This window comes from Methylomusa anaerophila (assembly GCF_003966895.1).
Taxonomy (GTDB): Bacteria; Bacillota; Negativicutes; order Sporomusales; family Sporomusaceae; genus Methylomusa; species Methylomusa anaerophila.
Window position 1 is genome coordinate 1892434 of record NZ_AP018449.1, and the last position, 115343, is coordinate 2007776.

Annotated in this window: 125 protein-coding genes and 3 tRNA genes (2 of these 128 only partly in view); 111 read left to right on the plus strand and 17 right to left on the minus strand. The window is 47.6% G+C overall.

All coding sequences use genetic code 11. The annotated features are described in order from the left end of the window. The 25 genes from MAMMFC1_RS08310 to MAMMFC1_RS08405 all read left to right on the plus strand — a co-directional run. Positions 1–261: the end of a BRO-N domain-containing protein gene (locus tag MAMMFC1_RS08310; protein ID WP_232035741.1), read on the plus strand. 369 nt of this gene lie to the left of the window's left edge; the window shows 261 of its 630 coding nt (coding positions 370–630); its start codon lies off the left edge, out of view; the stop codon is at positions 259–261. Positions 262–365: 104 nt separating this feature from the next. Next, positions 366–536 carry a hypothetical protein gene (locus MAMMFC1_RS21430; RefSeq protein ID WP_158618694.1) on the plus strand — a complete coding sequence of 57 codons (171 nt, stop codon included), beginning with the start codon at positions 366–368 and terminating at the stop codon, positions 534–536. A 263-nt stretch (positions 537–799) separates the two neighbouring features. Next, positions 800–1024, plus strand: a complete 225-nt coding sequence (locus MAMMFC1_RS08315; protein ID WP_126308092.1) for a hypothetical protein — start codon at positions 800–802, stop codon at positions 1022–1024. Beyond that, positions 1021–1347, plus strand: coding sequence for a hypothetical protein (locus MAMMFC1_RS08320; RefSeq protein ID WP_126308093.1), 327 nt, complete (start codon positions 1021–1023; stop codon positions 1345–1347). The genes MAMMFC1_RS08315 and MAMMFC1_RS08320 overlap by 4 nt, the downstream gene beginning before the upstream one ends. Then, positions 1344–1505 carry a hypothetical protein gene (locus tag MAMMFC1_RS21435; protein WP_158618695.1) on the plus strand — a complete coding sequence of 54 codons (162 nt, stop codon included), beginning with the start codon at positions 1344–1346 and terminating at the stop codon, positions 1503–1505. Before MAMMFC1_RS08320 ends, MAMMFC1_RS21435 begins: the two co-directional genes overlap by 4 nt. Before the next feature lie 5 nt (positions 1506–1510). After that, on the plus strand, positions 1511–1996 hold the full coding sequence (locus MAMMFC1_RS08325; protein ID WP_126308094.1) for a hypothetical protein: 486 nt from the start codon (positions 1511–1513) through the stop codon (positions 1994–1996). A 19-nt stretch (positions 1997–2015) separates the two neighbouring features. Beyond that, the gene (gene acpP, locus MAMMFC1_RS08330; protein WP_174234369.1) at positions 2016–2249 is read left to right on the plus strand and encodes an acyl carrier protein; all 234 of its coding nucleotides are present in this window, start codon (positions 2016–2018) and stop codon (positions 2247–2249) included. A gap of 157 nt (positions 2250–2406) precedes the next feature. Then, positions 2407–2925, plus strand: coding sequence for a hypothetical protein (locus MAMMFC1_RS08335; protein WP_126308095.1), 519 nt, complete (start codon positions 2407–2409; stop codon positions 2923–2925). A gap of 24 nt (positions 2926–2949) precedes the next feature. Next, positions 2950–4245, plus strand: a complete 1296-nt coding sequence (locus MAMMFC1_RS08340) for an AAA family ATPase (protein WP_126308096.1) — start codon at positions 2950–2952, stop codon at positions 4243–4245. Beyond that, positions 4245–5375: an ATP-binding protein gene (locus MAMMFC1_RS08345; protein ID WP_197723954.1), complete on the plus strand. Its 1131-nt coding sequence runs from the start codon at positions 4245–4247 to the stop codon at positions 5373–5375. The genes MAMMFC1_RS08340 and MAMMFC1_RS08345 overlap by 1 nt, the downstream gene beginning before the upstream one ends. A 29-nt stretch (positions 5376–5404) precedes the next feature. Beyond that, positions 5405–5884, plus strand: a complete 480-nt coding sequence (locus tag MAMMFC1_RS08350) for a DUF669 domain-containing protein (RefSeq protein WP_126308098.1) — start codon at positions 5405–5407, stop codon at positions 5882–5884. A gap of 1 nt (position 5885) precedes the next feature. Beyond that, complete coding sequence (locus MAMMFC1_RS08355) at positions 5886–7481, plus strand: DEAD/DEAH box helicase (RefSeq protein ID WP_126308099.1); 1596 nt, start codon at positions 5886–5888, stop codon at positions 7479–7481. Then, positions 7481–9703 (plus strand): AAA family ATPase, encoded by a 2223-nt coding sequence (locus MAMMFC1_RS08360; protein WP_126308100.1) that lies wholly within the window; start codon positions 7481–7483, stop codon positions 9701–9703. The genes MAMMFC1_RS08355 and MAMMFC1_RS08360 overlap by 1 nt, the downstream gene beginning before the upstream one ends. 34 nt (positions 9704–9737) lie before the next feature. Further along, positions 9738–9923: a hypothetical protein gene (locus tag MAMMFC1_RS21145; RefSeq protein ID WP_145987627.1), complete on the plus strand. Its 186-nt coding sequence runs from the start codon at positions 9738–9740 to the stop codon at positions 9921–9923. Between the two features lie 86 nt (positions 9924–10009). Next, positions 10010–10243 (plus strand): hypothetical protein, encoded by a 234-nt coding sequence (locus MAMMFC1_RS08365; protein WP_126308101.1) that lies wholly within the window; start codon positions 10010–10012, stop codon positions 10241–10243. Positions 10244–10248: 5 nt separating this feature from the next. Further along, a complete protein-coding gene (locus tag MAMMFC1_RS08370) occupies positions 10249–10515 on the plus strand; it encodes a hypothetical protein (protein WP_126308102.1) in 267 nt (88 codons plus the stop codon). Between the two features lie 199 nt (positions 10516–10714). Then, a complete protein-coding gene (locus MAMMFC1_RS08375; RefSeq protein WP_126308103.1) occupies positions 10715–11104 on the plus strand; it encodes a RusA family crossover junction endodeoxyribonuclease in 390 nt (129 codons plus the stop codon). Between the two features lie 108 nt (positions 11105–11212). Next, entirely contained in the window at positions 11213–11569 is a 357-nt protein-coding gene (locus MAMMFC1_RS08380) for a zinc-finger-containing protein (RefSeq protein WP_197723955.1), read from the plus strand. Between the two features lie 13 nt (positions 11570–11582). Then, positions 11583–11843: a hypothetical protein gene (locus MAMMFC1_RS08385; protein WP_126308105.1), complete on the plus strand. Its 261-nt coding sequence runs from the start codon at positions 11583–11585 to the stop codon at positions 11841–11843. Between the two features lie 13 nt (positions 11844–11856). Next, positions 11857–12000: a hypothetical protein gene (locus MAMMFC1_RS21440; RefSeq protein ID WP_158618697.1), complete on the plus strand. Its 144-nt coding sequence runs from the start codon at positions 11857–11859 to the stop codon at positions 11998–12000. Position 12001: 1 nt separating this feature from the next. After that, entirely contained in the window at positions 12002–12145 is a 144-nt protein-coding gene (locus MAMMFC1_RS21445) for a hypothetical protein (RefSeq protein ID WP_158618698.1), read from the plus strand. A gap of 188 nt (positions 12146–12333) precedes the next feature. Next, a complete protein-coding gene (locus MAMMFC1_RS08390) occupies positions 12334–12888 on the plus strand; it encodes a hypothetical protein (protein ID WP_197723956.1) in 555 nt (184 codons plus the stop codon). Further along, a complete protein-coding gene (locus tag MAMMFC1_RS08395) occupies positions 12878–13102 on the plus strand; it encodes a nicotinamide mononucleotide transporter (protein WP_232035801.1) in 225 nt (74 codons plus the stop codon). Before MAMMFC1_RS08390 ends, MAMMFC1_RS08395 begins: the two co-directional genes overlap by 11 nt. Positions 13103–13478: 376 nt before the next feature. Next, positions 13479–14837 (plus strand): ParB/RepB/Spo0J family partition protein, encoded by a 1359-nt coding sequence (locus MAMMFC1_RS08400; protein ID WP_126308107.1) that lies wholly within the window; start codon positions 13479–13481, stop codon positions 14835–14837. A 126-nt stretch (positions 14838–14963) separates the two neighbouring features. Beyond that, entirely contained in the window at positions 14964–15416 is a 453-nt protein-coding gene (locus MAMMFC1_RS08405; protein WP_126308108.1) for a hypothetical protein, read from the plus strand. A gap of 267 nt (positions 15417–15683) precedes the next feature. Here MAMMFC1_RS08405 and MAMMFC1_RS08410 read toward each other — a convergent pair whose 3' ends face one another. Next, positions 15684–15872 carry a hypothetical protein gene (locus MAMMFC1_RS08410; RefSeq protein WP_126308109.1) on the minus strand — a complete coding sequence of 63 codons (189 nt, stop codon included), beginning with the start codon at positions 15870–15872 and terminating at the stop codon, positions 15684–15686. Between the two features lie 827 nt (positions 15873–16699). On the opposite strand from MAMMFC1_RS08410, the gene MAMMFC1_RS08415 reads away from it, so the two are divergent. From MAMMFC1_RS08415 to MAMMFC1_RS08560, 33 genes are all read left to right on the plus strand, one after another. Continuing rightward, entirely contained in the window at positions 16700–17230 is a 531-nt protein-coding gene (locus tag MAMMFC1_RS08415) for a hypothetical protein (RefSeq protein WP_126308110.1), read from the plus strand. Further along, positions 17166–18992, plus strand: a complete 1827-nt coding sequence (locus tag MAMMFC1_RS08420) for a phage terminase large subunit family protein (protein ID WP_232035742.1) — start codon at positions 17166–17168, stop codon at positions 18990–18992. The genes MAMMFC1_RS08415 and MAMMFC1_RS08420 overlap by 65 nt, the downstream gene beginning before the upstream one ends. Positions 18993–19000: 8 nt before the next feature. Next, positions 19001–19207, plus strand: a complete 207-nt coding sequence (locus MAMMFC1_RS08425) for a hypothetical protein (protein ID WP_126308112.1) — start codon at positions 19001–19003, stop codon at positions 19205–19207. A 17-nt stretch (positions 19208–19224) separates the two neighbouring features. After that, a complete protein-coding gene (locus MAMMFC1_RS08430; protein WP_158618701.1) occupies positions 19225–20733 on the plus strand; it encodes a phage portal protein in 1509 nt (502 codons plus the stop codon). Further along, positions 20678–22720 carry a prohead protease/major capsid protein fusion protein gene (locus tag MAMMFC1_RS08435; RefSeq protein ID WP_126308114.1) on the plus strand — a complete coding sequence of 681 codons (2043 nt, stop codon included), beginning with the start codon at positions 20678–20680 and terminating at the stop codon, positions 22718–22720. Before MAMMFC1_RS08430 ends, MAMMFC1_RS08435 begins: the two co-directional genes overlap by 56 nt. Positions 22721–22759: 39 nt before the next feature. Further along, entirely contained in the window at positions 22760–23227 is a 468-nt protein-coding gene (locus MAMMFC1_RS21995) for a DUF2190 family protein (RefSeq protein ID WP_197723957.1), read from the plus strand. 23 nt (positions 23228–23250) lie between these two features. Then, entirely contained in the window at positions 23251–23556 is a 306-nt protein-coding gene (locus tag MAMMFC1_RS08445) for a hypothetical protein (RefSeq protein WP_158618702.1), read from the plus strand. Then, positions 23553–24122: a phage tail protein gene (locus tag MAMMFC1_RS08450; protein WP_126308116.1), complete on the plus strand. Its 570-nt coding sequence runs from the start codon at positions 23553–23555 to the stop codon at positions 24120–24122. The genes MAMMFC1_RS08445 and MAMMFC1_RS08450 overlap by 4 nt, the downstream gene beginning before the upstream one ends. Before the next feature lie 5 nt (positions 24123–24127). Next, on the plus strand, positions 24128–24604 hold the full coding sequence (locus MAMMFC1_RS08455; protein ID WP_126308117.1) for a hypothetical protein: 477 nt from the start codon (positions 24128–24130) through the stop codon (positions 24602–24604). After that, complete coding sequence (locus MAMMFC1_RS08460; protein ID WP_126308118.1) at positions 24576–24845, plus strand: hypothetical protein; 270 nt, start codon at positions 24576–24578, stop codon at positions 24843–24845. Before MAMMFC1_RS08455 ends, MAMMFC1_RS08460 begins: the two co-directional genes overlap by 29 nt. 63 nt (positions 24846–24908) lie before the next feature. After that, complete coding sequence (locus MAMMFC1_RS08465; protein ID WP_232035743.1) at positions 24909–26309, plus strand: phage tail sheath family protein; 1401 nt, start codon at positions 24909–24911, stop codon at positions 26307–26309. A gap of 15 nt (positions 26310–26324) precedes the next feature. Further along, complete coding sequence (locus MAMMFC1_RS08470) at positions 26325–26843, plus strand: phage major tail tube protein (protein ID WP_126308120.1); 519 nt, start codon at positions 26325–26327, stop codon at positions 26841–26843. Between the two features lie 13 nt (positions 26844–26856). Continuing rightward, entirely contained in the window at positions 26857–27144 is a 288-nt protein-coding gene (locus tag MAMMFC1_RS08475; RefSeq protein ID WP_126308121.1) for a phage tail assembly protein, read from the plus strand. An 8-nt stretch (positions 27145–27152) separates the two neighbouring features. Further along, positions 27153–27296 (plus strand): hypothetical protein, encoded by a 144-nt coding sequence (locus MAMMFC1_RS21450; RefSeq protein WP_158618703.1) that lies wholly within the window; start codon positions 27153–27155, stop codon positions 27294–27296. 4 nt (positions 27297–27300) lie between these two features. Further along, the gene (locus MAMMFC1_RS08480) at positions 27301–29703 is read left to right on the plus strand and encodes a phage tail tape measure protein (RefSeq protein ID WP_126308122.1); all 2403 of its coding nucleotides are present in this window, start codon (positions 27301–27303) and stop codon (positions 29701–29703) included. Beyond that, the gene (locus MAMMFC1_RS08485; RefSeq protein ID WP_126308123.1) at positions 29696–29899 is read left to right on the plus strand and encodes a tail protein X; all 204 of its coding nucleotides are present in this window, start codon (positions 29696–29698) and stop codon (positions 29897–29899) included. The genes MAMMFC1_RS08480 and MAMMFC1_RS08485 overlap by 8 nt, the downstream gene beginning before the upstream one ends. Before the next feature lie 4 nt (positions 29900–29903). Continuing rightward, positions 29904–30644, plus strand: coding sequence for a phage late control D family protein (locus MAMMFC1_RS08490; protein ID WP_126308124.1), 741 nt, complete (start codon positions 29904–29906; stop codon positions 30642–30644). An 8-nt stretch (positions 30645–30652) separates the two neighbouring features. Further along, positions 30653–30955, plus strand: a complete 303-nt coding sequence (locus MAMMFC1_RS08495; RefSeq protein WP_126308125.1) for an XkdQ/YqbQ family protein — start codon at positions 30653–30655, stop codon at positions 30953–30955. Next, a complete protein-coding gene (locus tag MAMMFC1_RS08500) occupies positions 30955–31428 on the plus strand; it encodes a phage baseplate assembly protein V (protein ID WP_158618704.1) in 474 nt (157 codons plus the stop codon). The genes MAMMFC1_RS08495 and MAMMFC1_RS08500 overlap by 1 nt, the downstream gene beginning before the upstream one ends. Positions 31429–31436: 8 nt before the next feature. Beyond that, complete coding sequence (locus tag MAMMFC1_RS08505) at positions 31437–31754, plus strand: GPW/gp25 family protein (protein ID WP_126308127.1); 318 nt, start codon at positions 31437–31439, stop codon at positions 31752–31754. Between the two features lie 5 nt (positions 31755–31759). Further along, entirely contained in the window at positions 31760–32614 is an 855-nt protein-coding gene (locus MAMMFC1_RS08510; RefSeq protein WP_126308128.1) for a phage tail protein, read from the plus strand. After that, positions 32611–33729 (plus strand): baseplate assembly protein, encoded by a 1119-nt coding sequence (locus MAMMFC1_RS08515; RefSeq protein ID WP_126308129.1) that lies wholly within the window; start codon positions 32611–32613, stop codon positions 33727–33729. Before MAMMFC1_RS08510 ends, MAMMFC1_RS08515 begins: the two co-directional genes overlap by 4 nt. A gap of 58 nt (positions 33730–33787) precedes the next feature. Then, complete coding sequence (locus MAMMFC1_RS08520) at positions 33788–34474, plus strand: phage tail protein I (protein ID WP_158618705.1); 687 nt, start codon at positions 33788–33790, stop codon at positions 34472–34474. Continuing rightward, positions 34461–35666, plus strand: coding sequence for a phage tail-collar fiber domain-containing protein (locus MAMMFC1_RS08525; protein ID WP_126308131.1), 1206 nt, complete (start codon positions 34461–34463; stop codon positions 35664–35666). Before MAMMFC1_RS08520 ends, MAMMFC1_RS08525 begins: the two co-directional genes overlap by 14 nt. Before the next feature lie 14 nt (positions 35667–35680). Next, positions 35681–37693, plus strand: coding sequence for a hypothetical protein (locus MAMMFC1_RS08530; RefSeq protein WP_126308132.1), 2013 nt, complete (start codon positions 35681–35683; stop codon positions 37691–37693). A gap of 11 nt (positions 37694–37704) precedes the next feature. Beyond that, on the plus strand, positions 37705–39201 hold the full coding sequence (locus MAMMFC1_RS08535) for a hypothetical protein (RefSeq protein ID WP_126308133.1): 1497 nt from the start codon (positions 37705–37707) through the stop codon (positions 39199–39201). A 16-nt stretch (positions 39202–39217) separates the two neighbouring features. Continuing rightward, positions 39218–39400: a hypothetical protein gene (locus MAMMFC1_RS08540; RefSeq protein ID WP_126308134.1), complete on the plus strand. Its 183-nt coding sequence runs from the start codon at positions 39218–39220 to the stop codon at positions 39398–39400. Further along, positions 39400–39528 carry a CD1375 family protein gene (locus MAMMFC1_RS22650; protein WP_269471872.1) on the plus strand — a complete coding sequence of 43 codons (129 nt, stop codon included), beginning with the start codon at positions 39400–39402 and terminating at the stop codon, positions 39526–39528. Before MAMMFC1_RS08540 ends, MAMMFC1_RS22650 begins: the two co-directional genes overlap by 1 nt. A 58-nt stretch (positions 39529–39586) precedes the next feature. Further along, positions 39587–39751, plus strand: a complete 165-nt coding sequence (locus MAMMFC1_RS08545; protein ID WP_158618707.1) for a hypothetical protein — start codon at positions 39587–39589, stop codon at positions 39749–39751. A 1-nt stretch (position 39752) separates the two neighbouring features. Next, positions 39753–40016 carry a hypothetical protein gene (locus MAMMFC1_RS08550; RefSeq protein WP_126308136.1) on the plus strand — a complete coding sequence of 88 codons (264 nt, stop codon included), beginning with the start codon at positions 39753–39755 and terminating at the stop codon, positions 40014–40016. After that, entirely contained in the window at positions 40013–40633 is a 621-nt protein-coding gene (locus tag MAMMFC1_RS08555) for a hypothetical protein (RefSeq protein ID WP_126308137.1), read from the plus strand. Before MAMMFC1_RS08550 ends, MAMMFC1_RS08555 begins: the two co-directional genes overlap by 4 nt. A gap of 45 nt (positions 40634–40678) precedes the next feature. Next, positions 40679–40843 (plus strand): hypothetical protein, encoded by a 165-nt coding sequence (locus MAMMFC1_RS21455; protein WP_158618708.1) that lies wholly within the window; start codon positions 40679–40681, stop codon positions 40841–40843. Beyond that, positions 40843–41469 carry a hypothetical protein gene (locus tag MAMMFC1_RS08560; protein ID WP_126308138.1) on the plus strand — a complete coding sequence of 209 codons (627 nt, stop codon included), beginning with the start codon at positions 40843–40845 and terminating at the stop codon, positions 41467–41469. The genes MAMMFC1_RS21455 and MAMMFC1_RS08560 overlap by 1 nt, the downstream gene beginning before the upstream one ends. A 335-nt stretch (positions 41470–41804) precedes the next feature. Here the strand turns inward: MAMMFC1_RS08560 and MAMMFC1_RS08565 are convergent, their stop codons facing one another. Then, a complete protein-coding gene (locus tag MAMMFC1_RS08565) occupies positions 41805–42446 on the minus strand; it encodes a DUF3226 domain-containing protein (RefSeq protein WP_126308139.1) in 642 nt (213 codons plus the stop codon). Then, entirely contained in the window at positions 42447–43508 is a 1062-nt protein-coding gene (locus MAMMFC1_RS08570) for an AAA family ATPase (RefSeq protein ID WP_126308140.1), read from the minus strand. Positions 43509–44069: 561 nt separating this feature from the next. On the opposite strand from MAMMFC1_RS08570, the gene MAMMFC1_RS08575 reads away from it, so the two are divergent. The 3 genes from MAMMFC1_RS08575 to MAMMFC1_RS08585 are packed head-to-tail and all read left to right on the plus strand — an operon-like array spanning position 44070 to position 46113. Continuing rightward, positions 44070–45005, plus strand: coding sequence for a DNA cytosine methyltransferase (locus tag MAMMFC1_RS08575; RefSeq protein WP_126308141.1), 936 nt, complete (start codon positions 44070–44072; stop codon positions 45003–45005). Next, on the plus strand, positions 44959–45690 hold the full coding sequence (locus MAMMFC1_RS08580) for a hypothetical protein (protein ID WP_126308142.1): 732 nt from the start codon (positions 44959–44961) through the stop codon (positions 45688–45690). The genes MAMMFC1_RS08575 and MAMMFC1_RS08580 overlap by 47 nt, the downstream gene beginning before the upstream one ends. A gap of 6 nt (positions 45691–45696) precedes the next feature. Then, positions 45697–46113 carry a very short patch repair endonuclease gene (locus MAMMFC1_RS08585; RefSeq protein ID WP_126308143.1) on the plus strand — a complete coding sequence of 139 codons (417 nt, stop codon included), beginning with the start codon at positions 45697–45699 and terminating at the stop codon, positions 46111–46113. A gap of 11 nt (positions 46114–46124) precedes the next feature. Here MAMMFC1_RS08585 and MAMMFC1_RS22655 read toward each other — a convergent pair whose 3' ends face one another. The 4 genes from MAMMFC1_RS22655 to MAMMFC1_RS08600 form a co-directional block, all read right to left on the minus strand. After that, a complete protein-coding gene (locus MAMMFC1_RS22655; protein ID WP_269471873.1) occupies positions 46125–46256 on the minus strand; it encodes a hypothetical protein in 132 nt (43 codons plus the stop codon). A 2-nt stretch (positions 46257–46258) separates the two neighbouring features. Then, positions 46259–46453 (minus strand): hypothetical protein, encoded by a 195-nt coding sequence (locus MAMMFC1_RS08590; RefSeq protein ID WP_126308144.1) that lies wholly within the window; start codon positions 46451–46453, stop codon positions 46259–46261. 55 nt (positions 46454–46508) lie between these two features. Next, positions 46509–46802, minus strand: coding sequence for a hypothetical protein (locus MAMMFC1_RS08595; protein ID WP_126308145.1), 294 nt, complete (start codon positions 46800–46802; stop codon positions 46509–46511). A 108-nt stretch (positions 46803–46910) separates the two neighbouring features. Next, positions 46911–47138, minus strand: coding sequence for a hypothetical protein (locus MAMMFC1_RS08600; protein ID WP_126308146.1), 228 nt, complete (start codon positions 47136–47138; stop codon positions 46911–46913). A gap of 170 nt (positions 47139–47308) precedes the next feature. Between MAMMFC1_RS08600 and MAMMFC1_RS08605 the strand changes: the two genes are divergently transcribed. Continuing rightward, the gene (locus MAMMFC1_RS08605) at positions 47309–47530 is read left to right on the plus strand and encodes a helix-turn-helix domain-containing protein (RefSeq protein WP_126308147.1); all 222 of its coding nucleotides are present in this window, start codon (positions 47309–47311) and stop codon (positions 47528–47530) included. 28 nt (positions 47531–47558) lie between these two features. After that, positions 47559–47864, plus strand: coding sequence for a nucleotidyltransferase family protein (locus MAMMFC1_RS08610; protein WP_126308148.1), 306 nt, complete (start codon positions 47559–47561; stop codon positions 47862–47864). Between the two features lie 80 nt (positions 47865–47944). Here the strand turns inward: MAMMFC1_RS08610 and MAMMFC1_RS08615 are convergent, their stop codons facing one another. From MAMMFC1_RS08615 to MAMMFC1_RS08625, 3 genes are all read right to left on the minus strand, one after another. Further along, positions 47945–48670, minus strand: a complete 726-nt coding sequence (locus MAMMFC1_RS08615; protein ID WP_126308149.1) for a hypothetical protein — start codon at positions 48668–48670, stop codon at positions 47945–47947. An 87-nt stretch (positions 48671–48757) separates the two neighbouring features. Then, positions 48758–49057 carry a helix-turn-helix domain-containing protein gene (locus MAMMFC1_RS08620; protein WP_126308150.1) on the minus strand — a complete coding sequence of 100 codons (300 nt, stop codon included), beginning with the start codon at positions 49055–49057 and terminating at the stop codon, positions 48758–48760. A gap of 428 nt (positions 49058–49485) precedes the next feature. Then, positions 49486–49806 carry a helix-turn-helix domain-containing protein gene (locus MAMMFC1_RS08625; protein ID WP_126308151.1) on the minus strand — a complete coding sequence of 107 codons (321 nt, stop codon included), beginning with the start codon at positions 49804–49806 and terminating at the stop codon, positions 49486–49488. A 169-nt stretch (positions 49807–49975) separates the two neighbouring features. Between MAMMFC1_RS08625 and MAMMFC1_RS08630 the strand changes: the two genes are divergently transcribed. The 4 genes from MAMMFC1_RS08630 (at position 49976) to MAMMFC1_RS08645 (ending at position 52862) form a co-directional block, all read left to right on the plus strand. Beyond that, positions 49976–50284, plus strand: a complete 309-nt coding sequence (locus MAMMFC1_RS08630; protein ID WP_126308152.1) for a hypothetical protein — start codon at positions 49976–49978, stop codon at positions 50282–50284. 538 nt (positions 50285–50822) lie between these two features. Beyond that, positions 50823–51230: a DUF6932 family protein gene (locus MAMMFC1_RS08635; RefSeq protein ID WP_126308153.1), complete on the plus strand. Its 408-nt coding sequence runs from the start codon at positions 50823–50825 to the stop codon at positions 51228–51230. Positions 51231–51382: 152 nt separating this feature from the next. Then, a complete protein-coding gene (locus MAMMFC1_RS08640) occupies positions 51383–51838 on the plus strand; it encodes a helix-turn-helix domain-containing protein (protein WP_126308154.1) in 456 nt (151 codons plus the stop codon). Between the two features lie 397 nt (positions 51839–52235). Next, positions 52236–52862, plus strand: a complete 627-nt coding sequence (locus MAMMFC1_RS08645; protein WP_126308155.1) for a hypothetical protein — start codon at positions 52236–52238, stop codon at positions 52860–52862. A 192-nt stretch (positions 52863–53054) separates the two neighbouring features. Here the strand turns inward: MAMMFC1_RS08645 and katG are convergent, their stop codons facing one another. Both katG and MAMMFC1_RS08655 read right to left on the minus strand, forming a co-directional pair. Continuing rightward, a complete protein-coding gene (gene katG / locus MAMMFC1_RS08650) occupies positions 53055–55232 on the minus strand; it encodes a catalase/peroxidase HPI (RefSeq protein ID WP_126308156.1) in 2178 nt (725 codons plus the stop codon). A 139-nt stretch (positions 55233–55371) separates the two neighbouring features. Further along, positions 55372–55803 (minus strand): Fur family transcriptional regulator, encoded by a 432-nt coding sequence (locus tag MAMMFC1_RS08655; protein ID WP_126308157.1) that lies wholly within the window; start codon positions 55801–55803, stop codon positions 55372–55374. Between the two features lie 464 nt (positions 55804–56267). On the opposite strand from MAMMFC1_RS08655, the gene MAMMFC1_RS08660 reads away from it, so the two are divergent. The 5 genes from MAMMFC1_RS08660 (at position 56268) to wrbA (ending at position 62642) form a co-directional block, all read left to right on the plus strand. Then, entirely contained in the window at positions 56268–56453 is a 186-nt protein-coding gene (locus MAMMFC1_RS08660; RefSeq protein ID WP_126308158.1) for a hypothetical protein, read from the plus strand. Positions 56454–56760: 307 nt separating this feature from the next. After that, a complete protein-coding gene (locus tag MAMMFC1_RS08665) occupies positions 56761–58038 on the plus strand; it encodes a glucose-1-phosphate adenylyltransferase (protein ID WP_126308159.1) in 1278 nt (425 codons plus the stop codon). A gap of 56 nt (positions 58039–58094) precedes the next feature. Beyond that, positions 58095–59531, plus strand: coding sequence for a glycogen synthase GlgA (gene glgA / locus MAMMFC1_RS08670; RefSeq protein ID WP_126308160.1), 1437 nt, complete (start codon positions 58095–58097; stop codon positions 59529–59531). Between the two features lie 9 nt (positions 59532–59540). After that, on the plus strand, positions 59541–62006 hold the full coding sequence (locus tag MAMMFC1_RS08675; RefSeq protein WP_126308161.1) for a glycogen/starch/alpha-glucan phosphorylase: 2466 nt from the start codon (positions 59541–59543) through the stop codon (positions 62004–62006). 24 nt (positions 62007–62030) lie between these two features. Continuing rightward, positions 62031–62642 (plus strand): NAD(P)H:quinone oxidoreductase, encoded by a 612-nt coding sequence (gene wrbA / locus MAMMFC1_RS08680; protein WP_126308162.1) that lies wholly within the window; start codon positions 62031–62033, stop codon positions 62640–62642. A gap of 44 nt (positions 62643–62686) precedes the next feature. Here wrbA and MAMMFC1_RS08685 read toward each other — a convergent pair whose 3' ends face one another. Next, on the minus strand, positions 62687–63346 hold the full coding sequence (locus tag MAMMFC1_RS08685) for an outer membrane beta-barrel protein (protein ID WP_126308163.1): 660 nt from the start codon (positions 63344–63346) through the stop codon (positions 62687–62689). Between the two features lie 223 nt (positions 63347–63569). Between MAMMFC1_RS08685 and MAMMFC1_RS08690 the strand changes: the two genes are divergently transcribed. From MAMMFC1_RS08690 to MAMMFC1_RS08790, 22 genes are all read left to right on the plus strand, one after another. After that, positions 63570–63645: transfer RNA gene (locus tag MAMMFC1_RS08690), tRNA-Met, on the plus strand. 236 nt (positions 63646–63881) lie between these two features. Continuing rightward, positions 63882–65102 carry a multidrug effflux MFS transporter gene (locus tag MAMMFC1_RS08695; protein ID WP_126308164.1) on the plus strand — a complete coding sequence of 407 codons (1221 nt, stop codon included), beginning with the start codon at positions 63882–63884 and terminating at the stop codon, positions 65100–65102. Between the two features lie 208 nt (positions 65103–65310). Next, positions 65311–66627, plus strand: a complete 1317-nt coding sequence (locus MAMMFC1_RS08700) for an S-layer homology domain-containing protein (protein ID WP_126308165.1) — start codon at positions 65311–65313, stop codon at positions 66625–66627. Positions 66628–66735: 108 nt separating this feature from the next. Next, the gene (locus MAMMFC1_RS21460) at positions 66736–66891 is read left to right on the plus strand and encodes a hypothetical protein (protein WP_158618709.1); all 156 of its coding nucleotides are present in this window, start codon (positions 66736–66738) and stop codon (positions 66889–66891) included. Between the two features lie 60 nt (positions 66892–66951). Further along, positions 66952–68058, plus strand: coding sequence for a uroporphyrinogen decarboxylase family protein (locus MAMMFC1_RS08705; protein WP_126308166.1), 1107 nt, complete (start codon positions 66952–66954; stop codon positions 68056–68058). A gap of 26 nt (positions 68059–68084) precedes the next feature. Further along, a complete protein-coding gene (locus tag MAMMFC1_RS08710) occupies positions 68085–68648 on the plus strand; it encodes a DUF2284 domain-containing protein (protein WP_126308167.1) in 564 nt (187 codons plus the stop codon). A 290-nt stretch (positions 68649–68938) separates the two neighbouring features. Further along, the gene (locus MAMMFC1_RS08715) at positions 68939–70786 is read left to right on the plus strand and encodes an ASKHA domain-containing protein (protein WP_126308168.1); all 1848 of its coding nucleotides are present in this window, start codon (positions 68939–68941) and stop codon (positions 70784–70786) included. Further along, positions 70786–71514, plus strand: a complete 729-nt coding sequence (locus tag MAMMFC1_RS08720; protein WP_126308169.1) for a GntR family transcriptional regulator — start codon at positions 70786–70788, stop codon at positions 71512–71514. The genes MAMMFC1_RS08715 and MAMMFC1_RS08720 overlap by 1 nt, the downstream gene beginning before the upstream one ends. Positions 71515–71516: 2 nt before the next feature. Beyond that, positions 71517–72188 carry a cobalamin B12-binding domain-containing protein gene (locus tag MAMMFC1_RS08725; RefSeq protein ID WP_158618710.1) on the plus strand — a complete coding sequence of 224 codons (672 nt, stop codon included), beginning with the start codon at positions 71517–71519 and terminating at the stop codon, positions 72186–72188. Positions 72189–72207: 19 nt separating this feature from the next. Further along, on the plus strand, positions 72208–72906 hold the full coding sequence (locus MAMMFC1_RS08730; protein ID WP_126308171.1) for a DUF1638 domain-containing protein: 699 nt from the start codon (positions 72208–72210) through the stop codon (positions 72904–72906). A 277-nt stretch (positions 72907–73183) separates the two neighbouring features. Continuing rightward, positions 73184–73987 carry a methyltetrahydrofolate cobalamin methyltransferase gene (locus MAMMFC1_RS08735; protein WP_126308172.1) on the plus strand — a complete coding sequence of 268 codons (804 nt, stop codon included), beginning with the start codon at positions 73184–73186 and terminating at the stop codon, positions 73985–73987. 16 nt (positions 73988–74003) lie between these two features. Then, positions 74004–74633 (plus strand): cobalamin B12-binding domain-containing protein, encoded by a 630-nt coding sequence (locus tag MAMMFC1_RS08740; RefSeq protein WP_126308173.1) that lies wholly within the window; start codon positions 74004–74006, stop codon positions 74631–74633. Positions 74634–74844: 211 nt separating this feature from the next. Beyond that, positions 74845–75438, plus strand: coding sequence for a GTP-binding protein (locus MAMMFC1_RS08745; protein ID WP_126308174.1), 594 nt, complete (start codon positions 74845–74847; stop codon positions 75436–75438). Next, positions 75431–75826, plus strand: a complete 396-nt coding sequence (locus MAMMFC1_RS08750; protein ID WP_126308175.1) for a hypothetical protein — start codon at positions 75431–75433, stop codon at positions 75824–75826. Before MAMMFC1_RS08745 ends, MAMMFC1_RS08750 begins: the two co-directional genes overlap by 8 nt. A 201-nt stretch (positions 75827–76027) precedes the next feature. Continuing rightward, entirely contained in the window at positions 76028–77167 is a 1140-nt protein-coding gene (locus MAMMFC1_RS08755) for an amidohydrolase (RefSeq protein ID WP_126308176.1), read from the plus strand. Between the two features lie 307 nt (positions 77168–77474). Continuing rightward, entirely contained in the window at positions 77475–78968 is a 1494-nt protein-coding gene (locus tag MAMMFC1_RS08760) for a DHH family phosphoesterase (RefSeq protein WP_126308177.1), read from the plus strand. Positions 78969–79335: 367 nt separating this feature from the next. Then, a complete protein-coding gene (locus tag MAMMFC1_RS08765) occupies positions 79336–80706 on the plus strand; it encodes a HupA family protein (RefSeq protein WP_145987628.1) in 1371 nt (456 codons plus the stop codon). A gap of 18 nt (positions 80707–80724) precedes the next feature. After that, positions 80725–82827, plus strand: a complete 2103-nt coding sequence (locus MAMMFC1_RS08770; RefSeq protein WP_126308179.1) for a Calx-beta domain-containing protein — start codon at positions 80725–80727, stop codon at positions 82825–82827. Positions 82828–82880: 53 nt separating this feature from the next. Next, complete coding sequence (locus tag MAMMFC1_RS08775) at positions 82881–85958, plus strand: CHASE2 domain-containing protein (RefSeq protein ID WP_126308180.1); 3078 nt, start codon at positions 82881–82883, stop codon at positions 85956–85958. 53 nt (positions 85959–86011) lie between these two features. Then, a complete protein-coding gene (locus MAMMFC1_RS08780) occupies positions 86012–86938 on the plus strand; it encodes a hypothetical protein (protein WP_126308181.1) in 927 nt (308 codons plus the stop codon). Positions 86939–86979: 41 nt separating this feature from the next. Then, positions 86980–89619, plus strand: coding sequence for a CHAT domain-containing protein (locus tag MAMMFC1_RS08785; protein WP_232035802.1), 2640 nt, complete (start codon positions 86980–86982; stop codon positions 89617–89619). 109 nt (positions 89620–89728) lie between these two features. After that, a complete protein-coding gene (locus tag MAMMFC1_RS08790) occupies positions 89729–91078 on the plus strand; it encodes a surface lipoprotein assembly modifier (protein ID WP_158618712.1) in 1350 nt (449 codons plus the stop codon). Positions 91079–91243: 165 nt separating this feature from the next. On the opposite strand, the gene bfr is transcribed toward MAMMFC1_RS08790, so the two are convergent. Further along, on the minus strand, positions 91244–91708 hold the full coding sequence (gene bfr / locus MAMMFC1_RS08795; RefSeq protein ID WP_126308184.1) for a bacterioferritin: 465 nt from the start codon (positions 91706–91708) through the stop codon (positions 91244–91246). 244 nt (positions 91709–91952) lie between these two features. Between bfr and MAMMFC1_RS08800 the strand changes: the two genes are divergently transcribed. The 3 genes from MAMMFC1_RS08800 to nrdD all read left to right on the plus strand — a co-directional run bounded on the left by MAMMFC1_RS08800 (position 91953) and on the right by nrdD (position 93704). Continuing rightward, positions 91953–92726, plus strand: a complete 774-nt coding sequence (locus tag MAMMFC1_RS08800) for a hypothetical protein (protein ID WP_126308185.1) — start codon at positions 91953–91955, stop codon at positions 92724–92726. Between the two features lie 172 nt (positions 92727–92898). Further along, positions 92899–93285 (plus strand): RidA family protein, encoded by a 387-nt coding sequence (locus tag MAMMFC1_RS08805; RefSeq protein ID WP_126308186.1) that lies wholly within the window; start codon positions 92899–92901, stop codon positions 93283–93285. 146 nt (positions 93286–93431) lie between these two features. Further along, positions 93432–93704, plus strand: coding sequence for an anaerobic ribonucleoside-triphosphate reductase (gene nrdD, locus MAMMFC1_RS08810; protein WP_126308187.1), 273 nt, complete (start codon positions 93432–93434; stop codon positions 93702–93704). Positions 93705–93770: 66 nt separating this feature from the next. Here the strand turns inward: nrdD and MAMMFC1_RS21150 are convergent, their stop codons facing one another. Beyond that, positions 93771–93974 (minus strand): hypothetical protein, encoded by a 204-nt coding sequence (locus MAMMFC1_RS21150; RefSeq protein ID WP_145987629.1) that lies wholly within the window; start codon positions 93972–93974, stop codon positions 93771–93773. A gap of 103 nt (positions 93975–94077) precedes the next feature. Between MAMMFC1_RS21150 and MAMMFC1_RS08815 the strand changes: the two genes are divergently transcribed. The 5 genes from MAMMFC1_RS08815 (at position 94078) to MAMMFC1_RS08835 (ending at position 101018) form a co-directional block, all read left to right on the plus strand. Continuing rightward, positions 94078–94842, plus strand: a complete 765-nt coding sequence (locus MAMMFC1_RS08815) for a tRNA threonylcarbamoyladenosine dehydratase (RefSeq protein WP_126308188.1) — start codon at positions 94078–94080, stop codon at positions 94840–94842. Positions 94843–95101: 259 nt separating this feature from the next. Further along, positions 95102–97135 (plus strand): urocanate hydratase, encoded by a 2034-nt coding sequence (locus tag MAMMFC1_RS08820; protein ID WP_126308189.1) that lies wholly within the window; start codon positions 95102–95104, stop codon positions 97133–97135. Positions 97136–97373: 238 nt separating this feature from the next. Continuing rightward, complete coding sequence (gene ftcD / locus MAMMFC1_RS08825) at positions 97374–98288, plus strand: glutamate formimidoyltransferase (protein ID WP_126308190.1); 915 nt, start codon at positions 97374–97376, stop codon at positions 98286–98288. Between the two features lie 14 nt (positions 98289–98302). Beyond that, entirely contained in the window at positions 98303–99553 is a 1251-nt protein-coding gene (gene hutI / locus MAMMFC1_RS08830; RefSeq protein WP_126308191.1) for an imidazolonepropionase, read from the plus strand. Positions 99554–99767: 214 nt separating this feature from the next. Next, positions 99768–101018: a radical SAM protein gene (locus MAMMFC1_RS08835; RefSeq protein ID WP_126308192.1), complete on the plus strand. Its 1251-nt coding sequence runs from the start codon at positions 99768–99770 to the stop codon at positions 101016–101018. A gap of 37 nt (positions 101019–101055) precedes the next feature. On the opposite strand, the gene fdhF is transcribed toward MAMMFC1_RS08835, so the two are convergent. Then, positions 101056–103740, minus strand: a complete 2685-nt coding sequence (gene fdhF, locus MAMMFC1_RS08840) for a formate dehydrogenase subunit alpha (protein WP_126308193.1) — start codon at positions 103738–103740, stop codon at positions 101056–101058. Between the two features lie 368 nt (positions 103741–104108). Here fdhF and MAMMFC1_RS08845 point away from each other — a divergent pair. Both MAMMFC1_RS08845 and MAMMFC1_RS08850 read left to right on the plus strand, forming a co-directional pair. Continuing rightward, a tRNA-Gln gene (locus MAMMFC1_RS08845) sits at positions 104109–104184 on the plus strand. 4 nt (positions 104185–104188) lie between these two features. Beyond that, positions 104189–104264, plus strand: a tRNA-Lys gene (locus MAMMFC1_RS08850). Positions 104265–104380: 116 nt separating this feature from the next. Here MAMMFC1_RS08850 and MAMMFC1_RS21465 read toward each other — a convergent pair. Continuing rightward, complete coding sequence (locus tag MAMMFC1_RS21465; RefSeq protein ID WP_158618713.1) at positions 104381–104857, minus strand: hypothetical protein; 477 nt, start codon at positions 104855–104857, stop codon at positions 104381–104383. A 667-nt stretch (positions 104858–105524) separates the two neighbouring features. Here MAMMFC1_RS21465 and hpsG (MAMMFC1_RS08865) point away from each other — a divergent pair. From hpsG (MAMMFC1_RS08865) to MAMMFC1_RS08895, 7 genes are all read left to right on the plus strand, one after another. Continuing rightward, positions 105525–108008 (plus strand): (2S)-3-sulfopropanediol dehydratase, encoded by a 2484-nt coding sequence (gene hpsG, locus MAMMFC1_RS08865; RefSeq protein WP_126308196.1) that lies wholly within the window; start codon positions 105525–105527, stop codon positions 108006–108008. A 31-nt stretch (positions 108009–108039) separates the two neighbouring features. Next, complete coding sequence (gene hpsG, locus MAMMFC1_RS08870) at positions 108040–110517, plus strand: (2S)-3-sulfopropanediol dehydratase (protein WP_126308197.1); 2478 nt, start codon at positions 108040–108042, stop codon at positions 110515–110517. Between the two features lie 10 nt (positions 110518–110527). Next, entirely contained in the window at positions 110528–111442 is a 915-nt protein-coding gene (gene hpsH / locus MAMMFC1_RS08875) for a (2S)-3-sulfopropanediol dehydratase activating enzyme (protein ID WP_126308198.1), read from the plus strand. A gap of 152 nt (positions 111443–111594) precedes the next feature. Further along, positions 111595–112374, plus strand: a complete 780-nt coding sequence (locus MAMMFC1_RS08880) for an ABC transporter permease (RefSeq protein ID WP_126308199.1) — start codon at positions 111595–111597, stop codon at positions 112372–112374. Between the two features lie 10 nt (positions 112375–112384). Continuing rightward, positions 112385–113176 carry an ABC transporter ATP-binding protein gene (locus MAMMFC1_RS08885; RefSeq protein WP_126308200.1) on the plus strand — a complete coding sequence of 264 codons (792 nt, stop codon included), beginning with the start codon at positions 112385–112387 and terminating at the stop codon, positions 113174–113176. A 21-nt stretch (positions 113177–113197) separates the two neighbouring features. Continuing rightward, a complete protein-coding gene (locus tag MAMMFC1_RS08890; protein WP_126308201.1) occupies positions 113198–114199 on the plus strand; it encodes an ABC transporter substrate-binding protein in 1002 nt (333 codons plus the stop codon). A 49-nt stretch (positions 114200–114248) separates the two neighbouring features. After that, positions 114249–115343 carry the 5' portion of an AMP-binding protein gene (locus MAMMFC1_RS08895; protein ID WP_126308202.1) on the plus strand. 459 nt of this gene lie beyond the right edge of the window, so only the first 1095 of its 1554 coding nucleotides appear in the window; it begins with the start codon at positions 114249–114251; its stop codon lies off the right edge, out of view.

Sequence of the window (115343 nt, forward strand, 5' to 3'; positions counted from 1 at the left end):
CGGGAAGCTATGGCAAAGCTTAACGGTTCGCTTGAAAAACCGGTACCACGGGATTTCATGAAAGCCAACACAATCACAAACAAATGCGTTTCTTCGATGTTTGGCCATTCTAAGATGCTCAAGAAGGACCAAATGACACCAGAAATGCTGGTCCAGCGGCAGCAGGTACTGGCCGATACAGTGAACCTGATGGGAATTGTGGAGAAGTTTGGGTTGAATGTATCGGTGAGTGAAATGATGTATGGAAAGTATTTAGTTTAGAAGGTCGGCTGACTACGCGGCCAGACTCCGAACACCCGGAATGATCGGCAGTCAAACAGCCTAAACAAAACCCCGCCCGAGGCGGAGAAAGCGAGGTGAGAAATATGACGGAGCAAAAAGAAAAGCCTCCTAAAGAGGCAAGACTTCCAGCACTTAAATTTATTTTTGATAATGGAGAAGAGATAGCTTTTGCAGAGTATGATAACGGAATGAAATACTTGGAACAACAAATTGCTATTCAAAAACTCGCACTTCAGTCGTTTCAAAGAAACTAATCAAGGCATTGTACTTTTTTACGGCTTCTGCAGTATTAGTAATCCGCTGAGTTAAATCCTCATTACAAACCGGACATTTGAAAGTTTCACCTAGACTTGATGGTGTTAATTTAAATGCAATTTTATTGCATTTATGGCAATTAATTTCAAAAACTTGAATTGGTCGCATAATATTCACCTCTTCACCCCCTTTCGGAGATAATAATTCGACAACAAACCAACAAAACCTTGTAACAATTTGTCAGAAAGGAGCCGAACGCCTAATGATCACAAACCAAGAAGCTCAAAATGCTGTGCAGGTTACAAGCACATTGATTCAGTCTATTCTATTTACTCTTGACGGCGCTTCCAGAAAGCGCGAACAGGTACAGTTGATCATGTATCTACTCCGTGAGACGGTAGATGCGTGTACTGTTCCAAAAAATCTGATTGAGTGTGCCAGTATTGCCTTTGGAAAGAAAGAAGCGGAAAGGAGCACAATCCCATGAAATTGGAGATCGACATATCCGATGAAGCGTATGCACTGTTTCAAAAACTGGCGGAGGTTTTTAATCAGAAAGACCCAGCGATCCCCTGGTCTGCAGCGGCTGTAGTCGAAATTATGGCCGAAAAAGAAACGCGGCGTCGATTGGTTAACCGTAAACTACTAAAACCTTGCGAGGAATCGCTTACGCCTGATTTAAGTTTCTGCAGCAATCCCGCTAAACCGGCAGCAGCTCCCGGCAACGAATGTCAGAAAAGTCGTTGCTGTGTGAAATGTCCCGAGCCATGCAATAGCCAGCAGCCGTGCCGGCATGGGCGATTCGAATGAAACCGGTACCCGTCCAGCAACCGGCTGACCGGCCAGCACAGCCAATATATCCGGCCAAGCCAAAATCCGCAACCAGCGGCTTCGCTGAAATACTACAGGTGGCAATAGAGCAGTACATACCGCCGAACTGGTCGCATGGAACCAGTGGAAGGAGGTGAATAGTTTGCAGAAACATGAATACCTTGAGCACCGCTGCTGCATGTGCCCTCAAATGGACGAACCAAAAACAGTATGTCCTGGAATACCCGGTACTCCGCATCCCGAAGATTCGCCCTGCCGGTTCGTGAAAGCCTACGAGGATGAGCGTGATTGGCAGTATTTCGTCCGGCCAGGTATAGGTGGAAACACTTTCAAAACGTTCTACCGAAAGCCTGAAAAATCCATTTCTGGCCACGGTTATCGGTCTACCGAATGGCGCGGTAGTTTTGACGAAGCTCAAGCCGATTTAAATCGTTTGGCCAAAAAGAAAAAGCGGTCCCTGATATCTGGAGTACGATTATACCCTATCGGTAATGGTCAGTATATCTGCGAGCATTGCAAGCCAGTTAAAATTAAAAACCGTGATGGGGTTAAGCTGTACATTGCCACCGACGAATATACAGGGCCAGTGGAATTGACCGGTTTGTTAATGGTACGGTATCAGGTTTAAGAATATGGAGGTATGTATTGTGTTTGAGAAAATTAAAGAAATTATTGCCAATAAACTCGGCGTGGATCCGGATGATATTACCCCCGAAACTAATGCCGATGATTTGGGCGCGGATTCCTTGGACGCTATTGAAATTGTAATAGATATTGAAGTTGAATTTGGTATTGATATTCCTGATAGCGAGTTGTGCGGGAGTGACAGGACGGTTGGGGCTCTGGTGAGCGTGATCGAAAAGAATTCATATGGCAAATAGACAAGTTTGCGCCCTCTGCCTATTTTGTGTGTCGGCAGAGGGCCAGCGCGAAAAGTTAGGGCGCAAAAGATTGTGGTGTCAGAAGCGTGCCATGCTGTTGTCTGGAGCGGAATTGCCCTGCTTAGCATTTAAAGAAAAGAAAACGGAGGAATAAAAAATGTCTATCGAGTGTGATGATATCCGCAAATTGGTCAATGTGAATACAGTCGCACGGCTCACTAAAAGCATTGGCAAAGAACACGATGAGGAAAATTTTCTTCTCATTACATCAAATTACATCCTTAATCTTAACCCCGATCAGTTCTGGAAAGTGCAGTGCAAATTGGAAGCTAAGAAAACCGGAGTTTGGTATTTGCTGGCCGATAAAGAACTTTGTGAAGATAAATCGGTATCAGAAAATCAAGTTAATCTTTACTTCAATATTATGCGAAGCCCAGGCAACGTGATTGCTTCATGTAATTTATGCATCGTAGATGCCGACGACATTATGTTGTATAAAAATAATTTAAGTCAATACGTTGGAATTCAACGCAAATATATTGAAATGTTTAAAGACATTCCTAATTTTCGCCAAACGGAGCGCAGCGATACGCCTATAGCTGCCGGCGGCATGCACGTGATTACGCCTGTACGTTTAAACAAGGAAGACTTTAAATGCCTTGATCTATTGGCGTAAAGGAAAGGGAGTGAGCAGTTTAATATGATAAAAATCAATAGTTTGGAAGTTGAAAACGTAAAACGGGTTAAAGCCGTAAGGCTGGAACCGACACCGTCGGGGCTTACTATCATAGGCGGCAAAAACGGCCAGGGTAAAACCTCTATATTGGATAGCGTCGCCTGGTTATTTGGTGGAAACAAGTTTAAGCCTTCAGATGCAAAGCGAGAAGGATCCATGGTAGATCCCATTTTGCATGCCGTTCTATCCAACGGTCTTGTAGTGGAGCGTAAAGGCGTCAACAGTGCCCTGAAGGTTATCGATCCGCAGGGAAACAAGAGCGGCCAGCAACTGCTGGATGAATTTATTGAAGAGTTAGCCCTGGACCTTCCCAAGTTCATGAAAGCCAGTAGCAAAGAAAAAGCAAATATTCTTCTGCAAATTATCGGCGTAGGCGATAAGCTCCACGCCCTAGATGTGGAAGAATCCCAGCTATATAACCGCCGTACCGAGATCGGCCGAATTGCCGACCAAAAGAAAAAATTCGCTGCTGAGATGACCAGCTATCCGGAGGCGCCCAAAGAACTGGTTTCCGCTTCTGAACTCATCAAAAAACAGCAGGATATCTTGGCCCGGAACGGCGAGAACCAGCGTAAACGCGATAACATTGAGTATTTGAGGAATAGACATAAAACTTTAGGTGAAACGATTAGTGATTTAAAAAGTAAGTTAGATGAATTAATTAATGAGCAAAATAGCGTTTATTCCGACCTCGAAATCGCCCATAAATCTGCTCAAGACCTCATTGATGAAAGCACAACTGAACTAGAAGAAAGCATTGCCAATATTGACGCCATTAACGTCAAAGTCCGGGCCAACTACGATAAAGGAAAAGCCGAAATCGACGCCGAGGATTACCATAATCAATATAACGATCTAACTGCAGAAATCGAAAAGGTCCGACAGAATCGGATCGATCTTCTAAAAACCGCCAAGCTTCCTCTGGAAGATCTGTCCGTTGAAAACGGTGAGTTAGTCTATAAAGGGTTCAAATGGGACAACATGAGCGGATCCGAGCAACTTAAAGTTGCCACCGCTATTGTTCGGAAGCTAAATCCAAATTGCGGTTTTGTTCTTATCGATAAGTTGGAGCAAATGGATATGGACACCTTGAAAGAATTCGGCGCTTGGCTGGAAACCGAAGGACTGCAGGTCATTGCCACCCGCGTTACCACCTCAAAAAACGAGTGCGCCATAATTATTGAAGATGGCTATATCAAAGAAGAATTGGCGCCGGTCATGCCGGAACCAAAAAATACCTGGGAAAGGGGTAAATTCTAGTGGCACTTACTATTTCACGCGGCGTTGTATTTAAGGCTCAGAAAGTTTGCGTGTATGGTCCGGAGGGAATTGGAAAGTCTACATTTGCTTCCCAATTTCCTGAGCCGGTATTCATTGATACCGAGGGCAGCACAAACCTGATGAACGTGGCACGGTTCCCACGCCCCAGTAGCTGGACTATGCTGCTATCAATGATTAAGCAGGTAGCGACTACGCCAGGTTGCTGCAAAACACTGGTCATTGATACAGTGGACTGGGCCGAGCAGTTATGCATTTCCCATATTTGCGCGACTTATGACAAAAAGGGAATTGAGGATTTTGGCTATGGCAAAGGATACGTTTTTGTAAAAGAAGAAATTGGCCGTTTCCTAAATCTCCTGAGTGACGTAATCGAGGCTGGTATCAATGTTGTGTTGACGGCGCATACAACCATCCGCAAATTCGAATTGCCAGATGAATGCGGTAGCTTTGACCGATATGAATTAAAACTCGGTAATAAAACCGGAGGGCAAACTTCCGCACTGGTGAAGGAATGGGCCGACATGGTTCTTTTTGTTAACTACAAGCAATATGTCGTCGAGGTAGATAAAAAGAAAAAGGCGCAAGGCGGATCACGTGTCATGCATACCCAGCACCACCCCTGCTGGGATGCCAAGAACCGGCATGATCTAAAGCCGGAATTGCCTTTTGAGTATGTCCAGATTGCCTATTGCATACCAAATCATATTGATGGTGAGCCAAAAGCAGAGCTAAACCCAGAGACAAAACCGGAGCCTGCCTCTACTGCTTCAACTGCTGCCGCCCCTGTTGAAACGAAACCACCGAAGGAAGCTAAGCCCGACACTCCGCCACAAACAGCGCCGCCAGTCTCAGCGGCAGCGGTGGCGGCCGCCGGTCCACTAAAACAGAAAAAACCGGACTTAGAAGGTCTACCAAAATCACTTGCCGATTTGATGGCGGCAAATGATGTCACCGTGGGCGAAATACAGAATGTCGTATCTATGAAAGGGTACTACCCTAAGGATACGCCACTTCAAAACTATGACACAAGTTTTATTGACGGTGTGCTGGTGGGGGCCTGGGAACAGGTAATTGCCATGATTCAGCAAGAAAGAGAAATGCCATTTTAAATAATAATTTATAGCAGAGGAGAATGATTATGTCAATTTTTAATTCCATAGGGACCGATATCACGGATGATAGGGAACTTGGCTGGGATGATGAGATAGAGAAGGATAGTGCTAGTTTTATTATGTTGCCGGAAGGTGAGTACGAATTTACCGTCAAGGAATTTGAGCGCACTCGCTACAATGGCGGCGACAAGCTGCCGGCATGCAACCAGGCGAAGTTGAAGCTGGAAGTCGTAACCGAAAAAGGAACTGCTGTTATTAGTCATAACCTGTTTTTACACAGCCGAACCGAAGGAATGGTCAGTGCATTTTTCGTGGCAATCGGCCAGAAAAAGCATGGTGAGAAATTAAAAATGAATTGGTCTAAAGTGATCGGCGCCAAAGGCCGGGCCAAGATCGGCACCCGAGAACATAACGGCAACACTTACAATGAAGTGAAACGATTCCTTGAGCCTGAGGCAGCCACTCAGCCCGCAAGCGGCAAGAACTTTAAGCCCGGCTCTTTCTGATATGGAGCTACGGTTATATCAGCAGGAGGCTAAGGCAGCGATTTTCAGTGAGTGGGACAAGGGAAATTTGAAGACACTGCTTGTGCTGCCCACAGGAACGGGCAAGACGATAGTGTTTGCCAAAGTCGCCGAAGAATGTGTAAGAACAGGTGAACGAGTCCTTATCATGGCTCATCGTGCCGAGCTATTAGAGCAGGCGGCAGATAAAATAAAAAAAGCTACCGGCCTTATCTGTTCGGTAGAAAAAGCGGAACAAAGTTGTTTAGGGAGTTGGTACCGGGTTATTGTCGGCTCGGTACAAAGTTTAACTAGAGAAAAGCGGCTGCAGCAATTTGATACAGATTATTTCGACACCATCATTGTCGATGAAGCGCACCATTCCATTTCGGACAGCTATCAAAATGTTTTGCAGTATTTCAATGAAGCAAAAGTATTGGGTGTAACCGCAACACCAGACCGTAGCGACATGCGGGACCTTGGACAATACTTTAACAGCCTAGCCTATGAATATACACTGCCGCGTGCTATCAAAGAAGGGTATCTGAGCAAGATTAAGGCTCAGACTATCCCCCTGAAACTTGATTTAACCGGCGTAGGCATGCAAAACGGCGACTTTAAAGCTGCTGACCTGGACACAGCATTAGACCCATATCTATATCAGATTGCGCAGGAAATGCTGAAATACTGCAGCGACCGCAAAACCGTAGTATTTTTACCGCTAGTAAAAACAAGCCAGAAATTCCGAGATATCTTAAACGAAGTCGGCCTTGGCCTTAGGGCTGCCGAGGTGAACGGCAACAGCATGGACCGCTCCGAGGTGCTGCAAGACTTCGAGCAAGGCAAATATAATGTGCTGTGCAACTCCATGCTACTCACGGAAGGCTGGGACTGCCCAAGCGTAGATTGCGTCGTTGTACTCCGGCCAACCAAGGTACGCAGTCTCTATTGTCAGATGGTGGGACGCGGGACAAGGCTTTCCCCGAGGAAAGAAGATTTATTGATTCTGGACTTCCTTTGGCATATGGAGCGGCATGAGCTATGCCGGCCAGCTCACTTGATTGCTACCACTGAAGAAATCGCCCAGAAGATGACAGAAAAAATAGAGAACGACCCCTGCCCACTAGACATAGAGGCTGTGGAAAAACAAGCCTCTGACGATGTGGTGGCAGCCCGGGAAGAGGCCTTGGCCAAGAAGTTGGCGGAAATGAAGAAACGAAAGCGCAAACTTGTCGATCCGCTGCAGTTCGAAATGTCGATCCAGGCTGAAGACCTTTCCGGATATGTTCCGTCCTTCGGATGGGAAATGTCGCCGCCCAGTGAAAAGCAAATTGCCACGCTTGAAAAGCTTGGCATATTCCCGGATGAAATCGATAATGCCGGCAAGGCTGCCAAGCTGCTGGACAGGCTGGACAAGCGCCGATCAGAGGGACTTACTACGCCAAAGCAAATTCGGTTCCTGGAAAGTCGCGGTTTTCAGCACGTCGGTACCTGGCAATTTGAGCATGCCAAGCGCTTGATTGACCGGATAGCGGCCAATGGCTGGCACATCCCTTCTGGCATTGTTCCTAATGAATATCGCCCTGGTGGTGACACATAATGGATAAAATTGACCTGTTGCCATTACTGGAATATATTGACCCCGCCAACCTGTCATACCAGGAATGGGTAAATGTGGGTATGGCGCTCAAGCTGGAAGGATATACGGCCAGTGACTGGGATAACTGGAGCCGGCGTGATTCTGCCCGGTACCGGTCAGGCGAGTGCTTCAAAAAATGGACCAGCTTTCATGGCTCAAATACGCCGGTAACCGGCGGCACAATCGTTGACATGGCAAAAGCCGGCGGCTGGGAGCCATCCAGCCGGAAAGAAGACTATGAGCTTGACTGGGATGATACTATCGGTAAAGACGATAAAGTTATTATTGATAAAAACTGGCTGGAGGGCCGGGAGGTTACCGAGCCAGAAACCTGGGACCCGGTAAAAGACTTGGTAACCTATCTGGAAACTCTGTTTGACAGCACCGAGAATGTCGGCTATGTAACCAGCGCCTGGCAAAAGGAAGGCGACAATAAATATTTGCCCACCAAAGGAAACTGGGACCGTACCGCCGGCCAGCTCATTGAAGAACTCAATATTTGTGACGACGATATCGGCCTTGTTTTTGGTGACTACAAACCCGAATGCGGGGCCTGGATACGGTTTAACCCCCTGGACGGTAAGGGTTGTAAAAATGATAATGTAACGGATTTTAGGTATTCGCTGGTTGAATCGGACAATATGGAAATTGAAAAACAGAATGAAATCATCCGGGCGCTGGAGTTGCCGGTAGCCTGCCTGGTTCATTCCGGCGGGAAAAGCCTACATGCCATTGTGCGGATTGATGCCGGCAGCTACGAAGAATATCGCAAGCGGGTTGACTACTTGTATTCTATTTGCAAAAAAAACGGACTTGAGGTTGACCCACAGAACAGAAACCCGTCCAGGCTATCCAGGATGCCGGGCGTAATACGGAACGGCCATAAGCAATGGCTGGTAGATACCAATATAGGCAAAGCCAATTTTACCGAATGGAAAGAATGGATTGAAAGCGTCAATGATGATTTGCCGGAACCAGAGAGTATGGCGGATGCATGGAACAATCTGCCGGAGCTGGCGCCCTCTCTAATTGACGGTATCCTTCGGCAAGGGCATAAAATCCTGATTGCCGGGCCGTCTAAGGCGGGGAAGTCCTTTGGGCTTATAGAGTTATGCTGCGCCATTGCTGAGGGCCAAAAATGGCTATCATGGGCTTGTGCGCAGGGGAAAGTCCTGTACGTTAACCTAGAACTGGACCGGGCCAGCTGTTTGCACCGGTTTAAGGATGTATACCAAGCTTTAAAATGGGAGCCGAAAAATGTCGGTAATATCGATATCTGGAACCTCAGAGGCAAATCCATTCCCATGGACAAGCTGGCCCCCAAACTCATCCGGCGTGCTGCTAAGAAAAATTATATTGCCATTGTTATTGACCCGATCTATAAAGTTATCACCGGCGACGAAAACAGCGCCGATCAGATGGCCAACTTCTGCAATCAGTTTGATAAGGTATGCACAGAGCTTGGCTGCGCGGTAATTTACTGTCATCATCACTCAAAGGGCGCCCAGGGCGGCAAGCGGTCCATGGACCGGGCTTCCGGTTCTGGCGTATTCGCTAGGGACCCTGACGCACTAATTGACCTGATTGAGTTGGATATAACAGAAGAGCTTTATAAGCAGGAAGAAAATAAGGCTGTCAGCGCCGCCTGCGTGGCGTTTCTGGAGGCAAATTACCCTGCCTGGGAGGATAATGTATCACAGGACGACCAATGCAGCGAGAAGACCATGCTGGACTATTGCAACAGAGTTTTGTTGCGAGAAGCGTACATCGAAATGATAAACCACTTTGTACATCCTGCCCGGCAACGGGTACGGCAGCGTACAGCCTGGCGCATCGAAGGGACGCTGCGGGAGTTCCCGAAGTTCAAGCCGGTCAATCTGTGGTTTGATTACCCGGCTCACTACGTGGATACCATTGGTGTACTCAAGGACGTGGAGGCGGACGGGGACCAGCCGGCGTGGAAAAGGAACTTCAAAAAGAGAAAAACGCCGGCAGAAGGTAAAAAAACACGCGGAACATCCCTTGAAAGTGCATTTGAAGCAGCCGGTTTTAATGGTCAACCGACTGTGAAAGGCATGGCGGAATACATGAGCGTAACTGAAAAAACTGTAAAAAATCATCTAAAAGAACATGGTGGTTTTTTAGTCGATAATCAAGGAGCTGTTTTTAAAAAAGGAAAGTAAAAGGAAAATATCGAGAAAATAATTTGTTTCTGATTTGGAAAATATCGATAAAGAAATCGACTTTTTCCGATTCGGAAAAAAGAAAAATATCGAGATTTTACTATCAGGAAAAAGTCGAGAAAATATCGATTTTTTCCGAATCGGAAACGCGCCTATATATTATAAATATATAATTGCGCTTTTCCCTCACGATCAAGGGGAAAAAGAAGTCGTGCGTTAAGCTTTCGCACGACGACTACTTTTCCCTTTCCTTGACAAAAGAATTTTTTTTCAAACCTACAATCAAATGGAAGGAGATGTAAGTAAGTGAGAAAGAGAAAAATAAGTAAAAATTTAGAAGTTGCAAAATTACTACCGCCATTAAAACATTCGTTCGAAGGTAAAGAATTTGATATAAAAAATAGCGAAGTAATGCAATGGCTAACTAAACGTCCGGAAATTTTAAACTATGTTTGGAACAACATAAAAAATTCTGGTGCTGTTGTTTTTGATTCTCAAGCCGGCAAGTGGCAAGGAATAGATTATGAACCAGAGGAGTGAAATATGTGAAGGTTAGATCTAAAAAAACCGGCGATCTTGGGTATAGCAGTAAATTTAATCTACATGCTATGTCAGAAATTATAGTCTATTTCGAGGAAGGAGATTGTGACAGCGCTTATATTGATGAGTACGATGTTTTTCTTGAATCAACAAAGACATGGAAACCTCTGAATGAAGCATTTCGGGATAGAGACATTATCACAGACAATTACAATTCTGAGTTTAGAGAACCGCGGGATGCGGTTGAAAGAGAAAGAGGATGGTACTATTGATGTTTAGTTTTCTTAGAGAAAAATGCAATCATAGCTACTGCGAATATGTAGTGATAGATCAATACACAAAAGAAGATGCGCAAGATGTTTTTTACGCTTCAAATTATGGGACTAGCATAACAAAATATCAGGTTGAGGTTAGATATTGTAAGCATTGCGGGCAAACGTATAAAAAATATCTGGCAAAGAGCTAATATTGATGATTGAATTTTTCATAGCCATGCAGTTACCAACGGTTACACATCAGGAAAAGAAAGTATCCGTGGTAAATGGCAAGCCAGTGTTTTATGAACCGGATGAACTAAAGGATGCCCGGCAAAAGTTTACCGCCTATCTCGCAAAACATGTGCCGGCCAATAAATATACTGGAGCAACGCGGCTTGTTACAAAATGGTGTTATCCCAGAGGTACTCACAAAAACGGAGAGTACAAGACCACAAAGCCCGATACCGATAACATGATCAAGCTACTCAAAGACGTTATGACTGAACTCGGTTTCTGGAAAGATGACGCATTAGTAGCGAGTGAAATCACAGAAAAGTTCTGGGCCGATGTTCCGGGAATTTATGTTCGGATTGAAAAGCTGTGAAAAAGCCGGTAGTGGGGTTACCCCTAATGTGCATTATTTGACCTGTTTTAGCCCCGTGGTAAGGCGAAAAGATGTTCGGTAATTGGTATATAGGTAGGAGTGGATAACTTGAATGTAATATGTCAATACTGCGGCAATCTTGCGATATATACAGACAGCGCATGTATTTACGGCAGAAGCTATGGTATGGTCTACTACTGCAAGGACTGTAATGCTTGGGTAGGAGTGCATAAGGGGACGGATAAGCCGTTAGGAATCTTAGCCAATGCGGAATTACGAGATTGGAAGATAAAGGCTCATGCAAGCTTTGACCCGCTATGGAAGTCAGGAAAAATGAAACGTCATAGGGCTTACAAATGGCTTGCCGAGCAGTTAGGGAAACCACGAAACGAAACTCATATTGGGATGTTTTGCGTGGAGGATTGCAAGCGGGTTGTAGAGGTTTGCAGTGGCTGCAAGATTTGAGAGGTGAAAGTCAGTGAAAACCAAGGAAATTGAATCATTCAGCGAGATTAATATTCCGGGAATGGGATTGTTTATACCTATCATCGTTGTTTATCGAAGTCCAAAGGATTACCCAGAGAAGTATGTTGCGCGACTATGGGATTTGGCCAGGCCCATAGAAATAGCCCTGACAAGAGACACATTATCCGAAATCAGAAAGGAAATACCTCTTGGGTTTGTTAATTTAGGACGCCAGGAAAATGATGACCCGGTTATTGTTGAAAGCTGGGTATGAGGGGTGAGTCGGTTTGACCCTGGATAATCTCATTGACACCGTATTCGAGGCTTATATCTACGACGAACCAGTTGATAACAATACATTAGGATGGATACACCAGTACCTAATGGAATTACAGGATAAGCGGGAATGGAAGGAAGGGGAAATAGCGTAAAATGGCCTGCGATAATTACTGGCAAGCATTGTTTGACAAGATAAATACTATGTCGGACGAAGAATTCGAGCAGTTATGTAATGAGCTAGACAGTGAAAGAAATTTGTTTGTCATAGAAGAGGATGCCGATACCGATGCTGATTAGATTCGGAACCTGCTCTATATGCGGCAAATTTACGGTAATGAAACCCAGGGCAAAACGTTGTGATGACTGCGCATTAAGGGGATACACGGTAAAAAGAAATCCATATAGGAAGAAGAAAGAAACTAGCGCGGAAACGAACAGCCGCTTAGAAGGCGGTTGATCGTTGAAGAAAGGGTGGGAAGAAAAGAATGAAAATTTATGTCGCAAGCTCTTGGAGGAATACAATTCAGCCAAAGATTGTTGCTTTGTTGCGGGATCAAGATTATGAAGTATATGACTTCAAAAACCCCAAACCAGGCAATACAGGTTTTCATTGGTCGGAAATTGACCCGAATTGGAAACAATGGACGCCGGATCAGTTTAAAATGAACCTCAAACATGAAATTGCCTTAAACAGTTTTTATTCTGATATGAGAGCTCTTGAAGACTGCAATGTATGTGTCTTAGTCCTTCCATGCGGCCGCAGCGCACATCTGGAGGCAGGTTGGGCCATTGGTGCGGGTAAGCCGACAATTATATTCTTGCAGGATAATATTGAACCAGAGTTGATGTATTTAATGGCGATGTTCATTTGTACAGATACTCAAGATTTATTATCAAAGCTCGCAGAGCTAAAGAATGATATTCGCCGCTGTCGGGTATGTGGTTGCACGGATGATAATGCTTGCCTCGGCGGGTGCTATTGGGTTGAGGAAGATTTGTGCAGTAAGTGTGTCAGTGTATCTGAACGTGATGATGACTAATAGTATTCCCTGGCTCATCGCCGGTGCCGCTCTGTTTGCAACGATACTGAACATCCGCAAAGACCGTCGCTGTTTCCTAATTTGGACGGGAACAAATTTATATTGGACCGTGTATGATGCGGTCAATGGTTTATACGCCCAGGCGGCGCTGTTCATGGTTTATCTGGTGCTGGCGCTAGTGGGGTTGTGGAAATGGAGGAAAAACAGTGATTAATTTTAAAATTGGCGCAGCATTTGTAATTGGCGGAGTAATATTCAATTTTATTGAGACGTGGTATTTTGGATGGAACTGGCCGTCATGAATAAGCAGGGGCTGATTGCGGCAGATGCTGAACTGACTAAAACCGGCGTTCTGATCGCTGATGTTTATCTGAAGATCGGAGAGCGGAAGAAAAAGAGGTGACCCAATAGTGACAGCCAGGTTAGTATGCACCAGTCCGTACAATTCTTGGATTGGCCGAATAATCTGCCCGCCATGCGACTACAGCACCAAGGACGGTGTTGGTTGCTGTCGCAACTGTCCCGAAGGCCCTGACTATGGCTGCAACAGCCGCTGCGGATGGCTGGAAGAGAAAGGAGAAATCAAAGCCATGATTACAAATATTAAAATAGATAGAATATCCCCGCATCCCGATAATCCCCGAAAAGACTTAGGTGACCTAAGCGAGCTTGCAGAAAGCATCAAGGCCAACGGAATATTACAAAATCTTACGGTTGTGCCTTGGTTTAGCGAGATCACAAGGGCACCCGCAGATGATGGTAAAATGGACGGTCACTATCGCGTTATAATCGGACATCGTCGCCTGGCAGCAGCGAAGCTTGCAGGCCTGACGGAGGTACCCTGCGTAATAGCCGACATGGACCCCAAAAACCAAGTCGCAACCATGTTACTTGAAAACATGCAACGCAACGATCTGACTATATGGGAGCAGGCGCAAGGTTTCCAGATGATGCTTGACTTCGGAGAGACAATTGGGGATATCGCGAAACAAACCGGTTTTTCGTACAGCACGATCAGCCGCCGGGTTAAGCTGATGGATCTGGACAAAGATAAATTCCAGCAATCGGTGGATCGCGGCGCTACTCTTCAGGACTATGCGGAACTGGACAAAATCGGCGACGTCAAGCTAAAGAATAGCGTCTTAGAATCCATCGGGACTTCGAATTTCCAGTGGAAGCTCAAACAGGCCATCAACCAAGAAAAGCAGGAAAAGGGCAAAGCCGCTCTGATCGCGGAGCTTGAAACATTCGCTACCCGTGTCCAGAAAACGGACGGGCTGCGTCAAGTGCAGTGGTTCTCGGTTTATTCTGGAACAAAAGTCATAAAGCCAGCTGACGCAGGCGAGACGAGGTATTTCTTCACCGATAATTCGTACAACATTATATTGTATAAAGAGTCGTCAGGGAACGAGCCTGGTTGCTCCGCAGGGCCGTCGGCGGCAGGGCCGTCGGCGGAGGAACAGAAGCAATTGCAGGAGCGGTGCCAGCAACTGGACGAGCTCCACAAGCAGGCCTACGAGCTGCGGGGCGAGTTCGTCAAAAATTACGCCGGGCGCCAGAAGGACGCCCGCAACATCATGTCGTTTGCATTGGAAGCAATGCTGCTGGGCGATATTGGTTACGGCTATTCTACATACCTCGGCAAGAAGCTAGGCATCGAGATCCCCGAGCCCGAGGATGAGGACGACGACCGCGACGAGGACGATATCGCGTGCGAGGCGATTGCCGAAGCTTTCGAGGCATTGCCGGAGAAAGTGCTATTCACCGCCGCGTATTGCGGGCTGGAGAAAGAGCGAACCCGCTATTACGGCTGGCAATGCAAGTATGAGGGGAACGCGGCACTCGACGCGATTTACGACGCCCTCGAAAAAATAGGCTACGAAATATCCGAAGAAGAGCGTGCACTTCGTGATGGCACGCATGAACTATATGTACGCGACAAGGAATGATAACCAATGAAAGAACATTACATCCAAAATCAAATCCGCCTCGCCATCTCCCAGCACCGCCTCGGCGTGTATTTACGGTAATTTAGACGGTATAATCAGGGATTGATATGATGACGGGAGGGAAGTATGGATTATATCAAAGAAGCCGAGAAACGCCTTTGGCATTACCGTGATCTTGAAAAATCTATCGAACAAATGAACTGTGATATCGCCCGAATAGTTAGCCGGTCATCACCATCAGAATTAAATGCTGTAGCGATGGATATAACCGGCATACGATCAGGTAAAACTGATGAGGCGTTTAATATCTTGCTGGAATTAAAAACATTGTCTGAATCCAAGAAAAAAACTGAAGAAGAAATTGACCAAATAGCTGAGATATTAAAAGATATCAGTAAAGAAAAAGACTGTAAATTATACGGCAAAGTTTTGTATTCTTGGTACGTGAAGCGAAAAGACCGGGACGAAATAGCTAAAGAGATTGGATATTCGGTTCGACAAGTTTACAATATTCGGGATGAGGCAATTAGAAAATTTGCGGTTAGGATATTAGGCATTGAAGCTTTAAGGGTTATTTAATAACAATGTTTATGTTAAGTATTGCAAAATCATTGCAGAGACAAAGCGTTTTTGCAATGGTAAAATAGTAGCATGAATAAATAGCTAGAGCCGCCTATCATTGATAAGCGGCTTTTGTATTGCCGCTACCGATGAGGTTGGCGGCTTTTGTTTTGCAAAAGAAAGACCGGCTAACTGCCGGTCACTTAAAATAAGGGCCTTGACATGATGGGCACTGTAAATCATCAACGAGGATAGACGCTTTAATTACTGCTGTTTGATGGGCAGTCATTCTAAATCACCTCTTAACTTTTTAATAAACTCCTTAACCTCTTGAAATTTATCTGGATATTTCCGGCGCAATTCAAGGTATTCAACGAGATCCGCTTTTTCTTCATCGGTCATACGGATTGATTTATTGGGCAACTGGCCTGTTGGCTTACGACCTTGCCCTCGTCCTGGTCCGCCTCTTGGCATGTTATCGCCTCCAGCGATTGTATATAGTTAGAGTAAAGGATAAAAATATTATCACATCGGTAATTGTCTGCAATGTTCCGCCATATGGCCACTGTCTAACGAATAGCCATACAATAACAATAATCCAAAACCAGTAGTCAGAATTAAGCCATTTCATATTTTGCTGGATTAGTGATATAATAAGTATAAGGGGTTGGGGAGGTTTCCCTCCCCTGGTGGGCTCATCCTTTGCGCTTACGCTTTGCGGGCTGTTGGCGCTTTGGGTGAGTTTTCTGTTTTTCGAGTATTTCTAAGATTAGTTTTAGTATTTCGAGTATCAGTTTTAGTGCTCCGAGTATTGCTAGAATTACGACCCCTTGCTTATCATCCACCCATCCAATCCCTCCCTTCCTTTGATCTAAGTAAATTATACCATATTATTTTGATTATTGCAATACATAAATCAAAAATATTTTTAAAAACTTTTTCAAGCCGTCCGAATAGGGCGGTTTTTCTATGCTTTAAATGAGGTGATACACATGGCCAGCATCGTATACTGCAACAATATCCTATGCCGGTTCAATGATAACACCCAACAGACCTGCAGTCTTGATCGCGTTCACTATGTGGACAGGCGTTGCATGTCGTTCAGTAAGCGAAGGGGTGAGAGCTGTGCTGAATTAATGCAGATACAACGACCGAACTGTCACCGGTCAGGCGGCGGCTACAAGTCGGATAGGGTGAGGACGGCCAGGTGATCACGGGTCCTTCCAGGAATCTAGCTGGCTTACGAGTCGTACGAGCCCCGACTTTTGCCTCTGTGAAATTTGATTTTTGGGGTTGAAACTTTGGCAAGGAAAAAAAATATAGATAGTCCACCACAAAAAGATACACAAATAACAACGTCAGATAAATCCTGGGTTTACAGCACTTCTGAAACATGCCAGTTTTTTGGTGTAAGCGCCGAAACGCTTTCAAATTGGGAAAAGCGCGGTGCTCCTAAAGAAGGATATGGCAAATGGGATATTAAGAAGCTTGTGGAGTGGAAGTACGGGGCGAGTGCTGGAGATAAGAGCCCTGAGGCTCGCAAGCTTGCCGCTGATGCCGACTACCGCGAAGCAAAGGCTGCTCAGGAGGCTATTAAGTTGGCTGTGGCCGAAGGAAGATATATCTCGGCGGGGCAGGTTACTGCTGATTTGAAAAGATTATTTACTGTTTTAAAGCGGTCGCTTATGGCTATTGGTCATGATATAGCGACTGAATTAAACACATTAGATTCAGATATTGCTTTGGTGGCTAAAAAGGTGGTCGATGATGCGGTGTACAACGCACTCTCACAACTTGCACAAAAAGGCGAGTATATCCAAAGAAAGAAATAGCTGGCCGACATATATCCAGGATGCTTTAGATACCTTTAGGCCTCCTGAAAAACTGACGGTTTCAGAATGGACAAATAAGTTCCGGATTCTTGATGAAAAATCCAGTGCATCACCGGGACAATGGAAAACCGAAAGGACTCCATACTTGCGAAGGATTATGGACGAATTCTGTAATCCTGAGATTGAGAATATTACTTTCGTTGCCGGCAGTCAGTTAGGTAAAACTGAAGCTGAATATAATATGCTCTGCTACGCTATCGACCAAGATCCTGGTCCTGTTTTGGTGGTTTATCCAACGGACAAGCTTGCAGAGTTTGCCAGTGAAAACCGACTACAGCCAATGTTTAAGCTGTCACCGGCTATTATGGACAAATTCGATGAACGAGCAAGCGATAAACTTGAGCTTCAGTTTATAAACAATTATGTAGCTTTAGTTGGCGCCAATTCTCCATCTGATTTAGCAACAAGGCCAGTACGATATATATTTTTTGATGAAATTGATAAATATCCAAAATGGGCCGGTAGAGAAGCAAATCCACTGTCTTTAGCAGAAGAGCGTCAAAAGACGTTTTATAATAAAAAGACTGTTAAAGTTTCTACTCCTACAATCAAACTCGGTAATATCTGGCGATCATATGAAAAAGCGGATTTAAGATTGAAATATGAAGTTCCTTGTCCCCACTGCGGTCATAAACAATTATTTGTTTTTAAACAAATCAAATGGCCTGAAGGGATGAGTGATCCTCAGCTTGTTCGATTCGCTGCGTGGTATGAATGTGAACACTGCTACCAAAGAATTGATGACCGTCATAAAATGGAGATGCTCCGCAGCGGCGACTGGAAAGAGCAGAATGTTCCGGTTGGCCGTGTTAAATCTATAGCATTTCATCTAAATTCAATTTATTCACCCTGGTTGACATTCGGGGATGTAGCGGCAAAATTCTTATCGACCAAAGAGAATCCTGAAGATCTTATGAATTTTATTAACTCCTGGCTCGCAGAACCTTGGGAAGATAAGGCCAGCAGAATGCGCTCCGACGTTGTATTGGAAAAACAACTGGATTATGAACAAGGTCGGGTCTATGATCAGGCCCAACTACTGACACTTGGCGTAGACGTTCAGTTAAACCATTTCTGGTGGGGTGTGCGAGCTTGGGGGCCAAGGTTAACATCCTGGTTGGTTGACTATGGCCGGGTTGAAACATGGATCGAAATTGAAAATATTATTTACAGACCTTATCCATCTACATTGGGTGAGGTCTTTCATATTAATCTGGCTTGCATTGACTCTGGATATAACACGGATGAAGTATACCAGTTCTGCGCAATGCATCAGGATGTATGTTTGCCGACCAAGGGGTCTTCAAAAGCTATGCGGTCGAGATATAGCGTTTCGAAACTTGATAAATTCTTTGGATTGCTGCTGTATATCTTTGACCCCAATCAGTTAAAAGATTTTATTGCCGGCAGGCTGAGCGTTCCGGCCGGCGAACCGGGTTCCTGGAATGGGTATCAAGGCTGTGACCGGCGCTATGCCGACATGATTTGTTCCGAGCAGAAAGTCGAACAGAAAGATAAAAAAGGCCGAGTCACATATGAATGGCAGCCGATCAGTAGCCACGCACAAAATCACATGCTTGACGTGGAAGTAAACTGCACGCTGGCAGCTGAGATTGCTGGGGTCAGGTATTTGGTTGAGCCGGAGCCGGTTATTGCGGTACCTGAGTGCGAGGGTAGGAAAAGTAATTGGCTTAGGAGGTGATGAATTACATGGAGACACTTGTACAGCAGCTTGAAAGAGTGCAGACTGCAATTGCCGCCATCGAATCTGGTGCCCAGGAATACGGCATTGGTAGTAGAAAAGTTACCAAGGGTGATTTAAAAACGCTTTATGAGCGTGAGGCAAGCTTAAAACAGCAGTTAGCATATGAGACTGTCGGTACAACTAGGGCTTACGCCAGATGGCCCACACGGTAGGAGGTAACGAGGTAACTATGAATTTTATCGATAAAGTCATATCCTTAGTATCACCGCGTTGGGCTTATGCGCGGGAAGCCTATCGCCAGGCTACTGAAGTTTTACGTAACTATGACGCAGCTCGTATGGACAGGCTGGGCAACGGCTGGGCGGCAGCTGGTGGTACCGCTGAACAAATTGACCGGCCGTATCGAGAACGATTACTTCGTCGGGCGAGGGATTTGGAACGCAATAATGATATTGCCAAAAGCGTTATTTTGTCATTTGAGCGTAATGTTGTCGGCAGAGGATTCAATCTACAGGCACGGGTCAAAAAGAAAAACGATGACGATGACGAAAAGAGCAACAAAGCTATCGAAAAATCCTGGAAAAAATGGTGCCATCATGAAAATTGCGACGTTACCGGTCAGTCATCATTCAATGAAATATTAAAGATGCTCATTCGCCGGCGTATTGTAGACGGTGAAATTTTTATTGTTAAAACCTATGATAATACTGCTAAAATACCTTTCAGAATTCAGCTTATTGAGCCGGACCAGCTTGATACTTCTCGGCAGTATGGCGAAAGCGGTAATCTTGTGAAATCCGGTGTGGAGGTCAATAAAGTAAATAAACCGGTAGCGTATTGGCTTTATGAAACGTTGCCTGATGGATATTTTGCTGTAAATTCAATCCGGGTCCCGGCGGAACGGGTAATTCATCTTTTCAGTAAGCATCGTCCAACGCAGGTCCGTGGTATTTCGGAGTTAGCCAGTTCTATGGATTCGATTCGCGACTCTGGCGAATATCTGGAAGCAGAACGGGTCAAAGCAAGAATTGCTGCGTGCTTTTCCATGTTTGTAAAAGTGGCGCCAGGAAGCACAAATCCGTATGCCAAAATACAAAGAATGCCGGTTGAAGGACAAAAAAGCCCTAAACGGGTGGATACCATTGAACCAGGCATGATTGAGTATCTGCAGCCTGGTGAGGAAATTGAGGTTGCAAACCCAGGCAATATCCCCACAAATACAAAAGATTTCGTGGAGCAACAGCAACGTTTAGTCGGTGCCGGCCAAGGTCTTAGTTATGAAATGATCAGCCGTGATGTATCAAAAGTAACATATTCTTCGGCCCGACAAGGATTACTTGAAGATCGGAAAACTTTTGAGCCAATTCAAGATTATTTGATTGAGCATGCCTGCATTGGAATTTTTACGGAATTCCTGATTAGTGCAGTGCTGGCTGGAGAGGTTGAAATCAAGGACTTCTGGCAAGACAAAGACCGGTATTTGGAACATGTTTGGATTCCGTCAGGATGGACATGGATTGATCCACTGAAAGATGTGAAGGCCAGCGGTGAGGAAGTCGATTCGAATTTTGCTACCTTGGAAGAAAAATGCGCTGAACAAGGCAAGGACTGGAAGGAGGTTATTAATCAAAGAGCCCGAGAAAAGAAATACATACAAGAAAAAGGAGTAGGAAGTGATAACAATGTCAATGAGGGCGGAGGAAATAAAAAAACGCCGGCAGCAGGAGCAGGGGGTTAAGCAATATCGATATCTTAAACTGATTGAAATGCGAGCCGTTGACGGTGAAGAAGGCGTTTACGAATTTAGCTTTTCCAGCGAAACGCCAGTGCAGCGCTGGTGGGGAACCGAAGTACTTGGCCACGATCCGGGCGAACCAAAATTGGAGCGGCTGAAAACAGTAGGCTCTTTTTTATTTGCTCATGGCCGCGATCCTAATCACGGTTTGGTTCCGTTAGGGCCGATTGTGGATGCTTGGCAGGATGAACAAGCTCGAACCTGCCGCGTCAAAGTACAGTTTGACGGCGATGGACAAGCCCAGATAATCAAGGGGAAAGTGGATAATAAGTCTTTACGCGGTATTTCTATGGGGTACATAATCAATTCGTATACTGTCGTAGAACCGGGAAAAACGGTACGCGGATTTACTGGTCCTTGCGAAATTGCCATTGACTGGGAGCCACTTGAAGTCAGCTTGGAGCCGGTAGCCGCTGATCCGAATGTCGGGATTGGGCGCTCAGTTGAACCGGATGAAACAGATATCGCCGGGATTGTGACGGATATTTTGAAAAATGATGAAAGTATTCGTTCTCTGTTTAAGTCGGCGCCAATCACCGTACAGGTTGAAGCAGTTTCTGCACAACCGCAAGCCCAAAATAAACAAGAAGAAAGAAGGAGTGAAGAATCTATGCCTGAAACCAATACTCAGACCGACACCACTACGCAAACATCGGAAGAAGTCAGAGCACAGGAGACGCAGAGAACTCTGGAGATTACAGAGCTTTGCCGAAATTTTCCTCAGTTGGAATTAGATACAACGGAGTTTATACGTTCTGGTGCCACAGTTGCAGAAGTGAACAAAGAAATTGTTCACCGGTTGGCCAAACAAAGAACCCCGATTGGAACCCCTGCGATAGAAGTTGGCCAGGAGGATGTCGATAAGTTCCGTGCAGCTGCATCGGATGCGATGTCTTTCCGCGCAGGTCTGAGTGTAGAAAAACCCGCTGCCGGCTTTGAAGAACTTCGTGGCATGACCATGATTGACTTGGCTCGTGAGTGTTATCAGCGTACACACGGAAAAGCCTTTCGGGGGTATGACCGGAAAGGGTTAGTGCGTGCGGTTATTTCCTCATCTGATTTCCCCAATGTCTTGTCCAATGTCGCTAATAAATCGCTGATGACTGCATATCAAACCGCGCCCACAACTTACCAGCAATGGACCAAACGCGGCAATCTAAATGACTATAAGCCAGCTTTGCGGGTACAGGTCAGCGAGGCGCCACTGCTGCGTAAAGTCGGGAAGGGCGGCGAATACAAATACGTGGCTATGTCCGATGCCGGTGAATACATTCAACTGGAAAAATACGGGGAGTTGTTTAGCTTAACCCGGGAAGATATCATCAATGACGATTTGCAGGCCTTGACGGATATCCCGACCAAGTTCGGCTCTGCTGCCCGTATTACGATCAACTATTCCGTATACTCAATTCTTAGTGGCAATCCCAAAATGGCAGACGGCAATCAATTGTTTAGTGCTACTCATGCCAATATTGAAGCAGTGGAAAAGGCGGCCCCGAGTAAAGACACATTTAAGGCTGCGTTCACATCCATGGCGAAACAAAAGGGCTTACAAAAGAAAGATGCTGTACCGCTAAACATTACGCCCGCATTTTGGATTGGTCCTGTAGCACTGAAATTTGACGCACTGCAATTAGTGAGATCAACGGTGGACGTTGGCGCCAACAATGCCGCAGTTAACGTATTTCAGGATCTATTAACCGTAGTTGCAGATGCGCAACTGGATGCCGTCGACCCTGATGCCTATTACTTTGCCACATCCCCTGGTTTCATTGACACGATAGAAGTCGCATTCCTCAACGGAGTTGATACTCCGTATATTGAAACGCAGCCCGGTTTTGAGGTTGATGGTATTACCTATAAGGTGCGGTCAGAATTCGGTGTTAAGGCGCTTGATTACCGTGGTCTATACAAAAACCCCGGTAAATAATTACAGGGTTAAATATTAAAAATTTGGAGGTATGGCCGAATGGCTAGACAAGGCGTATTTCAACAAAGTGGTGACATTATTGATTATTTAAATAGTGGTGAAAGTGTGATTACTGCCGGTCAGGTGGTGCCGCTGACTTCACGGATTGGTTTTGCGGTGGACGACATTGCGCCCGGCGCTATTGGTGGCGTTGTGGTGAAAGGTGTATTTAATAATGTACCAGCCGATAATTCAGTTGCTTTCAACGTAGGTGACCCGCTATATTGGGATGCTACTGCAGGTGAGGTTACCAAAACATCCACGAATAATACACCTGCTGGCTGGAGTGTTGCTGCAAAAGCTCAAGCCGACACAATTGTTGTGGTGCAAATTGAAGATCCGCTTCCCGTCGGAACAGTGACTCAGCAACCTGCCCAAGACGATAGCACTGCCGCCACGATTGCTGATTTGAAAACAGATTTTAATGCATTGCTAGCAAAACTGCGTAGTGCCGGGATAATCGGGTGATTTAAATGAGCCTTAAAGATGTAATGGCCGCAGACATTGTGGCCGTTTTCCTAGACCACGACGAATTTGCCGATTACCACGACATCAACGGACAGCAGGTGCTCTGCGTTGTGGATACTGATACGAATAAAACTCGTAGTGGTCAGGAATCTGAGCACTATGACGGTATCTTTCTATCAGTCAAAAAGGTATTCGTCAGAGCATCAGATCTTCCCAAACGCCCTTTATGTGGCAAACGGTTGCGATTCGACAATGAACCATATACCGTCATTGAATGTGTTGAATCTGGTGGCATGTATGAAATTACGATAGGACTGAATGATTCATGATTGAATTGACAGACGATCAATTGAAACGGGCTGAGCAGTTACTGAAACATCTACCAGGTGCACTGCCAAAAGCTGTGGCGAATGCGATTAACCGGGCATCCGAGAGCGCCCGAGCGGAAGCGGTACGAAAAGCAAGCGAAGAATACGTGATTCGGCCTGGTAGAGTGCGGGAAACCATCGATATTGCCAAAGCTTCGCCGGCCATTTTGTTTGCCCGGGTGAGGTCCAAAGGCCGGCCAAGGGCGCTTACGTATTTCCAAACCACGCCAAAGCAAGTGCCTAAAAAACGACCCAGAGGTCAATTAGTTGCGCAAGTCAAACGTAGCGAAGGAGGAGGATCAATTAAAAGCGCCTTTTTAGCTCGGATGAAATCTGGCCATTTGGGTGTGTTTAACCGAACTAATAATTTAACCAGTACTGGAAAAGTTGAACTTGTTCAGCGCTATGGCCCTTCAGTACCTCAGATGTTGGAAAACCCAACAATACAGCAGTTTGTAGAGCAAAAAGCCATGGAAACGCTTGAAAAACGTTTTGACCACGAACTAGACCGCCTATTGAAAGGATGATTTGATTGACCCCATTAATCCTGATGGATGAACTTTGCGGATTCCTCCGTGAAACCGTGAAAGACTTCCGTCTGTCAGCAAAAAAATATGAAACTGCTCCGGTAGTTTATGACGGATATCTCCCGCTGGAAGATGAGCCAGAGCAGGTTTGTCCGTATGTAATAGCTCGAATCACCAAAGTTAGCGATGCTGACAAAGGTTCCACAACCAAGATCGCAATATTAATTGGTACCCGTGCCGAGGATGACGGCTTTTGGCGCGACTGCGTTAATGTCGCTGAACGAATCCGGCAGGCACTGCTTGTCAACCGAGTTTTGGCCAAACGTTTTCGGCTGCAGTTACCGCTGGAAATCATATTTCCTGAAGGGCAAATGCCGTATCCGGAGGCTGTCTGTGCTTTGGAAACTATTTGGACAATCCCGCAACCACAACCAAGATTGGAGGAAAACGTCTATGGAGAAAACATCCCCGGATGGAAATAAGCCGGAACAATTGATTTATATCGGCCCTAACATACCGGGTGGTGCCTTGCATCGATATCAGGTATATAAGGGCGGTATTCCAGAACACCTGACCAATACAATAGAGAAATGTCCTGCAATTCGGGGTCTGTTTGTGCCGGTTGAGCAATTTGCCACCGCAGAACAGGCCCTTTCGTCTGTCGGTTCAGCGGAACACACGCTGTTTCAGGCAATTGTGGATTACTTGAAGAAAGGGGGGTAAATAACCTTGGCATATAAACATGGGGTATACGGCTCAGAGGTACCTACGTCGCTAGTACCGACTGTGAAAACGTTAGCAGGTTTGCCGGTAGTATTCGGAACCGCACCGGTACACTTGGCCACGGATCCGGCACCAGTAAATAAACCAGTGCTTTGTTATACTTACGCTGAAGCAGTAGCGGCATTTGGATACTCTGCGGACTGGGAGAAATACACACTTTGCGAATTCATCTATTCGCACTTTGCGCTGTTTAACGTGGCGCCGGTGGTACTGGTTAACGTACTTGATCCTGCAGTTCACAAAACGGATGTTACTGGCCAGACTGTGACATTGACAGCTGGTGTTGGCACAATTAGTGATGATGATGGTGTGTTACTCAGCGCTTTGCAGGTCAAGTTAACGGCGGAAGCCCCCAGTCCTTTGGTTAAGAACACAGACTATACTGCTGCTTTCAATAGTGACGGAAAAGTAGTTATTTCCAGGCTTGCAACCGGTACCATCCCGGCAAATCAAGCCAGTTTGGTAGTAGCATTTACAAAATTGAACCTGGCAGCAGTTACATCTACCGACATTATTGGTGGCGTGGACGTAACTACCGGAAACTATGAAGGTTTAGAACTGATTAACCGCGTTTTCCCGATGTTCCGACTGGTACCTGGTCAGATACTGGCTCCAGGCTGGGCGGATGATCCGGCAGTGGCTGCCGTCATGACGGCGAAGTCGTCGAATATCAATGGACATTTTAAATGTATTGCCATTACCGACGTGCCGACTGACACGGTAAAGAAATATACCGATGTTGCCGCATGGAAAGAGCAGTCAAACTACGTGAGTGAAAGGCAAATTGTATGCTGGCCACTGGTAAAGCTTGGCGAAGATGTATTCCACCTGAGTACGCAAGCTGCCGGCATCATATGTAAAACTGACGCGGCAAATGATGACGTTCCTTATGTCAGTCCATCAAACAAAACATTGCAGGCTGACGGCGCCATAATTGCTGATGGTACCGAAATCAATCTCGGGCCTGAACAGGCAGCATACATGAACGGCCAGGGGATTGTTACAGCCATGAATTTTATTGGGGGCTGGAAGCTTTGGGGGAACCGGACGGGGTGTTATCCCAGCATTACCGATCCCAAGGATGCATTTATTCCGATCCGGCGCATGTTCGATTGGATTAGTAACACCCTGATTCTGACGTTCTGGCAAAAAGTCGACGCGCCAATCAATAAACGCTTGGTTGATACCATTATTGATAGTGCTAATATCTGGCTGTCTGGCTTAGCAGCCCGACAGAGGATATTAGGCGGCAGGGTGGCTTTCCTGGAAGAGGAAAACCCTACAACCGACCTAATGGACGGAATTCTCCGTTTCCATGTCTATGTAACGCCTCCGGGACCGGCTCGGGAAATTGACTTCATTGTCGAGTATGACCCGGCATATCTCGAAACATTATTTACATAATGGAGGTGAACGCATATGAATGAAGTACCGGAGAAGCTGATAAACTTCCGCGTGTACCAAGACGGAAATGATCTGCTTGGAGTGGCTGACGCGGAATTGCCCAGCCTCGAATATATGTCGGAGACCGTCAAAGGTGCGGGCGTAGCCGGTGAAGTTGAGTCACCGACAATTGGCCACTTTGGAAAAATGTCCCTGAAATTATCCTGGCGGACAGTCACGAAACCACTGGTGTTCTTGGCAAAACCAATCACTCACGCACTGGATCTGCGCGGCGCCATTCAGAACTATGATGCCAGCAGTGGTGAGTACAAAGTAAAGCCCCTGCGCGTTGCGGTCCGGGCCACTCCTAAAAAATCTGAGCTGGGGAAGATGGAAATGGGTGGTACTGGCGATGGTTCCAATGAGTTCGAAGTCATCTATATCAAAATTGATCTTGATGGCGAAACCATTGCTGAAATTGACAAATACAATTATATCTGCATCATCGACGGTACGGATTATCTCGCAGAAGTCCGTAAAGCATTAGGATTATAGGAGGACGTAAGACATGAAAATAACATTTAACAAGCCAGTGGTGCTCAACGGCAATGAAGTGAAAGAACTTATTATCGGTGACGTTTCAACTCTCACCGGTCGCGACATATTAAGTGCCGAAAAAGAAACTCGTGCTTTAGGCGAGAATTCCCCAATATTGCATCTGACGAATACCTTTGCAGCTGTCATTGCTGCTAAGTTGGCCAAAGTACCGGCTGATGACATCATTGATTTGCCGGCCAACGAGTTTTTGACCGTGGTGTTAAACATGCAGAATGAACTGTTGGGAAAGGGGTTATAGCCCAGGGCATGGATACGGGGCAGGCTTTACGTAGGGCCTGCCTAAGTCTTGCCCAGGCTACCTTTACGTCAGTAGAATTTTGGCTCGGTTTAACAATAGATGAATTAACGGCGTGGATGGAAGACGCCAAATCGCTGGCCCAAAAGAGGTGATATCGTGGCAGGAAGAATTTTTGAAATGGCTTTTAATCTGACGGCCAGAATCGGCGGTTTTATGTCAGGCATGGGGAATGCTACCGCCGTTTTAAACGGTTTGAGTCAGCGAATCGGAATGACCAATCAGGCTTTGCGAAATTTGGATCGCTTACATCGGCAAGGTCGCATTTCAGCAGAACAGCACTCCCGCGCGACCGAAGAACTTCGTCGTCGTTTAGATCAGCTACGACAATCACAGGACCGGCTTCGTAATGCGCAGGCAGCGGTACGAGCAAATGCCAATCGGCGCAATCAATACCGGGGCGAAGTTTTGGAAAACGTAGGCTTGGCAGCGACGCTTGCGGCGCCGATTCGGTCAGCTATGCGGTTTGAAGATCAGATGGCAGATGTACGAAAAGTCATTGACTTCGACACGCCTGAGCAGTTTAAAGCGATGGGCCAGGATATTATGAATATGTCGAAACGCCTGCCCGTGGCGACCGACGGCATTGCCCAAATTGTGGCCGCCGCCGGCCAAGCGGGGATTGCGCGGCAGGATCTGGCGATGTTTGCTGAAGACGCCTCCAAAATGTCGGTGGCTTTTGACACCACGGCCGAGGATGCCGGACAAAGTATGGCTGTCTGGCGCACGACCTTTAAACTTTCTCAGGACGGGGTGCGGGACCTGGCCGACCAAATCAATTACCTGAGCAATATTTCCCCGACCAGTGCCAAAGGGATCTCCAACATTGTGACCCGCATCGGTTCCCTGGGCGGCTTGTCCGGCTTGACGGCCGGCCAGGTAGCGGCGTTAGGTTCGGCCATGCCCGGCCTGCAGGATGAAGTGGCGGCCACCTCCCTGAAAAAGATGTTTACCGTTATGACATCCGGTTTTGCCGCCACCAAAACTCAACGGGAGATGATGGGTGCGCTGGGTTTTGACACCGAGCAGCTTGCCGTCCGCATGCAGCAGGATGCCACCGGCGCCATTATGGATTTTATGGGAGCGCTGAAAAAACTACCGCCTGCAGACCAAATGTCATATATATCGGAGATATTTGGCGAAGAAGGCAAGGCCGGGATTGGTATATTACTTCAGAACCTGGATATTGTTTCAAAGAACTTTAAAGCAGTCGGCGATGCATCAACTTACGCCGGCAGTATGCAGAAGGAATTTGATTCTCGGGCTAGTACAACTTCGAACCAACTGCAGTTGCTGTCAAACAATATGACTATAGTCGGTATTACGGCAGGCAATGCTTTACTGCCGCATATTAGTGCTTTGTCGGAAAAATTCATCGGTATAGCTGAGTGGGTGAATAATTTGGCTACTCAGTACCCCGGGCTTACTGAAGCTTTTGTTGTGGGTACCGCGGCGGTGATTGGGTTAAAGATTGCGACATTTGCACTGGGTTATGGATTTTCTGCACTTTCTGCCCCTTTTGTGGCGGCGAACGCAGCTTTGACCATAATGACGAATTCTCAGGAACGGGCGGCATTAATGGCGAGATTAAACGCCAGCACAACCGGTTTGCAAACTGCCGCTCAATGGCTCTTTAATACGGCATTGTATGGTTGTCCAATTATCTGGATAATCGCCGGTATTGTTGCACTGGTTGCAGCTGGATATCTGCTATATAAAAACTGGGATACCATAAAAGCCAAGGCCATTGAGGTATGGGGTGCGGTTACAGAATGGTTTGGTAATGTTTATGAGGCGGCAGCCAGTTTTATTTCGAATTTACCGGCTACAATCGCTTATGGAATAGGATACGCTATCGGGTTTATAGCCACACTGCCGGAACGAATGGCATTCTATTTTCAATATGCTTGGATATTGGTAACGATGTGGGCGGCAAATATTGTGTCTGACGTGATAAGCTTTTTTGGTAGCTTGCCGGAAAACGCTTCTAACTCTTTATCGAATTTTTTGCAGGCAATTGATAAATGGGGGTCAGACGCATATAACTCGGTGGTTAATTGGTTTAATAGAATACCCGATGCAATTTCTTCGGCGATAGGCAGGGTAAGTAACTGGCTAAGTAATTTAGGAAGCGGAATTTCGGGAAGTTTTTCGGCTGGAGTCGCAGCAGGTAGCGGCGGCGGAGTGCAAATTGCCTCCAATGCCGCAGGCGGTATATATGAACGTGGTGCGTTTTTAACGACTTTTGCAGAAACAAATCCGGAAGCAGCCATACCTCTGGACGGCAGTCCCAAAGCATTAAGTCTCTGGGCGCAGGCAGGGGAAATCCTCGGGGTGCGACCAGGTGGTGGCTCTGGAGTACAGATCGAATATAAATCCGGTGATATCATCATCTATGGCAATCCAGAACCCGGACAGGTGCAACGTGAAGTCGAAAATGGCCACCGGTCATTTCTTGACTATCTGCATAATGAAGCGAGGTTGAGTTTCAGCGATGGCTAAAACCTACACAACTCAGCAGGGGGATACATGGGACATTATCGCTTTGCGACAGATGGGCAGCGAAAAATATATGAGCGTTTTGATTGAAGCTAACCAGTCGCATAATGCAACTGTAATTTTTTCTGCCGGAGCAACCCTAACAATTCCGGAAACCGATATCCCGACAGTACAAACGTTGCCGCCATGGAAGAGGTGATTCGATGCCACAAGCCAGACGGTCGCGGGTGGCTATTGTATATGAAAACAAAGATATTACTCGTGATATCGCGCCGTATTTGAAATCCTTCGAGTATACCGACAATGCGGAGGATAAATCGGATGAGATTCAAATTACTTTGGAGGACCGTGATTTACTTTGGTGTGGCGACTGGTATCCACAGAAAGGTGCAAAGATATCTGCCGAAATCGTAGTTTCAGAGGATGGAATCGAGCAGAAACTTCCCTGCGGCACCTTTGAAATCGATGAAATTGAATCCTCTGGTCCGCCTAACACGGTGACCATCAAAGCGGTTTCAGTGCTCTTTTCATCTGGTATCCGGCACGACAAGCTAAACCGTCCTTGGGAAAACGTTACGCTGTCATACATAGCTCAGGACATAGCAAAAAAAGCTGGTCTGGAGCTATTTTTTGATAGTGAAGATGATCCGAATTTCGATAGAGTTGACCAGGTTAATCAAGGTGATCTGGCATTTTTGCAGTCGCTATGTCAGCGAACCGGTCACAGTTTGAAAGTGACCGGTGAAAAGATCGTGATTTTTGATCAGGAAAAATACGAGAAACAGTCGGCAGTTCTAACTTTAAAGAAAGGCCAGGATAATATCAAGTCTTATAAGTTCGGGAGTAAAAATCTTTCGACATATAAGTCTGCGACCGTGGAATATCATGACGCTAAGACAGGGAAAACCCATAAGGGGACATTCACACCAACAAATTACGAGTAGGTGGTAGCGTGGCCAAACTGACAAATTATACTACGGATGGGCCGGAACTAGTAATTAACGAACGCGTTTCCAGCGATGCCGAAGCCGAGAAAGTAGCTAAGAAGCGACTCCGGCAAAAAAACAAGGACGAAGATACAGCTAGTCTGACACTAGGACCTGGCGATGTGCGCCTGATTGGTGGCGTCAATGTGATGGTGGAATGCTGGCAAGTTCATGATGGCAAATATTCAGTGGTAAAAGCAAAACATAACGTGTCTAATAGCGGATACGGTACCGAAATTGAAATCCGTAAATGCCTGGAGGGGTACTGATGGCGGGAATTGAGGAATTTGTTCGGGTTGGTGAAGTCGTTTCGGTGAATGACAATCATACGGTCCGGGTGAAATTCGCAGATCGTGGCGAAATGGTATCGTTTGACTTGCCGGTGTTAGTTCCCAGTACGATAGACCCTCAGGACTATGATTTACCGGTTGAAACAACACCTGTTGTTTGTATTTTTTTGCCCAATGGTCAACAGCAGGGGTTTATTCTTGGCGCATATTATACTGAGATAAATCCGGCACCGATTAAGAACAAAAAAAAGCATTTGCGCAAATATACTGACGGTACTTCAATTGAGTATGATATGAGTAGTCACACCTTGACTGCAGTGGTCAAAGGTCCGGTCAATATTACGACCACCGAAAAAATAACAATCAATGGCAATTTGCAGGTCAACGGCAATATAAATGCTTCCGGCTCAATCATTGACGCTGGCGGTAACACGAATCATCACGGCCACTAGGAGGATTTATGGAAATAGAAATCAGCGCGTTGACGGTGCCGACAGAAATAGACTTTGCCCCGACTACTGAACTCCAGGAAATCATCCAAAACGTCCGGACTATCCTGACAACACCAATCTACTCCGTGCCGCTCGATCGGAACTTTGGTGTCAACGCTGAAATGCTGGATCTTCCAATACCCGTAGCACAGGCTCGGCTGTCTGCGGAAATCGTGACAGCAATTCAAAAATATGAGCCCCGCGTCGAAGTTACAGAAGTGAGCTTCACCGGTGACGGCATGGATGGGGTACTGCAACCTACCGTGAAACTCCGGATTAGGGAGTGATGTAATTGAGTATCGGAACATTTGGACCGATAACATTTGAAGTATCGACAACGAAAACCCGCACATTTGACGACTTTAAACGAAAAACACAGTCGAAATTTGAGCAGCATGACATCGTCGGGCTCAAGCCCAAAATAGAGTTTGTCTCCCCTGGCCTGGATGAAATTTCATTTCAGGTCATTTTTTCTGCGTTCCATGGGCTAAATCCTAAAAAAGAAGCTAATCAACTCCGAGAAATCGTTCAGAAAGGCGAATATAACTCCCTGGTTGTCGGGGGGCAGGTGCTGGGTAATTTTGTTGTCGATAATATTAGCGAGGCATGGAAGTATGTTGATAATCAAGGAAATGTCCTGCATATTGCCGTTGATGTGAGTCTGAAAGAGTATATAACGGCAACGGCTAGTGGTACTCAAACGACTATTACTGCGGCAGCTGAAACAGTGAATATCACGAAAGTAACTGATTCTATACAACCAGCGGCTGCTGCGGTAGGTCTATCTACCGCTAATATACAAGCATTGGCGAAAGTCGCTCAGGCGGCTACTAAGAACCCGGTCACGGCGGCAACTGGTGCAAAGCAGGTTTTAAGTATGATTCAGTCTATTAAAAACAGCAATACCTCCGGGGTGTTGAATTCGTATAAGATTCTTGGAATAAATGTAACGGATCTAGTTAAAAAAACTCAAACTGATCCGTCAGGAACGCTCGTTGATATACTAACTAAAGTCGCTGATAGTAGCGGAGCAAACAAAACAACTGCTACAAAAGACATATTTGGAGCTTCAGCAGCTGGATCTGTGATACAGATTGCCAGTAAAGTTGCCGATCTGAAAATGTTGTATAAGGCGGTGAGCACATGATAGCGGATCTACCGTCTATTAGTTTTACAGATACGGATGCCGGGAATATTGAAGCATCGATCATAACAATGTACGAATCCATATCCGGCCGGACACTCGCCCAGGGTGATCCGGTCAGATTATTTTTGCAGTCTGTGGCTGCGATTATTATTCAGCAGCGGATTTTGATCGACTATTCTGCTAAGATGAATCTGTTGGCATATTCAGAGGATGACTATCTGGACCATATCGGTATCTTGGTAGGTGTTACGCGCCTGGTAGCCTCTGCGGCTACTACCACGCTGCGATTCACTCTTTCGGCAGTACAACCGCAGGCGGTAACCATTCCGGCCGGGATCCGGGCGACTACACCCAACGGGGTTGTATTTCAGGTCACGATGGCCACAGATATTCCGGCCGGTAGTCTCTATGCCGATGCGCCGGCAGAATGTATGGTCACCGGGACCAGTGGTAACGGTTATGTGTCCGGACAAGTGAACCAATTCGTTGACCCACTGCCATGGATACAGTCAGTTGTAAATACAACGGAAACGGCTGGCGGCAGTGATATTGAATCAGATGATAGTTTTCGAAGCCGCATACAGCAGGCGCCGGAATCGTTTTCGGTGGCAGGTCCTGATGGGGCCTATATTTTTTGGGCGAAAACGGCATCTGGTTTGATTGTAGATGTTTCCGTGCGCAGTCCGGCCCCGGGAGAGGTTGAAATACGGCCCCTATTGGTAGGCGGCGAATTGCCGGGGCCGGAGATTATTGAAGCTGTATACGATATTTGTAGTGATAAAAAAATACGGCCATTAACCGATAAATTGACCGTTTTAGAGCCGGAAGTTATTAGCTATGACATAAGCCTTACCTATTACATAAACCGTGATAACGCCACAACGAGCCTTGCTATCCAGTCTGCTGTCAATCAGGCTGTGATCGACTATGTAACATGGCAGAAATCAAAATTGGGTCGCGTGATCAATCCGACAGAATTAATATACCGGATGCGCTCTGCGGGGGGGTCCCGTGTGGAAGTAGCGGCTCCGGTCTATGCGCTGATTGAAACCTATCAGGTGGCGATTGCCGGCAGTGTGTTGGTGAACTTTGGAGGTCTTGTCGATGGCGACTAATATTGCACAAATCCGACTTCTAGATTTAGTACCTCCGAGCATTCGAAACAATTCGACCGTGCAGGCGGCAGCACAGGCGTTGGACAGGGAATTACAAGCCGTCACGGCAGCCATACCATTAACAGTTTTATTTGCCCGGATTGACGTGTTGCCGGAAGAGGTCCTAGACGTGTTGGCTTGGCAGCTACACGTTGATTTTTATGAGCCTGTTGGTTTCTCTATTGAGAAAAAGCGTGCATTAATCAAACAGTCTATTGCCTGGCATCGGCACAAAGGGACGCCATGGGCGGTAGAGCAGGTGGTGTCGGCTGCGTTTGCAAATGCTGAAGTGGTAGAGTGGTTCGACTATGACGGCGATCCGTACCGATTCAAGATCCGGACAATCGATAGTCTGACGGACGATGCAGCCTATTCAGGCTTGGTCCGGGCTATCAATACTGTGAAAAATACCCGTTCCTGGCTGGACGGCATACAGATTAAGCGTGAAATATCTATTGGGGGAGAAGGTCAAAAGAGTCTATACTTCGGCTTCCTCTCAGGTCAGGGCGGAAAGAAAACAATTGGTCTGCCATTGCCAAGACAAGCCAACATCAGCCGAAATATCGGCATAGCCAGCCGTAAAGGCGGTCAAATACAGATCAATATATCCCGTCCCAGCATTGCACCGACGACACTGTTCGCCGGTGTTTTTATGCGCCGGGGCGGAACCATTACGATAGGGAGGAGATCAAGTGGCACAGTATAACGGAATGAGCCTGACGGCCGTTGGGTTGCAGTTGGAAACCAAAGCACAGACCGGGGTACCTATACATTTTACGCGGGTGGCCCTGGGTGATGGGCAACTGCAGTCAGGGCAGTTGCTTTCAGCGTTGACCAACCTCATCAGTCCCAAATTGAATTTGCCGATCATCGTAAATGATGTGACTGGTACGGGAACGGCCAGAATGCAAGTCGTGCTGAAAAATGAAGGACTTGCAACTGGTTTTTTCGCCCGCGAGATTGGCGTCTATGCGACCGATCCGGACGCGGGTGAAATATTATATGCGGTCGCAAACGCAGGAAACAATGCCGATTACATTCCTGCTGGTGGCGGCGCAGATTTAGTCGAACTGATTTTTGAAGTCTATACCGTTGTCGGACAGGCTGCAAATGTAACAGCGGACATAAACACGTCTTTGCTTTACGCAACGGTAACTCAGATGATGAATCATGAAAACAGCACTAACCCTCACCCGGAATTTTTGAAACTTGGCGCAACTGTAACCGACTGCAGCAGTGTTATCGTCCAGCAGTCAGACCCAAAAACAATATACCCTATGCCCTTTGACACGCTCAAGCAAAAAGTCCTCGGCGGCGACGGCAGCGATATGCAAATCCTTGCTGGTCGCGTCGACCAGATAGAACGGGAGCAGGCAAATCAGGCGCTGGCAACGGAAGCGCAGCAAATATTTCCCGACTACAACGCTATGATCGTAGAAGATTTCGCGAACCCGGACAAGGTGGATACGTTTGAATGCGAAGTAACCAGCATTGCGGCTGGCGACGATAGTATAGACGTGACGGTTCTGGCAGGGATTGTACCGGGAGCTTCTTATACGATCACAGATGGCGTCTACCAGGAAGTCATGCAGATCAAATCCATTGTCAAAAATGGCAGCACGCTCCGGGTCATCATGACTGAGCCGGTCAACAATACCTACTTGACCGGCAGCACCCATATGTACCGTACCACGGCGCAGATTGTCTCCGATGCTAGCCAGGCCGAAGGCGCGGGGGATCAAAAATCAATTATTTGGCAACCTACTGTTGTCTGGCAAGGTCTAGCAGCAAACAATACTACTACTTTATCGCTTAATACTACACAATCAAATTCAGCAGCTTTTATAATTAGCGGAGATATTGGATTTACTGCTGGTGAGTCTGTGACACTGATATAAGGGAGGAACATTAGATGGCTTTTAAAATTAATGATATAGGCGGCTATGGTTCCGGGACTCTTGGTGATGTGACAAACCCGTCAACGCAAGTTAATAGTTATGCTAATATTACCGCTATCAGCGGAAACACAATTACTATCGGTACAATCAGTGCTGGGGCGGCTACATTTGTCGTAGGTCGGGACGTTTTGTTGCACGTTTCAGCAAAGACAACGGGAACAGACACTACTTGTCTAGGAAACTGGATAGAGGCCACGATAACAGCTATTTCTGGCAGTACGGTTACGCTTAGCAAGGATGTCTCAGAATTAATTCCTGCTGCAGTAATGGCAGATTACGGAGTGCAGATTGTGACTATTGCAGATTACGGAACACTGACTCTAAGCAGTTCGTATGCTGCTACTCTTGCATATTCTGCTACGAATAAATATGGCGGAATTTGTGCGATTAAATGTAAAACAGCATTGGTATTTAGTGGTGGCGCGATTAATTTAGTAGATAAAGGCATCCCGGTGGCCAACACGGCACTGCGTCCACTTACCGTCCAAGAATCCAATCAATCCCAAACGGGTTGGGAAAATCATATCACGGTACGCACAGCCCTCATGAATGCGGGTGATGGCGTAGCTTTTGTATTCGCGAAAACGACGACTATTACAGGTACAGATAGTCGCATCGGCGGAACGGTAGCTGGAACAGCATGTTATCCGTATGGGATTGGGGATAACAGCAATGAAGAAGTTGTGGGGGGAAGTACAATTTTCTGGGTATCTGAAACCATTAACGGATTTACACCAACGATTATTTCTAAGAGAAAAGCTAGTGGACAAGGATTAGGACGTTGTTACATTGCTACAGAAACAGCATTGCCCAATGATGAAGGGTTATATGCTCAAGATTGCTTATCGAATCCCACTAGGCTTGGACCCCTAAATATTAAAAATTTCGGTTCAGGTACTTTGGGGGACGTAACAAATCCTACCGGGCAAATCAACAGCTACGCAAATATTACATCTGTTAATGGCAAGATCATTACAATTGGCGTGCAAAGTAGTGGAATATATGAAAAATTTGATGTAGGAACGGAAGTCATGTTTCATATATCCCGGAACACTGGTTCGGATTATGCCAACTTCGGGAAATTTATGCTGGCTAAAATATTAGCTGTATCTGGAGGGCTACTGACATTGGACACAACGGTTGCCACGTCTGATATTCCCGCGAACTACAAGTGCCAATTAGTTACCGTAGCCCAATTTAATACATTGACAATAAACAATAACTATACATCTACACCCGCATATGACGACTCCAAAGGCTATGGCGGAATTTGCGCTATTAAGTGTAAGGGTAAATTTGATTTATCCAACGGTATTATAAACCTTGTAGGAAAAGGCATACCGCCAACCGTAACACGAACTGCCTTACCGACACAATGCAGCGGACAGCAAAAAGATTATCTTCCCTTGTCGCAGGGAAATGGTTCAGCACTGATCGTTGCAAAATCGCTTACAGGAAATGCCGCGAGTCGAATAGGTGCAACTTATAGTGGCAGTTTATATGGAGGGATTTGTGCTCTTGGAGACGGAGCAAGTACTACTATAAGTGGAATAACCTACTCATCTCCAGCCCAAGAAAGCTATTCTGTAAATGGTTATGGGCCTAAAAATGGAAGCAGAAATAATCATTTAACATGGCCTGCTGGAGGATCTATCGGTCTTTCAGGGGGAACAACTCATTCAGCATATTCCATAACTGGTTATGGGGGAGCTTCTATCTTTTGTGTTGCAGATTCAATAGATTTTTTCCAATCTATGTTTAGTACTGGCGGAAAAGGAGGAAATGGGAATTATCCGGCTCCTGCTGGCGGCGGTGCTGGTTATGGCGGCGGCGGCGGTAATTGGTCCGGTGTTAGTGGTTATGGCGGATGTGGCGGATGCGGGCTAGGTGGCGAAAGCAACTACGGAGGCATGGGTGGTGGGCCAGGAACTTGCTTTATTTATGTGAATAACGTCACAACGGCGTAAGGAGGGGGAATATGTTATCAACTAATACTATCCGCTATGGCACCGACAACTTTGTATTTGATAAAATTGGTCTCATTACGTCGGCAATACCGATTGATTGCGCCGCCTTAACAGGTATCGACGGTTTTGTAGTTGCAAGCTATATTCCTGCGAATTGCAACGCAGGAATTATATTTAAAATCGGAAATTCATGGCAGAAACTAACCGTTAGCAATGGAACCGGAACGTTAGTAAATGTAACCACGCAAATGATCACAGCCGATTCTGTATTGGCGGAAGGAAACATAATTGCCGATTTAGCAGCAATCACAAACATCCCTGGGTTTGTAGGCAAACAAATCTACATTGCCATTGCTCTTACAGCCCCTTCGGACAGTACAGACATGCCAAGCCTGCAACTGAGTATTAAGGGACATAGCACATCAAGCCAAAACACAACAACCGTTACATCACCGCCTATAGCGCTGGCAAGTACAGATGTTGAACTAATTGACCTCCAAGCTCAAACAGCAGTGACTGACGGCGCAACGGCAGCAGTTTCAGTATTGTTACGGCAATCAGGCACTTGGTCAGCTCCTATGACTTTAACACAGGCACGTAGAAAAAAAGCTTCAGAAATTCAATTCCAGGCGACATTCAACGTGGCGACAATCGGTACTGGTTCTGCACGGGTGGCAAAAGCCACTGCTATATACCGGTCAAACGATGCCACGGTGTCCGGCAAAACGGCGGAAATTATCTCCGTGACCGAAGACTTTATCAACGAAATGCGATACGGCAGGCTTATGGTTAAGCACCAACGACTGCGCGACGCTGGAATAGCGGCGTATATCAGTATGCGTGACGTGCCCAAAACGCGAGACCGAATTGCTATCGGCGTAGGCTCGAACGGCCAGCGGTTGACCTTGACTCTTGGGGTCAAGGATGCCGAGGGAAATATTGTTCCGGATTCAGGCGTCAATCATTCGACAATTAGAGTCTGGTATGGCTCAAAACAAGTATTTGACTTCGATTACAACACCCAAATTGCGGATACCGGCGTCGTACAGCTCAGCCAAATTTCCGTGACGCCGGATGATGGCGTGACCGTATTTGCTTCCTATAAATATGGCTGGCAGCCGGAGGTATGGGAGAAAATGACCGCAGGCGCGACTCAGAAATATGATGACACCATGGACAGCACTACATTCTCATATGTGTTGCCTTCGGCGTCTGAGGGAAAAGGTGTTTCTGACGTGAAGATTGTTCTGGACAAACCAGGCGGCCATGTCGCTGCAGAGGCGCTGGGGACAGCAACCGGCAAAACACAGATGCTTGTACTTGCTCATGCGGCCAAGACGGCCAGTATCGTGGTCTCGGCCAGTATAGGCATAGCCCAGTGGTCATACGATTACGATAGCCGGATTTTGACGGTAGTTGCGCCGAAAGACGCTACGCTGACTGTGGCGTATGACTGGGTGGCCGAAACACCGGTAGTACGCGGGTTCGTAGCCGCATGGTCAGAATAAAGAGGAGGTATTGAAATTGGGACAGAGGATGAATAGAGAATCAACGGCGGCAGAAAAGGAAGCCAAGTCGCAAAAGCAGGAACTTCTGGACACACAGGAACTGGCAGCCGATTTGTATGAGCAGAATCTAGCTTTGCAAAACCAACTGCTTGATACCCAGGAACTGCTGGCTCAGGTAATTGAAGGGGGTGTAGCCTAATGGCAACAGCGATTATCCCGGCTCTGGTCAGAGTTTACGCGAACTTGGTCGAGAACGGGCGTCGGACAATTGACCAGGTGCCGGAAGACTATAGGGAAGCCGTGCAAGAATATATGAAGCAAAGCTAAGGGGAGCCAATTGGCTCCCTATTCTTTTGGGGGTGAGGGGTTGGTTCAAGAAGTATGTATGGAGCATAGCGGACAATGTGAAGCGATATCAACATTGAAACAAAATGACGCTGATATTTTCAAACGTCTTCGCGAACTGGAAATGGCGGTATGGAAGGCGGCTGGAGCAAGCGGAGTCATTACGGCCGTATTGGTCGTTCTCTTAGAGAAGGTGATCAAGTAGTATGTTGGAACAATTTAAAAGATTTTTAGTCAGCTTGCTCTATGAAAATGGGGTGGCCAGCCGTACAGGTTTGGCCGCCTTATTGCTTATCCTGCTGCCCATGATCATACTGCTGGCATTGACGGTTTGCATGGCAGTTACTGAACATGATTTTCCCCGATATGACAGCTATATCGGGGCAGTGGAATGGCTTGTTACTGTGGGTGTTGGGTTATTGGGCTACAACAAAACAATTACATTGAAGAATGGGGGTACTGACAAGTGACTAATGAAGAATTAGGCAAAGAAATCGCGTTAGGAATTATCAATACCGGTGTTGAAGGCGGCTTTGATGCTGTATCATGCAGCACTGCAGGAGATTATCCCAGCATTGGCTGCAGTCAATGGGAAGGACTGAATGGACGAGGAGATGCGTTATTGAACAGCATTCCTGGCGGCGATTATTTTGCAGACCGAACCTACAGCGATATTCAAAATAACGGAGAACTTGAAGCATTACGGCAGCTTCTTGGATCAGAGGAAGGACAGGCTGTGCAGATTCAAATTCTATCCCAAAACTGCACCGAAATGTATGTGAATGAACTGCTGCAGGTTCCAAGCATGGATGATAGTCGGTGCTTCATCTATGCCGGCATTTGGTGCCCGACTTCGCATAGCGTTGTCCGACGGTTTTTGCAAAATCGGTGGAATCGGTACAATTTGCGGAGCTTGGAGACTATGCGAGATATCTTCAGGGACTTGTATTATGTGGCGGCCAGTGTAGGGGAAGAGTATGCGGTAGGTTATGCCAATCGGGCAGAAAATACCTTTCAATATGTGGCAAGCTTAAATTTGTCGGCTTACGGCGTAGCTGAATACGGGCAAGGGCCGTTTGGCCGGTAGGGGATTGCCCGCTTATTTTATTTATCAAAAAGGAGAGGATTCATAATGAATGCAAACGACTTGAAAAACAAAATCAATGAAACCGGAGCCAAATTCGATGATAAAGTGCAGGAAACCGGGAAGTTTCTTGGCCTACCGACATGGGCCGTATGGTTGATTGTTACACTGGCAGTTGTCGGTGCTGTTACGGTTGTTGTTGGGGTGATCTGATGGACTGGGTATACAAAAACAGGCGGGTGCTGTTGTGGGCACTCGCCTTACTTATTATCGCCGCCCTGGCCTGGTTTGTATGGGAGAAACTGCACCCGGCTCAGCCAGTGACAGGCGAATCCCAGCACCAGGCCGAAACTACCGAAGGCGTTGCCCTGGCTGCAAAAAATGCTCATATAACCTTGTTGGAATCACAGCTTACCGAGGCCGCTAAACAGATTGCGGAGTTAAAGAATAAGCCACCGGTTACTGTTGTTCAGACAGTACCGGTGGAAGTTGTGAAAACGGTTGAGGTTGAGCGGCAGAAGTCAGGTGCAGATTTTGCGATTGTAACGGAACCGAAGAATCCCGACAAACAGGTAGATCTGAAACAGGTTGCGGAGCTGTCGGCAGATACCGCGGTGACATTGAATCAGTACAATGTATACGCATATCGGAAGGTAATCCGGGGCGTAAATATTTACCCGGACTGGGCCGAATCGGTCAAAAATGCCGGGCCCCGAATTCGGGAGGTTAGTTTTGATGTTAGCCAGCGTATTACGAAAGATGGAAAGTACCTGGGCGTGGTTGGTGGGTATAATTTCAAGCACGAAGAAGTAAGGATTGGTTTGAGGTATTCGTTTTAGCATTACCTTTTCCTCGGTGTAGGGGTTTGTTTCCTTTGATAGGTTGCGTATTGGAGGACGTATATAAATAAAAGATGTATAAAAGAATTTGATATTACCAATAATGTGTTATAATTAAAATATATTTAAAATATATAATAAGGGAAGAGTGATATCGGACGATTAACTCTTCGTATGGTAGCGGAAATGTGCCGATGCACATGGGTATGGAATAGAACGGCTGACATGCAATCCCGCTTACGAGCTCAGCTTCAATCTTACTGTCGTAAGCCAAGCTACCGAAAAAAGCACCTCGGTTTTCGGGGTGCTTTTTTCGGTATTTATAAGCCTCATTTTTACATATTATTGCATTCGGTTAAGAGATCTTTAAGTTTACGCATATTAACGTGCTCCCAATCCCAAGCGTTAGCTTTGGCAGCTTCTCCGATCTTCATTCCAACGTAATCCTTTTTGATGGATAGATAAGCATGAAGTTTAGATTTATGAATATGAGTGAGCTTACATCCACATTTTTGGGCTTCTTCCAAGAAAGTTTCTACACAATTAATGGTCGCTTCTGGCTCTTTGGTTATCGACATACAAAGATCTTCCAGCGTACCATTTTTATATGTACGTTCATCACCGTCCACGTTTTCGCCAGGTAAAATAGCAAGTGCGATCTTAGGATTTCTCGTTGTAAATTTATACGGGTATGATGGTGACTCTAAAGAGACCTGGCTAAGTGATTTCTGCACACTTTTAATAGCCGCTGATGCGTCAGTCTCTGCATCGCGAATAACAACGATGCTTTTAATTTTGTTATAATCTGGCCGCAAACTAAATATTTCAAGATATGTAGCTAATTGATTTATTCCACCGAAATCAAATACTTGGATATTTTCTAGTTGATAAGTGCGGCAAGCCCAGATACAAAACCACATTATATCAATGCCTTCTGCTAATATTGCATTTTCTTTAAGTATTTTTTCTTGCCTCATTTATCTTACCTCCATGTTGGAGGATAGTGCAACGTCTAGAAGTTTATTGGTGAAAATTTTAGGGATAATGTTATCGTTGTTTCTATCTAACCTAATATATGTAAATTCATTCGATGCATTTACATTATTGACGCCCTCATGTGCAGATTGTAAACATTCATAACTATGCGTAGTAGCAATAACTTGGCAATCAAAATCTTGAGCTGCTTTTACTATTCCTTTCCATATGGCGGGCATAGCTGAATAATGGATACCGTTTTCTACCTCATCTATTAAAACGATTCCACCAGGAGAGTCGGCAATTGCAAGGATTATAGAAAGTAGTCGCGAAATACCATCTCCCATTAATTTTATTGGTATTTTACGAGAAAAACCAATATCGGCATGGATATATGATACGCCATTAACTAAAATAGGTGAAAGATTCTTAATCCTTGGTTCAACTTCCTTGAGGAAATCAACTATTAAATCAGTTTTATTTATTATATCAAGATTTCCGAATCGCATTGCATCTTCGTTGGGATTTGTTTGCATGCGAGCAGGTAAAAATGTTGCTTTTGGGAGTTTTTTGGATGTGGCTTTTTTAACATCTAGATTTACAACACCTTGGTCAAGTGTCATATATGAAAGCTGCTCTTCATTTCCTTTTTTATATTTTATCTCCAAAGCGAGAGTGGATAATGTTTTGCTTTCTGTTTTTACGACTTCTTGTTGTGCAGGAGTGTGAGTAATGGTGCGTTCATAATCTGATACAATTTTTAACGATAGATGTTCAGGTGATTCTCTCTTTATATTAATGTTAATTGGCGAGTTCATATTAAACTCATTAAATAGCGATGTCCAAAGTGCATCTGAAGCTAAATTTAACGTTACAATTCCCCTAAAATTAGATTGCTGCAAAAACATAGCAGGATTTAATCGGTCATGAAATAAAAACAAAGCTTCCAGTATTGAGGTTTTTCCTACATTATTGTAACCACCTAGAAGGGTAATTCTTGATAAAGAGGGTATTTGGAGATTATTAAATCCTTTAAAATTAGTGATAGTAAGTGATTTTATCACGTAGTTGCCTCCTCAATAATTTATTAGAGGAAAATATAGCATTATATTTTAAAATTATACATCTTTTTATAAAATATCACAAATAAATCCTTTAAATGGTTATTATATTTATAATAAGGGTTACAGGTTTAAGTCCTATCCCCGCAACAAAGAAATTAGGCCGCATCCTCCGGAGTGCGGCTTTATCAAAAAGTATTTCCCCTATCTCGGTTTTGGCCGGGGTAGGGGCTTTTTGTTTTACTTGCGATTTTTCTAAAAAAGTGTCACTTTGCTTTCATTGCATACTCTGGGACGGTTTTTATAATATGGAAGGCTCTTAAGACAAAATAGTGTTTAAAGTCAACCATTAAGTAGTCGAATGTTTGTTCGAAATATTTTTTAAAAGATGACAGGAAAATTTCAATTTATGTCGAATATTTCCACAAAAAGAGGGGCTAGCCGTGCCCAAAACATACTAGCATATGCAGCTTGTTTACTCTGCTGCCGTCATAGGGTGGGAAAAAGTCCTGCCTTTTGCTTTAGCTAGGGGGATATAAGGCATAACCAATTGGAGGTGTGCTTGTGAGTTTTACTTATATAGATTTATTTGCGGGCATTGGCGGATTTCATCAGGCGGCTGACTCTCTGGGGGGCATATGTCTATTTGCGAGTGAAATAGATACTGAAGCCAAGCGCGCTTATTCCGCTAATTATGGACTTGCGCCACATGGCGATATTACGAAAATCTCCGTTTCTAGCATACCTACCCATGACGTGCTTTTTGCGGGTTTCCCATGTCAGCCTTTCAGTATAATCGGAAATCGGTTAGGTTTTGACGATATCCGCGGGACATTGTTTTTTGAAATTGCAAGGATTCTGGAAGCAAAACGACCTCGCTTGTTCATTTTAGAAAATGTAAAACAGTTGAGCCGTCACAATAAAGGGAAGACATTACAAACGATACTCATTACGTTGGAAAATCTCGGATATAAAGTTTATTGGAATATACTTAACGCTTTGGACTTTGGCTTGCCGCAAAAGCGTGAAAGGACAATTATAGTAGGTTTTTGGAATCATGACGTCTGTTTTTCGTTTCCAACCACTAAAATAAAAGGAAAACTGGAAGACATTTTAGAGCCAGACGACGCTGTTGACGAAAAATTCTTTGCAAGTGAGAGAATCATAAATAAGCGATTGGCGCAACACAATAGCGAGTATTATCCAAGTATATGGCACGAGAATAAAAGCGGAAACATATCAAGCTATCCTTACTCCTGCGCCCTACGCGCAGGAGCTTCATATAATTATCTACTAGTAAATGGACGCCGCAGATTAACGCCAAGGGAAATGCTAAGACTGCAAGGGTTTCCGGATACATTTCAAATTGTGTGTAATGATAGCCAAACGCGCAAACAGGCGGGGAACGCAGTCCCTGTCAATGTTATTAAAGCAGTATTAAAGGAGGCCCTTCATGCAGAGACCGAGGCTAAGAGACAACAAAGGGAAAGAGCCGTTTGAGCTTTATCCTTTAGGTCAAATTCCCGATAATATTATCTACGAAATCGGGAAATGGATGACGTACCATTTCGCAGTCGGCAAATCGGATATTACCGGAGAAGATTGGGGCGATATTTTTGCTAAATCCATAGGCGGCGAACACCTGGGTAAGCCTCTCGGTCTTGCTGATGTCGTTTTTGAAGGCATGGCTTGGTCAGTTAAGTCTATTAAACAACCCAATCCTCATAAGGCGACAAATATTAGAGTAATTTCAGGGCGCTGTTCTCCCGATTATTCTTATGGCATTATGAATCCCCACGAAGATGTTGAAGGAACAGGCACAGCGGTTCTTGCCATCTATAATGAGAGAATCAATATTGCCAAGGAGACTTTCGAGCCATTAAGGACAAGCATTCTTGTTCGCAACTTTAATAGTATGGAATTTTTATTGTTCGAACATGAAACTGCGCGATACAATACTAAAGACTTCATATGGCGTGCAAAGGAGAATGGCAATATTGAAGGATTCGATTTACTGTCAAATAAACATAAATTCACGTGGCAACCACATGGTTCACAATTTACAATCCTATATGAAATCCCACCGTCCGCACGTAGGTTTAAAATTAGGCGACCGCCAGTTCTAGATTTTGAGGAAACGATGGCGCAAATTGGATTTGACTCAAGTTGGGTAACTATATTGTGAATTGATATGGCTGATACATTTGATAAACAAAAGCGTAGTAGTATCATGTCAAAAGTTCACAGCAAGGATACAAAGCCTGAATTGATAGTCAGAAAACTACTTTATAGCATGGGATATCGTTTTAGGTTGCATCGAACGGATTTACCTGGTAAGCCCGATATTGTCTTGCCTAAATATCATACGGTAATTTTCGTTCATGGTTGCTTTTGGCATGGATGCCCAAGCTGCTCGCATGGGGAAAAACGCCCTCAAAGTAATGTTGAATATTGGGACAAAAAAATAAACCGCAATATTGAACGAGATCAAAAAAACGCGTATCTTTTAGAAGGGCTAGGATGGAAAGTCTTAATTATCTGGGAATGTGAACTAAAGAAAAGGAATTTAGATGTACTAATGGAAAAGATTCTTTTGCATCTGCAATAATTTTATGCCGCTCATCCTTCACGATGGGCGGCTTTTTTCATTTTCAAAGAACAACCTATGTCAAGGGTCAGCCGGCCGGCCGGCCTCGTGGCGGGTTCCCGCGACTCCCCGGAGGGAGTTTCGGCCACTGCCCGGGTGGCCATCGTCAGGCGGGGTAACTATCGATAAAATCTATGGCCTCCCGCAAGCTGCAGGCGGTCCACTCAGCGGACCTAATGCTGGCCGGATACTGCATTTCCTTTGGCGTATAGCACTGGTAAATAACGTGTTCGGCACCATCTGCGCTCGTTTCAGTGCCTTGGCGTATAGTCCATCCTTTGTATTTTTGAATTTTACGCATTACTATCCATCCTTTCTGGCCGGGGTTGTGACCACTCTTAGCCGCATTCATGGCGTTAGCCCTGGCACTCTGCAATCATGGTGGTTAGCGCACGTATAAGTTCTTTTGCTTCGTCTGTAGTCAGTTCGACATGTGCAAGCATATGCCGAAGTTTACCACGTCCGCTCCTGGTTAACGGGGTACGTGTTCTAAGTTGGAGTGTAACAGGCCCTCCGCGGTTCTTATAAATTCTGACTGAGTTATTAACCTTTTCCCATGCAGGTTCAAATGCCTGAGTAATCATCCCGTCTCGATTTTCGATTTTTATCCTCCACGAATCTACTTTTAGTAACATTTCATCAGTTTTCATTTTTGACTCCTTTCTGCCCCGTCAGTCACAATATATTCTTCATAGTCGTTATTCATCATGTTTCTCCTCACGCGGTGGGCTTGTGACCCACCGCTTATTATTTGGCTGCTATTTTGCGTGATACGCTATTTCACCTTTTATCCATTTGCGGATATCGTTAATACGCTCAAGTACAAGATTAATCTTTACCTTACCAAGCGGGGTTGTACTTAGATACCTTAATACCTCTGCGTCACTTTCGTATTGTCCGAGTTTTTCAAGCTCTTCATCATAATTTGTTTTAAGCTCCAGGTTGTCAGCTAGTCTTTGCACTGCATTCGCAATGTTCTCTACCATCCCTTACCGCCTCCATTATTTTACGTTAGCAAAATTATTTTTATCTTTACTTATAATATACTGCAAACGCAAATAATTGTCAAGCGTATTTGTAAATATATTTATGTATAAACAAAAATATATTTACAAACGCGCAAAATAATGCTAATCTGTAAATGGAGGTGTTAATCTTGGCAATCAAATATTATAAGTTATTAGATATGCTGCAGCGGCAAGGGATATCTAAGGGGCAATTTGCTCAAATGGCCGGGTTATCCAGTGCAACAGTAGCCAAATTATCCAGCCATAGGCCTGTTAACATAGAAATCATTGACCGGGTTTGCAAGACGTTTAACTGCCAGCCTGGGGATATATTGGAATATGTGCCAGAAAAGAAAGAACCCCAGCAGTAGCCGGGGGGAGTGAAGGGGTTGATATGAATTGGTAAATAAAGAAGAGGTAATAAGTAAATTAAATAGAGCGTTTCCCGTATTACGTGATTTTGGTAAATATAAAGTAAAAAGGATAGGGTTATACGGCTCTGTTGCGCGGGGTGATAACGGGCCTGACTCTGATATTGACATTTTAGTGGAATTCTTTAATAAGGACGATACAACGGCCTTTCGTGGAACTGATGATGTGAAAAGAAGACTCGAACCGTTATTCAAGTCCGACATACTTCATGTGGAGCCCTACCCTATACCTGATTCGGACGATCCAAAAGAATTGATTTGGATTGAAGGATAAGTAGATTAACATGAAAAATCGGCACCGGTCGTACATGTTCGTACGGCGGTGCCGGGAGTCGGGTGGATAGGGGATATATGTTATTTTACTTGAATTTTCGCGCTGAAAAATTTAACGTATTGCCCATCAGCCACACTAACATATTTATCTCCTTGGAACAGGTCGTTAGAAATAATATCATCCATTAAATGGCTGCTTGTGGCACTTGTCTCTATATAACTATTTCCACCTTCAGAGATAACTTTGTATTCACCTGCCGGTAAATCGGTACCGACCTTATACATTCCTGACGGTAGGAACCCGTCTTTAATTTGCGCTTTTGGAGCATCCTTAAAAGCATACAGTTCACAATTTTGAGCCTTTATAAATTGGCCATCGCTAACAGTGATAATACTCCTGTTAATAAAAATATCGTTAGCTAAAATACTGTCAAGTGTACCTTTAGCATCTTTAGCTAATTCGATGTAAGCCTGGCCTTTGGCCATAGCCACGTATTCGCCGGCAGGGATGTCGGTACCGACCTTGTATTGACCGGATTTGTATGTTTTGACAACAGGCTTTTCGGGTGCTTTCTGCTGTGCCGGTTGTTGCTGGCTTGCCTGTTGGGTCTGCGGTGCTTTCTTCGTATCAGTCGTCATTCCGAAAGCAATGAAAGATAATACCATTAGGCTTAGGTATGTAACCAGTACCTGTTTTCTTCCACGTTTCTCGGGATCGCCCCAGCGGATTACCAAAGATGGTTTAATTAGCCCTACAATCAAACATGCGATTGAGACCAGGAATATAATTAGAAACAAGTTGTCCAAATTGATACGCCTCCTTAAATATGTATTACACATTACTACCACAAAATGACATTAAATTCCTGCAAACGACAAAAAATTATTCCCCGGCTATTTGCCGGGGATGTTGTATTTATATCGAAGGTATTCTTCGTAATGACGCAATTCCTGCAAGGCTTCTGGAGGTAGATCCGGTTTCTTAGTCTCAGAAAAAAAATCAGCCAATGTCATTCCTAGTCCAGCGCAAATTTTTTCTATAGTTCCTATTCGTGGGCTTTTATTCTTCTCATTAACAATATCTTGAAGTGTCGTTGATGAGTGCATTCCTGCCAAACGCGCTAATTTATTTGGTGTAATTTCATACTGATCACAAAGTTTAAGGATTATTTTTGCGATATTTATTTTTTCCATAATCTCCCCCGAAACTTAAAAACTAAGAAAATTATAGCAAAACACCGCAACATAATAATGTTGACATTATTACGTAATTACGTTATATTCTGTTCAAAGGGATATTTTGACAAAATATTTTATGTTTCGGCAGGATTTCCCTTTTTTATGTTAAATTAGTAATTAAGTTATCCTAGCTCCATGGAAGGACGACCAAAAGTGAAAGGATTCTATTTTGATACGTCTTAGATAAAAAAATTACCAGTCCCGAATCAGGGGACTGGTTTTTACGTTTCTGGAGTTTTCGACATTATATGACAAAAAAGTCGAAAACCATATAACCGTATTAATAATACATGAATGAATAAAAATTAACAATAGGAAAATTTTATTTTGACAAATAAAGTTAAAAGATGTAGTAGTAATAGAATGTTTTATACACGTATTTATTAGTGATTTTTGCCTATTAATCTGTATAGTCCAAATCGTATATAGTTAAATATACCGTAGAAAAATGTTAGGAATAAGCTAGATCGCTTTTTAGGTGTTGATTTTTGCCAACTAAATTTGATGTTTTTTAGTCTAAGATCTAACAATTCCGGAGCATTATATGCTCTTGCTATTTGAAGAACTTCTTCAACTGTTACCTCACGTTCCCCGTTTTCAATGCGTGCAAGAGTTCTTTCGCTAAAAGGTAATACCATAAGTGCTTCATTTCTAGTCAAGCCACGTTTAAGACGCACCAATTTATATATTGTGTCCTTCGACATACTATCACCTCATTTGGGGCGTGAGAGATATTATTTAATAGTGTAGCATGTGTACCGTATATTGACAATATTTGAATTGTCTGAAAAAGTATGCCAATGTTGGCATGTTATGATCTATAAGATATGTCATAATGAAACTAATATTAAATGAATCAAGGAGAGGTTAATAATGAAACAGAATTTGAAGAATATACTAACAGGTGGAACTATGCAGCCAGGGGATTTTGAATATGATTGGCAAGAGTTTGCGAATAATAGACAAAAGTTATTAAAAGAAAAAATACTTACAGATAAGTTATCAGGAGAATACATAAATTGTAGTATTGTTTTTAATGAAGTACTGGAACAAGTGGATAACAATGATTTAACGGATCTTATACGCAATGTTGCTATTACAAGAGAAAGTATAGCTAATTATATTCACTACAATCATGGTTTTTTGGATGGATTAAAATTAGCTTTGTCGTTACGATACTAAAAATAATCACACACTCAAGGCAGAAAAAATGGGAACAGTTTTGGGAACACTGTTCCCATTTTTTTAAACTCAAATCAATATTTTTTAGATAACTCACGTTGTAAAAACGTAGATTTTACGCGCTTTTAATCACTTTCGGTTCTTTACAATTACCATCCCAAACAGACTTCAAAACCGTTCGCGGGGCGCTAATCCGTCCTGGGTGGGTTCGATTCCTACACGCTCCCGCCAGAGGAATGATAAGGCTTCTGAGGTTTTTGCCCCAGAGGTCTTTTGTTATTGATGACGGATTGCGGAATGATTGACTAAAGACACGGTTGTCTCCTCGCTGTTTAGTTATTCAATAATAGCATATTATGTGCAAAGTAATAGAATGTAGATTTGTTTATAGCTCTGTATTTCTGTATTAAAGATAGTCTTGTACATAAAATGCAAAACATCGTTTATACTATAATTAATTATTACGCATTGCGTAATCTTAACATATATGTTAAGATTAGCACTGGGGGGGGGAAACTATGATAGATGAGGTGACACAATGCTGGCTTTTAATTCGGACGGATTACTACCACCAGGCGACTACCCCATGACGCTGGATGTGTTAAAGCAGTCTTTGTTGGTAGTTGGGCCACCAGATACTCCTAACTGGAATCGTAGGTGGCGCCATTTACTGGTATGTAATCTTGAAATCTTGTGTAAGCAGCTCTTTCATGTACAAGATCTTTATCCTGGGAAAATCAGTAATATTTATATTGATGGCTCATTTGTAGAAGATAAAGAAAATCCTAATGATATTGATGGCTATTTTGAATGTGATTACAAATTTTTTGCCACACGACAATTGCAGGATGAACTTAACCGGCTAGACCCGCATAAAACATGGACATGGAATAATGAGAGTCGCAGGTCGCATTATATTTCGACAAAAAAGCAACTTCCTAATTGAGTTACTTAGTATACATAAGACACTGATATTAAATTGAATAAAAATATGATTATGATAATAAAAAATTACTAAAGACGAAATATAAACTTGCCACATTCCCCCTTTGGCAAGTATAAAATATACAATAGAAAATAATTGAAAGGAGCATCTATATGATTCGCACAGAAAAAGAATATCAGGATGCTTTGCTCAAACTAAAAAAAGATCTTGAATATATTGAGATTCAGAAAAAGACATTAGAGCAAACAGATTTAAGTACAGAAGAAATCAATAGAGCTATGGAACCAGTTTGGAGTTTTCACTATCAATTACGTGAAGGGGTAGAATACTATGAGAGGATTAAACGTGGTGATTTTGAAGCTGTAATTAATCTAACTCAAATTGGTAGAGTTTTAATTGGTCTTAGAATATACCGAAATATGTCCCAAAAGACGTTAGCAGATTTATTAGGAGTTTCTGAAGCTCAAGTATCAAGGGATGAAAGAAATGAATATCATGGCATTACAATAGAGAAAGCGCAAAAAATTATAAATGTTTTGGGTGTGAACATTAAGTTGACTTTTGACATAACTACTCAGTCCCCTGATCCGAATTTGATAGCAAGTTAAAATTAAAAAGCTTTCTATAAGATTAATATTTGTGATGTTCTTAAATGAAATGATTTGCCTTCCTAAAAAAGGGTAAACATTCATTTGGCATGCTTGAGGCGATACAACGTATAAATTCTTCCATAATTGGTAATACTAATCATGTGTACACACAACAGATGACCGCAAAAGCGGAGTCTGCAAATTTCTCTTCTCCTTTTTTACGAACAAGACCACCAACGGCGCTGGTCTTGTTCGTTTTTTATGGGATTTGCTACTCCGCTCTACCTGCTCAATTATGCTTACCGCTATCCCTCCTGTAAAATTAGCGTTTATTCCCTTATTGGTTAGTTCGGATAGAATATGTTTAATCTGGCTTGGGACATACTAACCTCAGAGGTTGAAGGGAGTGAGTTACTTGGAAGTTACACAAGACATGGTTATTCAAGCAGTAAGAACACTGCATAATCTGATATATGAACAATGGAAAACACAGTTATTTCTATCTCCAAAATGGTTTGGAATCGTAGCTTTCATTATATTTTCATACATACTGTGCTTTCGGCTTTTGGACAAGACCCGATATACCCGTTTGTTTCTCTTTGGTTCATTGATTACCGTTTTTTACACAGTTTATGATATCATTGGCGTTAATTTTCTTTTGTGGCATTATACATTTCGTATTGTCCCAACGATGCCGAGTATAATGCTTGATAATCTAACTATTATTCCGCTGTATTCGATGCTTGTGTTTCAATATACAAAGACGTGGACGAGCTTTGCTGCATTTTACGCGGTACTGGCCGCGATGCTATCTTACGGGTTGCCTATGTTTGGTATCGTGAAAGTTATAAACTGGAGTATATTATATAATATTGTATTGGTAGTTTTCCTCGGCCTATTGGCAAGAGCTGTAGTTATTGGAATTGAGCGGCTTGAAGAAAAAGCAGGATCAGAATTATCTACGCCAGCGTCGACACACCTTACGCCTCAACCTGTGTTAAAGCATATGGAGCGTGAGTCGGAAGATAGGAATGAGCCGTAAGCATGGACCAAAAGCATACTCGCACAAAAAGACGGCGTTTCAGATTATATTGAAACGCCGCCCTCACATGTTGCTTATAGCTTCCATAGCGGTCAGAATCCGACAATTCGCAGCGGTTATTGCGTCCCGATCATCCGATTTACAGATCAGGATACGCTTCAGAAACCCGCGAAGACGTTTTTTTTTAAAAGATCAGGAAAGATCGAAGCGGTCAAGGTTCATAACCTTGTTCCACGCCGCTACAAAGTCATGCAGGAACTTGTCCTGAGAGTCCTGACAACCGTAGACTTCCGCGATGGCCCGGAGTTGGGAGTTCGAACCAAATATGAGGTCGACACGGCTGCCGGTCCACTTGAGTTCGCCTGTTGCGCGATCACGGCCCTCGAACACGTCGGCGTCTGAGGCCGCCTTCCACGTCGTGCTCATGTCGAGCAGGTTGACGAAAAAGTCATTGGTCAGCACGCCCGGCCGGTCGGTGAACACGCCGTGAGTGGTCTCGCCGAAGTTGATGTTGATCGCGCGCAGGCCGCCGATCAGCACCGTCAGCTCGGGCGCAGTGAGGGTCAACTGCTGGGCCCTGTCGATTAGAACCACCTCGGCAGGTACCGAAAGCCCGGCGTTCTCGTAATTCCGGAAGCCATCCGCGGCTGGCTCTAGATAGGAAAAGGATCTCACATCGGTCTGCGCCTGCGAAGCGTCGGTGCGGCCGGGTACGAACGGCACCGTCACGTCATAACCCGCAGTCTTGGCGGCCTGCTCGACGCCGGCATTTCCGGCCAGCACGATCAGGTCAGCCAAAGAGACTTTCTTGCCGCCGCTCGCGTTTTGATTGAACTCGAACTGGATGCCCTCCAGCACCTTGAGTACCTTGGCGAGTTGTTCCGGCTGGTTGACCTCCCAATCCTTCTGGGGTGAGAGACGGACGCGCGCACCGTTGGCGCCGCCGCGCTTGTCGCCGCCACGGAATGTGGAGGCAGAAGCCCAGGCGGTGGCGACCAGTTCCGACACCGTCAGAGCTGTGCTCAGCACCCTGGCTTTGAGCGCAGCGGCGTCAACGTTGTCAATCAGCGGATGATCGACAGCAGGCACCGGATCCTGCCAGATCAGTTCCTCCTTAGGCACTTCCGGGCCCAGATAGCGCGAGCGCGGGCCGAGGTCGCGGTGGGTCAGCTTGAACCAGGCGCGGGCAAACGCCTCGGCGAAGGCCTGCGGATTTTCCAGGTAGCGGCGCGAGATCTTCTCGTAGATCGGGTCGAAGCGTAGCGACAGGTCGGTGGTCAGCATGGTCGGCTTGCGCTTTTTCGACGGATCGAACGGGTCGGGGATGATGGCTTCGGCGTCCTTCGCTTCCCACTGGATGAGCCCGGCGGGGCTGCGGGTCTGCACCCATTCGTACTTGAACAGGTTCTCGAAGAAATGGTTGCTCCATTGCGCCGGTGTCTGGGTCCAGATAACTTCCAAACCGCTGCTGATGGCGTCCGCTCCGTGGCTCGTGCCATAGTCACTGATCCATCCGAGACCCTGCGACTCCAGTCCCGCAGCTTCAGGCTCGGGGCCCTTGTGGGATTCAGGAGCGGCGCCATGGGTCTTGCCGAAGGTGTGGCCGCCGCCGATCAGCGCGACGGTTTCCTCATCATTCATCGCCATACGCTTGAAGGTCTCTCGGATCAGCAGCGCGGCAGACGCCGGGTCGCCGTTGGAATTCGGTCCTTCCGGATTGACGTAGATCAGGCCCATCTCAGTGGCGCTGAGCGGCTCGGGAAAGTTGTCCAGCGGCCGGTGTGCCAACCAAGTGGTCTCGGCTCCCCAGTTTACATCCAGATCAGGCTCCCAGGTGTCCGCGCGGCCGGCGGCGAAGCCAAAGGTGCGGAAGCCCATGGTCTCCAACGCCACATTGCCGGCCAGAATCAACAGGTCGGCCCAGGAAATCTTCTGCCCGTATTTCTGTTTGATCGGCCACAGCAGGCGGCGCGACTTATCGATATTGACGTTGTCCGGCCAACTGTTGAGCGGAGCGAAACGCTGCTGGCCGCGACCGCCGCCACCGCGGCCGTCGCTCAGGCGGTAGGTGCCGGCGCTGTGCCAGGCCATGCGGATGAACTGCGGACCGTAGTGGCCGAAGTCGGCCGGCCACCAGTCCTGCGAATCGGTCATCAGCTTGCGCAGGTCGTTCTTCAGCGCTTCGTAGTCGAGCTTCTTGAACTCCTCGCGGTAATTGAACGACTTGCCCAACGGATTGGATTTGGACGAGTGCTGGCTCAGCAGGTCAAGGCGCAGCTGGTGCGGCCACCAGTCCTGGTTAGATGTTCCACCACCGGCTATCTGTTTGTTAGCTCTGCCCGTTATCGGACACTTGTTGTCGGTATCCATGAAATTCGCTCCTTTCGTCAAATGAATTTATTTACGTGATACTGTGAAATTGAAGTACTGCGCTGCGGTATCCAGCTAGCTATGCTGCTCCTTAAGGTATAATGCATGCGCTGACTGGTTATTACTGTCTACCCGGGCATCAGCCTCCTTCCTCTTCACTGTTCAGACACTGGGGGCATACGCCGCGGAAAAGAACATCTTTCTGAGTAATCTTGAACTTATCCAGCCCTTCCACCTCAACAGCGTCTACATCCACCGCGAAGTCGTATATCTTCCCGCAGGTTTCGCACTTAAAATGGCCGTGCCTAGTCATAATGATGTCATACCTCATCTCGTTTTCCTCGATATTGACGAGTTTAACCAGATTGGCATCGACGAACAGCTTTAAAGTGTTGTAAATTGTCATTTTGGACAGCGACGGAATTTCGGTGATCAGGTTGTTGTATATTTCGTCGACTGTCGGGTGACTCTGTGCGGTCATCAGATAGGCCAGCACTTTTATCCTGGGATAGGTGGGGCGGATATTACTGTGTTCAAGCACTTCCGCAATCCGGTTTGCCGACTGGCGCATGCTAACACCTTCTTTTAATCGAGTTAGCAAAATATATATTATTTGTTTATAATGATTATAAATTTATTGTAATTGCAAATTCTCCTTGGTGTCAATAGGGTTAGGCCGTAATTGTTGTTCCGTAATTAACATTTTTTAATATTTCTCCTCGGTTAAGAAATTTTCCTTCCGCGTATTGCCTATAAGGACGCATTGACGCTATTGTCAAGATGCAGGCAGTGAGAAAGATAAAATCGCTGCCGCTTTAGTCGTAACCAAACGAGCGGAAGACTATGGTGTAATGCCCATCAGGACGAAAGTGCCAATCATGCGAGTTCCCGCGTATGCCTTTTTATATTTGCTTGGACATGCTGAGAAGGCTGGGCATTTGGGGGTACAGCCATAGGTCGGTTTTCTGTATGTAGGAAGGATTTGTTTCTCTTTTTGCCGAATGTAAATATATATAAAGAAGGAGGGGATGAGTTATGTCTGACGGTTTGATTATTTGGGTGAATGGAGATATGAGCGAACAAATAATTGATTTTAATGGTCAATATGTCTTGGTTAGAATAAGCGATAAACAGAAAATACTACTTGGGAAAACACTGGAAGAAGCGGAAGAAAAATTAAAAGAAATGGGCAGGGATGATATCATAGCCCAGCTGAAGTAATAGCCCGAAACATTATTATCCCCGGCGGAAGACCGGGGATTTTTTTGTGCGGTTTTTTATTCACTTGTTTATGTCGTCGAATTATTTCTCCTATGAAAGATAGTTTCAGAGGGAAAGGGCGAAATCGGTTCATACTGTCCTTTTTAGTATCACCGATAAGTGCACACCCTTGGACGAATATCCCGGAAAGGGTGAATTAAGGGGTGGCATAGTAATTGCATTAGTTACGTACATAACCGTCAATTCATATTGACACGGCGTCGGATGGTAAAATTTTAAACCAATTCTAAATATAGGAGTTGATTTTATGTATTTAGATCCCAATTTCCGTTCATTTCACGCTGATTCAATTGAACAAGAACGAGTATTGGCCGGCTTGTCACCTGCAGATCGGACCACGTCTCCCAAAGAGTGCATAGCCATGGTGCTGGCAGGCGGCAAGGGGACCCGCCTGGCTGCGCTAACCACATTGCTTCCCAAGCCGGCCGTACCATTTGGCGGCAGGCACAGACTTATTGATTTTTCCTTAAGCAATTGTTACAACTCAGGCATTGATACGGTAGGCGTATTAACTTCCAATGTCTGCTTCGAACTGGACGACCATATTTGTTCAGCTGGCGGTAACGGACTGCAGCAGGCATCAGGGGCGGTGTATGCGCTTGCGCCGGCTCAATGCAAGAACAGACGGGATTCATATAAAGGGACAGCCAACGCCATATATGAAAATATTGCTTTCGTCGAGAAATTCGCTCCCGAATATGTAGTCATTTTGTCCGGTGACCATGTTTACAAAATGGACTATAACTTGCTGCTTAACTACCACAAAGAAAAAGGGGCTGACGTAACCATCTCAGTTATCGAAGTACCCTGGCCCGAGGCGCCGCGTTTCGGAATAATGAATACTCTTCCCGATGGAAAGATTGACGAGTTTGTTGAAAAACCTCCGCACCCCAAGAGCAATTTGGCTTCTATGGGCGTTTATGTATTCTCCTGGGCTAAATTAAGGGATTATTTGGAAGCTGACGAGGCCGATCCCGGCTCTAGCCATGATTTCGGGAAAAACATTATTCCTGCTATGCTGGACAAGGGAGAGAAGCTGTACGCTTACCGGTTCGACGGCTACTGGAAGGACGTTGGCACAGTGGAGAGCCTTTTCGAGGCGCATATGGATCTGTTAGCGAATCGGCCGGCGTTTGACCTGCAGGAAATGGATTGGCCCATATATTCCACTTCGCCGGCCAGGCTTTCCGATCTGAGAAAGACAATCGGCCGTTACGGGCATTCTCTGATCAGTGCGGATAGTTCGGTTTTGGGGGAAGTGGAAACTTCTGTCATATTTCACGGCACTTATATCGCGACAGGCGCTCAAGTCAAGAATTCAGTTATTATGCCTGGCGCGGTTATAGGTCCCGATGCTTATATCGAAAAGGCTATGATCGGACCCGGAGCCGTTGTCCGGAACGGTTGCGTCGTATGCGGCGGCGGTGATACGCCCGTTGCTGTCGTAGGTGAAAAAGCCGTTGCTTTTCCGGCAAAAAGAAGACTGATATTTGATAAATCTAAATCTGTCTGCGTTGGCGCCTGATAAAACGCAGTGAGGTGTCATTGTAACAGACAAAACCGTTGGGAGATGGTGAAAAAATGAGGTCGGTGCTGTTCGTGGCTGCCGAAGCTCATCCCTTCATTAAAACCGGGGGTTTGGGCGATGCAGTCGGTTCGTTGCCGCAAGAATTGAAAAAGCAGGGAGTCGAAGTTCGGGTCATTCTTCCCAAGCATGATAAAATTCCTGCCCATTGGCGGGAACAGATGATACATCTTAAGACCATTTATGTACCTCTGGGTTGGCGGAACCAGTATTGCGGCATTGAAATGCTTGAGTACAACAGCGTAACGTATTATTTTATCGACAATGAATATTACTTTAAGCGATCGGGGCTTTATGACTGCTATGACGACGCGGAACGATTCGCTTATTTTTGCCGGGCAGTTCTGGAGTCATTGCCTTACCTTAATTTTGAGCCGCAGGTTTTGCACTGCCATGATTGGCATACCGCCATACTGCCGGTATTGTTGGCGGCCCATTACCAACACAAGCCCGGCTACTCCCAACTTCGAACAATGTTAACGATTCACAACATTCTCTACCAGGGAGTTTTCGATTCGTCCATAATGGGGGATATATTGGAACTCAACCCGGCTGAATATTTTACCGGCGACAAGCTGGAATTTTATGGTCAGGTTAATTTTTTAAAAGCAGGGATCGTTTATACTGACGTTATCACCACCGTAAGCCCGGCCTACGCCAGGGAAATCGTCACCCTCGAAGGCGGGCGGCAGCTGGATGACGTTCTGCGGCAGCGCCAGCACGATATTTACGGCATCTTGAATGGAATCGACAATGATCTCTACAATCCTGCCAACGATAAAATTATTTTTCAGAACTATACATGGGATTCTGTGGAACAAAGGTCTGTTAACAAGACGCGGCTCCAGGAATATCTCAGTTTACCTGTAAACCCGGACGTGCCGATGATTGCCCTTGTTTCCCAACTGATTAACTTTCAGGGAATCGACCTAGTGACGGAAATACTGGATGACCTTATGGCGATGGATTTGCAATTGGTGGTTATGGGCAAGGGCGACGAGGATTATGAAAATGTATTCCAGGTAGCGGCGCATCACTATCCGGCCAAGCTTTCCGCGAATATTTTCGATGACGAGACCTTGGCCCGCCGCATCTTCGCCGCCGGCGATCTTTATTTAATGCCCTCATTGGCTGAACCTTGCGGTACCAACCAATTAGTTGCGCTTAGATACGGCTGTGTGCCGCTAGTGCGGGAAACAGGCGGACTGCAAAACACCGTCAGGCCTTATAATGAGTTTACCGGCGAAGGGAATGGCTTCAGCTTCATCGAATATAGTGTACGGAACCTGATGCACGCTATAGAGCGGGCCATAGGATTTTATCATGAACCGAAAGTTTGGCCGCAAATTGTTACAGCTGCCATGAAATCAGACGTTGGTTGGAGTAATTCGGCTATAGAATATCGCGACCTCTATGATCTATTGGTGAAGTGAGGGGGCAACATGCTGACAGATAAGGAGCAATTTAAAGCCGCATTTGTGAACCGTTTGTTGGCCTTGCATCGCAAGACTCTCGAAGAGGCGTCACTGGGTGAAAAGTATGATGCCCTGGCGAGCTTAGTCCGCGACAGCATCGGCCGGCGCTGGGTCAATACGGATTACCAATATGCCAAAACCGCGGAAAAGCAGCTTTATTATTTTTCCATCGAGTTTTTGCCCGGCCGGCTGCTGGACCAGAATTTACGCAATATCGGTGTCAGGGACCTGTGGGTGGAAGCGCTAAATGAGCTGGGCCTGGACTATGGTGATCTGGAGAATCAGGAGCCTGACGCCGGTCTGGGTAACGGAGGACTCGGCCGGCTGGCCGCTTGCTTTTTAGATTCCATGGCAGCATTGGGATTGCCCGGTCACGGCTGCGGCATCCGTTATCAGTACGGATTATTTGAGCAGAAGATCATCGACGGCAACCAGATTGAGCAGCCGGACAACTGGATGAAAAACTTTAATCTTTGGGAATACCGGCGGGAAGATAAAGCCGTTAAAGTGAAGTTTGGCGGCCACCTGAACACAGTGCTGGCTGTTCCTTATGACCTTCCCATTATTGGTTTTGCCAACAACACCGTAAATACCCTGCGGCTGTGGAGTGCCGAACTGCCAAGAGATCTGACGGTGATTCTTTCGAGTTTAACTCCGGACGATGCGAATAAAGCCGTCCAGCATAAATATTCGGTGGAAGCGTTATCGCAAATCTTGTATCCGGACGACCGGTATCAGGAGGGCCGGACGCTCCGGCTTGCCCAGGAATATTTTCTGGTATCGGCAGGGGTACAGAGTATTGTCCGCTATGTTAAGAAAACTCATGGCGGCATTACTCACCTGGCGGAGAAAGCCGCCATTCATATCAACGATACTCATCCGGCGCTGGCTATACCGGAATTAATGCGAATCCTAATGGATGATGAGGGACTCGGCTGGGAAGACGCGTGGCGCATTACCGCTAATACTTTTTCTTATACCAACCATACCGTAATGCCCGAAGCCTTGGAAAAGTGGCCTGTTGATACCGTCCAAAATTTATTGCCACGCATCTACGAAATTATACACGAGATCAACGAACGGTTTTGCCGGGAACTCTGGAAACGCTATCCGGGTGATTGGGACCGCATCGCCGCCATGGCAGTGACAGCTTACGGCTACGTCAAGATGGCTCACCTGGCCGTTGTCGGCAGCCACAGCGTGAACGGCGTGTCCAAAATTCACACCGAAATTTTAAAACAGGATGTTTTAAAGCTGTTTTATCAGCATGCTCCTAGCAAATTCAATAACAAAACCAACGGAATCAACCATCGCCGCTGGCTCGTAGAGGATAACCCCCAATTGAGCCGGTTCATTACTGAAACCATCGGCGACAACTGGATTTTCCGTCCCGTCGACCTTGGCCGCCTCACAGCGTCGGCCGACAATCCGGAGTTTCAACAAAAATTGAAGGCCATCAAACGTGAGAGAAAGATAATTTTAGCCAGGTATATCAATGGCAAATATGGCGTCGAAATTGATGTGAACTCCATATTTGACGTGCAAATAAAGAGAATTCACGCCTATAAACGGCAGTTGCTGAATGCGTTGCGCATTATAGACTTATATGACCGGCTTAAGGCAAACCCGGATCTTGACGTTATTCCGCGCACCTTTATTTTTGCCGGCAAAGCGGCGCCGGGTTATGTTTTGGCCAAAAAAGTTATTAAGCTCATCAACACTCTGGCCAAGGTAATCAACAACGACGCAGCCGTTAATAATAAGATCAAAGTGGTGTTCATCGAAAATTACGGAGTTTCTCTGGCGGAAATAATTATTCCCGCCGCCGACGTCAGCGAGCAGATTTCCACCGCCGGTACGGAAGCATCCGGCACCAGTAATATGAAATTAATGATGAACGGGGCTTTAACAGTCGGGACAATGGACGGGGCCAACATCGAGATCAAGGAAGCGGTAGGGATAGAGAACATTATTCCCTTTGGGCTGTCCGTGGAAGAAATTATAAGCGTCTGCGGCTATAGCGGCTGCGATCCCCGGACGGTTTACAACAACAATCCCCGGGTGCGGCAGGTTGTTGACCGGCTTGTCGACGGTACACTTCCTTTCGCCGCCGATGAGTTTCACATTCTTTATGATCACCTGGTTTATGGTGATGGTCATTTTATGGAGCTTAATGATTTTGATGCCTTTTTGGCAGCCCAGGAAAAAGTGGACATCCTTTTCCGCGATGAAAAGGCCTGGTGGAAAATTATCACCCTAAATATTTCTAAGTCGGGACTATTTTCAAGCGATTATACCGTGAATGAATACGCCCGGCATATCTGGAGAATAAGACCGGTGGAGATTAAAGACAAGCTGGAATCTCCGGTTGAAAAAGTTGGGGACGCAAAAGACAGGCCTGGTTTGAACAATGTTGGGTTTGGGGCGCTGTAAGGCAGACGGGGGGAGATCAATCATATGAAAGTCCTGGTAGTATTTTATTCCTTATACGGACACATTCGCCGCCTGGCAGAGGCAATCGTCGAGGGGGTGGAAGAGGTGCCCGGCGCTGTGGCGATTTTGCGGCGAGTACCGGAAACATTGCCGGAACAGGTGTTGGCAAAACTGGGGGCAACAGCATCGCAAAAAGCCATGGCCCATATCCCCATTTGCCAGTTGCAGGATTTGACTGACGCGGCGGCGATCATTTTCGGTGCGCCTACCCGTTATGGGAACATGTGCGGGCAAATGCGGCAGTTTCTTGACTCTACGGGAAAGATATGGGCCGAAGGCGGGCTGGTGGGAAAGGCAGGCAGCGTATTTACCAGTGCGGCAACTCAGCATGGCGGACAAGAGTCCACCATACTAAGCTTCCACACCACCCTTCTCCACCATGGAATGGTCATTGTGGGATTGCCCTATACCTTCACCGGTCAAACTATTATTCACGAGGTAACAGGCTGTTCTCCTTACGGCGCTTCCACCATGTCCGGCATCAAGGCTAACAGAATGCCCAGCAAGAACGAACTGGCGGGCGCCCGCTATCAGGGCCGGCATGTCGCCCGGATAGCCGCGAAATTAATAAAATAAAAAAAGGGGCTGTCTCCTGTATGAGACAGCCCCTTTGCAATCGTTTATTTGAATTTGTAAGTAACGCCGAAGCCCAAACCTTCAGCGTTCAAGTCGGTTGGATAGGGAGGCCAGTGCAGCTTTTTGGACTGGATGGTACGGTAATTGACGTTGAATTCCCAGCCAGGGCTGAATTCGTAAGAAACGCCGGCTTCCCAGTTAAACAAGTCTGCGCCTGTACCCATGCTGCCCCACAAAGTTGTCTTGTCGGCGATGGGAGCGCTGCCAACTACGCCAAACTGCCAAAAATTCTTGGTATCCGACGAGCCGGCATAAACATTTTTCCCTTTTGCTGTAACCAAGCCGGTAAAAACCGAAATATTTTTATCCAATTTGTAAAGTAAATTATACTCATTAAATGTAAACTTGGCGGTATCGGGATACGTTACACCGAACCAAACAAAACCGGTACTGGCGGATTCGGGTTCAAAGTTGCGGTATTGAACCGCGAAATTGTTACCAAGTCCCAAGGTTATCCCGGCATCCAAATTGTACTTTTTGTCGTAAGGCGGAAAGGCGATTGTAACGTCGCTGATACTGTTCTCAGTATTACGCCAGGTCAGGTCAACCGAGGCCTTGCCTTGCGAGTAGTCGGTGAGCGGCGAAGCCAGCGCCGTACTGCTGAAAAGCATCAAGCCTGTGAGCGCAACTAAAACCTTTTTCATACTCTTTTTCCTCCCTGATAATTGTTCATAAGATCACTCTAATCATAACTGCCGATAATAGTGGTTGTCTAACCAGAATTCACCAATTAGTGACATTGATCAACAATATTCGGCTAATTTTGTGTTATTTTTTTATAATGCAGGGACAAAGAATTGATTTGACATTGTAGCGAGAAAATGTTAAACTATAATTCCTTAAAGTTTTTAAATCTATTTACCTTATCGCGGGATGGAGCAGTTGGTAGCTCGTCGGGCTCATAACCCGAAGGCCGCAGGTTCAAGTCCTGCTCCCGCAACCATGACTGCAAGGGGTTGTCTCTTTTTTGAGTCAGCCCCTTTTTTAATGTATTTCACCACTTGACAAATCATAGCATTATGATAGCGTTGTCGAAGGAGGGACGCGTATCGGGAAAAAGTAGTGAATATCTATTGACTATTTATTGTATATATGTATATATAATTATAGAGACCTTTTTATTTTATTTTCATGTCCCAAAATATGTAAAAAATATGCTAAAGGATGGGTTTTAATATTATGATCAATTTCACACAAGAATCCACGGCTGTCTCTAAGAAAAACTCACATTCGGACGTACTGTGGATGGCCTTCCTGCTTGGCCTGCTTGCGGCATTTGCGCCGTTAACTATCGATATGTATTTGCCTGCTTTGCCGAAATTGGGGGCTGATCTCAATGCCGGCGCCTCCCTGGCCCAGTTCAGCTTAACGGCCTGTTTGCTTGGTATTGCACTGGGACAATTAGTTGCGGGGCCTATAAGTGATGTGCGTGGCCGAAAAGGCCCCTTGCTTGCCGGTTTGCTTATCTATGTTGTTGCGTCGCTGTCCTGCGCGTTTGCCCCAACGATTTGGTTATTGGTAGTCATGCGATTTATCCAAGGATTGGCGGGGTCGGCAGGTATTGTTATCTCACGCGCCATTGTGCGGGATCTATACTCAGGCTTTCAAATGACTCGCTTTTTTGCGTTATTGATGTTGGTCAACGGAGTTGCCCCTATCCTTGCCCCGGTCCTGGGCGGACAAGTTTTGCAAGTAACCTCCTGGCGGGGTATTTTTCTTGTGCTGTCGGTCGTGGGGATCTTTACGCTGTTGGCCGTCTCTTTTGGATTGCCCGAAACCCTGCGGGCCGGTCAGCGTTCGAAGGGTGGTATTAACAACACATTTCGCGCTTTCCGTCGCTTAATTGGGAACCGCATCTTTATGGGCTATGCATTGGTACAGGGATTTGCTCTTGCCGCCATGTTTGCTTATATCGCAGGATCTCCCTTTGTGCTACAGAATATTTTCGGTGTATCGCCGCAAATTTTTAGCCTGCTTTTTGGCATTAACAGTCTGGGGATTATTATTGCCGGTCAAATTACCGGCAGGTTGGCAGGCCGGATTCCGGAGGCGCAACTTCTGGTTGCAGGTCTTACAATTGCGTTTGTGGGTGGAGTGCTGCTATTGGCCATGATTTTGGCCGGCGGAGGGCTTTATTCCATTCTAGTGCCCTTGTTTTTTGCCGTTTCCAGTGTCGGGATTATCGGGACCAGCAGCTTTTCGCTGGCCATGCAGGATCAGGCAAAAGATGCAGGCAGCGCATCGGCCCTTATCGGAGTTTTGTCTTTTGTTTTCGGCGGATTAATGGCGCCGCTTGTGGGAATCGGCGGCAGTCATACCGCCGTCCCGATGGGGATTATCATTGCGTTTTCTGAAACCATGGCCGCCCTATGTTATCTCTTCTTGGTAAAATGTAAGTAATCGGCTCGCCCGCTGTTCCTGCCCCCTGGAGAGAGGGCCGGCTGTTTTTTAGATGGCGCAATATTCAAGCAAATCACAATGTACAAAAAGTTCTTGACAAGCCATCTGTTTATTATTATTCTATTGATATAGATGTATATACGTATAGAATTGAGGTGAATCGGGGTTGACGTATCAATTTCAGTAAATATTTTTGGGGGTGAACGGAATGAAAAAAGGCATTATTCTCATATTTGTACTTATTTTGACCAGCTTTTCCGCCTTGGCGTCTGCCGCGTCAAATCTATACAGTGATGTGCCGGAAAACCATTGGGCTTACGATGCCCTTGGTAAATTGGCCAAGGCCGGGATTATCAGCAATTTCAGGGAAGAGAGGGTGTTGACCCGTTATGAAATGGCGCAGATTATTGCCAATGCATTGACCAAGGTTGATAAAGCTAACGCGGAGACACAGGCACTTGTACAAAAACTGTCGGCAGAGTTTGCTGATGAGTTGAACGACATCGGCGTGCGAGGGAAGAAGACGGAAGAAAAGGAAGACACTCGCATGAAAATTAGCGGTTTTGGCATTTTTGGGTATGAATGGGTGAAAAACCCGCGAACCTACTTTGCGACCAATAACATAGCGGACGGCACCTCCAAGTCCGAAACCAGGTCAATATTTGTTTTAACAATCGATCAGAAGTTTTCCAAGGACGCTTATTTTCATGCCGATTTCAACGGTGAGGTTATGGGAGGAAGATCAGGCGACAATTCCGTCATGCGCTTTCAGGATGCTTATTATGCCGCCAAAGCCGGCGGTTTGGAATGGTCGGCCGGCCGGTACAGTCCTTATCTGGGCAAAGGTTTGCTCTATTATGTGCCGTATAATGACGGAGTAAGACTGACTTTTGGGAATGTTGTAAAAACCACTTTGTATTCGGTAAAATTCAACGATCGCTCCTGGGAATTAGCCGATATTGGCTGCCAGTTGAGCAAGAATACCAATCTTTCCTTAGCCTATGTTAATGATAAAGTGCCGCATAATGTAGCGATTTATCCCGACCAAGACTTTTACAACTCTGCTGCCCTGGGTATAAGCTACACAGGTATCACCAACTGGACGGTGACAGGAGAATATGGCAAGAACCGGGCGGAAGAGGCCAAAAAAGCCAATGGCGGAAGTTCCCCTTACGGCATGTACATTATGGCAAAATATAAAGGGGCAAATCCCTTTGTGATCGGCAGTACCGGCGCCTGGGTAACCTATAAGCAGGCCCAGGACGGTTTTGATTTATGGGCCTTGACCAGCCGAACCGATCTTACCGGACCGCAGAATTGGTCAGCTCCCGGCTGTGGCGGCGGTTTGAATGATGTCCGCGGGTTTGAAGTCGGGTTTGAAGCCACTGTGGCCCCGCGTGCCATGTTATCAATGCGCTACGATAGTCTGCGGGCGGTGAAAACTCCGGGCGGCCTAGCTAATGCCATAGGCGCCGATCAGAAAGATCAAAGCTATTTTATCAGTCAACTGACATGGGTTTTCTAAACATAAGCCAAGCAAAAAGGGGTTTTACAAAGGCAAAGCATAAATATAAGGAGGGCAGGGAACGCCTATGAGCAAGATTGATTTGGTAAAAGCAGTGGTGAAGGAACAATGCGACGTACTTTTGCCATCATGAAAGACACTGTAGCCGCGATCAAAGCAGCGGAATTGGGCGTAACGGTTTTGGTGGGGGCGGTCCGGTCGACGCAAGTGTTACCAAATACTGCGGAGCTGACGGATATTGTAGAAATGCTTATGATGCGGTAGAAATGTGTAAACAGGCTGTAGGAGGTCAAGTAATAAAAATAAAACTGGAGGTTGAGTGAATTGAAAACAAATCAAGAATTATTGCAAGAGCGTAAAACCAGGCTGAACAAGGCAATTACTTTGGAAAAACCGGACAGGACGCCGGTGGTTCTTATGGCCGATGCATTTTGCGCAAGTCATATGGGAGTAAAATTAGCCGATTTTTGTACCAGTTTAAAAATGCAGAATCAGACGATGGTAAACTCAATAAAAGCTCTCGGCGATGTAGACGGCATGAATGCCGCTTTTGCCGCCGGTCCCTTATTTCCGCTAATTTTTATGACCTATGTCAAGCTGCCCGGACGGGAATTACCGGAAAATTCGCTGTGGCAGTTGGATGAAAAGGAGGTCATGCTGGTTGAAGACTATGACACCATTCTTAATAAAGGCTGGGGACCTTTTATGCAGGATTACCTGGTCAAACGTCTCAATTACCCATTGGAGGGGATTATGGGTGAATTGGCGGAAACGCCGCAAATGGTGAAAAACTTCGAGAAGGAAGGATATTGCGTTTATTCCCCGATTATCGCTACGGCAGTACCGGAGTTGTTGGGCGGCGGCCGCTCAATGCCGAAATTCATGCGCGATTTATATAAAATACCTGATAAAGTGGAAGCTGTATTAGATGCCATTCAAAAGGAAAGCCTGGAAATACTGCGTCAGCAAATAAGGGCTACTGATTCAACAGTAGTCTTTATTTCACCGGCACGGGGAGCCAGTGAGTTCTTTTCGCCGAAACTGTGGCAGCGGTTTGTCTGGAAATATTTAAAAGAGACCGTAGATGTAGTTATCGAAGAAGGTGCGTTTGCCGATATTCATATTGACTCCAACTGGGAACGGGATTTGGAATTTTTCCGGTCGCTTCCTAAAGGGAAATGCATTTTTGAAACTGACGGCGCAACCGATATTTACAAAGTTAAAGAAGTAATCGGCGACATGATGTGTATTAAAGGCGATGTGCCTGCGGCTAAACTGGCGCTGGGCACTCCTGACGATGTATACAACTATTCGGCCGGTTTAGTCAAAGACATGGGTCCCGGCTTTATTCTTTCATCCGGATGCTCCATTCCGCCTAATGCCAAAGTGGAAAATGTCAAAGCCATGATTGCGGCGGCCACTGGGAAATAACCGGCGCCTGAAGGGAGCTATATCTAATGACGCCTGATTTTTCGGAACTAGTCCAGGAAGCTTTGGCGTACAAGGCTGATTATGCAGCTATCGTGAAGTCGGAGCAAATCAAGTTTGTTGCCGATTTTCGTAAAGCCTGTGAACAAAATAGCTGCGGCAAGTATAACAAAAACTGGATGTGTCCGCCGGCAGTCGGGCCCTTGGAGGAATTAAAGGAGCGAGCCGGCCGCTTTCGGCAGGGATTACTGTTTCAAACCGTCCACACAATTAAGAGTTCTTTTGACTGGAAAGGAATGATGGCGGCGGCGAAGATTCACGACGGTGTTTTTCGTAATATTCTCGGCGTAATCAAGGCCAAATATAATTTTGCGGCTATATTGCCTCTTAGCGCCGGAGCTTGCATATTTTGTGACAAGTGCGCGTATGTGGAGGGGGAGCCGTGCCGGTTTCCGGAGCAGGCGTTGGCCTCTGTCGAAGCTTACGGCATTGATGTCATGAATTTGGAGAAGGCCTGCGGCATTCCGTACTATAATGGGAAGAATACGGTTTCTTATGTTGGGCTTATCTTATTTAATACAAATGAATTATAGGCTGACCTGGCCTCAATACGCCTGGCAGGATGGGGATACGGTGTGAGAGCGGCTAAAGAAGGACAACGGCGGGAGCGAACGGAAAAAGTTCTCGCCGTTTTTTTGCCAGCAATTGTTTATTAAATCCCACAGCAACTTCTAGTAGACTGCCAACTAGTAAAAAATATTGACAAATTGCCGTTTTCTTTATACGCTGTATATATAGATGTATATATTAAAACTTGCTGAAATAGTGAAAAACTTTTAATTGTACATCGACGTCTGCCGGTAAAAGGAAAGGTGATCAGTAGATGAACCAACTGCGCCAATACAACCTTACAGTCGAAGGCAAGAATCAACAGCTTAAATGCTCGGCAACGCAGACGCTGCTGCAGTCGCTGATTGATGGGGGGATTTTTCCGGAGGCGAATTGCGGCGGCCGGGGTACTTGCGGTAAGTGCAAGATCCATGTGCTTGAAGGGCAGGTTGCCAATCATCAGGGACAGCAGGTATTTCCCGGCGATGATGGGAGTTATTTGGCATGCCAGGTTTATCCGCGGGAGAATATTACCATTCGACTGAAAAAATCCGGGGCAAGTCTCAAAGGGCCAATTAACGAGAATTTTGCCGGTCCGGGAACGCTTCTTGTGCGAAAACTAGTTCTCACTCCTGAGTATCCTACAGTAGAGAATCACTACTCAATACAAGAAATGATCTGGCAAGCCGTTAAGGTACAAGAACCATCCCTCTGCATTTCCGACAACTCCCTAATTCTTAATGACCCTAAGATCCTGCGTCAATTAAGCGGTATTGTTGAGACAAAACCGGCGATTATGACAATTTGCCTTATTGGCAATCAGCTTGTGAATGTGGAAATAGGCGACACAGCCGGTGAGTTATTCGGTGTGGCATTTGACATCGGCACTACTACGGTGGTTGGCATGTTGGTGGACATCAATGCGCGGGAAGTAATTGCCACTTGTTCAAAAACCAATCCGCAGTCGTCTTTTGGCGCGGATGTTATTTCGCGGATTCAAGCAAGCAATGAGATATCTGGCGGCTTGGTAAAATTAGCTGCGATTATCAGGCAGTGCCTGAACCAAATAATTACCGAGCTTTGCGCCCAGGCCGGAATTTTGCCGGCTGCAATATACGCCGCCACTATTGCCGGCAATTCAACTATGACTTCGTTATTATTGGAAATTTCACCGGTAACGCTGGTGCGTAAACCATACGCCGCTTTATTTAAGCACCTAGCACCCTTTTTACCGGCAGAGATTGATCTTAATATTAACCCCTGCGGCCGGGTCCGGGTTTTACCGGCTATTGCGAGTTTTGTCGGCTCTGATACTACAGCTGCTATTTTGGCTGTAGATCAGGATGTTTCGACAAGCCCGCTGCTTTTGGTGGATTTGGGAACAAACGGCGAGATGGTTATCGGCGACAGCCATAAGCTCTGCGCTTGTTCCACTGCAGCCGGTCCCGCATTTGAAGGCGCGCATATACGCGACGGCATGCGGGCGTCTGCCGGAGCTATTGCCAATGTTGCCATTGATGAGGATGTCAGGGTTGAGGTCATTGGTAATGTCAGGCCGAGCGGCATATGCGGATCAGGGATAGTTAAAGCCGTTGCCGAGCTTGTTGCAGCCGGCATAATCGGTCCGAGCGGACAATTTGACAAATCTATGACCGAAGTATTGCCTTTAAGTATTGGGCGAAGGCTGAAGAACCGCGACGGGAAGTGGGAATTTGTCCTGGTAGAAGGTAAAGATAGCGCCACCGGGGCGGATATCTCCGTTACTCAAGCCGATATCAGGCAAATTCAACTGGTTAAGTCGTCAATTTGTACAGGAATCCAGTTCCTGTTGGAACAGATACCTGTCGATACGGAATTAAAAGTTTGTCTTGCCGGTGCATTTGGCAATTATATTGACATTAACAGTGCCATAACCATCGGACTGTTTCCGGGTATTACCAGGGACTCAATCTGTTCCGTGGGTAACGCCGCCGGTACGGGAGCCATCCAGGCGTTGTTATATTCGGATAAACTGCAGCGCAGTATCGGTATTGCGAATAAAACCGGCTATCTGGAACTGGCGGCGCAACCTAGTTTTCAAAATATATTTTTAGCAAATCTTTCATTTCCTGAGGTGGTTTGATGAAAAGCCGAGAAAATCTAATACCCATATATTACCGTTTGGCTGATGATATTAAGCAGCAGATTGAATCAGGTGAATTAAAACATGGTGACCTGATTCCGACAGAGGCGCAATTGGGAGAAAAATATGGAATAAGCCGTATGACCGTAAGGCAGGGGATCGGACTTTTGACCGAAGCGGGGCTCATCGAGACGGTAAAAGGGAAAGGAAGCTTTGTTACCCGGCCGCAATTGAACCAGTTGGTTATTGATTTAAAAAGAACCGGTGCCGGTAATGTGGTGCTAAAGTATAAACTTCTGGAGGTTAAGCTTGTCCGGGATAAGCCTGACTTTATCAGCGAACTGGGTTTTGCCGGCAATTCGAAAGTGATTGGCGTAAAGCGGCTTGTCTACAAAGATGACCGCCCTGCAGCCATTGAAGAGAAGTATTTGCTGTATCAAAAGGGTAGTCCGTTGCTTGAAACCCAGTTAGAATATGCGGACTTTCCTGAATTGGTGGCTAAGCATCAGGACAGTGTGCCAGTCCGCAATGATATGGTAATATCAGTGGATGCGTTATCCCCTGAGCAGGCAAAGTTGCTGGAAACAGAACAGGATATGCCCGCACTGGTAATAAAACAAGTTATTTTTTCCAATGAAGATAAACCGCTTGGCATTTCTCTGATGGTTTGTCACAAGGACCGGTTCACGATACAGGCGACCTCATACCCGCTTTCAAGGAGGTTATGATTATGCTAAAGGTTCAGAAGATGCTTGTCGGCGCAATGGCCAGGTTGGATGACGCAATGGTGTTGAACCTGGTAAAACAGGGACTTCAAATGGGTATTAATCCTTATGTATTGCTCGAAGAAGTCCGGGCCGGCACTGAAAGGGTGGGAGAGTTATACAATAAGGGGGAGTATTTTTTATCCGATCTGATAATGGCGGCGGAGATTTTCAAGGATGTTTTGGAAATGGTTAGTAAAGTTAGTAAAGGCAAAAACAGAACAACACCGCTGGTATCACCGTATTCGCCCGTCATTTTCGGTACGGTGGAAAATGATATCCATGACATTGGCAAAAATATTACCATTGGGATTCTTCGTTACAGCGGTTTTTCCGTCTGGGATTTAGGAGTGGACGTGCCGGCGGCTGCTTTTGTGGAGGCGGCAAAGCGGTGCCAAAGCCGGATAATTTGCCTGACCGGGTTAATTACCGAATCATACGATTCTATGAAGAAAACCGTCCAGTTACTGGACGAGGCGGGATTGCGCGGGCGGATGACTTTGATTATCGGCGGCTTGGTAAACGAGGTAGTCCGTCAATATACAGGAGCCGACTATTGGTCTACCGATTGCCGGAAAGTTTTGGAATTGTGCAGGACCATATCAACCGGCAACGAGATGAAAGCGCAATCATTATAAAGGAGTGGGGGATGAGATATTGGGAACAGTAATTTTGGCTTGCCAAACACTCCAGGACGAGCTTAAGATGGCAATTCGGGAAACCGGCGTAGATTTTCCCGTTTATTATATTGAATCCGGATTACACAATACGCCCGAGTTATTGCATCAAAGAATCCAGGATGAAATCAACAGAATCGATAATGTGGGGATAATAATACTGGTTTTCGGGTATTGCGGCAACAGTTTGCTTGGGATTAAATCCGAGACGGCTACATTGGTTATTCCCAGAGTTGACGACTGTATACCGTTACTCTTGGGTTCGAGTGAAGCGCGAAAAACAATTTCCAAGGAAATGGGCACTTACTTTTTAACCAAAGGCTGGATAGACAATGAGAATAACATGCTGCAGGAGTTCGAGCGGTGCGTCCGGCGCTACGGGCATATCCGCGCTTTAAAGGCGATGAAAATTATGTTGGCGCACTATAAACGGATTATGCTTATAGACACTGGGGCATATCCTGTTGAAAGCGTGGCGCCGGAGACGCGGGATTTCGCCGGCAAGCTTGGCATGCGCCATGAAGTGGCGCCCGGTTCACCGCGCTTATTGCACAAGCTGCTGCAAGGACTATGGGATGAAGAGTTTCATGTGCTTACACCAGGCCGGACACTTACAATGAACGATATCTGCTGCGGCGACGATGAACAGCGGAGCCAATTGCGGCTGGTTGTAAAATAGAAAAATAGAATTCATACGGAACCTGCTAAGGCCTGATGTTCTCAATTTTCGGAACATCAGGCCTTCGTCTTATTTTTTATTACCCCTGGAGCAGCGGCAACCATGATTTTTGCATTTTGAGTGAAGATGAATAGACTATTTCTTTGAAACTACAGGCGATAAAACTTTGTGATTTTTTTGATATTTTTGAAAGAACTATTGACATCAGCAGGCATTTTCGACTATTATTTATATAGATGTATATACAACACAAAAAGTTGCTGATAGGGAGGGCTATATGCTAATAATTGGAGAGCTAATTAACACGAGCCGGAAAGCCGTCAGAGAGGCTGTCGAAGCCCGGAATGCCCAATATATCCAGGAGGTAGCCAAAGCGCAAGAAGTGGCCGGGGCCGATTATCTGGATGTCAATTGCGGTACCATGGTCGGTCAGGAAATCGAATGCATGGAATGGCTGGTCAATACCATCAATGAGGTGACTGATCTGCCGCTATGCATTGACAGTCCGGATGAAAATGCCCTAAGAGCCGGACTGGTTCTGGCAAAGACCGGCAACGGCAAAAGAATGATCAACTCGACTACTGCGGAAGAAAAACGCTATAAAGCCGTGATTCCGCTGGTAAAAGAATTTGATGCCAAGATTGTCGCGCTGTGCATCGAAGATGCCGGTATGCCGGAAACGGCGGAAGACCGGCTGCGGATTGCCAGCAAGCTGGTCGACGATATGGAAAAAGAAGGGATTGCTCAGGATGATATCTACCTAGACCCGCTGATAAAACCGTTAAGTACCAATGATAAGTACGGCAAGTCGGTGTTGGATGCAATCTATGATATTAAGAAAAAATACCCGGCCGTGCATTTGACCTGTGGCTTGAGCAATATATCTTACGGTTTGCCTAACCGGGCGGTTCTCAACCGACTGTTTGTCGTACAAACCATGACCGTGGGGATGGACGGTTATATCTTAAACCCCACCGACAAGGCCATGATGGGTGTTGTCTATGCGTCCCAGGCATTAATGGGCGATGACAGATTCTGCAGCAAATACCTGAAAGCCCACAGAAAAGGACTTTACGAATAAATAGGAGGAATCAGTAATGTCAAAAATTGATCTTGTTAAAGCGGTAACCGAACTGGAAGAAGATTTAGTCTTGGAAGGAGTTAAAGAACAAAGTGCGGCCGGGGTAGCTCCCGTCGAAATCCTGGCCCAATTGCAGCAAGGTATGGAAGGGGTAGGAAAATTATATGAGGCGGGCGATTATTACCTGTCCGAGCTTATCATGTCCGCCGAGGTGTTTTCCAATGCCGCGAAACTTTTAGATGGCGCCCTGAATGCCGACGGCGATAATAATAAGATCGGCACTGTATTGTTAGGCACAGTCAAGGACGACATTCATGATATCGGCAAAAACATTGTTTCCACAATATTAAGCTGCAATGGCTTCAAAGTAGTTGACGTAGGCGTTGACGTACCGATTGAGACCTTTATCGAAGAAATCAAGAAGAGTAATCCGCAGGTAGTTGGCCTGTTCTGCCTGCTGACTACTGCCTTTGATGTCATGAAAGAGACCGTGGCGGCCATTAAGGCTTCCGGTGCAACCGTAACCGTGTTAGTGGGCGGCGGTCCGGTCGATGAAAGTGTTGCCAAATGGAGCAACGCCGATGGATATTGTAAAAACGCCTATGACGCTGTGGAAATGTCCAAGAAAGCAGTTGGCGCAAACTAACAGCCGAAAGGTGGATGGCGCCTCACCGCCAAATATAAAGAACTGAAATTAGTAAAACCGAGTAACTTCAGAAATGAATGTGAAGAGGGACAGCCTATGGAGAAAAGGTTGTCCTTTTTCCCAACTAAGGATGTGTATAAGAAAGATACGGTATTGGCCTGCCAAACACTTAAAGATGAATTAGTTAGACTTGATAAAAGAGGGAGAAAATATGCGCATTTTGCTATTCGGCGGTTTCTTAGGATCAGGGAAAACGACAACTATTTTGCAAGTAGCCAAGTACATCACGGCAACATGCAACGAAACAGTGGCGATTATCGAAAATGAGATTGGTGAGGCTGGTATTGACGACAAACTGTTAGCCGACAGCGGGATCAAGGTAAAGCCGTTATTTGGCGGCTGTGTGTGCTGTCAGCTAACAAGTGATCTAGTCTGCGCGGTAAAAGAGATCCATGAGACAATTGCGCCCGACTGGCTGATCATTGAGATGACCGGTTTGGCCGTTCCCGCTAAAATCGTCAAATTGATTGACGAATATAGCGATTATTATAATGCTTTCAAGACAGTCACCCTTGTGGATATGGGACGCTGGCCGGAGCTAAAGGAAGTTATCGGACCGTTGGTTACCGGGCAGGTGGAGAAAGCCGATCTGATTATTATTAATAAAGCCGATATTGCCGGGGCTGACCGAGATGAAATCATTAACGATATCAAAATGATAGCCGGCAATGCGCCGGTATTGGTTGCCAGCGCCGCGGACAATTTGCCGCCGGCGGTAATAGAAGAGGTGATCCGTTGTGAATGATTTGACCGACGCAACGATTTTCAGCAAGTTTTATCCTATTATTTTTGAAAAAGCGGTTAGGAAGGCCGACTTGAAGCCAATGTTATCGGATTTAATCCAGTCAATCGGATCCCCTTTATCGCATAATGGCGTGATTGTGGGCCATATCAAACTAGTGGCCGAAATCTTAAATGAAGAATTTTTATTTTTGTCGCTTACCAGATTGGATCAGGGGGATGTAACAGTCTCTGCTAACTGGACAGACCAAGGTGATGATATCGTCGGAATGGTTTTAAAAATTAACGTTTTGGTTTTTGGCCACAGCAAGAATAATATTACTGAAGTTGTGGGTACAGCCCTTCGGGAGTTTAGTCCGAATAAGATTCATTCGCATATGGTTCCCATATAACTAAAGGCTGAATAATATGTAGAAGCCGCTGCCGCCGGCTTCTTTATTAATTTCTCTGAACAGGCGATATAGTAAGGTAAAATAAAGGAAATTAACTTTGAAGTGTGTAATTTTCTTAATGCTTAATATCTTTTTAATTTAGTCAGTAATACTATATTTGCTAATAGTATGGATTCTCTGATTATTATTGGAGGTAATGGCATGATTGCACTAACTGGTGGGAAAATCCTGACCATGTGCGGTAAAACTTTGGACAGGGGAACTATTTTAGTCCGAAATGGTAAAATACAAGCAGTTGGCAAAAATATCGATATTCCGGCTGAGTGCCGGGTAATTGACGCAGCCGGCAAGGTGATCACTCCCGGCTTAATCGATGCCCATACCCATTTAGGCGTTTACAGCGAAGGTATGGGGTGGGCCGGAGAAGACATCAATGAACGCAGCGAGCCGGTTACTCCCGCTATGGATGCTCTTGATGCCATCAATCCGGCGGAGATCGGACTTTGGGAAGCATACCGGGGCGGCGTTACAACCGTTATGGTAGCTCCCGGCAGTGCCAACCCCATCGGCGGTCAATGCGTTATTATTAAAACACCACAGAAAGCTACTGTGGAACAGATGCTGCTGAAACGGCACGCCGGACTTAAGATTGCATTTGGTGAAAATCCCAAGCGCAGCCACGGGGTAAATCACAAAAAAATGCCGGTCACTCGTATGGCGACGGCGGCTCTAATCCGTGAGACATTTTGGCAGGCCCGGCATTACATAGCCAGACAGGATGAAAAAGATTTTCAATACAATGTGGGTTTAGAAGCTGTAGCCAAAGTTTTGCGCCGGGAAATGCCGCTCCGGGCTCACGCCCATAGAGCGGATGATATTGTTACCGCCATACGAATCGCCAGGGAGTTCGACCTGGACATTATTATTGAGCACGGTACGGAAGCCTATCTTGTTGCCGACTTGCTGGCAGAGGCCAAAATTCCTGTAATTGTGGGGCCCACCTTATCTACCAGGTCCAAAGTGGAACTAAAAGATAAAACAATGGAATTGCCGGCCTTGTTATTCAATCAAGGGGTTACCTTTGCCATGATGAGCGATCATCCGGTTATCCCCAGCTGCTTCTTATCCGTATATGCCGGTCTGGCGGTGCGCTATGGTTTGCCCAAGGATCAAGCCCTAAGAATGATTACCTGCGATGCCGCCAAAATTTTAGGCCTCGCCGACCGTATCGGCAGTCTTGCTCCGGGTATGGACGCCGATTTGGTAGTATGGAGCGAAGATCCCATGCTTATTTCCGCCAGTCCCGAGATTGTTATGGTTGACGGACAAACTGGGGAATAAATTACACCGGCATATGAGATGATGCAAGAATTGAAACAATGGATAAAGAGACGGTAGCCTGGGTAATCATGATGCGGGGGCAACACTTTAGAGATAGAGGGCCTTTTATCGGCTCTCTTTTTATTTTGAAAAAAACCGGCCTTTTATTTCATAAAAGCAGGAATCTCGCTTTTTCGACAGTAATTTCTATATATAATAGCAGATTTTTTGTTAAATGGCATCTCGCAAGACATATTGTACAATCATCAACAAACCTGCAGGCTGCAGGGTATTATAGGATCTAAATAAAAAGAAATAGAGGTGCATTGTGTTCAAACTGACCGATTTACTTTACCATGAGAACATAGTTATCCAATGCCATGACAATCCGGATGCGGATGCAATAGCCTCCGGGTTCGCTCTTTACGAGTTTTTTAGGGAATACGGAAAAAAGGTCAGGCTGGTTTATAGCGGTCGCTTTCCTATTACAAAACCTAATTTGCTTGAAATGGTTATGGCCTTGAAAATTCCCGTTGATTATGTGGACGACCTTAATGTTGACGGACTGCTGATTACCGTTGATTGTCAGTATGGAGCGGGGAATGTGAAAAGATTCCCCGCCCAAAGCGTGGCCATTATTGACCATCACCAGCAGGAAATTTTTGACGTTAAAACAGTAAAAATCGACGCTTATTTGGGCAGTTGCGCCACTGTCGTTTGGAAACTTCTAAAAGATGCGGACTTTGACTTAAGCTCCAATATGCGGGTGACGACGGCTTTGTACTATGGTTTGCTTACCGATACGAATTACTTCGCTGAAATATACCATCCCCTTGACAAGGATATGAGAGACGGTCTGAATTACGATTACAATTTAATCCGGAAACTCAAGAATTCAAACCTGACGATGAGCGATATTGAAATAGCAGGAAAGGCGCTGCTGCAAAGCAGCCATCAATTGGAACAAAGTTTCGCCATCTTTAGAGCCGAGCCGTGTGACCCCAATATTCTTGGTTTTATCAGCGATATTGCACTCCAGGTACATACCATTGATGTATGTATAATCTACAATCAGCTTAGTGATGGAATAAAGTATTCGGTAAGAAGCTGCATCCGGGAAGTTATGGCTAATGAACTGGCAGCCTATCTGGCGGAAAATATTGGCTCAGGCGGCGGCCACGCGGAAAAGGCCGGCGGCTTTATCAGCCTGGCTAAATTTCACAATTTATATCCCGGCATTGATATTGACGCATATCTTTCCGACCGGATTGGGAAGTACTACGATAGTTATAACATCATCTACAGCAATGCTCATAACATAGAGATTTCCAATATGAGGAAATACAAAAAACGGGATATTGTTGTTGGCTATGCTCATTCGGTTGATGTATTTGCCACTGGAACCCCGCTCTTGATCCGGACTTTAGAAGGAGATATCAATACATTTTCAGCGGAAGACATCTATATTATGGTGGGAGTGAAAGGTGAGGTTTACCCGATTAAGAAGGAGAAGTTTGATAAAAGTTATAGAATGCTGGGGCAAAAGTATGATTTAGAAGCTGAATATGCGCCAACAATCAGAAATCGTCTCACCGGCGAAGTAGTCGAGCTGACAAAATTTTTAAAGTCTTGTGTCGCCACAGGCGATACTGCTGTCTACGCCGCTCCGCTGACAAAGAATACAAAGGTATTCACGGCTTGGGACGATCAGAAATACATGTCGGGTAAGGTTAATGATTACCTGGCAATCAGGCAGGATGATATTAACGATGTTTATATCATCGAAAACTCAATATTTCCCAGAACATATTCCCCGGAATGAGTATGAGTTAACCTGCATTAGCGATAGCGCTGATGCAGGTTTTTTTGTATAGACGATGATACCGTGGCAATGGCGTCGAGTGATCAAAGTCGCATATAGCCGGAGAATTTAGGCTGAAAACTTCCTCAGCCTATGCAAAAGGCAAATAAGCTGGAAATTTGGAGTATTTTCAAAGAATTTTCAAATAAATAACAAGAATTATGAAGGAAATTGACAAAAAATGTCGAATAAACTCTTCAAAAATATATTATACAGCTGTTAATTTTAGTTTTCCACATCAGTTGCTTTTGGGCTAAACGGCAGATAGCCAATTATTTGTTCCTCATGAAAGTTATAAATATCTGATATTGCAAATGAAAAGAAAGGAATGGCGATGGCAATGTCTTTATCGAATTTGCATCATTTTATTCTGGGGAAAATTACTATACTAGTTGTATTATCACTGCTGACGGTGTGTCTGCTTAATCCGCTTGAGGCAGCCGCCGGTAATGGAAGTGCAGTGGAAGGGGGCCGGATTGCCGCCGACTTGCCGGTGTCAGGCACAGCCCGGCAAAAATCCGAAGCAGCGGTGAATGTTCTGACGCAAAGCATTTCCCTGTTCCGGACAGAAGGAAAAAACGTCCTGGATGATATAACCCGGCAAATGGAACAAGACGAAACCGTTGGCGGGCAGTCCGCAGAAAATTTGCGGCAAGCTGTCGCGGAATCAGCCAATTCGTACAATGCCGCTTTGACCAAGCTGGAAAACCGTCTCAACAAGATCAAGAGCATGCAGGCCGGGATGACCGATGAAGGCAAGACTATGGTCAATTTGCTGGCCGAGATCAATGGCAGCGCCAATGATCTGGAACAAGGACTGAACGGTATGCTGGACAAAGTGGGGGAAGCCTACCAGCGGGCGTATTCCTTGAGCGCGGCGGCAGGGGCAACCCAAAGAGCCGAGTTCAGCAAAAAAGTCGTCCTGGACAAGTTTGCCGATGCCTTCCGCCAATTACGGGAGTTGAAACAGTCGATAACCGAATTGTTGCTGGAAATTGTCGAACAGGAACGGCAGATTTATCGACAGAAGAACATACAAGGCATTCCGCCAAAAGTGAAGGAAGTATTGGAACTGTGGTCGCAAGCGGATGAGAGTCCAGGTCTTGGATTTGATAATGACAAATTTAGTTTGAGTTTACTGAACACCCCGGTGGCAATCACGTCCTCCTGGAAACCGTTACAAATGCCTGCCCAAGAACAATTGGGCAATTACAGCTACACCGGCTGGGGGGGATGGACGAATCCCGCTCTTGCCAACAACAATACGGTCAACAATAATGCCGTGCAGAACCAGGCGGCAGTTCTCAAAAATATTGTTACGATAACACCCGCAAATGAAATTCCGGCCCAAGGGACGGCAACATACTCGGGAACAATTGCCGGCAGTTTTCACGACGGCGGAGTGACCGGCAACCTGACCGGCAGTGTCAGTTTAACGGCTTTCTTCGCCAACCGGATGTTGTCGGGAAACTACAGTTTGAACACCAGTTCGGGCAGCGTTTGGACCAACGGCAGCTTACGCGGCAGCTGGACAGTGGGCGGTACGGCGGTCAACGGCACCATTCGCAGCGCTAACGGCATGAACGGCACAGTTGCCGGCGCTTTTCACGGCAACGACGCGGCCCAATTTAACGGCAACTGGTCAATGAATGGCGCCGGCAAAACGGCCGACGGGGCGTTTGGCGCCAGTAAGCAATAAGAGGGGGAGCGGATATAAGTGAGCGGGAAAATTATTTTTGGGATATCGGGCGAATATGTGGAATATGGGGCAATAAATTCGGACGGTACTAACTACCGTACATTTATTAATTCGTCCGATCAAGTCAATTATTCAAATGAGATATCGCTGACGGCAGATGGCAATAAGGCGGTATTTGCCGATACCGACGACAACATCAAAATAATATCGACCGATGGAACGGGTACTGCTGTTGATCTTACCAACGATGATCCCACCAAGAAGTCAGCGTTTGCGGCAATCTCGCCCGACGGACTTAAAGTTGCTTACTATCAGGGTAATAAGCTGATGCTGATGGACAGCGACGGGACAACCTCAGATACGCCGGTCGAAATATTTACGGCGACAGAGCCCCTCCTGCTAGGAAAGGCTCCCAAGTGGTCGCCTGATGGCAACCGGATAGCGTTCTATGTTCAGCCGGGGGGGGAAGGAGCGGGTCTGTGGGTGGTCGACGCGGACGGAGAAAATCCGCTCCTTATACAAACTGTTAGTTCGGGGGACTCGTTGCAGAGTTTCGATTGGTCGCCGGACGGCGGCAAAATAGCTTTCTCTTATGGATCAGGCGGATTGAACGATATTTATGTGGCTAATGCAGACGGAAGCGAAAGTCCAACCGACTTAACAAACACCGAGGATGAGAGTGAATATGGCCCCGTATGGTCGCCTAATGGTGCGGACATTATGTATCATACGCATGATACTATCAGTATATACGATTCGCTTGCAGAAACACTATCCATAGAAGAAACCGTAAGTGGCGACAGTAGCATTGACAGTACTGACTGGTCACCGGATGGGGCTCAGATTGTATTTATTAAATCTACCTACGTGAGTCCGAATCCTGGTTATACTGAGCTATATGTTGAAAATGTTGGCCCTTCGGGTCCGGCAACGCCAATTTCGGGACTACCTTCTGGAGAGTATATGTATGGTGTACTGTGGGTTGACGGCAGTGTAATTCCTCCTACCCCTCCTCCTCCAGACCCCTCAGACGGGTCAACCGATACCCCGGATGCCCCGGTAGTGACTCCGCCTCCTCCTCCGCCGCCTCCGGTTCCTCCCATCTTTTCCATTACCGGCGCTGAAGGAAAGGAAGGGGATGTCCTGGCTTTCACCGTGACCAGAGGAGGCGGTACCGACACTGCCGTGTCGGTAGGCTATTCAACTGTAGACGGGACGGCGACAGCCGACGAAGATTATACGGCCCAGAGCGGGTTTGTAACCTTCGCCGCCGGCGAAACCTCCAAGACCATAGAAATACAGACCGTTGACAGTATCGGCATTGAGCCTACGGAAAACTTTGCTGTAAAATTATACCAACCCTCCGACGATGGAGCGATAGATGCAGATACTGCCACCGGCACTATCAAGGACAAGAACGGCAAGGCGCTGGACCTGTACATTTTGGAGGATGCTTCCTGCTCTTTCGCCGACGACATCGCTACCCTGGCGGGGAATGACAGTTCGTTCCAGTCATTATTCCAGGAGCTGCCGGGAATCAACGTAGGGGTAGGCTCCTTTGTCGACAAACCAATATTTCCCTTCGGCGAATATGACGATTATCTCTACCGGAATGAACTGTCCATGACGGCGGACAGCCAGAGCGTCGCAGCGGTGTTTGATAATCTGCAGGCCATGTGGGGTGACGACGAACCGGAAGGACAACTGGAGGCGCTGCTGCAGACTGCCAAGCACAGCGATGAACTTGGTTTTCGCCAGGACACCGTGCGCATGGTGGTCCTATGCACGGATGCCGGCTATCACCAAGCCGGCGATGGAAATGCCTGGGGACTTATCGTAGCCAATAACGGGGACGGAGTAGCCGACGCCAATGAGGACTATGCGTCTGTCGAGCAGTTAAAAAACGCTCTAACTGAGGCTGATATTTTCCCGGTATTTGCCATTGCCGGCGGCGATGCCAACTTGGCGTTGTACAACAACTTGGTGGCTCAACTGGGGATAGGCGCGGTGGTTAGTTTAAACAGTGACAGTTCGAACTTTTTCCAGGCGGTTCAGGCCGGCGTGCAGACTCATTATACCTATTCGCAGCAAGGCGGCGGTGTAGTAGGCTCGATTGTTTAAGCTGTGAGATGGTAATCAGGACTGACCGCTTGGGAAGGGGTGAAAGTTAGCTTATGCGGACACTGCATATCTTTATTTCCTCCCCCGGCGACGTGGGTCAGGAACGTTTGCTGGCGCAGCGGGTCATAGAACGGCTCAGCGGGGAATTCGCCGCCTTTTTCAAACTAGAGTGCTTCCTGTGGGAAAACCTGGCGGTGAAGGCTACATCCCATTTTCAGGATCAGATTGGCGACGATTTGTCGCAAGCGGATATTATGATCTGCATTATTTGGCAGCGGCTGGGCACTCAACTGCCGGGGCATTATGTCAAAGAAGACGGTACTCCTTATTTGTCCGGCACCGAATGGGAGTTTGAGACGGCTGCCAGGCTGTACCGGGAAACAGGCAAACCATTGTTTCTGGTATACCGGAAGACCAAGAAGCCTGACCCGGTTTATCTTGATGAACAAGACCGGCAGGAGCGGGAAAAGCAACGGCGGTTGGTGGCCGAGTTCTGGCGCACCCGCTTCGGGGATCATATCGAGGGTTTTAAAGCGGCCTACACCGGTTTTGAGACGGCGGAAGAGTTCGAGGAAAAACTGGAAGTTCATTTGCGGGACGTGATCAAAAAGCAAGTCCCTGATGTCTGGACCGAAGATCAGGAAGACGCCATTAGAACCAGCTGGTTTTCCGGATCGCCGTACCGGGGGCTGGAAACCTTCGAAGAGGAGCATGCCCCGGTATTTTTCGGCCGGACAAAAGCCGTGACCGAAATTAAGGACCTGCTTGTCCGGCAGGCGGCGGACGGCCGACCTTTTCTCATGATTTTTGGCGGCAGCGGCAGTGGCAAGTCTTCGGTGGTGCGGGCCGGGGTCATTCCCACTCTCACCCATCCCGGCGTTATTGAGGGCGTCGACTTATGGCGGCGCTGCATCTTCCGTCCCGGCGACGCCGGCGGCGATCCTTTTCGCGCTATGGCGCAAGCCTTAAATACGGCCAAAGGTCTGCCGGAATTATTTATTGACGGCAAAGATCCGGCTCAAGTCGCCGCGGAATTTGGCGACGACTCCGTCCAGGCTGAGAAGCTGCTGACGCAAGCCCTGGAAGCAGCAGCGGCGGCGATGGCCAAGCAGGAAGCCTTGGCGGCGCTGCCTGTGGCCAAACTTTTGGTAGTTATTGATCAGGCGGAGGAATTGTTTACGGCCGGGCCGGACGCAGCCGGCCGGCGGCGGTTTGTGCAGCTTGCAGCGCAGTTGGCTGCCGCCGGGCTGGTCTGGTTTTTGGGCACAATGCGCAGCGACTTTTATGCCCGCTGCGCCGAGATTCCGGAATTGGTGGAACTTAAGTCCGGTTCAGGCCAATATGATTTATTGCCGCCGTCCTTTTCGGAAATCGGTCAGATAATTCTCAAACCTACTTATGCCGCCGGGCTCCGGTTCGAAAAGAACGTTATGACCGGCCAGACTTTGGATGAAGTGCTGCATGAGGCTGCAGCCGCCAACCGGTCGGCTTTGCCGTTGCTGGAATTTACGCTGGCCGAGCTGTATAAACAGCGACAGGGCAACATCCTGACTTTCGCCGCTTATCACGACATGGGAGGAATGGAAGGGGCGCTGGCTCGCAACGCCGAAAGGGTGTTCGCTTCGCTGCCACCGGCGGTGCAAGCGGTTTTTCCCGATATTTTTCGCGCTATTACCACTATTGATGATCATGAAGACGAAAAGGTCAGCGGCCGGCGGGTCGATTTGGCAGTTATAACGATTAGCGGCGAACATAAGCAGTATGTGGATGCTTTTGTTCAAGCCCGTCTGCTGGTTGTGGGAACAGGCAGCGACGGCGCGGCTGCCGTCGGGGTGGCGCATGAGTCGCTGCTGCGATCCTGGCCCCGTGTGCAAGCCTGGCTGAATGAAGAAAAAGACTTTTTGCGGCTGCGCAACAGACTGCTGGAAGCAACCTTGCGCTGGCAGGAGGAAAATCGCCGGGACGAATATTTACTGCCGGCGGGCAAACCATTGAACGACGCCCGGGATGCCCTGAAGCGCTGTCCGGCCCACCTGGACGGGCCGATCGTGGCGTTTATCGAAGCTTCCTTAAATCTGGCCAAACGGCGGCGGCGCAACAGGCGACTGGCGGCGGTGGCGGCATGTGTGGCGCTGATCGGCGGTTTTTACGCCTTTATGGGAACCACCTGGGGTGAAAAGATGGTGGAACTGCGGCACGACATAGAGACCGTCATGGTTGGCGGCGTAGACATTTTAACCGCGGAAAAGTTTGGCTGGGTATCGGACCAATTGGCTTTTATCGACATTGACCATGAAACATATCTTAAATGGGGCAAGCCGGAACTTACACCCCGGGATAAACTGGCCGAACTGATTGAGATGCTGCACCGCAGCGGCGTTAAAGTTATCGCCCTGGATATATTTCTGGACGAGGCGGATTATCAGTTTCCGGACCGGGACGCCAGACTGCGGCAGGTGCTGCAGGCCATAAAAAACGATCCCAACGGACCCAAAATTATTTTTCCGGTCAAAATGTACAGCGACGGCATGCTGGGCACTAATATCTTCGACGATTTAATCGATAATCAGGATAAATTTTTCAAATCAGTTCCCTGGGCTACGGTGGCTTCTAATTACGACAACAAGATGCGTTTCTGGTATCCTTATGACATTTACACCCGGCCGGACGGGTCCGCCGCGACGGTGTGGGGTACGCCGCTCTTGGCGGCGGCGTTGGGCGGCAATGCGGCGGACCAGCTCCATACGTTGGGCCGGCAAATCGCTCTTGCGGCCGGCAACGGAAAAAACAGCAATCTGTACGCCGTTACTATGCACTTCGGCAATAAAGAAGTGAAAGCCAATTTTGCCGATAAAACACGGTATGAAAACCACCGGATCAAGTATTACCTGGTGCCGGAAGGCGTACTGCGCAAAGACGACCCGGGAAACTTGTTTCTAAAATCCTTCAAAGTCAGCGGCTTGGGCAAATACCTGTCGCCCCGGGGCGACGTCCCGCTGCTTAGAGGCAAGATTGTCGTTGTCGGCAACTCCAGCCCGGATAAACATGACAGTTATCCAACGCCGTTGGGGACTATGCCGGGAATGTATGTTCACGGCAATGTGATCAACAGCATTATTTTGGGACTGTAACTGTAACGGACGAAACGGATTTTAGGACAAATTGTACAAGGAGGTACTGCGCTGTGAGAAAAGCGACGGGAAAAACAATCAACAAGGCGGTTATGATACTGGGAATTATTCTCCTGACGGTTCTGTGTCCGGGACCGGCAGTGCTGGCTGCTATGCCGAGAGGCATAATTGCCGGCGACGTTGCCGGCAATGTTGTGATTTTACGGGATGGCCAGCAAATACCGGCCCAAAGGGGAGAAGCCTTATATGAAGGCGATATTTTGCAGGGTGACGGTGTAGACAGCCTGGCTATTGAATGGCATCCCTATACTCAGGCTCAGGCGGTAGGCAGCAATGAGCTAAAGGTAGTATATTCGCCGCCGGGAGCTCTTAATTTGGCCATATACAAAATGAAAGAGTTTTTCGGTTTTGTCGACGGCGAAATGCGGGCTCAATACGCCGCCACCAGAGGCCCGGTCGTATCGGCGCCGGCCGGGGAGGAGCGCTATCCTTTACCTGGCTATATGGCTACCCTTCTGCCCGGTCAACCGGTAACCTTTGCCTGGGGGGAAGCAAGAGGCAAAGCTTTGGTGGTTGAAACCAAAGACAAGCGAACTGTGTTTCGCAAAGAGGTAAGCGGACAAAAGAACCTGGAACTGACACCGGAAGAGATGGGCTTAACGCCGGGGCAGACCTACCTTTGGCGGGTGGAAGGTTTGTACGACACTTATAAGCTTATGCTTCTGGACAATGACACCGCCTCGCAAGTAACCGAAGGATTGCGCTCCATAGAAACAGGCGCCGGCACGGCTAACGACAAGCTGCTTAACAAAGCCATGTTCTTGCAATTTGCCAGCGAGTCCAGTCCGGACAAAGTGGATCTGTACTGGCTGAGCTACCGGTTTTTGAAAGCTGCCGGCGACGACGGCCGGCAAGAAATGAAAGAAAAAGCCGGGCACTTGCTGCGGCGGTTTGAGCAGCACCTGGACAGCACCCGCTGACATATAATGGATTTTTTATCGGAGGTAGCGAAGTGAAGGCAATGGTTCGGATTGTCCTGATTGTCATCGCGCTGTACTGCTGGCTGACGGTTCAGCCGGCTGCTGCCGCAGCCGGAGCCGGCGACACAGGGCAGCTAAAGGCGCGCGTGGAAGCGCAAATTGCCGCGCAGGGAGAGAATAACCCGGATGTATTGGCAGCCATGCTGGAATTGATAGCCGGTTATTGGCAGCAAGGGCGGCATGGGGAGTCGCTGCCCTGGTCGGAAAAGGCTCTGCGCTTGAGTCGGAATTTATTTGGGGAAAAACACGCTTTTACGCTAAGCTGCATGAGCGGGTTGGCTACCGACTACCGCAGTCTGGGCCGATATTCCGAAGCGCTGGCTCTGGATGAGAGGTTGCTGGTTTTGCGGCAGGAAGTATTGGGTGACAAGCATCCGGATACCTTGGCGGCCATGAGCAATTTGGCCAGCGACTACCGCCGCCTGGGCCGGTATGAGGATGCCCTTACGCTGGATGAAACAACTGTGAACCTGAAAACCGCCGTACTGGGAGCCAAACATCCGGAAACGCTGACCGGGATGAACAATCTGGCGGCCGATTATCGCAAGCTGGGCCGGTTTCAAGAAGCCATGCCTGTCGATAAACAGGCGCTGGCCACCCGCACGGAAATTCTGGGGGAAAAACATCCGGCGACTCTAGCCAGCTTAAACAACCTGGCAAGTGACTACTATGCCATGGGGTGGTATGGTGATGCGGCACCTTTGCAGGAAAAAGCCCTCAGGCTGAGTGCGGAAACATTGGGCGATAAGCATCCCGATTTCTTGGCTTGTCTGGCCAACCTGGCGCTCACATACCACAAAATGGGCCGCTATGCGGAAGCCTTGGCTTTGGAAGAAAAATCCGTGAAACTGCGGGCCGAGGTATTAGGGGAACAACACCCGGAAACCTTGATCAGCCTAAATAATATGGCGGCTGATTTTTATATTCAGGGACGCAATAACGAAGCGGCAGCCTATTTGCAGAAGTTAGTCGACGGGGTGGAAGAATTGCGGCGCAGCGGCGATCTGTCGCCGGAAAACCGGCAAGCTTTCTTCGCCCAATGGATACAATCTTACAAAAATTTTGCCCTGCTGGCCCTGGAGCAGAAAGATCAGACCAAAGCCTTTCACTTGGCGGAATTGACCAAGGCCCGGACGTTGCTGGAATTAACAGCCAACCGCCTGGCCGACGCCAGCGGCGTTCTGAGCCCGGATGAGTCAGCGCGTTTGGATGATTATCAGGTCCGCATCACCCGGTATAACGACTTGTTGGCCAATGTTCTGGATAAGGCCGTAGAACGAGCTCGCCTGGAAACCGAGAAAAACGACCTGCTGCGGGAATACGGACAATATCGGGCCAGTCTTATGGATAAATATCCCAAATACCGCCAACTCAATGAAGTCAACATTATGGAAGCGGCGGCCGCTCAAAGGCTGGTGCCGCCGCAAACCGTCATGATCAGCTATGTGCAGACCAGCGACAACAAAGTTATTGCCTTTGTATTGGATTCGGCTGCAGGCCTGAAAGGGGTGTCCCTGGGGGAAATTCCGCAATTGGATCAAATGGCGGCTACTTTCCGGGAGGTTTTGGCTACCCGGGATATCAACCAATTGCGGGAAAATGGCAAATATCTTTGGCGCCTGGCCGATGGGAGTTATATACTGACCGACAGCCCGCTCAAACCGGCGGAAAGCGCTGAACCGCTCAAAGACAACAAACAGCTGTACGCCTATGTCAGTCAGACTGCCAAGTATCTTGGCGACAAATTGTTAGCTCCCGTTGCCGCCGATATTCAGGGAAAACGGCAGTGGCTGATTTCGCCCGACGGCACTCTGAACCTGCTGCCGTTTGAAACTTTGTTCCTAAATGACCGGCAGGTGGTGCTTGACCATGACGTTAGTTATATCCAGTCCCTGTCTATGCTGGCTCTGCTGAAACAGCGCGGCGAAGAGGCAAGATGGGAGCAGTTTTCCGGCAAGGATCTATTTGCCATGGGGGCGGCTTATTACCAGGGACCCGGCAGTGCTTTGAACGGCAATACCCGTGTCCGGGGCGGATCTTTGCAGGATCTGCGTTCATCGGAGCCGGAACTGGACGCGCTGGCCGGACTTTTCAGCAGCGCTCGCTGCGCGGTCTATAAAAAAGGTGCGGCGACGGAGGCCAAACTGCTGGAACTTAACAAGAGCAAAGAACTTGCCCGGTATCGATATCTGCTCTTTTCCGTACACGGCTATTTTGACGCCGCCCAGCCGGATATGAATTCCATCGTGCTGGGACAGAAAGACTTGGCGCCCGGCACCGACGGCTTTGTAACAGTGACCAAGTGGCCGGGATATAGTCTGAACAGCGATTTGGTATACCTGTCCGCCTGTGAGACGGGGCGCGGCAAATTTGTTCCGGGGGAAGGCGTTCTTGGTCTTACCTATGTTCTCTATGTGGCAGGAAACAAGAATACAGTAGCAACTTTGTGGAAAACACTGGATGACGACAGCGCCGTTGAATTCAGCAAAAGCTTTTTCGCCAAATTGATGACCGGTCAGGATCAAGTCAGGGCATTGAACGAAACCAAGCGGGAATTTATCAGCGGCGGCCGTTACAGCTTGCCGGTATACTGGGCGCCTTTCGTTCTTTACGGCATATAACCCGGTCTCGACATGTACCGGGTCCGGAAACTGCACATTTGACCTTTCAGATCGATAAATTCATTGCGCCGAGATATTTCCGGCGGCGGTAGTAGGGGAGGAAATGTATATGAATCGAATACGGGCATCACAAATGATAATATTGACTGTGCTGCTCATGCTTTTCTGCGGGACAGGCAGTGCAGCCGTCCCGGTTACGGAAGGCGACGGGGCAGAGGCACAACAATTGGCCCGGTATGAAGCGCTGACAATTGCCAAACAAGCCGTCAGGCTAATGGAAGCCCAAAAATTTGCTGAAGCTTATACCATGCTGAAACAGCAGTATTCACAGCACGACGACGACAACAACCTGAATTTTTTATTGGGACAATGCGCTACCGCCTTAGGCAAACCGGCGGAAGCCATCGATTACTATAAGAAAATTCTGGTGGTGACGCCGGATCTTCCCCGAGTCCGGCTGGAGTTGGGCCGGGCTTTCGCCGCCGCCGGTCAGTACGCCGCCGCCAGGGTTGAATTTCAATCGGTGTTGGCTACAAAACCGCCGGCAGTAGTGGCGGAACACGTGAAGGCTTTCCTCGAACAGATGGACAGCCAAAAGAAACTGCAAATCAGAGCCTCCCTCGGTTATCTTTATGACAGCAATGTCAATGCGGGACCGGATGACATCATATATTACAACGGCTGGACAATAGATAACCGGAAACGTTCCGACCACGCTATTACCACCGGCCTGTTTTTGGATTATTTTGACCAAGTAGGACCGAAGCAGGCCTGGCAGACAGGATTTTCCTACTATCGCACGGGTTATGTAAATATGACGACTCAAAGTTGGGACGAGACCAACCTGCTCATAGGTCCGGTTTTCAAGCAGGGTAAAGAGACGATATCCATTCCCGCCGTAGCCAGATTTTCCGAAATCGGCGGTCAGCGGGACAGTTTTTCCTGGGGGATTGCGCCCCAACTGCAGTATGAACTGGCTAAAGACAGGATATTAACCGTTTCAACGGGGGTGATGCACCGGCGGTACTATTCAACTGCCGAACGCACAGGCAATGCTTACTCGGTAAATGTCGCCGAACGATGGTTGTTCGGCAATGCCGGCTTTTTGGAATTAGGCGTGGGTCATACTCGGGAAACGGCTGAAGCCGATCAATTTGCCAGCAGTTATAATACTGTGCGGCTTACTCATTATCGTCAATTGCCAAAAGGCTACGCTTTTGTTCTCCAACCAAGTTTCACCTGGTATGGATACCAGGGAACAGATCCCTACAGCGAAATGATCTTGCAGCAACCTGCCGGCCGCCGCGATCGTCAGAGCAGTTTGCTCATCAATTTTATCAAAACAGTCGGCGACTGGAATTATATATTGGGTTGCACGTTAACAGCCAATCATTCGAACATGGATATTTACCGCTATGACCGGACTCAACTCCAGTTTCAGGTATTTCGAAATTATTAGGGAAAAACAACTGCTTGAATAAAGCTGGTTCGCGTTTTCGTACATAATCTCTTTATTATTTTAACAAGAAATGGCAAATCTGCAGATTACCAAATTGTTGCAATAAAAATATGTCGGCACCTGTTCAACTGAGAACGGGTGCCGACACCTTATTGTGCACTTTTCTTATAACTGAGCATTTAAGAATAAAGGCAGAGTTATGTGAGAAATTTGGTCTTGCAGGGCTTCAATATCGTCAATATGCTTGTCTTCATCGTTAAGAATCTGCTCAAGAATCTCACGGGTAGCGAAGTCATTCAACTCGCCCGCCTGCTTAATAGCGGCGTTGTAATTCTTGATAGTTTTTTCTTCCGCGTCGTGGTCATACTCAAGCTGTTGCGGCACTTCCGCGCCGATATGTATGTCCGTCAGTTTTGAAACAATGGGTTGTCCTTCCAAAAACAAGATTCTGCCAATCAGTTTTTCCGCGTGTTTCATTTCATCAATGGCCCGTTTTTCAAAATGGTTGTGCAGTTTTTGGTAACCCCAGTCTGCAGCCATTTCGGCGTGTACGATATACTGATTAATTGCGCTCAATTCATCCGCAAGCAGTGCGTTTAGTGTGTCAATTATTTTCGGATCTCCCTTCATAAAAAAAACCCCTTCCATTTGTAAGATTTATTTACTTAATAATAAAATAACACTTTTTGGCGAAGAATGCAATTAGCATTAAGCATTAAAGTTTATTAATATTTAATATTAATAAATTTAGTAACCCCCTTTTTCTTTTTGCTCTGACTTAATGTTGGTGATATTTATTTCCATATGCTCTGGCAGAAAACGTATTACCTATGGTAGAATCAGAACATAATTTATTTATTGGACGGTGGTTAAATTGGCAATTATCCCAACTTTATCTGATGAGAGAATTGTTCGCGAATTGTTGGAGGCAATCCCCAAGATAGATTCTGTTCAGACTCTTACCCTTGAGAAGGATGCGGTTATAGCCGGCAGAACGTCATCCCATCAGGCGGATATTTACTGGGAATTTGCCGAGGGGGATATTGTATTTAAGACAGTGATTCAGGTCAGGAACTGGAATAGCCGGTTAGACCGCGCGGAGCTTTTTCAACTGGCGGCAAGCATTCAAGATATATCCGGATTAACTATTGGGGTCAAATTTACTCAGCCGGTTTACCAGAAAGATGTCAAGAAGATAGCTGCCGATGCCGGAATAATCCTGTATGAGATAAATGCTGCCGATCAGCCGTTATGGGAGCCTGTCGTCGATAATATCAATATTGATTTTGATGCTGAATGGGCCAGAGAAGAAAAGGAGCGGGTTGGGCTGGGGAATGAACTGATAGATTTCAGAGGCAGGCCCGGCCAATTATTCCTGTACAATGAGGCAGGCAATTGCATTGATTCCCTGCAAGGTGTTTTTGATCGATATGTCATCGGCAAACAGAAAGCGGGCAACAGGGAGCGGGAAAGCATTATTCATAATTTTGGCGAACCTACTTTTCTGCAGACAAATAACGAATTCATTCCGCATGTGAAGATTCATGGCGTTGCCTTCGATATTGCCTTTTATGATTTGAATGAGTTGCAGGGAGAGGACATGGCGAATTCAATATTAGACGCCATATTTAGCTATTATCGAAGCTGAGGATCAGGCAGAAACATTCAGAAACATTCAGAAACATTCAGAAACATTCAGAAACATTCAGAAACATTCTATGATGGTATGATGGATTGTTATTTTTCCATTTATACTTAGACAAGGATTGATTTATTTGTATTATTTTGGTAACATTATAAGTGTACTGGGAGGGATAACTTTGGAAAAAGAAGTTGTAAGCACAGCGGCCGCACCGGCGGCCATTGGTCCATATTCTCAGGCCATTAAGCTGGCTAATCTGGTATTCACATCAGGGCAAATTCCCCTTGACCCTGCAACCGGGACCATGATTGCCGGCGGCATCGAAGAACAGGCCCGGCGGGTAATGGAAAACATTAAGGCCGTTCTGGAAGCCGGCGGCTCATCTTTCGCCAAGGTGGTTAAGACTACGTGCTTCTTGAAAGACATGAACGACTTTGCAAAATTCAATACGGTATATCAGGAATATTTCGGTTCTGATGGCGCTCCGGCCCGTTCCTGCGTAGCCGTAGCCGAGCTGCCGAAAGGCGCGCTTTGCGAAGTTGAGGCAATTGCTTACATTGACTGAGTATTATCTCCACGGCGCGATCCACTTGAATGAATTTCCATGTAAAATTCATTCAAATTAGGGACAAACAGCCTATTGATTATTTATCGATAATTGCTACAATATATAAGTATAAACCGTAGTTGAGTTTACCAGGAGGGATGCATATGATGATCGGCGGAATTCGCATTGCAGCGCAGGAAGGTATCACCGAACAGGAAATCAGGGATATTTTGCATGAGGAAAAAGCCCTTTGGCAGGCCAAGGGCAGGCGGCTTGGAGAAGTAAGCCTGACGCTTGACGGTGATGAGATCATAGTGAAGGCGACAGAGCGGTCGCCGATAAAACGCATCCGGCGGATTACCGGCTACTTATCCACATCAGACCGGTTTAATGATGCCAAACAAGCGGAACTTTCACAGCGTATTGCCCACTCATAAAAAAATTATATTTAGAACCAAAGTCCAGTTCTGATTTTGTTTGGCACCTAATATACTATATATTGTTTAACCATTCAAGGAGGTGCAAATATGGGTGCCAACATGTTGATTCATACGCGTTGCGGGGGGGTCATGGAACCACCCGATGAGCAAGGAAACATCAAGTGCGCCAAGTGCGGCAAAGTTATATCCAGACGCATTTCGCGCAAGTAGCTTGCTTGTCAGCCGTTCGGCTTTAGCCGAACGGCTTTTGATTTTTTGCTGATTCATTGACTATACCGGATAATTTTGATAATGTTATAAATGCTATAAATAATGTTATAAATGCTGTTAGCAAGGGCGAATAATAGATAAGTTATAAAAGGGGTATGGCATGCTTCACGAATTTTCGCGAACTGAGTTGTTAATCGGCGCCGAGGCGCTAAAAAAGCTGGCAGCCAGCAAGATAGCCATATTCGGGATTGGCGGTGTAGGGACTTTCGCAGCCGAAGGATTGGTCCGGTCCGGCGTTGGAAAGTTTGTCTTAATTGATGATGATTGTATTTGCCTCACCAATATCAACCGGCAGCTGCATGCAACCCGCAAAACTGTCGGTAAACCGAAAGTCGAGGCTATGCGCGACAGAATTCTGGACATTAACCCTAAGGCGGAAGTGACGACATTTCAGAAATTTTACCTGCCGGAAACGGCGGCAGAGATAATTAGCGCTGATTATGACTACATCGTGGATGCCATTGATACGGTAACCGGCAAAATCGACCTGGTGGTAAAAGCCAAGGAAAGAAATATTCCCATCATCAGCGCTATGGGCGCCGGGAATAAATTAGATCCGACCCGGTTTGAAGTAGCCGATATTTTCAGCACTTCCGTTTGCCCCCTCGCCAAGGTTATGCGCAAGGAATTACGGGAGCGGGGGGTCACTTCCCTCAAAGTGGTATACTCCCGGGAGGAACCGGTTAAGCCGGTAGAGAGTGAGGAAACCAGCTGCGCAATGAGCTGCATCTGTCCCCAGGGCACTACCCGGAAATGCACTTCCCGGCGGCAAATACCGGGCAGTGTTGTTTTTGTCACGTCGGTTGCCGGGTTGATTATCGCCGGTGAAGTTGTTAAAGATATAATATCTAGACCACACTATTGATACATACTACAGTTGTAAAGAAATTGAGTTTGTTTCACGTGAAAAATTTGACCAGGCGGCAAACCTGTACCATTGGCGCGAACGAGTTAGTCAGCGCCCGCCAAAATGCGTTGTCCCTGATACTGGAACTGCATTATAAGCAAAGAGAATGGGAAATGAATAAAACAGTAACCTCTGGGCTTATTGTGCTATTGAGGTATCGAAAGAGTTCCTGATCCAAAAAGGTTGATTGAGTAAGATACAAAACGGAGGCCAAATCATGTTAACCAGCAATAGGGATGTATCCCAGTCCATGACTATAAAGCTTGACAGCCAGCTGCCGCCAATGCTGGAATTCGCTGCCGGCGTAAGACGCGCTCCCAATCGGGGATTTCGCTTGACCCAGGCCCAAACGGAAGTGGCGCTGAAAAACGCCCTGCGTTATGTGCCGGCCGAACTGCATGCCGTGTTGGCAGCGGAGTTTTTACAGGAACTTGTTGCCTATGGGCGGGTTTACGCCTACCGGTACCGGCCGGCAGGCAGAATATACGGCAAACCCGTTAGCGAATACCGGGGCCGGTGCCTGGAAGGCCAAGCCTTCCAGGTGATGATTGACAATAATCTGGATTTCGACATTGCCCTTTATCCCTATGAACTGGTTACCTATGGGGAAACCGGCCAGGTATGCCAAAACTGGCTGCAGTACCGCTTGATCAAAAAATACCTGGAAGTCATGACCGACAGGCAGACCCTGGTGGTTGAATCCGGCCATCCCCTGGGATTGTTTCCCTCCCGGCCGGACGCTCCCAGAGTCATTATTACCAATGCATTAATGATCGGCATGTTTGACAACCAGGACAACTGGGAAATCGCCGAACAAATGGGAGTTGCCAACTACGGGCAGATGACTGCCGGCGGCTGGATGTATATTGGCCCCCAAGGAATTGTGCATGGCACTTTTAACACTCTCCTCACAGCAGGCCGGAAAAAACTTGGCGTACCCGGTGACGGCGACCTGAAAGGCAAGCTGTTCGTAAGTTCGGGACTTGGCGGCATGAGCGGCGCTCAGCCCAAAGCCGTCGAAATCGCCAACGGCATCGGCATTATTGCCGAAGTGGATTATTCCCGCATCCAAACCCGCTACGATCAGGGGTGGGTGGGTAAAATCAGCGGCAATCTGACTGAGATTTTCCAGTTGGCGGATGAACACAAGAAAAACGGCCAATCCATTTCCATTGCCTATCACGGCAATATTGTGGATCTGTTGGCGTACGCCGTCAAAAACAATCTCCCTATCGATTTGCTGTCGGATCAGACTTCCTGCCATGCGGCTTATGACGGCGGCTATTGTCCGCAGGGGATTACCTTTGACGAAAGAACCCGGCTGCTAGCCGGCGACCGGGAGCAATTCAAAGGACTTGTCAACAAAAGCTTGCGCCGGCATTTTGAGCTGATTAAAACCTTGACAGAGCGGGGAACCTATTTCTTTGACTATGGAAACTCATTTATGAAAGCAGTATATGATGCCGGTGTCCGGGAAATATCCAAAAATGGCATTGATGAAAAAGACGGCTTTATTTTTCCTTCATATGTGGAGGATATTATGGGGCCGGAACTCTTTGACTACGGCTACGGACCTTTCCGGTGGGTATGTCTCAGCGGCCGGGAGGAGGACCTCATCAAAACCGACCGGGCGGCTATGGCCTGCATCAACCCTGACCGCAGGGGCCAAGACCGGGATAACTACATCTGGATCCGGGACGCGCAAAAGAACAAGCTGGTTGTCGGCACCAAGGCCAGAATCCTGTACCAGGACGCTGAAGGACGGCAAAACATCGCCCTTAAGTTTAACGCCATGGTTAAAAGCGGCGAAATCGGCCCGGTAATGCTGGGCCGGGACCATCATGACGTAAGCGGAACCGATTCCCCTTTCCGGGAAACAGCCAATATTAAAGACGGCAGCAACGTCATGGCTGACATGGCCGCCCAATGCTTTGCCGGCAACGCCGCCCGCGGCATGAGCCTTGTCGCCCTCCATAACGGCGGGGGAGTGGGTATCGGCAAAGCCGTCAACGGCGGCTTCGGCCTGGTTCTTGACGGCAGCCCCCGCGTAGATGACATTATCAAATCAGCAATGCTATGGGACGTAATGGGCGGAGTGGCCCGTCGCTCCTGGGCACGCAATCCCAACTCCATCACAACCTGCATACAATTCAATAAAGCCTACGCAGCCTCAGCCCATATCACCCTACCTTACATCCCGGAGGAAGATCTTATAAAAAAACTAGTTAATCAAGTCTTCTCTAATCCATAGAAGCCGCTCACTCATCAACTGCCACGAACTGCTTAGAAATAGTCAGATACCGTTGCATATGAAAAAAACTTATTGAATATCAACTTGATAATCATTTATGATCAATCATAGTCAGACCGTCTAGGCGCGACGAGAACCGGAACGGAGGCGTACTGGCAAGTACGTTGGAGTGAGGATCGCAGGAGCAACGACGCAGATGGCTGTTTATAAGCAGTTCCCAACTAAAAGGAGAAATAATATGGCGAAATTGGTTGAATGCGTTCCCAACTTCAGCGAAGGCATACGGCAAGAGGTAATAGACGCACTGGCGGCCGCTGTCCGCTCCGTACCCGGCGTTATCCTGCTGGATTACTCGGCCGATCCCAATCATAACCGCAGTGTTTTCACCCTCATGGGTACGCCGGCTGAAGCAGGGGAGGCAGCTTTTTTGGCAGCCAAAAAGGCCGTTGAGTTGATTGACTTGACTAAGCACAGAGGGGAACACCCCCGTATGGGCGCTGTGGACGTAATCCCGTTTGTGCCGGTTAGCAATATTACCATGGAGGAATGTGTGGCCCTTTCCCGCCAGGTAGCCCAGAAAATTGCCGCTGAGCTGGGTATTCCCGCCATTCTTTATGAAGAATCAGCCTCTGCCCCCCATAGAAAAAATCTGGCCGATATCCGGCGGGGAGAGTTTGAGGGCTTGGCCGATAAACTTAAGCAGCCCCAATGGCAGCCGGACTACGGTCAACCTGTGGCCCACCCCACCGCCGGCGCGGTAGCCGTTGGCGCCCGCATGCCTTTGGTTGCCTACAATATTAATCTTAATACTTCTGATTTAAATATCGCTAATTCCATTGCCAAGATCATCCGGGAAAAGAGCGGCGGACTTAAATATGTCAAATCCATTGGCGTTATGCTGGAAGAACGCAATATCGCCCAGGTATCCATTAATATGACCAACTATGAACAAACTCCCCTTTACCGGGTATTTGAACTGGTCAAAGTGGAAGCGCGGCGTTACGGGGTCAGCATTCTCGGCAGCGAGATTGTGGGTCTTGCCCCGATGAACGCTTTGGTGGATTCAGCCCGGTATTACCTCCAATTGGAGAACTTCGACGCCGGGAAACAAGTACTGGAGAACTGCCTGCTGCCCGGAAACAGTGATGAATAGTACGAGGTGCATGGATGAAAACGGTTGTCAAAAATATCGGCCTGTTAGCCACTCCCCTCGGCAATAAGGCCCGCAGGGGAAAAGAGCAGGGGCGGATATCCCTTGTGCCCAACACCTATATTGTTGCCTGCGACGGATATATCGCAGCGGTGGGCGGCAGCAACGCAACTTTTGCAGGCGCTGTTGATGACGCCACCCGGATCATTGACGCCCAGGGGGCGTTAGTGACTCCCGGTCTGGTAGATTGCCATACCCATCTGGTTTTTTCCGGCTGGCGGCAGCGGGAACTGCCGCTGAAGCTGCAGGGACTAAGCTATTTGGATATCCTGCGGCAAGGCGGCGGCATACTCTATACTGTAAACCGGACGCGGCAGGCGACACTGGCCCAATTGATGGAAAGCGGCCGCCGGTCTTTGGATATTATGCTGGCGCACGGGACCACCACCTGCGAGGTGAAAAGCGGCTACGGCTTAAACCTGGAGGATGAAATCAAATCTTTGCGGGCTATCGGTGAACTGAATAAAATTCACCCGCTCGACCTGGTTCCCACCTTCATGGGGGCTCATGCCATACCGAACGAATACCGGCACCGCAAGTCCGACTATGTGAAACTTATCTGCGAGGCAATGATTCCGGCAGTAGCCGGACAAAATCTGGCCGAGTTTTGCGATGTATTCTGTGAAGATGGCGTGTTTACCGTCGACGAGTCCCGGGCAATATTAGAATGCGGCGCCAGGCATGGCTTGCTGCCTAAAATTCACGCCGATGAGATCACTGCGTCGGGGGGCGCCGGTCTCGCCGGCGAATTACAGGCTGTTTCCGCCGAACATTTAATCCACGCCGATGATAAAGGACTCGTCATGATGGCCCAAAATGGAACCATCGCCGTTCTTCTGCCGGGAACGTCATTTTATCTGGGAGAAAGCTTCGCCAGGGCCGGAAAAATGATCGAACTCAACCTGCCGGTAGCAGTAGCGACCGATTTTAATCCCGGTTCCTGCCCCACCGAGTCTTTACAGCTGCCGATGAACATTGCCTGCCTCAAATACAGGTTAACCCCGGCCGAGGTTTTAACGGCGGTTACCCTGAACGCCGCCGCCGCCATCCACCGGGCTGACGCCATAGGCAGCATTGAACCGGGCAAACAGGCCGACCTGGTAATCTGGAATGCCGCCGACCTGGAATACATTTTCTATCACTGGGGAATCAATTTAGTCCGCTCAGTGGTGAAGAGGGGTAAGCCCGTAAGCCTTGCCAAAATATAACAGTTATAATTTTTTGAATTTAACTGAGGCTATTGCTGTCTTCCAGATAATGTGTTATAGTATATTTAATTTCATATTTGTATACAGCAAAGAGGCTATAAGTATCTGCTTATAGCCTCTTTCTGTCTTATATCCTGTATCTTACTCACGAATAACTAAATTGCGATAAATGGCGGAAGCAAATATCTATTGAGTAGGAGGCGGCTGAGAAGATATGCCGGACCAAGCCTGTAAACATCCCTGTTATTCTTACGGGGCCCATTTAAAATATGCCAGGATGCATCTGCCGGTTGCGCCACAATGTAATATGCGCTGCAATTATTGCAATACTAAATTTGACTGTATCCATGAAAACAGACCGGGAGTGACCAGTCAGATCTTGTCGCCGGCTCAGGCCCGGCAGAAGTTTGCCCTGGTGAAGGAAAAAATCAGCAATTTGAGTGTAGTAGGCGTCGCCGGTCCGGGAGAGCCGCTTGCCAACTGGGAAGAGACCCGGGAAACAATTGCCCTGATCAAAGAAATGGACCCGGAAATTATTTTTTGTCTCTCCACCAATGGCCTGTTGCTGCCGGATTATGCCGATGAGATCCTACGGTTAGGAGTCAAATATATAACAGTTACCGTAAACGCGGTTGACCCGGAAGTCGGTGCCCAAATCCATGGATTGGTTCGCTATCAGGACCAACGGTTGCACGGCGTAGAGGGAGCAACCCTGCTGATCAATAATCAACTGGCGGGAATTGCCCGTCTTGTCCGCGCCGGCGTAGAAATCAAAGTTAACACGGTGATGATCAAGGTGGTAAACGACTGGCATATCCCTGAGATTGTGAAACAGCTTCGGGCCGGGGGCGCAGGCCTCATCAATATTATACCGCATATCCCTATATTGGGAAGCGTCTTCTATGGTCTGCCCCAGACCACGATGAAAGACGTCGCCGCCATGCGGGAAGTGTGCGGCGGGCAACAAATGACCCATTGTCAGTTGTGCCGTGCCGACGCTGTCGGACTTATCGGCGAAGACCGGATGAGTGAATTTATGGACCAGACCTATGATTTAGAGCCTCCCAGACCCAAAGCCACCAAGCGGAAACGTTACAAAATTGCCGTTACTACCCAACAGGGCGAATTTGTCGACCAGCATTTCGATGAGGCCGGTGAACTACGGATCTACATTGGCGATGGCATTCATTTCAATCTGGTGGATGAACGTAAACAGGACAAACACTGTTTAGGCGCGGGCGCCAGCGAAGGTACGCGCCGGGCTGAGATGATCAAAGCTGTGGCTGACTGCGACGCTGTTTTAACCATGGGTATCGGTTATCAAACGCAAAAGCGGCTATTAAAAAAAGGAATTATGAGTGTGGAATATTGTCATACGGTTGAGACAGGACTGGGCTACACGGTGGAGCAGCTTAACCTGCGTAAGGACCGTGGCAATATGAAGAAAGGGAAAACCACGGCCTAATATTTGGGCCGTGGTTTTCCCTTATATACCGTACTGCCTACACCGCAGTTTTTTCTACTTTGGCGGCACATGCCTTATATTCATAGGTTTTGGTTATTTTGTCGTACGCACCGCTGGTAATTTGATTCGTGGGAGATGCGGGGTAATGGAAGGACATCCAGATGCCGCCGGGCAGCACGGCAGAGGTTACCCAAGCCTTGGCTTGGACCGATCCCCGGCGGGATGAGACGGTGACGGTATCCTGGTCACTAATGCCTAAACTTTTAGCATCTCCAGGATGGATCATAACCCGCTCCTCAGGACGGTGGGCTGTCAGATTTTTGGAATAACCGGCGGTAGTAATATTATAATGATACAAAATACGGCCGGTAGTAAGCAGCAGCGGATATTCGGCATCAGGCTCCTCGGCGGGCGGTTGATGCTCTATGGCCTTAAATATGCCTTTGCCGTGAGTGAAGTTGCCGTCTTTGTGCAAATACTGGGTACCCGGATGCTCTTTATCGGGTACCGGCCACTGCAATCCTTTTTCATCAATGCGTTCAAAGGAGAGACCGGCGAACATCGGGCTTAGCGAGGCCATTTCATCCATAATTTCACTGGCATGGGTGTAGGACATGGAATAGCCCATTTTGTTTGACAAATCTCTGATAATTTCCCAGTCGGGCCGGCTGTCGCCGATTGGCTCAATAGCTTTGCGGACACGCTGCACACGGCGCTCACAGTTGGTGAAAGAGCCGTCTTTTTCGGCAAAAGAAGCTGCCGGCAGGATAACATCGGCCAATTTGCCTGTTTCGGTCATAAAAATATTCTGCACTACCAAAAATTCGAGACTCTCAAATCCTTTGTGCACATGATGGGTATTGCCGTCCGTCAGCACCGGGTCTTCCCCCATAACATACATCGCTTTCAGTTTACCGCTGACAGCGGCGTCAAACATGTCGGGAAGCATCATCCCGACTTTATCCGGCAGCTTTACCCCCCAGGCTTTTTCAAATTTTTCCCGGGCCTGCGGGTCGGTAACTTTCTGATAGCCGGAATAAACATTGGGCAACGCCCCCATGTCGCAGGAGCCCTGAACGTTATTCTGGCCGCGCAACGGGTTGACGCCGGCGTTGAGTTTGCCCACATTGCCTGTCAGCATAGCTAAATTAGCCAGGCTCATAACATTGTCGGTGCCGCAGGTATGCTCGGTAATGCCAAGGGTGTAGAATATCGCCGCCCGTTCAGCAGTTGCATAGATTTTGGCTGCTTCCAACAGTAAATGCTGCGGGACGCCGGTTATGCCCTCCACATATTCCGGGGTGTATTTCTCCACTACTGCCGCCATTTTATCAAAGTCGGTGGTGCAGTTCTTAATAAATTCCTGATCGTGCCAGCCGGCTTTGAGGATAATACGCATCAGACCGTTAATAAGGGCAATGTCGGTACCGGGCTTAAGCTGCATAAATATATCGGCTTTAGCGGCCAATTCAATTTTGCGCGGGTCGGCCACAATCAGTTTGGCGCCTTTGCGGCAGGCCTGGCGTATTTTGGCGCCGACGACGGGGTGAGCTTCGGTGGGGTTGCCGCCGATCAAGAAAATTACTTTATCGTCACTAATTTCATTAATTGAATTGGTGGATGCCCCGGAACCGAAGGTGGCTGCCAGGCCGGCCACAGTGGGAGCGTGGCAGACCCGGGCGCAATGATCCACATTATTGGTACCGATTACGGCGCGCATAAATTTTTGCATCAAATAGTTTTCTTCATTCACACAGCGGGCCGAGCTGATAGCCGCCAAAGCGTCACTGCCGTGGGCCTGTTTTATTTCATTGAATTTAGCGGCAACCAAATCCAGGGCTTCATCCCAGGAGGCTGCTACGAATTCGCCGTTTTTCTTTATCAGCGGTGTGGTCAGGCGTTCCGGGCTATGAACGTAATCGGTGCCGAAGCGGCCTTTCACACAGGTGAGCCGGCCATTGACCGCACTGGTCAGATTGGAAGTCACGCCGATTACCTTGCCGTCTTTGACATTAAGGTCGTAGTTGCAGCCCACGCCGCAGAAGGGACAGGTTGTTTTGACCTTTTTGTCCGGTGTTCCCGCGCCGTGCATGTTTTTTTCGGTCAAGGCGCCTACCGGGCAAGCCGATACGCAAGTGCCGCAAAACATGCAATTGGATTCGGCGATTGCAACATCAAAAGCCGGCGATATTTTGGTATTGAAGCCGCGTTTCGTCCAATCCAGGGTGTCGCAGCACTGCAACTCCTGGCAGACGCGGACACAACGGCCGCATAATATACATTTGTTGTTATCCCTGACTATGAAAGGATTGCTGTCATCGACGGCAAATTGACGTTTTGCCCCTTCAAAGCGAATTTCCCTGATCCCAAGCTGAGCCGCCAGAGCTTGCAATTCACAATCCTGGTTGCGCTGGCAGGTAAGGCACTCCGGCGGATGGTTGGCCAGCATCAGTTCGACCACGCATTTTCGCGCTTCCTGAATGGCTGGCGACTCTGTGCGCACAACCATTCCCTCAGATACGGAACATGTACAGGCTGTGGACAGTCCCCGCGCTCCTTCGACTTCGACGACACAGACCCGGCAGGCGCCTTCGGGAGTTAAATCAGCAAGATGGCATAATGTGGGAATATGGATGCCGGCGTTACGGGCTGCTTCCCATACGGTGGCACCCTTGTGCGTTTGTACGGGCTGACCATTGACGGTTATAGTGATCATTTCCATTACAAGTATTCCTCTCCTTCAAACTGAAGTATATATAAGATTTTTTTCACATACTAAAGCTAAATCGCGTCATGGTCCACACCCCTTCCAGTATGCTTATAGGTTTTTGCATCTGCTGACATAAAACAAGTTCGTATATAAATATAACCTATAATACATATTAATTTATTCTATGAAAACTTTACAAGAGTTTTATATTCATCCTGAATATTCAAAAATCCTTCTTTTTTATAGTTTTTCACACCACAAATATCCTTACCTGCGCAGGTAAGAATATCATATTGATAAATTTCGCTTCTATTTGTTTGACAAAACTTAAAACCATATATATAATATTTATTAGTCGCAAAATAAAAAATCTATAATAATGGGGCGTCGCCAAGTTGGTAAGGCACGGGACTCTGACTCCCGCATTCCTAGGTTCGAGTCCTAGCGCCCCAGCCATCATGACTCACTAGCTCAACTGGCAGAGCAACTGACTCTTAATCAGTAGGTTCACGGTTCGATTCCGTGGTGGGTCACCAGAAAAATCAAGGCTTCCGAGCATTCGGAAGCCTCTTGTTAATGTAAAATTCCCATTAATCCATAAAAAAGCTAGTAGTCCGTTAACTGGATGAAACCCCTTGCGGGATAGCCGGAGTTACTTTACTGCTTTTAATTGATGAATGGCCGCTTCTTGTTGAAATAGGCGGTTATTTAGCACGTCAAATTTGGCGTTTAGTTCGGAAACATCCTCTTTGGTAGCTGCTTTGCCGGTCAGTACATCAAGATTGTGGCCAATATTATGAAGCTGGGCGTTTACTTCTTCTGAGTTATGCCGGAGCGCATGAATAATGCGGCTATTCTCCATTTGTTGACCTTCAATATTACTGACTGTGGTCTTTAGGTCGGTAATATCGGAATTAATACTGGTAATATCGGATTTAATACCGGCAATATCGGAATTAATACCGGTAATATTGGAATTAATACCGGTAATATCGGATTTAATACCGGTAATGTCGGACTCCATCCGGTCAAGGCGCTGGTCGGTCTGCTGTTGGCCTTGTTTAAGGCTTTGAATATCACCTTTCAAGCCTTTAACCTCTTCAAGTAACAGTTTTAATATCTCTTCCATGCTCTACCCGCCTTTCGAGTCTTATTGTCATCGGTTTGATCAATGACAATAACTGCTAAGACTATTTTACACCAGGGCCGGGAAAAGGGATAGTCCCAAACTATTGTTGATGTGGAAAATCCCCTGCGTATAGTTATAAATACCGAGTACAATTAGGCGCAGGATGATCAAGGCAGAGCTTATAACAGCGAAAACATTAAAATATTGACACCGGACAAACAATGGGGTATACTTGCTACTGACAAATTATTACATTATTAATTAGATTATTACAACTGGCTAGCTAAAGCTGGAGGCTGTATTCCATTCATTGGGATGCAGCCTTTTATAATTGACATAACAAGAGAAGTCGCCCTCCCCCGCCAAGAGTTGAGCGACTTCCGCCCGGCAAACCTCATGCAAGAGGATTTTTTATGTTCAATTGAGATGTTAACGTTCTAAAATGCGACTCGTGGAAAAGGAGATGGATAGTATGCTACTCGGGATCTCAATCTGGCCAAAAAGTAGTATCTCCGTGAAATATTGTTGAATTATTGGCCCATTCCTGCTACAATTAAATAAATTACATACAGTGAATTAGTAGCTGATCAGATGACTGAAGGCTAGATTACCGGCAGCGGTAGTCTAGCCTTTTTTGTTTTTTATTTTACTAAGGAGGGAAGCCGGTATGTCGCCAGGCAGCACGGTACTGTCGCCGCAGGAAAAACGAATTCAGGCCGAATGGCAAGGCTCAAACCCCGCCCCGGACAGAGCAAGGGTGTATGCGATCTTAAACAGCTTTAAAGGTGCCCGGCCGCGGATTGATATTGAAAGAGCCCGCTATTTTACCGAATCATTCCGCCGGACGGAAGGCGAGCCTTTGGTACTTCGCTGGGCTAAGGCCTTACAGCATATTGCCGAGAACATCACGGTCTACATTGACGAGCATCAGCTCCTGGCCGGCCGGGTGGGCCAGCCTGGCCGCCACGGCATTCTCTACCCGGAACTGGACGGCGATTTTCTCGATACCGCACTGGAAGAGCTGCCGAAACGGGGGGCTTCGCCTTTCGATATCGCCAGCCGGGACGCCGGGATTGTAATCAGCCGGATCGCTCCCTACTGGAAAGGCAAAACCTTTCATGAAAACCTGGCCAAGGCCCTGCCGGCCACGACTATTAAGCTGACCTATGATCCGGAGAATGTTTTAAACTCCCGCTTTATCGTCAATGAGACGGCCTCTTTCCGTTCGTCTATCCAATGGGTCCATGATTATGAGAAAGTACTGAAAAAGGGCTTTAAAGGACTGCGGGAAGACGCCGACGCCCGGCTGGCCGCCTTAGACCCTTTAAGTCCGGTGGACAACACCGAGAAGGCGCCGTTTCTGCAAGCCGTCATTATTGTGTGCGACGCCATTGTTATCTGGGCGCGGCGGCATGCCAAACTGGCGGCCGAGCTGGCGGAAGCGGAAGGCGACTGCCAACGCAAAGCCGAATTATTGGATATTGCCAGGCTATGCCAGCGGGTGCCGGAAAATCCGGCCCGCACCTTCCACGAAGCCCTGCAGGCGCAATGGTTTACCCAGTTGTTCTCCCGGCTGGAACAGAAGACCGGCACCATTATTTCCAACGGCCGCATGGATCAGTACTTATTTTCCTACTATGCCCAGGACCTGGCGGCAGGCCGTATCACCCCCCGGCAGGCCACCGAATTGCTGGAATGCATGTGGGTGGGGATGGCGCAGTTTGTTGATCTGTATATTTCGCCCACCGGCGGGGCCTTTAATGAAGGCTATGCCCACTGGGAGGCTGTTACCGTCGGCGGCCAGACCCCTGACGGCCGGGATGCCAGCAACGAATTGACCTACCTGTTCCTGCAGTCCAAACGGGATTTTCCCTTAAATTATCCCGATCTGGCGGCCCGCATTCACGCCCGCGCCCCGGAGCGGTATTTGTACGAAGTGGCTGATACCATCAAGGACGGCTCGGGTTTTCCCAAGCTCATCAACGATGAAGAGGTCATTCCGCTGCTGCTGGCCAAAGGGGCCGGCCTGGAGGAAGCCTATGACTATGCGGTTTCGGGCTGTTCGGAATGCCGGATGCCCAACCGGGATACCTATACCAGCCCCTGCGCCTACATTAATTTTGCCGCCGCCCTGGAGATGACACTATATAACGGCAAAATGCAGCGGTACGGCGACGAGACCATCGGCCTTACCACCGGCGACCCGCGCACCTTTACCACCTGGGAGGATTTCTGGCAGGCCTATCTTAGCCAGCAGACCAACTTCCTGAAGCATGCTTTTATTCAGCAGCACACCATCATCCGGCTGCGGCCCCGGCATTTTGCTGTGCCTTTGGCCTCGGCGCTGCATGATTTATGCATGGACAGCTGCCGCGACCTGCATTCGCCGGTTATTCCGGGCGGCATTGATCTGGGGTATTTTGAGTTTATCGGTTACGGGACGGTGGTGGACTCGCTGTCTGCCGTCAAGAAGCTGGTTTACGAGGAACAGCGGCTGACCATGGACCAGTTACTGACGGCCCTGGCCAACAATTTTACAGGCAGCGAGATTGTCCGGCAATGGCTGCTGCGGGCGCCCAAGTACGGAAACAATGATCCCTACGCCGACGACATTGCCAAAGCGGTTGACCTGGAGGCATTGCGCTTTGCCAGAAAATACTCGCAGGAACTGGGAGTCCACTTGGATTTGCGGTATGTACCGTTTACCTCCCATGTGCCGTTTGGCAAAGTGGTCAGCGCCACGCCCAACGGACGGGAGGCATGGACACCGCTGGCCGACGGCTCGTCGGCCTCCCACGGCGCCGATGGGCACGGGCCGACCGCCGTCTTATTGTCCAATTTTAATTCGAAAAACTATAACTACCGGGAACGGGCGGCGCGGCTCTTAAACATCAAACTGAGTCCGGCCTGCGTGGCCGGCGAGAGCGGCACAGCCCGACTGGTAGCCTTTATCAGGACCTGGTGTGACTTAAAACTGTGGCATCTGCAGTTTAATATCATCAATAAGGCAACCTTGCTGGCGGCGCAAAAGGAACCGGACAAGTACCGGGATCTGCTGGTCAGGGTGGCCGGGTACAGCGCCTATTTCACCGACCTGTCGCCCGATCTGCAAAACGATATGATCGCCCGCACCGAGCACGACCAGGTTTAACAAAGTTTTTTAAAAATAAGGAGGGTTAGCCATGGCATTAGCCACTGCTCTTTTATCACCGCAGGAACAACGGCTTGAGGACGAACGGCAAGGCCGGCACCAGGCTGCCGGCAGGCCGCGACCGTACGCAATTTTCAATGCCATTAAAGGCACGAAGCCAATCATCGATATCGAACGCGCCAAGTATTTCACCGCATCCTTTAAAACCACCGAAGGTCAGCCGCTCATTCTGCGCTGGGCCAAGGCATTGAAGCACATTGCCGGGAACATCACCGTATATATTGACGACCGGCAGTTGCTGGCCAGCCGGGCGGGGTGCCCGGGCCGGTACGGACTCATCTATCCGGAACTGGACGGCTGCTTTTTAGGCAAAGTTGCCGAACTGACCAATCGTGTTGAATCGCCCTTTTCCATCAGCGAGGAGGATTTACGCTGCATCGAGCAGGAAATTGCCCCTTACTGGCAGGGCCGGACATTTTACGAAGATCTGGCCCGGTCGCTGCCGCCCGATGTCTTGCGGGTAACCTATGACCCGGATGAAATAACCAAATCCAGGTATATTGTGAATGAAACGGCGACCATGCGCTCGGCGCTGCAATGGGTGCATGATTTTGAAAAAGTATTGCAAAAGGGCTTTAAAGCCATCCGCCAGGAAGCCGAGGAACGGCTGGCAGCGCTGGATTTGTTTGACCCGCAGGACGCCCTGGAGAAAGCGCCTTTTCTGGAGGCCGTTATTCTGGTGGCGGACGCCATTGTGATATGGGCCAAGCGCCATGCCGCGCTGGCCGCCAGGCTGGCCGCAACTGAAGTTGATCCGCAGCGAAAAGCCGAGCTCCAGGCGCTGACCGCAATCTGCGAGTGGGTGCCGGAGAATCCGGCCCGGACTTTCCACGAAGCCGTCCAGGCCCAATGGTTTACCCAAATGTTTTCCCGGCTGGAGCAAAAGACCGGGGCCACCATTTCCAACGGGCGGATGGATCAGTACTTTTATCCGTTCTACAGGGCCGATGTTGAGCAGGGCCGGCTGGACGCCGAGGGCGCCAAGGAACTGCTGGAATGCATGTGGGTCGGCATGGCCCAGTATATGGATCTGTATGTCAGTCCCGCCGGGGCCTGCTTCAATGAAGCGTATGCCCACTGGGAGGCGGTGACTATTGGCGGCCAGGATGAGAACGGCGAGGATGCCACCAATGAGCTGACCTATTTGTTCCTGGAATCCAAACGCGAATTCCCCATCAACTATCCCGATCTGGCGGCCCGGGTTCACGCCCGCTCGCCGGGACGCTACCTGTATGAAATCGCCGAGACGGTAAAGGAAGGCTCCGGCTTTCCCAAACTGATCAACGATGAAGAGGTCATCCCGCTACTGGTCGCCAAAGGCGCCGCTTTCCGGGAGGCCAATACCTATGCCGTCTCCGGCTGCACCGAGGTCAGGATGCCCAACCGCGATACCTATACCAGTCCCTGCGCCTATGTTAATATCGCAGCGGCCCTGGAACTGGTCCTGTACAACGGCCGCATGAAGATCTACGGCCCCGAATTCTTGACGCTCGCCACCGGCGAACTGGACAGCCTGGCAACCTGGGAGGATTTCTGGCAGGCCTATCTTACCCAGCAGACCTATCTGCTGAAGCAGGCTTTCAAACAGCAGTATCTTGTCAACAGCCTGCGGGAAAAGCATTTTGCCGCGCCCCTGGGCTCCACCCTGCACGACCAGTGCCAAAAGCAGTACAAGGATCTGCATGCGGCCCAAATCGCGGGCGGCATTGACCTGGGCTATTTTGACATTATCGGCTACGGCACGGTGGTGGATTCACTGGCCGCCATTAAAAAACTGGTGTATGAAGACCGGAAACTATCCCTGGCGGAACTGTTTGCCGCCCTGGATAATAATTTCGCGGGCTATGAGGCCACCCGGCAATTGCTGTTAAACGCTCCCCGCTATGGCAATAACGACCCTTACGCCGACGGGCTGGCCAAAAGCATTGATCTGGCGGCGCTGGAATTTACCCATAAATATTCCCGGACCATTGGCGCCAGTCTGGATCTAAGGTATGTGCCGGTCACTTCCCATGTGCCTTTCGGCAAGGTGGTCGGGGCGACGGCCAACGGCCGCAAGGCCGGGACGGCCCTGTCCGACGGTTCGTCGGCCTCCCATGGCGCCGATACCAAGGGCCCGACCGCCGTACTAATGTCCAACGCCAATTCCAAAAATCTGGGCTATAAAGAACGAGCCGCCCGGCTCTTAAATATCAAATTAAGCCCGGCGTGCGTGCAGGGTGAGGCGGGTACCGACAAAATTACCGCCTTCATCCGCAGCTGGTGTGATTTAAAACTCTGGCATTTGCAGTTTAATATCATCAACAAGGAGACACTGCTGGCGGCACAGAAAGACCCGGACAAATACCGGAACCTGCTGGTGCGGGTGGCCGGCTACAGCGCCTACTTCATCGATCTTTCCCCTGATCTGCAGAATGACGTGATTGCCAGGACCGAGCACAGCCTGTAGGAGGAACGCGATGGAAGCCAATCACCAACATGCAGGTTATGTATTTAACATTCAGCAATTTTCGGTCCATGATGGCCCGGGGATCAGAACCATGGTGTTTCTTAAAGGCTGCCCGCTTAGGTGCCGCTGGTGCAGTAACCCGGAATCCCAGGATACCAGGCCGGAGCTGGCTTATAACCCGAACAAATGCATCGGACTTGCCGCTTGCGGCAGTTGTCTCAAGGCTTGTCCGCATAAGGCGATTAGACCGGCGGACAATGACAAGCCGGCGGTGGACAGGGAGGTCTGCCGGCGGTGTTTCAACTGTACGACGGCGTGTCCGACCACGGCGCTGCACACCTTCGGCCAGTTGATGACTGTTGACGATATTTTAGCGGTGGTGGAAAGCGATAATGTCTTTTATTCCCGGTCGGGCGGGGGTCTGACGGTGAGCGGCGGCGAACCGCTGCTGCAGGGCGATTTCACGCTGGCCTTGCTTAAGGAGGCCAAACGCCGCCGGCTGAACACCGCCATGGAAACCAGCGGCTATGCCCACTGGCAGACGCTGGCAGAGGCATGCCGCTATCTCAACACCTTGATCTATGATATTAAATGTCTGGATGCCGGCCGGCACCGGACCCATACCCGGCTGCCCAACCAGCTCATTCTGGAAAACTTCAACAAAGTGACCGCCGCCTTTCCCGACCTGCCGGTGCTGGTCAGGACACCGGTAATCCCCGGTTTTAATGATACCGAGGCCGACATTGCGGCGATCAGCGACTTCCTTAAGGGACGGGCTGGCGTCAGCTACGAGCTGCTGCCCTATCACCGTCTGGGACAGCAAAAATACGAGTTCCTGGGAATAGAGTACCCGCTGGGCGGGACAAGTCTGAACGAGGCTACGCTGGCGCGGCTGCAGGCGGTAAAAAACCAGAAACAGTATTGACAGCTATGTTTAGGTCCGCTATACTAAATCTATCTATGCTGATCAGATAACTGAAGGCAAAGAATTTCTTAAGAAGCCCTTAAGAATTCTTTGGCCTTTCTTTTTTATTTTCAAAATTCAGCTAAGGAAAAAGGGGGAAACAGGGAGGAGCAATGAAAAAAATTGTTTTGTGGCTGCAGGAAAACTATCTTGCACTCGTGGCGCCGGTTATTTTGCTGGCTATCTGGGAGGCCGCCGGTAAATACGGTTTAATCCGGACCAACCTGCTGCCACGGCCTTCTGCCATTGCCGAGACTCTGCTGGAATTATTGAAATCCGGTGAACTGCTTGTCCATCTGGGGACAAGTATTCTGCGGGTGGCCGAAGGCTTTATTATCGGGGCGGCACTGGGCGTACTGGTGGGTGTCCAGGTAGCGCTGGTGAAAAAACTGCGGATTGCCGTCAGTCTGATCTTTGGGATACTGCGGCCCATTCCCGTAATTGCCTGGATTCCGGTACTTATTCTCTGGATGGGGATCGACGAGGCCTCCAAGATTACCGTTATTGCCATCGGCAGCTTTTGGACGGTACTGGTAAGCGTGGTCCAGGGCATCCGCAATGTGGACAAAAAATACCTGGAAGTAGCCACCATCCTGGAAAAAGATCATATAACACTGCTGACCAAAGTGATTCTGCCGGCGGCGCTGCCGTCGATCTTTACCGGGGTTCGCGTCGGCATTGACGTGGCCTGGCGCAGCGTGGTGGCGGCCGAACTGATTGCCGCCGCGTCAGGGATTGGTTACATGATTATGTATGCCCGGGAATTGTCGCAAATCGATGTTGTGTTAGTGGGCGTACTTTCCATCGGCTTTACCGGCATCATTATTGATCAGCTGCTGCGGCTGCTGGAAAAGCGTTTGTTGAGATGGAACATAAATCTGCATGATTCCTAGGAGGTAAGCAATGAGCATCACTGCGACAACACCACAAACGCTCACCATCACTAATTTGAATAAAACCTTCCAAATTGCGGGTAAGCCGGTCCCGGTTCTCAAAGATATCAATCTGACGGTAAAGCCGGGCGAGTTTATCAGTATTATCGGTCCCAGCGGCTGCGGCAAAAGTACGCTGCTCCGGCTGGTTGTCGGTCTGGAGCGGGGCTTTACCGGCGAAATCCGCCTGGGTGAGAACTTAATTCAGGGACCGGGCGTCAACCGGGGCATGGTTTTTCAGGAAGCCCGGCTGTATCCCTGGCTGACGGTGGCCGAGAATGTGGCCTTTGGCCTGGGTAACGGGCCCAGCAAGGCGGAAAAGCAGCGTATTGTGCAGGAACATCTGGAACTGGTGGGGCTGGCCGGCTTTGTCAATGCCTATCCGCACCAGTTATCCGGCGGCATGCAGCAGCGGGTCAGCATCGCCCGGGCCTTGGTCAACCGGCCGCAGGTGCTGCTCCTGGATGAACCCTTTGGCGCTCTCGATGCCATGACCCGGATCAATATGCAGCAGGAAATTATCCGCATCTGGCAAGCCGAGAAGACCACCATTCTCCTGGTTACCCATGACATTGACGAAGCCATTTTCCTGGGGGACCGGGTGGTGGTCATGTCGAAACTGCCGGCAACGGCTAAATCCATTATCCCGGTTGATTTGCTCCGGCCGCGGGACCGGAACAGCTTTGATTTTGTAAGAATCCGCAAGACCATTTACTCCGAATTTTTCGCCGACGTCGAAGTGCCGTTTGCCTACAGTATCTAAAAAATAAAAAGGAGTCGAAAAATGGATAAGAAAAAACTGACAGTATTGCTTCTGGTATTATTTGCAATCGGTATTTTAGCAGCAGGCTGCGCCAGCAACGGCGCCAAACCGGCCGCCGGAGAAAAAAAGGCGGAAAAACCGCAAGAGATTCATGTAGCCTATCAAAACTCCAGTATTATTATTTTGCTGGCCAAAGCCAAGGGTATGTATGATGAGGAATTCGCCAAAGACGGGGTAGCGATAAAATACGACCTCTATCTGTCCGGGCCGCCCATGATTGAAGCCTTTGCCGGCGGCCGCGCCGACTTCGCCCATACCGGCGATATGCCGCCTGTATCGGCCCGTTCGGCCGGTGTGGATATTAAGGTCATCAGCCGCGCCGGCTATACTCCCGCCGGCAATGCCCTGCTGATCCGGCCGGATGCCCCTTATAAAGGGGTAAGCGAGCTGAAAGGCAAAAAGATCGCGGTGCAGGTTGGTTCAAGCGCCCATCATTTCTTGATTCTCTTACTGCAGAAAAATGGTGTGAATCCTAATGACGTCGATATCGTCAACCTGCCGGCCAGCGATCATCAGGCCGCGCTGGAGACCAATAATGTCGCTGCGGTTGCCACCTGGGAACCGTGGACTTCCGTTTTGGAGAATGCCAAGGCCGGCAAGGTTCTGGAAGATTCCTCCAGCGGGGTTAAACGGTATATCGGGGTATTCCTGGCTCGCAATGAGTTTGCCCAAAAGTACCCGGAGTACACCGAACGGATCCTTAAAGTCAACGAGAAAGCCGCCGAATTCATGAAAAAGAACCCGGATGAAGCGCTGGAGCTGATTGCCAAGGAAAGCAAACTGCCGGTATCGGCGATTTCCCGTATCGTAAAGGACTCTAACTGGGATTCGCAGATTGTGCCGGAAGATATTGCCGCGCTGCAGCAGGTCAAAGACTTCCTCAAAGAAACCAAGGTGCTGAAGAAAGACTTTGATATCAATGAATTATTTGACGATACTTATTATAAAAAGATCAAGCAATAGGAATACGGCGGGCACTTTTATACAGTATGCCGTATAAGGGGAGAGCACTGTGGAGTTTGAATCCTTGGCGCAACTGCTAGCTTATCGCGCTGCCAACGACCGGGAGCGCATTTTTTTATCATCACCTGAACAACAGCTTGACGTAACCTACGGCGCTTTTTATCAGACCGCCCGTGAATTTGCGCAGTACTTGGCGGACCAGGGCCTGCAGCCAAAAGCACGGGTGGCTTTGCTGCTGGAAAACGGTTTGAACTGGGTGGTGGCTTTCTGGGGCGTTTTGCTGGCCGGCGGCGTTGTTGTGCCGCTTAATCCGAAGTACAAACCGGCGGAAACAGCCGGCCTGCTGACCCAGGCCGCTGTCCGGCTGATTGTCGCCGACGAGGCCGGAGCCCAGGCATTGCCGCCCGGTCTTGGCGGCGCCGGGGCCGGGCATTATCTGGCCGATAGCTGTTCAGTGGAAGCGCTGCTGGTTGTCCCGCTGTTGCCGCCGCAGCCCGCGCCGGCAGCGGCAATCGCCGCGCCGAAGGCTGAGGACGAGGCCCTGGTGCTGTTTACCTCCGGGTCAACCGGTATTCCCAAAGGCGTAGTGCTCACCCATGGCAACTTGCTGGCCGAGGCCGGCTTTATCCGGCAGGGGCACCGCTTAACCGCGCAGGATATTGTTTTGTGCATCTTGCCGTTTTTTCACATCAACGGCCTGGTTATCACCCAGATCACGCCGGTATTGAGCGGCGGACGGGCGGTTGTTCCCCGTAAGTTCAGTGCGCGACAGTTCTGGCAATGGGTAACCCGCTATCAGATAACCTGGTTCAGCGGCGTGCCGACCATTTTGTCCATCCTGCTTTCCAAGACCACCACGACCACCACGGCAGATACGCCGTCGACCAGTCTGCGGTTCGCCCGCTCGGCCTCCTCCTCCCTGCCTGTGGCCATTCTGACCGAGTTCGAGAAGCGGTTCAAGGTGCCGGTCATCGAAGCCTATGGCCTGTCGGAAGCCGGCAGCCAGGTGGCCACCAACCCGCTGCCGCCGGCTGTCAGAAAAGCCGGTTCCGTGGGTCTGCCGGCCGGCAATGCCCTGCGGGTTGTTGATGAACACGGCCGGCCGGTTCCGGCCGGGGTGGCCGGGGAGGTCGTCCTGCAGGGC

Coding starts and splice junctions, on each gene's coding strand:
- MAMMFC1_RS08320 (WP_126308093.1), top strand. CDS start 1,021: ATGAAATTGGAGATCGACATATCCGATGAAGCGTATGCACTGTTTCAA.
- MAMMFC1_RS08435 (WP_126308114.1), top strand. CDS start 20,678: ATGTCAATGAGGGCGGAGGAAATAAAAAAACGCCGGCAGCAGGAGCAG.
- MAMMFC1_RS08550 (WP_126308136.1), top strand. CDS start 39,753: ATGTTGGAACAATTTAAAAGATTTTTAGTCAGCTTGCTCTATGAAAAT.
- MAMMFC1_RS08490 (WP_126308124.1), top strand. CDS start 29,904: ATGCCACAAGCCAGACGGTCGCGGGTGGCTATTGTATATGAAAACAAA.
- MAMMFC1_RS08505 (WP_126308127.1), top strand. CDS start 31,437: ATGGAAATAGAAATCAGCGCGTTGACGGTGCCGACAGAAATAGACTTT.
- MAMMFC1_RS08560 (WP_126308138.1), top strand. CDS start 40,843: ATGGACTGGGTATACAAAAACAGGCGGGTGCTGTTGTGGGCACTCGCC.
- MAMMFC1_RS08335 (WP_126308095.1), top strand. CDS start 2,407: ATGTCTATCGAGTGTGATGATATCCGCAAATTGGTCAATGTGAATACA.
- MAMMFC1_RS08580 (WP_126308142.1), top strand. CDS start 44,959: ATGCAGAGACCGAGGCTAAGAGACAACAAAGGGAAAGAGCCGTTTGAG.
- MAMMFC1_RS08565 (WP_126308139.1), bottom strand. CDS start 42,446: ATGAGGCAAGAAAAAATACTTAAAGAAAATGCAATATTAGCAGAAGGC.
- MAMMFC1_RS21460 (WP_158618709.1), top strand. CDS start 66,736: ATGCGACGTACTTTTGCCATCATGAAAGACACTGTAGCCGCGATCAAA.
- nrdD (WP_126308187.1), top strand. CDS start 93,432: ATGATGATCGGCGGAATTCGCATTGCAGCGCAGGAAGGTATCACCGAA.
- MAMMFC1_RS08710 (WP_126308167.1), top strand. CDS start 68,085: ATGACGCCTGATTTTTCGGAACTAGTCCAGGAAGCTTTGGCGTACAAG.
- MAMMFC1_RS08475 (WP_126308121.1), top strand. CDS start 26,857: ATGAAAATAACATTTAACAAGCCAGTGGTGCTCAACGGCAATGAAGTG.
- MAMMFC1_RS08665 (WP_126308159.1), top strand. CDS start 56,761: ATGTATTTAGATCCCAATTTCCGTTCATTTCACGCTGATTCAATTGAA.
- MAMMFC1_RS08355 (WP_126308099.1), top strand. CDS start 5,886: ATGGAGCTACGGTTATATCAGCAGGAGGCTAAGGCAGCGATTTTCAGT.
- MAMMFC1_RS22650 (WP_269471872.1), top strand. CDS start 39,400: ATGGCAACAGCGATTATCCCGGCTCTGGTCAGAGTTTACGCGAACTTG.
- MAMMFC1_RS21445 (WP_158618698.1), top strand. CDS start 12,002: ATGGCCTGCGATAATTACTGGCAAGCATTGTTTGACAAGATAAATACT.
- MAMMFC1_RS08725 (WP_158618710.1), top strand. CDS start 71,517: ATGCTAAAGGTTCAGAAGATGCTTGTCGGCGCAATGGCCAGGTTGGAT.
- MAMMFC1_RS08315 (WP_126308092.1), top strand. CDS start 800: ATGATCACAAACCAAGAAGCTCAAAATGCTGTGCAGGTTACAAGCACA.
- MAMMFC1_RS08790 (WP_158618712.1), top strand. CDS start 89,729: ATGAATCGAATACGGGCATCACAAATGATAATATTGACTGTGCTGCTC.
- MAMMFC1_RS08885 (WP_126308200.1), top strand. CDS start 112,385: ATGAGCATCACTGCGACAACACCACAAACGCTCACCATCACTAATTTG.
- hpsG (WP_126308197.1), top strand. CDS start 108,040: ATGGCATTAGCCACTGCTCTTTTATCACCGCAGGAACAACGGCTTGAG.
- MAMMFC1_RS08755 (WP_126308176.1), top strand. CDS start 76,028: ATGATTGCACTAACTGGTGGGAAAATCCTGACCATGTGCGGTAAAACT.
- MAMMFC1_RS08390 (WP_197723956.1), top strand. CDS start 12,334: ATGAAAATTTATGTCGCAAGCTCTTGGAGGAATACAATTCAGCCAAAG.
- MAMMFC1_RS08485 (WP_126308123.1), top strand. CDS start 29,696: ATGGCTAAAACCTACACAACTCAGCAGGGGGATACATGGGACATTATC.
- MAMMFC1_RS08420 (WP_232035742.1), top strand. CDS start 17,166: ATGCGGTGTACAACGCACTCTCACAACTTGCACAAAAAGGCGAGTATA.
- MAMMFC1_RS08785 (WP_232035802.1), top strand. CDS start 86,980: ATGGTTCGGATTGTCCTGATTGTCATCGCGCTGTACTGCTGGCTGACG.
- MAMMFC1_RS08675 (WP_126308161.1), top strand. CDS start 59,541: ATGCTGACAGATAAGGAGCAATTTAAAGCCGCATTTGTGAACCGTTTG.
- MAMMFC1_RS21455 (WP_158618708.1), top strand. CDS start 40,679: ATGAATGCAAACGACTTGAAAAACAAAATCAATGAAACCGGAGCCAAA.
- MAMMFC1_RS08545 (WP_158618707.1), top strand. CDS start 39,587: ATGGAGCATAGCGGACAATGTGAAGCGATATCAACATTGAAACAAAAT.
- MAMMFC1_RS08500 (WP_158618704.1), top strand. CDS start 30,955: ATGGCGGGAATTGAGGAATTTGTTCGGGTTGGTGAAGTCGTTTCGGTG.
- hpsH (WP_126308198.1), top strand. CDS start 110,528: ATGGAAGCCAATCACCAACATGCAGGTTATGTATTTAACATTCAGCAA.
- MAMMFC1_RS08445 (WP_158618702.1), top strand. CDS start 23,251: ATGGCCGCAGACATTGTGGCCGTTTTCCTAGACCACGACGAATTTGCC.
- MAMMFC1_RS21995 (WP_197723957.1), top strand. CDS start 22,760: ATGGCTAGACAAGGCGTATTTCAACAAAGTGGTGACATTATTGATTAT.
- MAMMFC1_RS08625 (WP_126308151.1), bottom strand. CDS start 49,806: ATGTCGAAGGACACAATATATAAATTGGTGCGTCTTAAACGTGGCTTG.
- MAMMFC1_RS22655 (WP_269471873.1), bottom strand. CDS start 46,256: ATGGCCACCCGGGCAGTGGCCGAAACTCCCTCCGGGGAGTCGCGGGAA.
- MAMMFC1_RS08360 (WP_126308100.1), top strand. CDS start 7,481: ATGGATAAAATTGACCTGTTGCCATTACTGGAATATATTGACCCCGCC.
- MAMMFC1_RS08720 (WP_126308169.1), top strand. CDS start 70,786: ATGAAAAGCCGAGAAAATCTAATACCCATATATTACCGTTTGGCTGAT.
- MAMMFC1_RS08745 (WP_126308174.1), top strand. CDS start 74,845: ATGCGCATTTTGCTATTCGGCGGTTTCTTAGGATCAGGGAAAACGACA.
- MAMMFC1_RS08400 (WP_126308107.1), top strand. CDS start 13,479: ATGATTACAAATATTAAAATAGATAGAATATCCCCGCATCCCGATAAT.
- MAMMFC1_RS08585 (WP_126308143.1), top strand. CDS start 45,697: ATGGCTGATACATTTGATAAACAAAAGCGTAGTAGTATCATGTCAAAA.
- MAMMFC1_RS08535 (WP_126308133.1), top strand. CDS start 37,705: ATGTTATCAACTAATACTATCCGCTATGGCACCGACAACTTTGTATTT.
- MAMMFC1_RS08430 (WP_158618701.1), top strand. CDS start 19,225: ATGAATTTTATCGATAAAGTCATATCCTTAGTATCACCGCGTTGGGCT.
- MAMMFC1_RS21435 (WP_158618695.1), top strand. CDS start 1,344: ATGAAACCGGTACCCGTCCAGCAACCGGCTGACCGGCCAGCACAGCCA.
- MAMMFC1_RS08600 (WP_126308146.1), bottom strand. CDS start 47,138: ATGGTAGAGAACATTGCGAATGCAGTGCAAAGACTAGCTGACAACCTG.
- MAMMFC1_RS08450 (WP_126308116.1), top strand. CDS start 23,553: ATGATTGAATTGACAGACGATCAATTGAAACGGGCTGAGCAGTTACTG.
- hutI (WP_126308191.1), top strand. CDS start 98,303: ATGAAAACGGTTGTCAAAAATATCGGCCTGTTAGCCACTCCCCTCGGC.
- MAMMFC1_RS21430 (WP_158618694.1), top strand. CDS start 366: ATGACGGAGCAAAAAGAAAAGCCTCCTAAAGAGGCAAGACTTCCAGCA.
- MAMMFC1_RS08425 (WP_126308112.1), top strand. CDS start 19,001: ATGGAGACACTTGTACAGCAGCTTGAAAGAGTGCAGACTGCAATTGCC.
- bfr (WP_126308184.1), bottom strand. CDS start 91,708: ATGAAGGGAGATCCGAAAATAATTGACACACTAAACGCACTGCTTGCG.
- MAMMFC1_RS08350 (WP_126308098.1), top strand. CDS start 5,405: ATGTCAATTTTTAATTCCATAGGGACCGATATCACGGATGATAGGGAA.
- MAMMFC1_RS08375 (WP_126308103.1), top strand. CDS start 10,715: ATGATTGAATTTTTCATAGCCATGCAGTTACCAACGGTTACACATCAG.
- fdhF (WP_126308193.1), bottom strand. CDS start 103,740: ATGGAAATGATCACTATAACCGTCAATGGTCAGCCCGTACAAACGCAC.
- MAMMFC1_RS08765 (WP_145987628.1), top strand. CDS start 79,336: ATGGCGATGGCAATGTCTTTATCGAATTTGCATCATTTTATTCTGGGG.
- MAMMFC1_RS08530 (WP_126308132.1), top strand. CDS start 35,681: ATGGCTTTTAAAATTAATGATATAGGCGGCTATGGTTCCGGGACTCTT.
- MAMMFC1_RS08700 (WP_126308165.1), top strand. CDS start 65,311: ATGAAAAAAGGCATTATTCTCATATTTGTACTTATTTTGACCAGCTTT.
- MAMMFC1_RS08395 (WP_232035801.1), top strand. CDS start 12,878: ATGATGACTAATAGTATTCCCTGGCTCATCGCCGGTGCCGCTCTGTTT.
- MAMMFC1_RS08340 (WP_126308096.1), top strand. CDS start 2,950: ATGATAAAAATCAATAGTTTGGAAGTTGAAAACGTAAAACGGGTTAAA.
- MAMMFC1_RS08880 (WP_126308199.1), top strand. CDS start 111,595: ATGAAAAAAATTGTTTTGTGGCTGCAGGAAAACTATCTTGCACTCGTG.
- MAMMFC1_RS08740 (WP_126308173.1), top strand. CDS start 74,004: ATGTCAAAAATTGATCTTGTTAAAGCGGTAACCGAACTGGAAGAAGAT.
- glgA (WP_126308160.1), top strand. CDS start 58,095: ATGAGGTCGGTGCTGTTCGTGGCTGCCGAAGCTCATCCCTTCATTAAA.
- MAMMFC1_RS08460 (WP_126308118.1), top strand. CDS start 24,576: ATGGAGAAAACATCCCCGGATGGAAATAAGCCGGAACAATTGATTTAT.
- MAMMFC1_RS08595 (WP_126308145.1), bottom strand. CDS start 46,802: ATGAAAACTGATGAAATGTTACTAAAAGTAGATTCGTGGAGGATAAAA.
- MAMMFC1_RS08775 (WP_126308180.1), top strand. CDS start 82,881: ATGCGGACACTGCATATCTTTATTTCCTCCCCCGGCGACGTGGGTCAG.
- MAMMFC1_RS08630 (WP_126308152.1), top strand. CDS start 49,976: ATGAAACAGAATTTGAAGAATATACTAACAGGTGGAACTATGCAGCCA.
- MAMMFC1_RS08640 (WP_126308154.1), top strand. CDS start 51,383: ATGATTCGCACAGAAAAAGAATATCAGGATGCTTTGCTCAAACTAAAA.
- MAMMFC1_RS08470 (WP_126308120.1), top strand. CDS start 26,325: ATGAATGAAGTACCGGAGAAGCTGATAAACTTCCGCGTGTACCAAGAC.
- katG (WP_126308156.1), bottom strand. CDS start 55,232: ATGGATACCGACAACAAGTGTCCGATAACGGGCAGAGCTAACAAACAG.
- MAMMFC1_RS08835 (WP_126308192.1), top strand. CDS start 99,768: ATGCCGGACCAAGCCTGTAAACATCCCTGTTATTCTTACGGGGCCCAT.
- MAMMFC1_RS08635 (WP_126308153.1), top strand. CDS start 50,823: ATGCTGGCTTTTAATTCGGACGGATTACTACCACCAGGCGACTACCCC.
- wrbA (WP_126308162.1), top strand. CDS start 62,031: ATGAAAGTCCTGGTAGTATTTTATTCCTTATACGGACACATTCGCCGC.
- MAMMFC1_RS08405 (WP_126308108.1), top strand. CDS start 14,964: ATGGATTATATCAAAGAAGCCGAGAAACGCCTTTGGCATTACCGTGAT.
- ftcD (WP_126308190.1), top strand. CDS start 97,374: ATGGCGAAATTGGTTGAATGCGTTCCCAACTTCAGCGAAGGCATACGG.
- MAMMFC1_RS08715 (WP_126308168.1), top strand. CDS start 68,939: ATGAACCAACTGCGCCAATACAACCTTACAGTCGAAGGCAAGAATCAA.
- MAMMFC1_RS21450 (WP_158618703.1), top strand. CDS start 27,153: ATGGATACGGGGCAGGCTTTACGTAGGGCCTGCCTAAGTCTTGCCCAG.
- MAMMFC1_RS08820 (WP_126308189.1), top strand. CDS start 95,102: ATGTTAACCAGCAATAGGGATGTATCCCAGTCCATGACTATAAAGCTT.
- MAMMFC1_RS08655 (WP_126308157.1), bottom strand. CDS start 55,803: ATGCGCCAGTCGGCAAACCGGATTGCGGAAGTGCTTGAACACAGTAAT.
- MAMMFC1_RS08590 (WP_126308144.1), bottom strand. CDS start 46,453: ATGCGTAAAATTCAAAAATACAAAGGATGGACTATACGCCAAGGCACT.
- MAMMFC1_RS08515 (WP_126308129.1), top strand. CDS start 32,611: ATGATAGCGGATCTACCGTCTATTAGTTTTACAGATACGGATGCCGGG.
- MAMMFC1_RS08410 (WP_126308109.1), bottom strand. CDS start 15,872: ATGCCAAGAGGCGGACCAGGACGAGGGCAAGGTCGTAAGCCAACAGGC.
- MAMMFC1_RS08890 (WP_126308201.1), top strand. CDS start 113,198: ATGGATAAGAAAAAACTGACAGTATTGCTTCTGGTATTATTTGCAATC.
- MAMMFC1_RS08735 (WP_126308172.1), top strand. CDS start 73,184: ATGCTAATAATTGGAGAGCTAATTAACACGAGCCGGAAAGCCGTCAGA.
- MAMMFC1_RS21465 (WP_158618713.1), bottom strand. CDS start 104,857: ATGGAAGAGATATTAAAACTGTTACTTGAAGAGGTTAAAGGCTTGAAA.
- MAMMFC1_RS08660 (WP_126308158.1), top strand. CDS start 56,268: ATGTCTGACGGTTTGATTATTTGGGTGAATGGAGATATGAGCGAACAA.
- MAMMFC1_RS08815 (WP_126308188.1), top strand. CDS start 94,078: ATGCTTCACGAATTTTCGCGAACTGAGTTGTTAATCGGCGCCGAGGCG.
- MAMMFC1_RS21150 (WP_145987629.1), bottom strand. CDS start 93,974: ATGAATCAGCAAAAAATCAAAAGCCGTTCGGCTAAAGCCGAACGGCTG.
- MAMMFC1_RS08620 (WP_126308150.1), bottom strand. CDS start 49,057: ATGGAAAAAATAAATATCGCAAAAATAATCCTTAAACTTTGTGATCAG.
- hpsG (WP_126308196.1), top strand. CDS start 105,525: ATGTCGCCAGGCAGCACGGTACTGTCGCCGCAGGAAAAACGAATTCAG.
- MAMMFC1_RS08685 (WP_126308163.1), bottom strand. CDS start 63,346: ATGAAAAAGGTTTTAGTTGCGCTCACAGGCTTGATGCTTTTCAGCAGT.
- MAMMFC1_RS08695 (WP_126308164.1), top strand. CDS start 63,882: ATGATCAATTTCACACAAGAATCCACGGCTGTCTCTAAGAAAAACTCA.